This window comes from Micromonospora andamanensis, assembly GCF_016863495.1.
GTDB classification, from domain to species: domain Bacteria; phylum Actinomycetota; class Actinomycetes; order Mycobacteriales; family Micromonosporaceae; genus Micromonospora; species Micromonospora andamanensis.
The window spans coordinates 115,344-230,686 of sequence record NZ_BOOZ01000015.1; the positions used below are offsets into that span (position 1 = coordinate 115,344).

Sequence of the window (115,343 nt, forward strand, 5' to 3'; positions counted from 1 at the left end):
AGCCGCACCCCGCAGCAGTGGGGAGACCTGGTCCGCAACGCCTACCCCGGCTACACCGGCCCACGGCCCCGGATGCAGATCTGGCACGGCACCAATGACGACATCCTGCGCTACCCGAACTTCGGCGAGCAGGTCAAGCAGTGGACCAACCTGCACGGGCTGAGCCAGACCCCGACCTTCACCGACAGCCCGCAGTCGGGTTACACCCGGACCCGCTACGGCGGTTCCGGCGGTAACGCGCCTGTCGAGGCGATAAGCATGCAGGGCGTGTCGCACAACCTGCCGGTCGACGCCGCGCAGGCGATCCGCTTCTTCGGGCTCGACGCCGGGCCACCCACGCCGACGCCGACCAGCCCGACCCCCACGCCAACGCCCACCCCAACGCCGACGCCGACGCCGACGCCCACCCCAACGCCGACGCCCACCCCGACGCCCACGGTTCCGCCGGGCACGGGCTGCCGGATCGGGTACGCGGTGAACGCCTGGAACACCGGACTCACCGCGTCGGTGACCATCACCAACACCGGCACCACAGCCGTCAATGGTTGGAATCTGGCGTTCACCCTGCCTGCCGGGCAGACCATCACGAACGGCTGGAACGCGACCTACTCACCGACCTCCGGGGCGGTGACCGCCCGCAACGTCTCCTACAACGCCGCGATCGCGCCCAACGGCTCGGTCACCATCGGCTTCCAGGCCAACCACGGTGGCAACACCGCCCGTCCGCCCTCGTTCACCCTCAACGGCACTCCCTGCTCGGTCAGCTGACCGTCACCCCGCCCGCTCGATCCGGTGTCCGTACGGGTGTCGCCCGTACGGACACCGGCGACGGCCGGACCGGCCCGACGCCATTGGCCTTGGCGACGATGGGAAGATATATTCCTGTCGATGCCAGGAAAGCGCTTGCTCTGCGTCGTTCACCACTCCGGCACGCGCTCCACCGCCACCACACCCGTACCCGGAGGAACCCGCATGCTGCTCAGCACCTGTAGACGAACGTCTCGACGCTGGCTGGTCGCCGTCACCACGCTGGCGCTGCTCGGCGCCGGCGTGGTGGTCGCCTCACCCAGCGCCCAGGCCGCGACAGTCGATCCCAACGCCACGTACGTGTTCGTCAACCGACACAGTGGCAAGGCGATGGACGTGTGGAACTGGTCCACCGCCGACAACGCCCCGATCAACCAGTACGCCCGCAACGACGCCGCCGTGCAGCAGTGGCGGTTCGTCGACGTCGGCAGCGGCTACTACCAGGTCCGCTCCGTGCACAGCGGCAAGGTCCTCGAACTGCCGAACGCCACCGACGGCGTGCAACTCGTGCAGAACGCCGCCGCCAGCGGCAACACCCGTCAGCACTTCCGACTCGCCGACTCCGCCGGCGGATACGTCCGGTTCCTCAACCGGCACTCCAACAAGGCCCTCGACGTCTGGGGCTGGTCCACCGCCGACGGCGGCATGATCTCCCAGTACCAGGACGTCGACGGCGCCAACCAGCAATGGCAGCTCGTCGCGCTGGGCGGCGGCAACGGCAACGGTTGCGGCAGCGGCTCGTTCCAGGCCGAGGCGGTCCTCAACGGCGGCACCTGGACGTCCCGCAACGGTGGCAGCACCGTCTACACCGGCAACAGCATGCAGGCCGCCGTGCAGGCGGCGGTGAACAGCCTCAGCGCCGGCCGGACCAGCAAGCAGCGGGTCGTGGTACGCGGCTCCGGCTCGATCAGCGCCGGCTCCCGCATCTCCCTGCCCAGCTACACGACAATCGACGTCTGCGGCACGATAAACGTGACGGGGTCCGGCTCCGGTGACCAGGCACCCATCTACTCGCGCGGCACCACCCAGGTAGAGGTGCAGAACCTCAGTGTCACCGGCACGCCGCTCTACGGCATCTTCATGCGCAACGTGACGAACGTGATCCTCGGCCAGATCGACATGCGGCTCTCCGCCGGGCTCGGAATCCGGATCGACAACCGGGGCGACACCAGCCAGTGGACGCGCAACGTACGCATCGACAACGTCTACGTGTCCGGCAGCAGCACCCACGCGGTGGAGACGTACGGCGTGGACGGCCTGACCGTCGGCACCGTGACCGCCCGTAACGTCGGCGGCTCCGGCCTGCTGCTCAACGAGACAATCAACGCCACGGTGACCACCGTCGACGCGGAGAACGCCGGGACCGGCACCGGCTACGCGGCGTTCCGCACCGCCAACCGCGCCGGGCGGATCGGCTCCAGCTACCCGATCAACATCCGGGTCGGCACGGTACGGGCACGCGGCGGCGGTCGGGGCATCTTCTGCGTCTCCGAGTCCGGCGGCGTGGCGGTCAACCGGGTCGACATCGCCAACACCGGCAACAACGCGATCCTGCTCGAGAACTGCTACGGCGTGGACATCGCGGCCGGCGGCGGAACGATAAGCGGCGGCGGCGAGGTCCGACTGGCCGCGCGCACGGAGTTCCCCGGCAACCGGGACATCACCCTACGCAACTTCACCCTGGTCAACAGCCGGATCCTGGAGAGCCCCTGCACGAGCAACCTGACCATCAGCAACATCACTCTCAGCAACTCCAGCATCAGCCGCTGCTGACCGTCCGCGGGGTGTCGGCCCCTCGTCGGGAGACCGACGGGGGGCCCTCGTCCGTACCGGGCCGGGCCGGTTGACAGATCATGAGGGCGATCCCAGACTGGCTCGCGTCGATCCCGTCGGCCGCCCACGAGGAGCCTGGATGAAGATCGCCGATGCCCGGGTCATCGTCACCTGCCCCGGACGCAACTTCGTCACGCTCAAGATCGTGACGGACGACGGGGTGACCGGGGTCGGCGACGCCACCCTCACCGGCCGGGAACTCGCTGTCGCGAGTTACCTGACCGAGCATGTCGTGCCGCTGCTGATCGGTCGGGAGGCCGACCGGATCGAGGACACCTGGCAGTACCTCTACCGGGGCGCGTACTGGCGGCGCGGGCCGGTGACCATGACCGCCATCGCCGCCGTGGACACCGCGCTGTGGGACATCAAGGGCAAGGTCGCCGGCCTGCCCGTGTACCAGTTGCTGGGTGGCCGCAGCCGCGACGGTGTCACCGTCTACGGCCACGCTCAGGCGGCCACAGTGGACGGCCTGCTCGCCGACGTGGCCCGCCACCTCGATCTCGGGTACCGCGCCGTGCGGGTGCAGTGCGGCGTGCCCGGCGTGGCCGACAGCTACGGCGTGGGACGGGACGGACTGCCCTACGAGCCGGCGGGCGCGGCGATTCCAGCCGAGAACGGGTGGAACAGCGAGCGGTACCTCACCCACATGCCGTCGGTCTTCGCCCAGGTCCGCAGCGAGTTCGGGCCGGAGGTGAAGCTGCTGCACGACGTGCACCACCGGCTCACCCCGATCGAGGCGGCCCGGCTGGGCAAGTCCCTGGAGCCGTACGCGCTGACCTGGCTGGAGGACCCGGTGCCTGCGGAGTTGCAGGAGGGCTTCCGGCTGATCCGCCAGCACACCACCACGCCGATCGCGGTCGGCGAGGTCTTCAACTCCATCTGGGACTGCCAGCAGCTCATCACCGAGCAGCTCATCGACTACGTACGGGCCACAGTCGTGCACGCGGGCGGCATCACCCACCTACGCCGCATCTTCGACCTTGCTCACCTGTACCACGTACGAAGCGGCTCACACGGCACCACGAGCCTGTCCCCGGTGTGCCTGGCCGCGGCCCTGCACCTGGATGTCAGCATCCCCAACTTCGGCCTGCAGGAGTACCAGCCGTACCCCGAGGCGGCCGATGCGGTGTTCCCGCACTCGTACCGCTTCGCCGACGGTTTCCTGCACCCGTCGGAGCAGCCGGGGCTCGGCGTCGACATCGACGAGGAGTTGGCGGCGCGGTATCCGTACCGGCCGGCGGCGCTGCCGGTGAACCGGTTGGAGGACGGCACGCTGCACGACTGGTGACAACGCCGAGGCCCGGCGCGGGATACCCGCGCCGGGCCCGGTTGGTACGTGTGGATCAGCTGCCGGTGCAGGTGGGCGTACCGGATGGACCGGTGCCCGTGCCCTGGAAGCCGAACTCGGTGGTGGCGCCCGCGTTCACGGAACCGTTGTAGCTGACGTTGCGGAACGTCACGTTGCCGCTGGTGCCGCTGGCCGTGGCGTTCCAGGTGTTGGTCACCGAGCTACCACCCGGAATCCCGACGGTCACCGACCAGCCGTTCAATCTGGCGGAGCCCGCGGTGACCCGGATCGTGGCCACGAAGCCACCGTTCCACTGGTTCAGCGAGACCGAAGCGGTGCAGCCGGATCCGCCGGGCGGCGGGGTGGTCGGCGGCGGGCTGCTGGGCGGCGGCGTGGTCGGCGGGGGCGTGGTCGGCGGCGGGGTGGTGGGCGGCGGGGTGGTGCCGCCCGCGTTCAGCGCTTCGAGCGTCGCGGTGTACGCCTGCTTCTTGTTTCCGTTGTTGTCGAACAGCAGCGGGGTGCCGTACGAGCGCCACGAGTCGCTGTCCCGGATGCCCCACACGGTGATGCCGTTGCACCGCGGGACCGCAAGGCAGTCCTGGACCACCCGACGGTACGTGTCCGCCTGCTGGGTGCCGGAGCCTTCGATGTCCAGCTCGGTGATCTGCACGTCCACGCCGAGAGCGGCGAAGCTGGACAGCGTGGTGCGGTAGTTGCTGTTGTACGCCGACTGGGCGTTGAAGTGCGACTGGAAGCCGACGCAGTCGATCGGCACGCCGCGCTGCTTGAAGTCCTGCACCATCCGGTAGACGGCCTGGGTCTTGGCCCAGGTCCAGTTGTCGGTGTTGTAGTCGTTGTAGCAGAGCTTGGCGCCGGGGTCGGCGGCCCGGGCGGCCCGGAACGCGGCCTCGATCCAGTCGTTACCGGTGCGCTGCAGGTTCGAGTCCCGCCGCGCGCCACTGTTGCCGTCCTCGAACGCCTCGTTCACCACGTCCCACGAGTCGATCTTGCCGCGGTAGTAGGTCGCTACCCGGGTGACGTGGTTGAGCATCGCGTTGCGCAACGCGGTGCCCGACATGTTCCGCATCCACTCCGGCTGCTGCGAGTGCCAGGCCAGGGTGTGACCCCGGACCTTCCAGCCCCGGGACAACGCGTGGTTGACGATCCGGTCCGCGTTCGTGTAGGTGAACCGCCCCTGCTGCGGCTCGAGCGCGTCGATCTTCATCTCGTTCTCGGCCGTGACCGAGTTGAACTCACGGTTGAGGATGCCGACGTAGGTGGAGTCGGAGAGCTTGTTCGCCGCCACCGCAGCACCGAAGTAGCGGCCTGACTGCGCGGCAGCCGCCCCGAGGGTGGATTCGGCAGCCTGGGCACTGGAGGTCGCCACGACCATACTGGTGGCGACGAGGGCGAGACCGGCTGCGGCCGAGACCAGCGCGGCGCGCGGTCGCAGTCGGGTAGCCAGCCGCCCGCTGGCGCGGGCGAGGGCGTTGTTCATGGCATGAGCCTTTCGACGAAGCCGTGCTGATGAGAAGCCGGCCCCGACTACTGCCCAGCACGATGGCCCTCCGTCGCCGACGCGGTCGCCCGGATGCCGCGTCGGCCGGTGCATTCAGCCGACCATCGTGAGTAGATCGAGGCTGTTGTATCGAAAACCTTATCGAAACAGGTCCGAAAGCTCAACGCGCCCCAGCAGTCTTCGACCATTCGTCCGAGCCAAGGATCGCCTCCGGCACCGGTGGCGCGCCACGGCCAACACCGTCAGGCAGGCGAGATCAGTGCCCCCGAAAGTTTCGGCCCGTGCGATCGGCCCGCGGCCTCGTCGCCGAGCACGTCGGCCAGCCACCGCAGCTGTCGTCGGACGTGAGTGGCGTCGCCGTGCTCGTGGCCGTTGAACGGGTAGACATGCATCGTCCGCTCCGGCGGCGGCCCACCGACGGCCGCGCCGTAGTGGTTGTAGGCGGCGAATCCGGTGCTCGGGGGGCAGATCATGTCCCGCAACCCGATCCCGAAGTGGACCGGCGCGACAGCCCGACGGGCGAAGCTCACCCCGTCGACGTAGGACAGGGTGCGCCGTACGGCCGGCTCCGCGTCGCGGTTGACCGCGAGGTAGTTGACGATCTCGCCATAGACCCCGACCTCGGTGATCTCGATGCCCCGTTGCAGGTGGCAGAGGAACGGCGCGGTGGTGAGCACGGCAGCCAGCTCGACGTCGAGCCCGGCGACCGCCAGAGCCAGCCCGCCGCCCTGACTGTTGCCCGCCGCCACGACGCCGTGCGGATCGACCCCCGGCAGGGCCCGCGCGGCCTCGACCGCGCGCACCGCGTCGGTGATGAGCCGACGGTAGTAGTAGCCCTCCGGGCTCAGGATGCCTCGGGTCACCGGCGAGGGCCCGCCCTGTGCCTGGCCGTGCGGGTCCGGCGTGTCCCCCGCGCCGTACTGGCCCGACTGGCCCCTGGCGTCCATGAGCAGATGGGCGTACCCGGCGACCGGCCAGGTCAGGCGCTCGTGCGGCAGACCCCGGCCCCGGCCGTAGCCGACGTACTCCACGATCACCGGCAACGCGTCGGTCACCCCGGCCGGACGGTTGTACCAGGCCCGGACCGGGTCGCCCGCGAAGCCGGCGAAGGTGACGTCCCAGCTGTCCACCAGGCGAAGGTCTGTCGGTTCGGGACGGACGTCGAGCAGCACCGGCGACTGTGCCGCCGAGTCCAGGGTCGATCGCCAGAACTCGTCGAAGTCGGCCGGCTCGGGGACGGTCGGCGCGTACTGCCGCAACTGCTCCAGCGGCAGGTCGAACAGGGGCATGGCTCCTCGCAGCGGATCGGTCAGGGATGTGTGGGTGGTGGTGCGGTGCTCTCCCGGATCACCAGCTCGGCGACGAGATCTATCCGGCTGGTGGGCAGGGCGTTGCCGCGGGCGAGATCGAGCAGCATCTGGGTGGCGGTGCCGGCCATGTCGCGCAGCGGCTGGTTGACAGTGGTCAGGGCCGGCCCGACCCAGGCGGATAGCGGAAGGTTGTCGTACCCGACAACCGACACGTCACCGGGAACGTCGAGGCCGAGCTGCCGGGCCGCCCGCAGCACCCCCAGGGCCTGCAGATCAGAACCGGCGAAGATCGCCGTCGGTCGGTCGGACCGGCTGAGCAACTCGACGCCGTGCGTATAGCCGGCGTCGAGGTGGAAGTTGCCGTGGCGGACCAGCGTGGCGTCGATCGGGATGCCGAGTTCCTCGTGGGCGCACCGGAAGCCGGCCGTGCGAGCCCGGGCGCAGAGCACGTCCCGGGGACCGGAGATGACAGCGATCCGGCGATGCCCGAGGTCCAGCAGGTGCCGGGTGGCGATCAACCCGCCGTTCCAGTTGTTCGACCCGACGGTGGGCACCGAGGCCACGCTGGCGCTGTCGGTGTCGATCACGACCACCGGAATCGACTGGCGCTGCAACTGTTGCCGCTGGGCGTCGGTGAGGTTGCACATCACCAGCAGCACCCCGAGCGGACGTCGAGCTATCGCCGCGTCGACCCAGGACTGCGGCGGCCGGCGGGCGGCGCTGAGCTGTGAGAGCACCACGTTCACCCCGGTGAGGGTGGCGACCGCCTCGACGCCCCGGATGATCTCCAGGGCCCAGTCGGAGCCGAACTCGTGGAACACCAGGTCGATCTGGCCTTCGCCGGGCGCCCGGCGGGCCCGCCTACGGTAGCGATGTCGTTGCAGGCTGGCCTCGACCCGCGCCCGGGTCACCGCGGCGACGTCCGACCGTCCGTTGAGGACCTTGGAGACCGTCGCGGAGGAGACACCGACCTCCCGGGCGATGGTCGCGATGGTCGCGGAGCCCAGCGCTGCCGGCGAACGCTTATCTGCCATCCGATCCTCTGCAACGAGTCCGAAAATTTCGGAGACTCTAGCACGGTGCAGGCCGGCGGAAGGTGACCCCTGTCAATGGTGGCCACTCGTGGCGGTGAATCCCGGCAATCGCTTACCAGCACGGCAAGTGTGGTCTGAACAGTCTTTCCGTGCCTCTTGACATGCCCTGTTGACGCCCTTAGGTTCCCGGACACAGATGCCGAACAGGTTTCCGAAAATTTCGATACTCGCCGTGTCCCACGGCGGTCGGCGTGGCCTGCCGGGAGAGCCTCCCGGACCCGGCCGGAGGGGTTCGCATGACAAGTCAGCTGCCCGTCGACGACCGATTGGCGTCCCCCCACGCCGATCGATGGCGCGACCCGAAGCTGCGACCGGACGAGCGGGCCGACGCGCTCATCCCGCTGATGTCGCTTGAGGAGAAGCTCGCCCAGCTGGTCGGTCTCTGGGTCGGCGCGGACGCCTCCGGCGAGGGCGTCGCTCCCCACCAGACCGACATGGTCGAGCACATCCCGCCCTGGTCGGATGCGATCCGGTACGGCCTGGGGCAGTTGACCCGGCCGTTCGGGACCGCGCCCGTCGACCCGGTCCTCGGTGCGCGGTCCCTGGCGGCATCGCAGGCGCAGATCGTGGCGGCGAGCCGGTTCGGCATTCCGGCCCAGGTGCACGAGGAGTGTCTCACCGGTTTCGCCGCCTGGCGGGCCACCGTCTACCCGGCGCCGCTGAGCTGGGGCGCGGCGTTCGACCCGGAACTGGTGGAGGAGATGGCCGGGCTGATCGGCCGGTCGATGCGGGCCGCCGGCGTCCACCAGGGGCTCGCCCCCGTCCTCGACGTCACCCGGGACTACCGCTGGGGGCGTACGGAGGAGACGATCGCCGAGGATCCCTACCTGGTCGGCACGATCGGCGCGGCATACGTACGCGGGTTGGAGCGGGCTGGAGTCGTGGCGACGCTCAAACACTTCGCCGGCTACTCAGCCTCCCGGGGCGGGCGGAACCTGGCGCCCACGGCGATGGGACGCCGGGAACTGGCCGACGTGATCCTCCCGCCCTTCGAGATGGCGCTACGGCTCGGCGGAGCGCGATCCGTCATGAACTCGTACGCCGAGATCGACGGCGTGCCGGCGGCGGCCGACGAGGATCTGCTCACCCGGATGTTGCGCGAGCAGTGGGGCTTCGACGGGGTGCTCGTCGCCGACTACTTCGCCGTCCGCTTCCTGGAGACCCTGCACGGTGTCGCCGCCGACGCCGCGGCGGCGGCGCGGCTGGCCCTGCGAGCCGGCATCGACGTCGAGTTGCCCACTGTGGACGCCTACGGCGCGCCCCTGGCTGCGGCGGTACGCTCCGGCGAGGTCAGTGAGCGCCTTGTCGACCGTGCCCTGCGGCGGGTGCTGATCCAGAAGATCGAGCTGGGTCTGCTCGACGAGGGCTGGCGCGAACTGCCGGCCGAGGTCGAGGCGCTGCGCCTCGACGACGAGGCAAGCCGGTCCGTCGCCCTGCGGCTGGCCCGCCAGTCCGTCGTCCTGCTCCGCAACCGGGACGGACTGCTGCCCCTCGCCGCCGACCAGCGGGTCGCGCTGGTCGGGCCGGTCGCGGACGACGCGATGGCGATGCTCGGCTGCTACTCGTTCCCGCTGCACGTGGGCGTGCACCACCCCGAGCACGGCACGGGGGTCGAGATCCCGTCGCTGCGCGAGGCGCTCCACCTACGGCATCCGCAGCTCACCCACGTGCCGGGCACCGGCATCACCGGCGACGACACCTCCGGAATCGCCGCGGCGGTCCAGGCGGCCACCGACGCCGACGTATGCGTCCTGGCCGTCGGCGACCGGGCCGGCATGTTCGGCCGGGGCACCTCCGGCGAGGGCTGCGACGCGGTCGACCTCCACCTGCCCGGAGTACAGGCCGAACTGGTACGCGCGGTGCTGGCCACCGGCACCCCGGTGGTCCTGGTGGTGCTCTCCGGTCGCCCGTACGCGCTGGGAGACCTGGTGGACGACGCCGCCGCCGTGGTGCAGGCGTTCTTCCCCGGCCAGCTCGGCGGTCAGGCGCTCGCCGAGATCCTCACCGGCGAGGTGGACCCGACCGGGAGGCTGCCGGTAAGCGTGCCCCGGCACGCCGGTGGCCTGCCCGGCACCTACCTCACTCCGCCCCTCGGCCGACGCACCCAGGTGTCGTCGGTGGACCCGACGCCAGCGTTCCCGTTCGGCCACGGTCTCAGCTACACCACCTTCGAGTGGAGCGACGCCGAGGTGATCGACGCGCCCACCGGCGTCACCGGTGCGCCTGTGGACTGGCCTGTCGACGGGGAGGTGACGGTCGGCGTCACGGTCCGCAACACGGGTGCCCGGGCCGGCACCGAGGTCGTCCAGCTCTACCTGCACGATCCGGTGGCACAGACCACCCGACCGGTGGTACGCCTGATCGGCTACGCGCGGGTGCCGCTGGATCCGGGCGGGGCGGCGCGGGTCATCTTCACGGTCCACGCCGACGTCACCTCGTTCACCGGCGTGCACGGCCGACGTGTGGTCGAACCCGGCGAGGTGCAACTGCGGCTCAGCCGCTCCAGCGGTGACGCGCCCGCCAGTCTGCCGCTGCGGCTGACCGGCGACGAACGCGAGGTCGGTCACCACCGTGAGCTGCTGTCCCGGGCGAGCGTCGAGCCCGTCGCCGGGCCCACGCCGGGGAGTCGGTCATGAGCACCACCACCACGCTGACCCCGTCGACACCCTCCCCCGGCAGGACCACGCCGGATCCGCCGCCACGGGCCGCCCGTCACACCTGGCGCCGGGCGCTGCGCCGGGACTGGCAGCTCTACTCGCTGGCGATCCTGCCGCTGCTGTTCTTCCTGATCTTCCGGTACCTGCCGATGCTGGGCAACGTGATCGCCTTCCGGCGGTTCCAGCCGGGCGGCAACATCTTCGGCGAGTACTGGGTCGGGCTGCGCTACTTCAAGATGTTCCTGAACGACCCCACGTTCTGGAACGTCTTCACCAACACCCTGGTGCTGGGCGCGCTGACCCTGCTGTTCTGCTTCCCCCTGCCAATCGTGCTGGCGTTGCTGCTCAACGAGGTGCGGGCCCGCCGACTGAAGCGCTTCGTGCAGTCGGTGTCCTACCTGCCGCACTTCCTGTCCATCGTGATCGTCGCGGCCATCGTCATGCAGTTGCTGTCCATGGACGGCACGATCAACCAACTCGTCCGCGCCGGTGGCGGTGAGGCGGTCCCGTTCCTGCAACGGCCGGAGTGGTTCCGCACCATCTACGTCTCCTCGGAGGTCTGGCAGACGGTTGGCTGGGGCACGATCCTCTACCTGGCCGCACTCACCACAATCGATGATGACCTCTACGAGGCGGCTCGGATCGACGGCGCCAACCGGTGGCGGCAGACCTGGCACGTCACGCTGCCGGGCATCAGACCGACGATGGTGACGCTGCTGATCCTCAACATCGGCACCTTCATGGCGGTCGGCTTCGAGAAGATCCTGCTGCTGTACAACCCGCTCACCTATCCGACCGCCGATGTGCTGTCCACCTACCTGTTCCGGATGGGCTTCGCGTCCAGCAACTTCAGTTACGCCGCGGCGATCGGGCTGTTCGAGGCGGTGATCGGGTTGATCCTGGTCGTCTCGGCGAACCTGATCGCCCGCCGCACGGTGGGGACGAGCCTGTGGTGACCGTCGACGCGACCGAGAGGCCGACCGGATCCGCGCCCCGCCCGCGTCGCCGGGGCATCCAGGAGACCCGGGGCTACCGGGTGTTCCAGGTGGTCAACGGGATCATCCTGACCCTCGTGGTGGTGGTGACGCTCTACCCGTTCGTCAACATCGTGGCCCGCTCGTTGAGCGACGAGGCGTACATCATCGCCGGTCAGGTGAACCTGGTGCCGCGCGGTTTCACCCTGGACACCTACCAGTTCCTGATGTCCGACCCGTTGTTCTGGACGAACTACCGCAACACCGTGTTCTACACGGTCACCGCCACTGTCATTTCGATCGTGATGACCACCTGCTACGCGTACGTGCTGTCCAAGAAGCAGCTCAAGGGACGCAGCGCCCTGGTCGGCATCGCGGTCTTCACCATGTTCTTCACCGGCGGCCTGATCCCCAACTACGTCCTGGTCACCAGCCTCGGCCTGAAGAACAGCGTCTGGGCCATCGCGCTGCCCAACGCGATAAACGTGTTCAACCTGCTGGTGATGAAGGCGTTCTTCGAGAGTCTGCCGACCGAGTTGGAAGAGGCCGCCGCCGTGGACGGTCTCAACACGTACGGCATCCTGCTGCGGATCGTGCTGCCGCTGTCGAAGGCCATCGTCGCCACGATGGTGCTCTTCTACGCGGTGGCCTTCTGGAACTCCTGGTTCGCGGCGTTCCTCTACATGGACCGGCAGGAACTGTGGCCGGTCACCGTGTACCTCCGCAACCTGATCGCCGGCGCCACCGGCGCGGAGAACGTCGGGTCGATCACCGAGGCCAACGAGGTACAGGCCGAGGCGACCCTCAAGGCCGTCACCATCGTGCTCACCACCCTGCCGATCCTCCTGGTCTATCCCTTCGTCCAGCGGTACTTCGTCCGGGGCATCATGCTCGGCGCGGTCAAGGGCTGACCAGAGGCACCACCCCTCCCACCACCGAGTTGAAAGGATCCCGCCATGTTCCGCAGATCGTGGCGTCACGCGGCGGCGGCTGCTGCCGTGCTGCTAGCCCTCGGCAGCGTCACCGCCTGTGGTGACGACTCGTCCGACAGCGAGGACCTGTCGGAGAACCGGGCCGGCGCGATGGAGAACTACGCCGTCGGTACCCAGTTCAAGGCCACCGAGCCGCTCTCCTTCTCCGTCCTCTACAACAACCACCCCAACTATCCGCTCAAGGAGGACTGGCTGTTCTGGACGGAGCTGCAGTCCCGGACGAACGTCAGCCTCGAAAAGGTCTCCGTGCCGCTGAGCGACTACAACCAGAAGCGCAGCCTGCTCATCGGTGCCGGTGACGCGCCGCTGCTCATCCCCAAGACGTATCCGCCGGACGTGCACGCGTACGTCTCCTCGGGGGCGATCCTGCCGGTCAGCGACTACCTCGATCTGATGCCGAACCTCAAGGACAAGATCGAGAAGTGGAACCTGAAGCCCGAGATCGACACCCTGCGCCAGCAGGACGGCAAGTTCTACCTGCTGCCCGGCCTGCACGAGAAGCCCTGGCACGAATACTCCCTGGCGGTCCGCACCGACATCCTCGAAGAGCTGAACCTAGAGGTCCCCAAGACCTGGGACGACGTCTACACCATGCTCAAGGCGATGAAGGCGGCGCATCCGGACGTCTACCCGTTCTCCGACCGGTTCAGCCAGCCCAACCCGGCAGGTAACCTGCTGAACATGCTGGCCGTGTCGCACGGCCTGGCGGGTGCGGGCTGGAACTTCCAGCACGTCACCTGGAACGCCCAGGCGCAGCAGTTCGAGTACACAGCCGCCACCGAGCACTACCGGCACATGCTCGAGTACCTCAACAAGCTGGTCGCGGAGAAGCTGCTCGACCCGGAGAGCTTCACCCAGACCGACGACCTCGCCCGGCAGAAGCTCGCCAACGGCAAGTCCTTCGTGATCAGCAGCAACGCGCAGACGTTGGTAAACGACTACCGGCCGGACCTGGCGGCGACAAACCCTAAGGCCAAGATCACCAAGATCCCGCTGCCGGTCGGACCGGCCGGCGAGATCAACCCGGCCAGCCGGCTGGAGAACGGCATGATGATCTCCTCGAAGGCCCGCGAGAGCAAGAACTTCGTGGCCATGATGCAGTTCGTCGACTGGCTCTGGTACTCCGACGAGGGCCAGGAGTTCGCCAAGTGGGGCGTCGAGGGCACCACCTTCGTCAGGGACGCCGCCGGCAAGCCCACTCTCGCCCCGGACGTCGACATGATCGGCCTCAACCCCGGCGCGCCGAAGCACCTGCAGAAGGACTTCGGCTTCGGCAACGGGGTGTTCTCCTACGGCGGCAAGCCCGAGCTGGTGCAGGGCTTCTTCTCCCCCGAGGAGCAGGAGTTCCAGCAGGTGATGAACGCCCGAGCGCCGAAGTCGCCGCCACCGCCGTACCCGCTCAGCGACGAGGAGCGGGAGCAGGTGTCGCTCTGGGAAACCCCGCTGAAGGACCACGTCTACCAGGCGACGCTTCAGTTCATCCTCGGGCAGCGTGACTTCGCCCAGTGGGACGCGTACGTGGCGGAGCTGAAGAGCAAGAGCATGGACGCCTATCTGGAGACGGTGAACGGCGCCTACAAGCGCTTCCAGGAGAACAACTAGCAGACGTGTCCGGTCCGGTCGTGTCGGCGCGACCGGACCGGACACCCTTCCCGCGAGCACGAGGACGACGATGCCCATCACCGTTGCGGAGCAACAGGTCGGCCGGCCACCCGGCGCGGAGACGTCGTGAGCACCGCGACCCCTCGGGAGTTCGGTGCCGGCCCGCTGTCCCGGAGCGCGGCGCTGATCTACACCCTGCTCGTGGTCGAGTTGCTGCTGCTGGTCTGCGCGGCCCCCGGCCTGGTCGCGCTCTTCGCGCTGGAGCGGCACGTGAGCAACCTGCCGCTGGTGGCGGTCTGCGCGGTGCCGCTCGGCCCGGCGTTGTCCGCCGCGCTGTACGCCCTGCACCGACAGCGCCTCGACCTGACCGAGCTGCACCCGTGGCGGCTGTACTGGCGCGGCTACCGGGCCAACCTGACCGGCTCGCTGCTGGTCTGGGTGCCGACGCTGCTGTGGCTGACAGTCATCGCGGTGAACCTGGTGAACCTGCCGGCCGCCGGGGTACCCGGGTGGTGGGCCGTGCCGCTGGTGCTGGTCGGCATCGGGGTGGCAGTGGTCGGGATCAACGCACTTGTCATCACGTCGCTGTTCACCTTCCGGCTGCGTGACGTGTTCCGGCTGGCCGGGTACTTCGTGCTGCGTACCCCGGTGGTCGCCGTCGGCACCGCTTTGCTGCTGGTGGCGGCGACGGCGCTCACCATTGTCGCCTCGGAGGCGGCGCTCGCCGCCCTCGGCTCGGTGCTGGCGCTGGCGCTTGTCCGCGGCGGTGCGCCGATGATCGACGTCATCCGCGAGGAGTTCGTCGAGTGAGCCTGCCGGTGACGCCGAAGGTGCCGTTCGGTGGCGACTACAACCCCGAGCGGTGGCCCGAGCCGGGGTGGGACGACGACCGGCTGTTCGAACGGGCCGCGATCGACACCGTCACCAGGCCGCGACGGAGCCCTGACCCCCGTCCTCGCTGGGCGGCGCTGACGCCGATCTGGGTGGCGGGTGTGCCTGCGTGTCGGTCAGCGCTGCGATGCTCGGGGTGACCGATGGGCCGCGAGCCAGTCCACGGCGAAGTCGACAAGCTCACGCTGGCGCATCAGGCGACACTCCGCCGCGCCCACCCGCCCGGACCACGCGCTGCCGGTCGTCTCGAACGCGGCGCCGATCTGGTCGAAATCGCTCTCGTCGGTGTCGACGTCCTGCCAGCGGGTCCAGGCTCGGCCGGTAGCGGTACGCACAGCCGAGCCCTCCCACCGACGCGGCGGGCCGGGCAGGCGATACTCGGCCAGGTGCAGCGACGTGTTGCTGTCGTGCCCGGCGCCCAGCAGTAGGACATCACCGTCCAGCCGGTAGACGGCACCGACCGGCGAGCGCTCCCCCAGCATCTCGTCGAGCTGGTGCCCGGCGACCACCGCTTCGGCGGCCGGGCCGACGGCCGCGAACGAAACCTGCGGGTGGTCGCTGCGCTGCGCGCCCGGCCAGGTACGGACGGTCTCCGCGACCACGCCCATCCACCGGCTCGGCGTCACCGCCGGATCGAACCCGGGCATGTGTGCGCGGATCACCGACCACCACGACTCCGGCACCGGTGGGTGCCGCCAGCCGGCCGGGTCGGTGTTGTCGGACGTGTGCGTCGGCACCACCAGGGTGCCGTCCGGGCCGAGTGCGTCGAGCAGCGCCTGGACCACCGCGACCGGGCCGCCGCAGACCCAGCCGAGCGCTTTGAGCGACGAGTGCACCAGCAGCACCGATCCGCGCCGCACACCGAGCGAGGTCAGGTCTTCGGCGAGGGCGGCGCGCGTCCACGGCAGGTCAGCTTCGATCGCCGGATCCTACCCGGCCGGCGCCTTACCTGACGGCCGGTGCACCGTCCACCGTGGGCAGCGGCAGAGGCCTCTCACTCGGTTTCGGCGGCGAGGGTGAGCAGGTTGCCGCGTACCTTTTCGAGCAGCTCGACCAAGGCGGCTCGGGTGTCGTCCGTCATCCCGGCCGTCGCGGTCTCGGCGAGCGTACGCCAGGCCGCTTCGATCTCCGGGATGGCGGCCCTGCCCTTGCGGGTCAACTGGACACGGGTGGCGCGACGGTCGCCCGGCACCGCCTCCCTGAGGAACCAGCCGCCCTGGTGCAGGCGACTGAGGCTGCGGGTCACAGTGGGCTGCTCCACGCCGAGCCGAGCGGCGATCTCGGAGACCGTCATGCCGTCGGGCTCCTGGCCGAGCATCCACAGCAGGACGTCCTGGCCCGGATGCAGGCCGAGCGCGCTCAGCACGTCGGCCTGCGCGCTCCGGTACAGCTTCGCCACCTTGACCAGGGCCTTGTTGGTGGCCAGCACATCCGTGAGCTCCACCTGGGCAGTGTACGAGTTGACGAGCAGGCGCCCACTGGTACATAGTCGGCTAACCTATAGCCGGCTATGGAGATGATGATGGAAACCGGTTTGTCGAACAGGGTCGCCCTCGTCACCGGGGCCTCCGGAGCGATCGGCCGAGCCACGGCCCTGCACCTGGCGGCCGAAGGCGCCGCCGTCGCCGTGTCCTGGCACACCAACCACGACGGTGCCCGGGACGTCGTCGACACCATCACTCGCACCGGCGGTCGGGCCCATGCCGTCCGCCTGGACCACGGCGTGCACACCGCCGTGCCCCGCGTCATCGAGGAGATCACCGAACGGCTCGGGCCGATCTCCGCCCTGATCGCCAACGCGGTGCAGTGGCCCGCCTTCGACGCGGACGAGATCGATGGCCTCAGCACGTCGCTGACCGTCAACACCGTCGGCCCGCTGGCGCTGATCGATGCGGCTCTGCCGGCCATGCGCGCTGCCGGCTGGGGACGCGTCGTCGTCGTGTCGACCGACATCGTCGGGCAACCCATGGCCGGGCCGATCGCCTACGCCACCGCCAAGGGCGCGCTGGAGACCGCCGCCCGCGTGCTCGCCGTCCGGGAAGCCCGGCACGGCATTCTGACGAACATCGTGCGCCCCGGGTTCACCCTCACCGACAAGGTGCTGAGCGCCCCGTTCCTCGGCCCGGAAGCGGTAGCGGCCGAATCGGAGAAGACCCCCACCTGTCGCATCTGCACTCCCGACGACATCGCCACCGCCATCACCTATCTGGCCTCGGCGGCGAACGGCCATGTCAACGGGCAGACGTTGTCGCTGGCGGGTGGCCGCGAACTCGTCCGAGGCTGACCTCGGCACGCTCCGCCGATCTCCGACCGTACCGACGCGTGAGCTGACCGGCGACGCGCCCTGCGCGGCGCTTCGCTAGGACGGCCACCCCCGACGTCGGCCGGTGAGCCCGAGGACCCGGTCAAGCAGGGGAGCATCGTCGGGCTGGGTGATCGACGGCCCGAACGGGCCGGCGGTGCCGTCGCTGCTGGCCTGTTGGGACACCAGGCGGTGGACCGCGTCGAGGGTCTGGTCATCGACGTCGTACGGCTGCCCGGTCGCGCTGGCCAGATCCCAGCCGTTCGCTTCCCTCCTCGTGAACACCCCCGCACGCTACGCGCCCGGACCGACAACGCGGTCCGGACCAGCGGCCGGTGCCGGTGCGCCCGGTGCGGCGTCGCGCCACTGGGTGGGGGTCACGCCGTGTTCGGCGCGGAAGCGTTTGATGAAGTAGCTGACGTCGGGGTAGCCGACCCGGCGACTGATCGCCGCCACCGTCAGGTTGGTGTCGGTCAGCAGCAGGCGGGCCTGCTGCATCCGGCGCTGCGCGATCCACCGCTGCACGGTCCGGCCGGTCCTGCGGCGTACCACAGTGGTGAGATGCCCGGCGGTGAGCGCCAGTTCGGCGGCGACGTCGGCAAGCGAGATGGGCTCCTGGTAGCGCCGCTCGATCACCTCGAAGACGGCCGCGAGCAGCGGTTCCTCCGCCGAACGCAGCTGGTCGGCGACGGCTGTCGGCAGCCGGGCCGCGGCCACCAGCAACAGGGTCAGGTGGGCGAGGGCGGCCTCCTGGTGACCGTCGCGCCGGGCGCGCAACTCGGCGTCGAGTGACCCGAGGCGCTCGACCCAGCCCGCCCGGTCGGATGGCGGGATACGCAGGCGCTGTGCCCGGTGGGTGCCGTGGGCGAACGGGAGAAGCAACGGGTGCGACCGCCACGACGAGTAGGCCCCCGACGCACCGGGCCGTACCACGTCGGTCGGGAACCACACAGCCCAGCCGTCGGTGACAGTCGCCTCGATCGGGTCGAGGAAGGAGACGACCTGCCCCGGTGCGATGACGAACAGGTCTCCGTCGGTCACCGCCCACCTGCGGCTGTCGATCACCAGCCGCCCGTCCGCCCGGTGCGCGTAGAAGAGCACCAGGAAGTCGTGGGTGTGCGCGCCGGCCGGGCCCACGACCGGCGTGTCCGGTCGGACGCGGGCCACGGCGACCGGGGCGACGCCGGCTGTCCGGCCGAACCCGATGACCGGCACACCCTGTCCGGTCACTCCGATTGCGCGCGGCGCTGGAACCGAACTTCGTCCTATCCGGTCCACAGTTACGCCATTGCCCACGGTGTCGCGCTCCATGACGCTGAGAGTACGACCGAACTTCGTCTGACATGGAGCACCGAATGGCCGGGAAGCACCACCCCGATCACGCACAGCAGTACCTGCCCGGCATGGGTAGGCACTGGCTGCTTCCGCTCTACGATCCGTTCTCCCGCCTCGCGGGCATCGGGCGGATCCACGGACAACTGATGGACCGGGCCAACCTCCGGTCCGGCCAGCGGATCCTGGAGATCGGCTGCGGCACCGGCAACCTGCTGACCGCGCTCGGGCGCCGACTGCCCGGCATCGACGCGTTGGGCATCGACCCGGACCCGGCCGCGCTGCGCCGGGCGCGCCGCAAGGCGGCCCGGCGCAGGCTACCGATCCGATACGAGCAGGCGTTCGCCGGCGCGCTACCCCTGCCCGACGACAGCGTCGACCGGGTGCTCTCCGCGTTCATGCTGCACCACCTCGACAGCGACGAACACACCCGGGCGCTGGGCGAGGTCAGGCGGGTGCTGCGTCCCGGCGGCGAACTGCACGTCCTCGACTTCGACGGCACCCCGTCCGGACGGGGAGGGGGTAGGGCTCACCGCAACCCTCGGCTCGCCGCCAGCCTCCCCGAGCGGGTACTGGCCGCGCTTGTCGACGCCGGCCTGACCGGCGTCGCGCCTAACGGCGGGGGCACGGCGTGGTTCGGCCGCTTCGCCTTCTACCGGGCCGAGGCATCCTGAGGAGGACACCGCAGCCGGCCGTGGGCACCGCGGCCGCACCGCTGTCGGCTCAGTGCAGCGGGCGGCCGTACGCGTCGGGTACCCCGGACTTGCGGTGGAAGTAGGCGTTCAGCTGGTCCCGCCACTCGCGCGCGCACCGCAGCTGCTCGTCGAGCCGCTCGGTCACCCGGGCGTGCACCGCCGCGTCCACCAGCCCGACAAGCGGCTTCCAGCGCAGGCAGGCCGCCTCCACCTCGGCCACCCCGTCGAAGTGGGTGTCGTAGATGTGCTGGATGACGGTGCGACCGCTGTGCAGCACGTGCTCGTACGGCACGTGGTGGAAGAAGAGCAGCAGCTCGTCGGGGCAGGTGACCGAGGATTCGTACACCCGGGACCACGGCCGCGGGTACTGGGCGGTGAAGCCGGTGCCGGTGGCGCGGGTACGATCCACGCCCACCCCGTCGCGGTCGGCGAAATGGTACGTGCCCCACGGGGTGTACTCGTATCCGTCGACGTCCGGGCCGTAGTGGTGCCCCGGCCGCACCATGAACCCCACGCCCAGCGGGGCGGTGTAGCGCTCGTAGGTACGCCACGAGTCGTCCATGATCTCGTGCAGGGTGCGGCGGAGCAGGTCCGGGTCGGCGCTGGTCTCCGGATGGAAGGTCAGCTCGATCCACTCGTCGAGCAGCTCCGCCGGTCGCAGCCGCGGATCCCAGGCGAGCCGGCCGAAGGCGTACAGGTTGGCCTGGGCCAACGGGTGCCCGGTCCAGAACGGGTCGTCGCCCACGTTGGAGACGGCGACCAGGCCGCCGCCGTCGGCGGCCACGTCGGCGACGGTACGTCCGTCGTCGCCCCACCCGAACCGCAGCACCTCGCTCCACCAGGGAGCCAGATAGCAGACGTGCCGCTGCTGGCCGGTGTACTCCTGGGTCGCCTGGAACTCCACAGCCTTCAGGGTGGCGGGCATCGCGGTGATCACCGGGGAGACGGGTTCCCGGGTCTGGAAGTCCAACGGGCCGTGCTTGACCTGCACGATGACGTTGCCCCGGAAGCGGCCGTCGAGCGGGGCGAAGTGGTCGAACGCGGCCCGTGCACGGTCGGTCGAGCGGTCGCGCCAGTCCTGCCGATGGTTGTAGACGAAGGCCCGCCAGTGCACCACACCGCCGTGCGGCGCCAACGCCTCGGCGAGCAGGTTCGCACCGTCGGCGTGGTCGCGGCCGTAACTGAACGGACCCGGTTGTCCCTCCGAGTCGGCCTTGACCACGTAGCCGCCGAAGTCGGGAATGCGGGCGTACACCGCCCGGGTGGTCTCGGCCCACCAGGCCCGCACCGCGTCGTCGAGCGGGTCCGCGGTGGGCAGCCCGGCGAGCACGACAGGCGCGGCGAAGGTGACCGACAGGTGCACCCGGATGCCGTACGGGCGAAACTCGTCGGCGATCTCGGCGACGTCGTCGAGCCGCTCGGTGAGCAGCCGCGCCTCGGTGGCGTGGACGTTCACGTTGTTCACCGCCACCGCGTTGATCCCGCAGGCGGCCAGCAGCCGCGCGTACGCCCGCACCCGGGCGCGGTCACGCCGGGGCCGGCCGTCGTGCCAGAAGATCGACCCGCCGGCGTAGCCGCGCTCGACCTGCCCCATCACCGGGTGCACGTCGACGTTGTCCCAGTGGTCGAGCATCCGGCGGTCCATCGCGGGGCGGTGCGGCTGCGCCGCGTGCGGTGCGCCGAATGCCGCCTCGCCGAGGCGGATCAGGTGGAACAGCCCGTGCAGCAGCCCGGCCGGCTGGTCGGCGAGCAGCACCGTGACCTCGCCGTGGCGGGCCAGCGCGTAGCCCTCCGCGCCGAGCGGCCCACCGTCGACGGCGTGCAGGTCGGTCAGGGCGGCGTCGAGTTCCGCCGGGCCGCCGTCGCCGACCGCCGCGACCAGGGCGAGCACGAGGGCCGGTGGCGGCCCTTCGGTGTCCCGCCGGACGCTGCCGCCGTGCTCGGCGCAGGCCCGCTCGACCTCGGCGAAGACGGTGTCGACGAGCCGTCCCGCGCCGCGGACGAGGCAGTGCCGCGAGCCGATCGCGCGGAACACCTCGGACGGCAACCAGGCGGGGTGGACGTCGGTCGGAGCGGGGCCGGTCATTGCGCAGATCGTAACGTTCCCACCAAAGGCGTCAAGATACTTCCGGAAGTTCCGGCGGTCGGCGGACACGCCCCGGAGAGCGCGCCCGCCGACCTGCCGACCCGGTCGGCGGACCGTGCCGCCTCAGGCCGGTTCGACGGGCAGCCACAGCTCGCAGGTGGCGGTGCTGAAGTCGGCCGACCGATCGAGGATCGCGACGATCGACGGCCCGGGCCGCAGTCGCCACGGGTTCGACGGGAACCACTCGGCGGCGGTGGCGGCCCAGGTCTGTTGCAGGGCCTGCGGATACGGGCCGGCGGTGCGGAAGATCGCCCAGGTGCCGGGCGGCGCCTCGATGCTGTCGAGGTCGTCGGGGACCGGGCTGTCCCCGGCGACGGCGACCCCGTGCAGGTAGGTCAGCTCGGTGCCCTCGACGGCGTCGGGGTCGACGCCGTCGGTGACCTGGAGCAGACCGCCCGGTTCGGTGTCAGCGAGGTCCTTGAGCCGCTGGTGCTCCTCGGCCGGCAACGCGGCGACGTGCCGTTGGATGTGCGGGTTGACGCCCTGGTGGATGAGCGGAACCCGGGTGGCGTGTCCGATGAGCCGGAACGCGGGGCGGTCGACGATGCGGGTGTCCACGGGGGTGCTCCCTTCGACGGTCAGGCGGAACCTGAGTTGTGGTTGGGTACGAAGGGGGCCTCCGTCACGGCGGACGTCACCGGGTCCGGTGCCGTGGACGGCCCGGAACGCGCGGCCGAACGCCTCCGTGGAGCCGTACCCGTACCGCACCGCGATGCTGAGCAGGTCGTCCGCGCCCCGCACGACGTCGGCGGCGGCGACTGTCATGCGCCGCCGACGCACGTACTCCGACAGCGGTATGCCGGCCAGCGACGAGAACATCCGCCGCAGGTGGTACTCGGTCGTGCCGAGCGCCCGGGCCGCTGCGGTGACGTCGAGTTCCTCGGTGAGGTGCTCCTCGACGAGATCGACGAGCCGGTTGAGTGCCGAGATCATAAGGCCTCCCTTCGACGTCAAGCCTGGCTCGCGCGGCCCTGGCCGCGCCCGATCCTGCTGGCCCGATCCGATCATGTGGGGGCCCGACGGCGCCCCCGACGCGCCCGTTTGGGGCGCTGGTGGGCGGGTAGACGCCGGATCCGCGCGGCGAGAGGGGTAGGACGAGGTGGACGACGACCAGTTCATCGATTCCGTGGCGAACCGCACCGGGACCTCGGCCGAGCAGGCGACCGCGATCGCGCGGGCGACGCTCACCACCCTGGCGGAACGGATCGACGGCGGCGAGGCGCGTGATCTCGCCGCTCACCTGCCGGAGGGGCTGCGGGCGTACGCGTTCGGCCCGCGTGAGGACGCCGAGCGCTTCGGGCTCGACGTGTTCGTGCAGCGGGTAGCTGGTCGGGCCGATGTCGACCCCGACCTGGCCGCCGCCGGCATCCGCGCGGTCCTCGACACCCTTCGCGAGGCTGTCGAGGCCGGTCAGTACGACGACGTCATCGCCTTCCTGCCGGCGGAGTTCTGGCAGGTGGCGAATCCGGCCCCGCAGTACGACGCGCACCGCGACCGGGGCTGACCGCGCCGCCGAGGGTCACCGCAGCAGGGCGCCCTCGGCGACCGGCTCCAGGTACACCGGCAGGTGGTCACCGGCCTGGGCGACGAACATGGCCACCTCGTACGCCATGTCGCCGACCTCCGCGTCGCCGTCGATACCGACGGCCAGGACGGCACCGTTGCCGGTGGTGGCGTGGAACAGGAACGCCCGGGACATCTGCACCACCACCTGGTGCAGCTCGCCGTCGCCGCAGACCCGGGCGGCGGCCAGGCCCAGCGCCTGAAGCCCACAGACCATGCTGGACAGTTGGCTGGCGAGTTCGTCGTCGATGCCCCGGGAGGCGCCCAGCAGCAGCCCGTCCGGGGAGAGCACCACCGCGAACTGGGCACCCGGCACGCGGTCGACGATGTTGTCGAGCGCGCGGCCGAGGTTGTCGGCGGTGGCCACCGCAGAAGTCATGGCAGGTCCTCTCGTTGGGTGGAGCCGGTGGAGACCGGCCGGTCCGGGCTCAGTTCGCGGCCCGTCGGGGCCAGGGCTGTCCGTTCGTGGTGTACGACGGGTCCGCCAGAATGGTTCGAAGCAGGGCCAACAGGTCGGTGCGGTTGGCACAGTTCAGCCGCGAACGCATCCGGGCGACGTGATGCTCCACAGTCTTGGCCGAGATGAACAACCGGTCCCCGATCTCCCGGTAGGTGAGACCGGCGACCACAAGTTCGGCCACTTCCCGCTCCCGGTCGCTGAGCCGGTGCGAGACGGCACCGGCCGCCGGCTTGCGGTCCTCAGCTGCGGACCGTCCCTGGAGTGCCCGCGCGCAGTCCAGCAGCGCCGTCATCGCCCGCCGGTCGGCGGTGCGGATGGCGGCCTGCCCGGCCAACCGGGCGCCGTCCCAGCACAGGCCGGTGTCGTGCAGGCCCCGGGCGGCGGCTTCGACCCGGACCGCGTCCACGGTGCCGCGCAGCACCTCCAGCCAGCACTCGGCGGCGGCGGCCACCACCGCGGCGTACCGGCTGTGGCCGGCGGCGGCGACCAGGGCGCTGACATGCTGGTCGGCGGCGGCGGGGTCGTCGGTGAGGATCGCCGCGTGCAGCCCGCTCCAGTGCAGCGGCGTACGCCACAGGGGCGGATCGGCGAGCCGGCCGAGCAACTCGTGCGCGGTCCGCAGGTAGGGCTGGAGCCGATCCAGGTCACCCAGCCGGGCACCGGCGATGGCCAGTTCGCCGAGTGGCAGCAGCGTGAACAGGTCGACCGGGTGGCGGACCACCGCCTCCAGGGCGGGTACCCAGCCGCGCTGCAACGCGCCGAGGTCGCTGGCGCGCCGGGCGATCCCCATGGTCAGCCCGGCGGCGAAGAGCAGGTCGCGGGACTCCAGCCCGACGCCGGCGGTGGCCTGGGCGAGTTGCTCACCGGCGGCGGCGATCCGCCCCCGGGCCATCAGGATCCAGGCCCGCAGCAGCCGGTGCCGGCCGGTGAGCAGCGGCCCGCCGATCCCGCTGGCCAGGGCGCGGTCGAGGACCCGCTCGGCGATGTCCAGTTCGCCGCAGTGCACGGCGGTCAGCGCCGCCAGCGCGGCGGGACTGTCCGGCAGCAGCACCGCCCGCCCGTCGGGCTCCAGCAGGGCTGCCGCCTGCACGAGGGTGGACAGGGCCGCCGACGGTGTCCCGTGGACGCTTTCGCGTACCCCGGCGGCCATCAGCCGGGCGGCGCCGGCCGGCAGGGTCGGTGGGCTGTCCTGGGTGGGTTCGGGATGGTCGCTCGGACGGCCGGTGGCGAGCGCGCCGACCACGGCGAAGGCGTGCGCGCTCGCCCCGCCGGACCAGCGGTACAGCTCCACGCTGCGGTCGGTCTGTCCACGGTGGGCCAGGGCGGTGGCGGCGACCAGGGCGGCCTCGGCCCGGCCGGCCGGCGACGCGGTGGTGAGCAGCCGGTCGGCCAGCCGCAGCGCGAGGTCCAGATCACCGGCGAGGGCTGCGGCGACCGCCTGCCGTCCGCCGGTGGGTCGGCCGGCGGCGCCGGCCGCCGCGAACAACTCGGCGGCCAACGCCGGTTCGCCGCCGAGGGCCTCCTCCGCCGCCGCCTCCAGGGTGGCCGCCGGGCAGTCACCGGCCACGCCGGCCGCCAGCAGCGAGCGCACCAGCGGCAGCACCGGTGCGCCCCGGCTCAGCGCGAGCTCGCTGAGCAGGTGCCAGACCGCGGTACGGTCGGCGGCCGGGCTCAACGCGGTCACCGCCCGCCCGACCAACGGGGTGGGCCGACCGTCGGCGCTGAGCAGACCTGCCGCCCGGGCTTCGGCGACGAGGTCGTCGATCTCGGCCGGTTCACGATTCAGCAGCGGGCGCAGCGCCTCGGTGGGCAGCGGCACCCCGGCGGCCAGCGCGATCAGCAACCGTCGTACGTCGGAAGCCAGGTGCTCCAGGTCGGGCCCGAGGTACAGCAGCGCCTGGCGGGGCGGTTCCGTCGGTATGCCTGCCGTCTCGTGCTCGCGCAGCCCGTCGACGAGCCACCCCACGTGGCGGGGCACCCCACCGGTCTGGGTGTGCACGAAGTCGACAAGCTCCGGGCGGCGGCCGAGGCGGGGCACGGCGGCGAGGTACGCGGCGGTGCGCGCCCGGGTGAACGGGGTGAGCAGGAGTTGGCGTCCCTCGCGGCGCAGCGTGTCGGTCAACTCGACAAGGGCCGCGGGTCGGGGCCATGGCCGGTAGCTGACCGCGATCCGGTGCCGGCGGTCGGCCACCAGCCGCCGCAGGGTCCGCAGCCGGTCGTCGTCGAGCAGGTGGGCGTCGTCGATCAGCAGTACCGCGTCGGGGTCGCACGCGTCGTCGGTCGCCGGTACCTCGGTGTGCGTGGTGACACCGCCCTGGGCGTAGCGACCGGCCAGTTCCTGGAGGTAGGTGGTGCGGCCGTGGCCGCCCGGGCCGGTCACTCCGAGTGCGAGCGGCGCGGCCGGTTCGGCGGTGATCGCGTCGAGCAGGTCGGTCGGTTCGGCGTCGAGGACCAGCGGGCTGTCCGCCACGGCGCTCGTCATCATGGCGGTCATCCTTCGTGCCCCCGGCTGCGTACCAGTTTCCGACGGGATCGTTTCGGCAGGTCGAGGGGCGGGTAGCGGATCGGCGGGCGGGGTGGTGGCTCCTCGTGGGGGGTCAGGTCGTCGGCCGTGGGCGGGCCGGCGGTACGCGCCATCGGCCGGTGGGACGTCGGTGCGACCGTCGCGGGGGTTCCGGCGGTCGCGGGCGGGCCGGCCGGCAGCGGGCGTGGGGACAGGATCCGGCTGCCGGCGGCGGCCGCGCCGGCGGCGGCTGTGTGCTGCGGGTCGGGTGCTGTCTCGATCGGGAAACCGGCCGTGGCGAGCAGCTCCGCGACCAGCGGAACCCGGCTGGCGCCCCCGGCGAGCAGCACGCCGTCGAGCTGGGCCGGGGCCAGGTCGGCGTCGCGGACGGCCTGCGCCAGCAGTTCCACTGTGGTCTGTACGGCGGGGCGGATCAGCTCCTCGAACTCCAGCCTGGTGACCGGGACCCGGACGGGCCCGGTGGGCAACGACAGCGCCACGTCGGTCTGCGACGTGACGGTCAGCTCACGCTTGGCCCGTTCGCACTCGGCGGGCAACCGGCGCAGTGCGGTTCGCCCGCCCGGACCGGCGGCGGCCAGGTCCCGGGCCAGCGCGGTCCGCACGTGTCCGGCCAGCGCCTCGTCGAAGTCGTCGCCGCCGAGCCGGGCGAGGGTCCGGGGGACGCCGACGGTCTCGTAGCGGTCCCGGGAGTTGCGGCGGACCAGCGTGGTCTCGAAGGTGCCGCCGCCGAGCGCGTACACGGCGGCCACGCCGCCGGCGAAGCCCCGGGCGGCGTACCCCTCCGCCACGGTGACCGTGCGGGGCAGCAGCGTCACCTCCCCCAGGCCGTAGTCCCACAGCGCGCTGTGCAGCAGGTCGCGACGGTACCGGCCCCAGGAGGCCGGATGGCTGAGCACGACCAGCTCGGCCGGCGCGCCCCGGGCACCGTGGACCTGATCGACCACGTGCGCGGCGAGCAGCGCGACGAGTGTCTCCGGTCGGTACCGCTCGCCGGCCAGCAGCAGCGGCACGTGGTCGCCGACCCGCGCCAGCACGCTCCGGGCGGTGCGCTCCGACTCGCCGCTCTCACCGAGGGTGAAGGTGCCGTCGGAGGCGAGCAGCAGCGTCGACGGCAATGGACCGGGCCCGGGGTGCAGCGCGACCGGCTCGGGATGCCCCCAGTGCCCGTCACGGTGCCGGGCGACCGCGGCGACGGTGCTGGTGTTGCCGATGTCGATCCCGAGCACGTAGGCCATCTGCTTTCTTCCTTGACCGCGTCGGCCGTGGGGTTGGGCCGGACAGGCCCGCCGACGCGGGCCGCCCCGGGGGACCCCGTGGGCTCCTACGTTCGTACCAGAGATCACTCCGACATCAGGAGCCCCAACTTCGGCGGGCACCGGTCCCCCACTCCCCCTAACGTACGAGAGCGGGGATGCCCCTAATCGAACGGGTCGGATTGCGGGATCGTCCCCGATGCCCGGTCTGGCGGGCCGCCCGTAGCGTCGTCGGCGATCACCGGTCGTTGACGTTTCGCCGAGGAGAAGCCCCGACATGGACCAGACCCTGCACGACTTCGTGCTCAACCTGCTGACCGACGCGGACGCCCGGTCGGCGTTCGACCTCGACCCGGAGGGCGCACTGCGGGCCGCCGGCCTCGGTGACATCACCGCCGCCGACGTCCAGGACGTGGTGCCGCTGGTGGTGGACTACGCACCGGTGCAGGGCCTCGCGCCTGTCGCACCGGTCACCGGGCAGCTCGGCCTCGATCCGCTTGTCGGCGACGCCACCGACGCGATCAGCCAGTTGCAGAACGTGGCGCAGCAGATCACCGTCAGCAGCTCCCACTCCGGAGTGGACGTCAAGGCCGGGGTGCTCGGCACGATTGCCGTCGACCCGTCGACGGTGACGGCGGGAGCGAGTGTCTTCCCGGGCGTCGGCCTCGGCGTGAACCCCAGCGGGGTGGGTGTGGACCTGTCCGGTGTGCACGACGTGGCGGACACCCTCGACGCGGATGTCGTGGCCCCGATCGACCGGACCACGGAGCCGGCGCTCGGTGACGTCACCGATGCGGTGGGTGACCCCGTCTCCGCGGTGAACGGCACCAGTTCCGGGCTGCTCGACACCACCTCCGGTCTGCTTCCCGGCACCACCAGTCAGGTCGGCGATCTGGTCGGTTCGCTCGGCGTGGGCGACACCCTGGGCGGGCTCGGCCTCACCGGTGAGACCGGCGGCGTGGTGCCGCCGCTCGACCTTGATTCCACTGTGGGCGGTGTGACCGGGCAGGTGGACGGCTTGCTGGGCGGCGTCACCGGCACCGTGACCGGCGGCGCGACGGGGGTGCTGGGCGGCGGGGTCAGTGGTTCGGTGAGCGGGGACACGGCGACCCACGGCGAGGCCTCCACCTCGACCGGCGGGGTGCTGGGCCTCACCGACGGTCTGCTCTGACACCGCCGGCGGGCGGGGTCGGCACCGAACGGTGCCGACCCCGCCCGTCCCGTCGCTCTTGATAATTGAGCCGAAATCAGCACACTTGGTGCGGTGATGGCGGGAATCTGGCTCGACGCGCTCGACGACATCGCCCGCACGTGCCAGGAACACGGCCGGGGTGACCTGCTTCAGGCGGTCCGCCTCAAGCGCGCCCACCTGCTCGATCCGGCGTTGACGGTGCTCGTCGTCGGCGAGCCGAACCAGGGCAAGAGCCAGCTGGTCAACGCGATAGTCAACGCGCCGGTCTGCCCGGTCGGCGACGGGACCACCACCGTCCTGCCGACGGTCCTGCGGCACGCCGAGGTCGCCACGGCCACTGTGGTGCAGACACCGCTGCCGGTGCCGGGAACGGCGCCCGCCGCTGACCCGCCGGCCGTACAGCGCACGCCGGTGCCGACCGACCAGATCGCCGCCGGAGTCGCCGGCAGCACCGGCCGACAGCCCGGCGGCGGCCCCGCGTACATCGAGATCGGTCTGCCCCGGGCGCTGCTCGGCGCCGGTGTGGTGCTCGTCGACATGCCGGGCGGTGACGTCGCCGCCGCCGGCGCCGGCACCCCGGTCGCCGCCCTGACCCGCGCGGACACGGTGCTGCTGGTCACCGACTCCACCCGGGACCTGTCGGTGACCGAGTTGAACATGTTGCTGCACCTCACCCGGTCACACTCCAACGTGGCGGTGGTGCAGACCAAGACGGACCTGGTGCCGGACTGGCGGGCCGTGGCCGAGCGCAACCGACGGCACCTGGCCGACGCGGGCGTGCCGGTGCCGCTGATCCCGGTCTCCGCCGCGCTGCGCCTGCACGCCGCCGCCACCGACGACCACACGCTCAACGCGGAGTCCGGCTTCCCGACCCTGATCGCCCTGCTCCGGCGGCACCTGGCCGCCAAGCCGGACACCCTGGCCCGGGCCGCGGTGGTGCTGACCGCGCGCACGGTTGTCGAGCAGCTCGCCGCGCCGCTGCGGGCGGAACTGTCCAACCAGCGTTCGGCGGAGGAGTCCGCTCCGATGGCCCGGCTGCACGCGGCGCAGCGGGAGGTCGACGAGCTGCGCCGGTGCTCCACCCGGTGGCAGAACACGCTCACCGACGAGATGGCCGACCTGATCTCCGACATCGAGCACGACCTGCGGGAGCGCACCCGGCAGATTCTGCGGATGGTCGACGAGGCGTTCGAAACCGCGGACCCGCTGGTGGCGTGGGACGCCGTCGCGCAGTGGCTGGAGCGGAGCCTGGTCGAGGCGGCGGAGGCGAACCGGCGGTGGCTGGTCCAGCGCTGCGACTGGATCGCCCGGCGGGTGGCCGCGTCGTTCGCCAGGTACGGCCACGGTTCGCTGCCACCGTGGCCGCTTACCGCGTCGGTCGAGTACGGTGCCCCGGTGCCGGAGCTGGAGCGGCCGAACGTCGACAGGTTCTCGGTCGGCCAGAAGGTCTTCACCGGCATGAAGGGCTCCTACGGTGGGCTGCTGATGTTCGGCCTGGCACTGACCCTGGCCGGCATGCCCATGATCAATCCGATCTCCATAGGTGCCGGTGCCCTCTTCGGCGGCAAGAGCATCCGCGACGAGGGCAAACAACTGCTGCGCCGCCGACAGGCCACGGTCAAGGCGGCGGTGCAGCGGCACGTCGACGACTTCTTCATCCAGGTCAGCAAGGACAGCCGGGACGCGGCCCGCCGAGCGCAACGGGTGCTGCGGGACCACTTCGTCGCGCTGACCGACGAGTTGCAGACCGCCATCATCGACTCGCTGCGCAGCGCCAAGGAGGCGGCCGACACCGACGCGGCGGCGCGTGAGCGACGTCAACGCGAGATCCAGCAACGGATGATCCGGCTGGCCGAGCTCTACGAGCAGGCGCAGCAGGTCACCGCCGCCCGCCCGGCGCCACTGACATGACCGGAGCGCGGCTGGATGCGGACGTCCGGGACCTGCTGCACCGGGCGCTGCACGCCTATCACGACAACCCACGGGCCACCGAGCTGCTGCGGCATCAGGTGGCCCGCTACGACCAGCCGCTGCGGGTCGCCGTCGTCGGCGGCTGGCGCAGCGGCAAGTCGACACTGCTCAACGCGCTGATGGGCGAGGAGGTCGCTCCGGTCGACGGGAGCGCCTTCACCTGGTACGAGGACGGGCCCCAACCGGACGCCACCGGCTACTCCACGAGTCATCCACCACAGCGGCTGGCGGTGCTGCGCTCCGGCACCGGAATGCGGGTCGACCTCACCGGTTGGCGGGCCGGAGAGCTGCGCGACATCGTGGTGCGGTGGCCGGCACGGTCGCTGCGACAACTCACCCTGTTGGACACACCGGCGCTCGGCGGCACCGACGGGCAGGCGGCGGATCCGGTGCTGGCGCGGGTGCTGCGGGAGGCCGACGCGCTGCTGTACCTGACCCGCGACGCCCGGGGCGCCGACCTGCGGGCCCTGGGGGCGACCCGGGAGGGCGTCGTCGGGCAGGCCGCACCGGTGCACACGATCATGGTGTTGTCCCGGGTGGACGAGTCCGGCGGTGGACGCGTCGACGCGCTGCTCGGCGCGCGTCAGCTCGCCCGGCGGGCGCTGCGGAACCCGCACGTGGACGCGCTGTGCGCGACAGTGGTGCCGTGCAGTGGGCTGCTCGGGCTGGCCGGCCGGGTGCTCAGCGAGACCGAATTCGCCGCGCTGGCGGCACTGGCCCGGGTGCCGCGCGCCGAGCTCGAGCCGTACCTCCTCTCCGCCGAGCGGTTCGCCCGCGGCGAGCCGCCCGCCGGGCTGCCCACGGCCACCCGCGGCGCGTTGCTGGAACGGCTCGGCGTGGTCGGGATCCGCCTGGCGACCACCCTCGTCCGCACCGGCTGCGACAACCGGGTGGCGCTGGCCGCCGAACTGGTCCGCCGTAGCGGTCTCGGTGAGCTGCGCGAGTCCCTCAACCGGCTCTTCGTCGACCGCCGGCACGTGCTCAAGGCCCGGTCGGCGCTGACGGCTGTGGAGGCGGTGCTGCGGGAGGAGCCGGGACCGGCGACCGGCGACCTGCTCGCCGCGCTGGAGCGGCTGCTCGCCGGTGCGCACGAGTTCGCCGAATCGCGGCTGCTCGCGGCGCTGCGCGACGGCCGCCTCGGCTTCGACGCCGAACTGGCGGCCGAGGCCCGGCGGCTGCTCGGCGGTGACGGTGACGACCCGGCGGCCCGGCTCGGCATCGCTCCCGACGCCACCCTCGCCTGGCTGTGGGAGACCGCCGCCGAGGCACGCTGGCGGTGGCGGGAACGGGCCGAGGATGCCGGGCTGGCGTTGCCGCAGCGACGCGGCGCGCAGGTGGTGGCCCGCAGCTGCGAGGGCCTGCTCGCCGACCTGGCCGCCGCCCACGCCCGCTAGCCGCCCGGGTCGAGGTCCCGGGCGGGCCCGCGGCGCCCACCGGCCCGTGTCAGGACTGGTGCCCGGTCAGGCGGGCCGGGCCGGGCCGTGCAGGCCCACCAGGCCGGGGACGCTGACGCGGCCGAGTTCGCCGCCGGTGGCCGGATCCTGCCAGGACACCGCTGCCCGATGGCCCAGGTAAAGGCGTCTGCCGTCCGGGCTGAGCACGAGACCGGTGACCGGGCCGGCGGCCGTCCGCTCGGCGGTCACGGCGAGACCGGCCAGGTCCACGGCCCGTACGGCGGTACCGGTGCCGAGGAAGAGGCGGTCCGCGGAGGCCGTGGCGTACGCCGGGCCACCGCCGCTGGCGAGGGTGGCGGTGCGGCGTACGGTCAGTTCCTCGGTGGAGATCTCCGCGACGGCGCCGGAGCCGACGTCGGCTACGTAGAGGCGTCCGCCGTCCGGGGTGATAGCCATGGCGTGGCCGTCGGCACCGCCCTCCCCGAACGGGTGCGGGAGGTCCACGCAGTACGCCCACCGCTGTTCGAGGTGCAGCGTGTGCACAAAGGCGTGCACGTCGCGACCCGGCCGCCCGCTGATCCGGTCCCGGGTGTGCTGGTGGTCGGGCTGATGGGTGTAGAGCGTGTAGAGCACCCTGCGGTTCGGTGCCAGCACTGCCTGTCGTCCGTCGCCGCGCATCTCCTCCTCCGCACCCTCCGGCACCTGTGTCTTGGCGCGGGTGAGCAGCGGCCCGGCGACCCCGGTGGCGAGGTCGACCAGGCGGACCCGGTAGCGGTCCGGCGCGGCCGACGGTAGCCACTCCAGCACGAACAGCCCGGCGAGATCGTGGGTGAACGCCTCCGGCACGATGGTGCCGGGCAGCCGTAGCCGTTGCCGCACCCCACCGGCGTCAGCGATCAACACGAGCGTCTCGTCGCGCCCGGCGGGACGCTCCCCGGTGGCACTGAGTCGTTCGGTGGTCAGCGCCAGCCGGGTGCCGTCGGTGGAGACGGTCTGCGGCACCCACCGGCCGGGCAGCCGGACCCGCTCGGAGGCGTCGCCCCGACCGGCGTCGACGCGCCACAGGGCCGTGTCGGTGCCGTCGGCGGCGGCCGCCCACACCAGCCGCCCGTCGGCGGTGGCCACCCCGTCACCTATCGACTGCCGGTCGGTGCCGCGCAACACGGTCAGGCCATCGTCCATCGCGACGAGCAGCGGGTCCGGCAGCGGGTCGGGGGCGGCCGGGTCGCAGCCGGTCAGGGCGGCGGCGCCGGCCCCGGCCAGAACGGTCAGCAGGGTACGCCGCGAGATCGTCGGGTTCGCCATCATGACCGGGTGACACCGCCGGACCGTCGAGGGTTCCCACCCGGCGCGGTGGAACCTGCTCGGCGCGGGCGGTGTCAGTAGGGGTGATCCCACCGGAGGTTGCACTGGACGACGAGCAGTTCGTCACCCGCGCACAGGCAGGTGACCTGGCGGCGTACGAGTCCCTGGTCGCCCGGCACACCGCGGCCGCGTACCGGACCGCGGTGCTGCTCGGCGCGGGCTCCGATGCCGAGGACGTCATCCAGGAGGCGTTCGTGAAGGGCTACCGCAAGCTCGACCGCTACCGCGGCGAGTCGTCGTTCCGCTCCTGGCTGCTGGCCATCGTGGCCAACGAGACACGCAACCTGCACCGTACCCGGGAGCGCCGCAACGGCCTGGTGCTGCGCGCGGCGCGGGTGGAGCCGGGCGCCGAGATCGTCGAGGACGACGCGGTCGGCGCGGTCCTCGCCGGGGAGCGCCGGGCCGCGCTGGTGCGTGCCCTGCGGTCGCTGCCGTCCCGGGACCGTGAGGTGATCGTCTGCCGGTACCTGCTGGACCTCAGCGAGGACGAGACGGTCACCATGCTGGGCTGGCCCCGGGGCACCGTGAAGTCGCGCACCTCGCGGGCGCTTGTGAAACTGCGTGGCCTGCTCGCGGTCGAGGAGGTCAGCCATGGATGACCTCGAGCGGGAGCTGCGCGACCTGTCCGCGTGGTTGGCGACCCCCGAGCCACCTGACGTCACGGACCAGGTCCGTGCCCGGCTGGTCGCCGCGCCCGGCACCCGCCGCGTCGCCCGCCGACGACGATTGCGGTACGCGCTGGCCGCGGCGCTGGCGGCGGTACTGGTGGCGGTGCTGCCGCCGGGACGGGCCGCGCTCGCCGACGCGATGGCGGGCCTGCTGCGCTTCGCCGGCATCACCATCAGCACCTCCCCCGCCCCGACGCCGACCGGCATCCCGTCGCCGCCGCCGGCACAGCGATCCGCCGCCGTCGACGAGGCGCGCCGGCTCGTGAATTTCCCGGTCCGGATCCCGGCCGCGCTGGGTCCGCCGGAGCAGACTCTGTTGACCGACCCGGACGAGACCGGCAGGTACCGGGTGGCGACCCTGCTCTACCGTGCCGGCGCCCTGCGGGTGGAGACCTTCGACGGCCGGCTCGACCCGGTCTTCTTCAAGCAGGCCGGCGGGTCCGACGCGCGGTGGACGAGGGTTGGGGCGGTCGACGCGATCTGGATCGCTGGCCCACACCCGGTCGCCTACGTGGACCGTGCCGGGGTCGTGCGTCAGGAGCATGCCCGCCTCGCCGCCGCGACGCTGATCTGGGAGGACGCCGGGGTGACCTATCGACTGGAGGGCGAGTTGACCATGGCCGAGGCGGTCACGATCGCCGCCACCCTGGAGTGACGGCACCACTGCCCGCACGGCCCGCGCCGAAATGCGTCACCGGGCTGTCAATCAGGCGATCCGGCTTCGGCGCCCCGCTTCGGCGACGCCTCCCTCCGAAACCGTTGTCAGCGTGATCAATCTGTGATGTCCGAGGTCCATCCGCACCAACCACCCCGCGTTACCGAGGTCCCGTCGTGTCCACGGAGCGGGATCAGGCGTCCCGCATCGGGTGGTGGTCGGCGGGGCGACCACTACCGGGAGTTTTCCGGGATAGGAGGGTGCCCGGCCAGCCCGTCGAAACCGCGCGAGGCCGCCGTCGGCCCACCTACCGGACTATTCGGGCGAGCAAGCGTCCGGATCATTGTTAACGCAAACACCTCGTCACGCAGAGCCACCTGAGGCCGACCACTCGTCCGAAACCGATAAGCCCCGTTTGTCGGATGGATCGCTGCCGCCGGTCCTGAGCCTTGGAAGTTTCGGAAACGTGTCTTGTTTTTTTCGGATAAGTCTGCGACCGTTTTGGCCGTCGGTGGCCTGGGTCACTCCGAGGTTGATCGCGAGTCACCGCGAGTCGAGCCCGGACCAGTGCCTGTCGACCGGAGACAACCCCTTCGGAGTCCCTCGATGCGCGTTCTGGTCGGCGGCTCCGTCGGCGGGGGAGTTTCACGTGGGCAGACTTGGCAGAGAGGAAAGTTGATGAGGGCGAGAAAACTACTGGCTGTTTCGGTAGCCCTGGCAACGGGCGTCCTGGCGACGGCGGCCTGCGGCGGTGACGATTCAGAGGGTCGCAACAGCGACGGGTCGGTCACGATGAGCTTCTGGCACAACGCCAGCACCGGCCCGGGTAAGGCCTTCTGGGAGAAGACCGTCGCCGACTTCCAGGCTGCCAACCAGAACGTGAAGATCGAGATCCAGTCGATCCAGAACGAGGATCTCGACGGCAAGCTCCAGACGGCCCTCAACTCCGGCGACGCTCCGGACGTGTTCATGCAGCGTGGCGGCGGCAAGATGGCCGCGATGGTCAAGGCCGGTCAGCTGATGGACCTGACCGACTCGATCACCGAAGACACCAAGAAGGTGATCTCGCAGGGGTCGTTCACGGCGCAGACGATCGAGGGCAAGGTCTACGCCATGCCGGTGGCGGTCCTGCCCGGTGGCTTCTTCTACAGCAAGGACCTGTTCGCCAAGGCTGGCATCGCGCAGCCGCCGACCACCCTCGCCGAGCTTCAGGACGCCGTGACGAAGCTGAAGGCGGCGGGCGTGCAGCCGATCGCGCTCGGCGCGAAGGACGCCTGGCCGGCTGCCTTCTACTACTACTTCTTCGCGCTGCGGGAGTGCAGCTCGGAGACGATCACCCAGGCCGGTCAGACGATGAACTTCGACGACCCCTGCTGGCTCAAGGCCGGTCAGGACGTGCAGAACTTCGCCGCCTCCGAGCCGTTCAACAACGGCTTCCTGACCACCTCCGCCCAGCAGGGCGCCGGCAGCTCCGCGGGCCTACTCGCCAACAAGAAGGCGGCGATGGAGCTGATGGGCGCCTGGAACCCCGGCGTCATCGCCTCACTGACCCCGGACGAGAAGCCGCTGCCCGACCTGGACTGGTTCCCCTTCCCCAGCATCGAGGGCGGTGCCGGTCAGCCCGGCGCGATCCTCGGCGGCGTCGACGGCTACTCCTGCTCGGCCCAGGCCCCCAAGGAGGAGTGCACCGCGTTCCTGAACTACATCGCGAAGACCGACGTGCAGAAGGCCTACTACGAGGCGTTCAACGCGCCGCCGGTCAACAGCGAGGCGCAGGCCGCGGTCACCGAGTCCCACCTGCAGTCCATCCTCACCGCCTACAACCAGGCGCCGTTCGTGTCGCAGTGGCTCGACACGGTCTACGGGCAGAACGTCGGCAACGCCCTGAACACCGCTGTGGTGAACATGCTCGCCGGTAAGGGAGACCCGCAGGGCATCGTCGATGCGGTCAAGACCGCCGCCAAGAGGGCGCAGTAGTCCAACCGCCATGTCTGAAACGCAACACGAGAGCGTACGGCTCGCGCCGGACCCGTCGCCGGGTCTGACGAAGGTCGGGGGTGACACGCCTGCCGTGTCGCCCCCGGCCCGGCGCCGCCGGCGCAAGGGCATCGGCTGGCCGGCCCGACTGGAAATCGCGTTGATGACGGGACCGACACTCATCGTGTTCCTGTCCTTCGTCATCCTGCCCGTGGCCATGGCCGCCTACTACGGCTTCTTCAGCTGGCAGGGTTACGGGCCCGCTGAGGACTTCGTCGGCTTCCGCAACTACCTACTGATCTTCGAAGACGGCACGTTCATCGACGCCCTGCGCCACAACGGCATCATCGTGGTGCTGTCGTTGCTGCTCCAGGGTCCGGCGGCCATCCTGCTCGCCCTGCTGCTGAACCGGCAGATGCGGGGGCAGACGATCATCCGGGTGCTGGTCTTCATCCCGTACGTGATCTCCGAAGTGGTGGTCGGCACCGGCTGGAGCCTGATGCTGCACGGGGAGGGCGTGGTCAACGCCGTCCTCGAGAAGATCGGGCTCGGCTGGTTGCAGAACGACTGGCTCTCCGATCCGAAGATCGCGATCTGGACGCTGATGGGCATCCTCACCTGGAAGTACATCGGCTTCGCGGTCATCCTCTTCCTCGCCGGGCTCCAAGGCATCCCGGAGGAGCTGACCGAGGCCGCGGCGATCGACGGCGCGTCGTACTGGCAGATCCAACGGCGCATCACGCTGCCGCTGCTCGGGCCGACGATCCGCATCTGGGCGTTCCTGTCGATGATCGGCGCCCTGCAACTGTTCGACCTGGTCTACATCATCTGGGGCCAGTACGTGGCGGCCACGGCCGGAACGTCGACAATGGCCACCTACATGGTGGCCAACGGACGGAACGCGGGAGAGTACGGGTACGGCAACGCGGTCGCCGTGGTCCTGTTCTTCATCTCGCTCTTCGCCGCCCTGCTGTACCAGCGGTTCATCCTGCGCCGGGACACCGAGGGCGCGATCACCGGAGGGAGGCGCTGATGGCCGTGACCGCCGTGACCGGGCGCAGGGCACCGCGCAGATCATCCCGGTCCCGGAAGCCGCTGGACTGGACCGACCCGACCGTGTACTTCGTCGCGCTGCTGCTCATCGCGACGATGCTGGCCCCGGTCATCTACATCATCATGGGTGGCTTCCGGACCAACGCGCAGATCACCACCGACCCCGCCGGACTGCCCACCGACTGGCGGACCGAGAACTACCTCGATGTGCTGACCGGAGGCACCTTCTGGCAGCAGGTCCTCAACTCGACGATCGTGGCCCTGGCCACCACGGCGGGGGTGGTCGCTCTCGGGCTGATGACCAGCTTCATCATCGCCCGCTACCGGTTCTGGGGGCGGGGGGCGATGTACGCGCTGTTCGCCGCCGGCCTGATGTTCCCGCTGACCGTGGCGATCACCCCGCTGTACATCCTGGTCAAGAACCTCGGCCTGATGAACACGCTGCCCGGGGTGATCCTGCCGCAGATCGGGTTCGGCATCCCGCTGACCATCATCATCCTGGTCCCGTTCGTACGGGCGATCCCCGACGAGATCCAGGAGGCCGCGTCGATCGACGGTTGCAGCCGACTGGGCTTCTTCTGGCGGATGGTGCTCCCGCTGGCCATGCCGGGTGTCATCACCGTGGCCATCCTGAGCTTCATCCAGAGCTGGAACGGGTACCTGCTGCCACTGTTCATCCTGAACCGGGAGGAGACCTTCACGCTGCCCCTCGGCGTGCAGGCATTCGCCTCGGAGTACTCGGTCGACACGGCGAAGGTGCTGGCATTCACCTCCCTGTCGATGATCCCGGCACTTGTGTTCTTCAGCCTGTTCCAACGCCGGATCGTCGGCGGCCTGACCGGAGCGGTGAAGGGCTGATCGTCAGCGGAGGCGGTACGCGCCCGGCCACCTCGGTACGACCCAGGTCGTGCTGAGGTGGCCGGGCGCGTCGGGTGCTACACCCGACCCTGCAGGATCGTGCCCATCCGCAGCGCGACATCCTTACGCCGGTCCGACTCACCGATGTCGGCCTTGATGCCGCAGAAGTCACCGCCTCGGCACGGGAACCACAGCTCGCCGTGGATGTCGTCGTAGACGGCGCCGTCGGCGGACCCGGTCACCGGCTCGCCGATCTCGGCCACCGCCTCGTACTCGTCCTTGGACAGGGCCGTGGCATGGATGGCCTGCCCACCGGAGGTCGCCGTCCACACGCAACCGCCGAGCTGATAGTCGTGCTGGCCACCGTCGTGCGCCCCGATCACGTCCGCGACCTCGTCCGTGGTGAGCCGTTCGCACTCGTCGCCCTTCGGCTCGGTCAGGAAGTCGGCCGCGTCGTCCGCGTTCCGCGCCGCGCCCGGCGTCTCCCCCGCCGTCGAGGCACCCGAGCCGGCGTCGCTTCCGCACGCCACGAGCACGGTCAGCGCCGCACCGACGAGAGCGGCCCGGGTCAGCCTGCTGAGGATCTCCATAGGTCATCCCTCCGCCGCGGCACCGCTTGCCGCCGATGACCCACTCCAACACGACCAGCCGAAACTTGAATCGGTAGATTCCCCCGGCTTTGCCGAGGTGATCCCATGGCCCCGTTGCTGCCGCTGGTCCGGGTCACACGCTGGCGAGCAGCGCGTCGAGGGGTCGGGGCACGGTGTCCCGGGCGACGGCGGCCTCGACGAGCAGGCGGGCGTAGCGCAGGTTGCGACGGGAACTGCTGCGCAGGAACCGCCACAGTTGCGCGTCGGGATCCCGGCCCCGCCAGGCGGGCTGACTCTGGAACCCATGGAACTGGCGCAGATCGCCCTGGGCGTCGAAGAGCGCCTCGACGGCCTCGCTGCCGACGGCACGGATCAGCTCGTCCTCCAGGTCGTCGACGCAGACCTGGAACCCGAGCTGCGCCATCTCGGCGCGGGTGCCGGGCGTACCCACGCCCGCCTCCGTCAGCCCGCGCCGGAAAATCTCCTCTTCGCGCAGGTCGCAGAGGCCGGCCAGGCGCATCCCGCTGCCCGGCGGGCCCAGCCGGGTCAGGAAGCGGCCGATCGCGTGGGCGCCACCGATCGGGACGATGACGATCCGCTCGGCGGCGAGATCGCGGCCACGGCAGGTCGCCAGCGTCTCCAGGGCGATCTGATCGCTGATCCCCTCGACGAGCACCGCCGCCAGAGCGGACTCAGCCCGGGCCAGGGCGCCGGCGGTGGCCTGCATCGAGGCGGCGTTGCCACCCAACGGCCCGTCCAGACCGATCCCGGTGGGCTCGGAACGCGAGGTGACATCCATGCTGGGCCTCCCCGTCCGGTCGGCGGAGCCCCGCGACGAGCGACAAAAACCAAAGGCAGGGAGATCCACCTCCCTGCCACTCCTAACGTATAGCGCACCGGGGGGCTTGTGGCAAGACCCGGGCGGCCGGTGCCCTGGTCGGCCTGCCGGTCTCCACCGGAATCGTGGAAGGACGCGCCCGGGTCATCCTGGATCTGGCCCGGGTCGATCTCGAACCGGGCGACATCCTCGTCACCACCCACACCGACCCAGCTGGACGCCGCCCTTCGTCGCCGTCGCCGGCCTGGTGACCGAGGTCGGCGGACTGATGACCCACCGGGCGGTGATAGCCCGGGAGTACGGCCTACCGGCCGTCGTCGGAGTGCCGGACGCAACCCGACTGATCCCCGACGGGCAGCGGATCCGCGTGCATGCCACCGGCGGCTACGTGGAGATCCTGGCCTCGTAGACGCGCCAGCGTCGAGCTGGCAGGCTCAACCGGTGGTCAAGTTCCCTGACGTGGTCGGCTCCGCTGGAGGTCGACGCGGACTGGGACTTCCACTCCGCCGGCGAGGACTCCCCCGCCGACCTGCGTGCGCTTTATGTCGCGGCGTGCCAGCGGAGTCGACGCGCGGCCGCCGGCCACCCGAGTCTCAGTGACCGCGCCGCCAAGCCGTCGTTCGGTGGCGGGCCGGTGAGCCTCCGGTGGATCTTCGTGCACATGATCGAGGAGACCGCCCAGCATCGCGGACACCTGGATCTTCTCCGAGACGCCCTCGACTGAGTGGCCGGCGCAGCCCCGGTCACCGGGAGCTGCGTCGGTTGCCGGTCCGTGCTGAGCCGACAGTCGTCAGGTCACGCAGGGCGAAGCGGAGATGCTCCCACTCCTCGTCGAGGATCACGTGCAGGCAGTGCAGGACCGACACCTCAATCTCGGCTGACCACGGGTTGCGTCGAGGCTCGGCGAGCAGCTCCGGGGTGGCGGCGGCGAGGAACTCGCGGACCATGGCCTGCCGCTCGGCCCGCAGGTCGAGCACCTCGGCCAGCGTCGGCTGCCCGGTTGCGAAGATCGAGGTGTCGTAGTTGTCGGTCGCGTACTCGGCGTGTGGCTGCCCGAGCGGATGGAAGGGCTGCGGCCGCCGCAGCACCGCCTTGCCGAGCCAGGCGTCAGTGGCGAACGCGAGGTGGCGCAGGGTCTGCGCGAAGGACCACTCACCCTCGACCGAGGCGTCGACGGCACCCGCCGGCAGCGCGGACGCGCGGTCGACCGCCGCCGCCCAGGCCCGTTCGAGCGCCGCCCACGCCGCCCGCAGTCCCGCCGGATCCTCGGCCCGCCGCAGCTCCCGCCCCGGGAAGCGGCGGTTGATCTCGGCCTCGACGAACGGCACGACGTCGACCCCGTTTACCAGCAGGGGCCCGTCCGCCAACCAGGGTGCGTCGATGTCGAGCCCGCGTACGTCGACGCCCCGCATCACCGCCCCGGCCAGCGTCGACCTGGTGAACCGCGCCCCCTGTAAGTCCCGGTCGACAAACTCAACGACCCGGTCCTGGACCATGTGGACCCCTCCCGTCAACGAATCGCGGCGAGGGTAACGCGGAGCTGCGACACCTTCGTCCGGTCCCGGGCGGACAGGAGGCGCTCTCCTTGCCCGCCGAGGCGCAAGCCCATAGCCTTGATTCGCCGACGTCAATGGAGCACCACCCGCGGCGTCGCGCTGGTGTGGCTGCCCGCGTCCCGCTGGCCCGTACCGCCGGGTGGTTGCAGCGACGGGGGAATCCTTGATGCGACGACGGACGCTGTGGACGATCCGGCTGGGCACCGCCCTGGTCGCGGCCGGCAGCCTGGTGGCCTCGACGGCCGTGGGCGGCACCGCGCACCGGCCCGCCACCCCACCCACCGCCGTGGTCGACTGGAGCACCGAGCGGCAGACGGTCGACGGGTTCGGCGGGTCCTTCGCGTTCCACAAGGCGGGGTCGATCCAACGGCTCGGCGAACCGCTCACCTCGCAGATGCTTGACATGATCTTCGACGACCAGGCGGGGATCGGCCTGGACATCGTGCGGGTGATGGTGGGCGACGGCGGCGTCTGGGGCGACCAGCTCTACGACGGGCCGACACAGACGATCGAGCCGGAGCCGGGCACCTTCGTGTGGGAGCGGCCCGACTGGGCGCAACGCAAGGCCGACTTCGACGCGTACCAGGTCTGGTTGATGCGACAGGCACAGGCGCGCGGCGTCGAGACGATACTCGCCAGCGTGTGGAGCCCACCCGCGTGGATGAAGCAGAACAACAGCGTGACCTCCGCCAGCCCCACCGGCGCACCGAACAAGCTGCGACCCGACATGTACCAGGCATTCGCGGACTACCTCGCGGAGTACGTGCTCGGCTACGAACGCGAGTTCGGGATCAGGATCACGCACCTCTCTCCGACGAATGAACCCGACATCTCCACCGGGTACTCCAGTTGCCAGTGGACCGCCGAGGAACTGCGCGTCCTGGTCCGCGACCACCTCGGTCCCACCTTCGAACGACTGGGTGTCACCGCGAAGATCGTGCTCGGCGAGGGCGTCGGCTTCCACGAGGGGTACGCGCTGCCCACGATCACCGACCCGGCGGCGAACCGGTACGTCGACGTCGTCGCCGCGCACGGTTACGCCGGGCTGATCGACGACGCCACCCGGGCCGCGCCCACCGCGTTCACCACGTCACACGCGCTGGGCAAGACCATCTGGCAGACGGAGTACATGAACCAGGGCGCCCCGCGCGACAGGTTGTTCGTCAACAACACGATAAGCGACGGCCTGCGCTACGCGACCCTCATCGGCAACCTGTTCGACGAGACCCGGCTGGGCGCGTACTTCTGGTGGTGGCCGGTGGCGAACAACGGCGCGGACGGCTCGGACCTGATCCGTCTGGTCAACACCGGCACCCCGCAGAGCGGCAACCCGACCGAGAACGGCCAGTACCGCATCTTCAAGCGGTACTACACGTTCGGCCAGTACAGCCGCTTCCTCGACCCGGGTGACGTGATGATCGGCGCCACCAGCACGCCGTCGCCAGGGGTGCGGGTCACCGCGTACAAGGACGAGGCGACACACGACTTCACAATCGTCGTGGTCAACAACAACGCGGACGACGTCCCGCTCACCGTCGATCTCACAGGCGGCTTCCCGCTGCCGCCGGAGACCAGGCAGGACTGCAAGAAGGGTGGGTGGGCCCGGTTCGTCAACCCGACATTCCGCAACCAGGGCGAGTGCGTCGCCCACGTCGCCGCCGGCAAGGGTCCACGACCGTCGGTGGTGCCCTACCGCACGTCAGGCAGCGAGAACATGAAGAAGCTGGCCGACATCCGCACCCACGGCGGGTCCTTCAGCACGAACCTCCGTGGCCACAGCGTGACGACGTTCGTACCGAAGTGGTCCGAGCTGCCCGCGCTGCCCGACCGCAAGGATGTCTTCTCCACCTACCTGGCCAAGGAGAACGACGGGCAGTCCGCCGGGTTGCGGGTGGTCACGACGCCCGCCCACGGCAGGGTCGTCACGGGCGTACGCGACGGCAGCCACCTGCGGTGGACGAACGTCAACTTCGCGGACGGCTCGGCGGCGGGGTTCGCCGACCAGAAGGGCCAACTGCGCCTACACGCCACAGTGGCCCCGAAGGCGGGTGGCGTGATCGAGGCACGCATCGGCAGCCCGGACGGACCGCTCGTCGGCTCGATGAGCGTACCGCCGGGGTCCGGCACCGACTGGGTCACCGCGACGACGGCGATCGACACCAGCCCGTCGGCGGCGAACGGCTTCCACGACCTCTACCTGGTCTTCACCGGTGGTGACGGCACCCTCTTCACTGTGGACCGGGTCGAGTTCAGCGACTGAGCGCCAGCGGTGGCTATTTACCGTCTTCAGTAGAGTCCTCGACAGGCGGGCCGATCCGCCGAAGGCGTCGTGACCGCTGCCGGTCAACCGCCTGGTTGCCGCAGGGAAGAGGTCGAGAATGGTCGACGCCGATCAGCAACGCCGCAGCACCGTGGCGACGGTGCTGGCCAGGGCGCTGCCCGGGACCGCCCCTGACGTACCGTTGGCGATGGCCCGCGAGATCCTCGACGTGCTGCCCGACCTGCGCCTGCTCGACGAAGCCCGCGCTGCCCAGGCCGTGATGGAGCAGACGATCGAGCGGGTACGGGTGGAACTCGACAGCAGTCCCTGGGCGGTCGAGCTGCCGCCGCCGGGGACCACCCTCAGCGAGGCGTTGCGTGCGGAGGCCCGGCTGCTGCGGCGGACCACCGCGACGAAGACCGGCGCCTACGCCATCGGATTCACCGCCGGTTTCGACGCCTTCGTACGTGCTCTCCAGGCGCGCGCCACCACCGTCGCCCCGCAGCCGCGTCCCGGCGTCGCCACTGACAGTTCCGCACCCGCTGTGCCGGACGACCGCCCCAACAACGTACGGCTGGCCGTCTCGTCTCGCGTCGCGGGGCTCCCGGCCGACCCCGCTGCCCGGGCGGAGTATCGGCGAATCCTGGTCGGAAACGAACTCGTCCGCTACGGCCTCAACACCGGGGTGAACTCCACCGAGATGGCGTCGGCCGTCGCCGACCTCGTCCTGGCCGCGTTACCGGAGATCGACACCCTGGCGGAGGCACGTGACGCCCTCCAGGCCAGGGAGGAGGAACTGCTGGCCCTCTGGCACCGGCTGGCCGTGGCACAGGCGGACTGCGGGCTCGCCGCAGCCGAGACACGCTGGCGCAACGCGCTGGCCAGGGAGTTGCGCCAGCAGGCCGACGCGGTGACGCCGAACGCCGGGATGACCGACAGCTTCACCATCGGCTTCAGCCTCGCCAGTCAGTCCCTGGCCCGCAAGCTACGTGCCCGCGCCGACGAGATCGCCGTCCTACCCGTCCCGACCGACCTCTGGGCGCTGCCGAAGCACCACGACGAGCCCGACTCCTAACCATCCGGGCCCTGACCATCCGGGCCCTGACCATCCCGGCCCTGGCCCCCGAGCCCTGACCATCCGCGTCGTGACCATCCGCGTCGTGACGGCCGCCGCACGGGTCGTCCCAGACCCCGTCGGCCCGCGTGTCCGCGCGCCACGACGGGCGTCGGCAGTCGCGCTGCGCCGCCCGTGATCGCCGATCAGCTCGGCGTAGCGATCGTCACTGGCCGTGACCGTCGTCCGCTGTCGGGTTCCGTGGTCATCCCTGTCCCGTCCACGCTTTGCTCTGCTTCAACCGACGCAACAGTCACGCTCCGTGCTGACAGCAGGTCGGGCGACAGCTCACCATCAACGCTCCGCCGCTGGTCAGCGGCGGTTGCGTGGGTTGAAGCAGAGCAAAGCGGAGAAAGTGCACATCGGTTCGGTGGCCGGTGGACGACACGCTGCGTGAGGGTCACGGAGGGTCGTCGCCCCGGCGGATGCGGGCCACCGTCGGCGCGGGCCCGGCCGGTGATCCGGCGGGCCCGCGCCATCACGCCGGCCGGGCCGGCGCCGACCGCACCGTCACGCCGACCGCACCCTCACACGGCCAGGCGTGTCGCGGTCACGCACGCTGGGCGGGCTCGCGGGCCAGCAGCGCGCGTAGCGCCCGGACCACGTCGGCCGGTGCCTCCTCGGCCATGAAGTGGCCGCAGGTGACCGTCTCGTGCACCAGGTCCGGCGCCCATCCGCGCCACAACCCGGCGGCGTCGTACCCGAGGGCGGCACCCCAGTCCTGCTGGAGCACGGTCACCGGCATCCGCAGTCGGTTACCGGCCGCCCGGTCGGCCCGGTCGTGGACGACGTCGATGCCGGCGGTGGCCCGGTAGTCGGCGACTATCGAGTCCACCGACGCGCGGGACGCCGCGAGGTACGCCGCCCGTACGTCGGCGGGGATCGCGCCGGGGTCACGGGTCCAGCCGTCCAGGAAGTGGCCGAAGAAGGCGTCGGCGCTCGCCGCGATCATCTTCTCGGGCAGGCCGGGCGGCTGCGCCATCAGGTACAGGTGGAAGCCGACCGCCGCGTCGACGCCGTGCAGCACATCCCACATGTCGAGGGTGGGCAGCACGTCGAGGACGGCCAGCCGGGTGATGCGGTCCGGGTGGTCGAGGCCGGCGCGGATGGCGACCAGGGCTCCCCGGTCGTGACCGGCCAGGGCGAACCGGTCGTGACCGAGCGCCTCGGCCAGGGCGACCACGTCGGCGGCCATTGTCCGTTTGGCGTACGCGGTGCCGTCCGGGTCGGCGGGCTTGTCGCTGTCGCCGTAGCCGCGCAGGTCCGGCACGATCACCGTGTGGTCGGCGGCCAGGTCGGCGGCGACGTGCCGCCACATCAGGTGGGTCTGCGGGAAGCCGTGCAGCAGCACGATCGGGCTGCCGGAACCGCCGACGGCGGCGTGCAGCGCCACCCCGTCGGCGACGGGTACCCGCTGCTTGTCGAAGCCGTTGAGGTGCGGGGTCATGCCAGGTCCTCCGGATCGATCTGGTGGGCTGATCGGCGGTTGCCGGTCGCCGACACCGAGGTTCGCCGAGCCGGATCAGCAACGGATGAGTGCCCGACAAGTGCCACCGGACCGCCACCACGACCGGCACCTAGAGTGGTCGCATGACCAGGCAGGACACGGTGCCGACGGTGTCCTTCGGGGTGCTCGGTGCGGTCACCGCGTGGGCTGGTGGCGTGCCGGTCGGCCTGAAGGGCCCCCGGCATCGCGCCGTGCTTGCCAGGTTGTTGATCGCCCGAGGCCGGGTGGTCCCTGTCGACCAACTCCTCGCCGACCTGTGGCACGGGCCGTCGGAAGGGTCGGTCGCGGCGATCCGCACCTTCGTGGCCGATCTGCGCCGTGCCCTGGAGCCGGAGCGGCCCGCCCGCCGACCGGCCCGGCTGCTGATCACCACACCCCCCGGGTATGCGCTGCGCGCCCCCGACGACGCCGTCGACGCCTGGCGGTTCGAGGCGGCGGTGATGGACTCCGGGCGACTGCTCGACCAGGGCCGCGCCGAGCCGGCGCTCACCGCTCTGGACGACGCGTTCGCCCTGTGGCGGGGGCCCGCCTACGCCGGGTACGACGGCGAGGGCTGGGCCCGTGGGGAGATCAACCGCCTCGACGACCTCCGGTTGCTCGCCAGCCAGCGACGGGCCGAAGCGCTGATGGCGCTGGGGCGCGACGTCGAGGCCGCCGCCGTCCTGCGGGGCGACGCCGAGGCACATCCGCTACGCGAGGACATCTGGCGGCTGTGGATCATCGCGCTGTACCGCTCCGGCCGACAGGGCGAAGCCCTCACCGCGTTGCGCCGGGTCCGCGGAACCCTTGTCGACGAGCTCGGCATCGACCCGGGGCCCCGGCTGCGTCAGCTCGAAGCCGACATTCTTCACCAGGCGCCACATCTCTCCGCGAACAGGCCCACCGCGAGGCCGTCAGGGGTGTCCTCCGCCAAGGCTCCGGCCGGGGCCGTCGGCGCGACACCGGAGCGTGCCGACGTGCCGCCGAGGCGGTGTCCGTTCGTCGGCCGTGAATCGGAGCTGGACCAGCTCGTACGAGTTGCCGCCGGCGCGGCCCGCGACGGCGTGCCGGCCGTCGCCCTGATCTCCGGTGACGCGGGTGCCGGCAAGACCGCCCTGCTCGACATGCTCACCCGCCGCCTGTCGGCCGACGGCTGGGTGACCGCCTGGGGTCGCATTCCCGAGTACGACGGGGCGCCGGCCGCCTGGCCCTGGACGCAGATCAGCCAGGCGCTGACTGCGACGATCGGGCCGGCACGGCAGACCGCGCCAGCAGCGCCGGCCGACACCGGGCCGGTGCCGAGCGGCGACGACCGGAGCCCCGAGACGCTGCGGTTCCGGCTGCGACGCGAGGCGGTCGCGCTCGTCGACGCGGCGGCCCGAGACAACCCGGTGCTGCTGATCCTCGATGACCTGCACCGCGCCGACGAGGGAACCCTGGACCTGCTCGCCGGCCTGGTCGCCGAGCCCGAACCGGCCACCGGTCCGGTCATGGTCGTCGCGGCGTACCGCACCTCGCAGGTCGGCGCCGAGCTGACGGCGGCGCTGGCCCGGCTGGCTCGCCGCGAACCGGCCCGGGTCTACCTCACCGGACTGCCCGAGGCGGCGACCGCCGAACTGACCCGGGCGATCGCCGGGTTCGACATCGACGCCGACGCCCTCAGGTTGATCCATCAGCGCAGCGGTGGCAACCCGTTCTTCGTCCGCGAGCTGGCCCGGTTGCTCGCCGCCGAGGGGCCGCAGGCACTTCAGCGGGTTCCCGCCGGGGTGCGGGACGTGATCCGGCACCGCCTCGCGCTGTTACCGGACGCCACCCGTACGCTGCTGCGGCAGGCGGCGGTCGTCGGCCGCGACGTTGATCCGGAGGTGCTCGCGGCGTTGGCCGGCGAGCCTGAACCGGTCGTCCTCGACGGCCTCGACCAGGCCGAACAGGCCGGTTTTCTCAGCGCGCACGGTACGGGCGGGCAACTGCGCTTCACCCACATCCTGGTCCGCGACACCCTCTACGACGACCTGCCGGCAGCTCGCCGCGCCCGGTGGCACGCCGCCACGGCCGAGACCATGGAACGGCTGCACCCGCACCAGTCCGCCGCCCTCGCCCACCATTTCCACGCCGCCGGCACCCGGGCCGCCGCAGGCCGTGCGGCCAGCTACGCGCGGTCGGCGGCGGAGCAGGCCGAGGCGAGGGCCGCCCCGCACGAAGCGGCCCGGCTGTGGGAGCAGGCGGTCACTGCGTACGACCGGGCCACCGACGGCGACGTGCCCGGCCGGTTGGCGGCACAGATGGGCCTGGGACGCGCCCTCGCAGTCACCGGTCGGCTGGCGCAGGCCCGCCGGCACCGGGCCGAGGCGGTCACCACCGCCCGGTGCCTAGGCGACCCCGACCTGCTGGCGGACGTGCTCACCGCCTTCGACGTACCGGCGATCTGGACCCGCAACGACGACGAGCCGCTGTCCCGGCAGGTCGCGGTGGCCGTCGACGCCGCACTGGCGGTCCTGCCTCCGGGCGAACGGACCCGCCGGGGTCACCTGCTGGCCACCCTGGCGCTGGAGCTACGCGGCACCACCGGCGACCGCGGCGCGCGGGCCGCCCGCGAGGCGGAGGAGATCGCCCGGCAGACCGGTGACGTGCCGCTGCTCACGTTGGCGCTCAACGCCCGCTACCTGCACACCTTCCACCGTGCCGGCCTGGCGCCCGAGCGGGCCCGGATCGGCGTGGAACTGGCGGAGGTGGCCCGATCCCGGAACCTGGTGACCTTCGAGGTGCTCGGCCATCTCATCGCCATGCAGGCGTACTGCGCGGTCGGCGACGTGGCCACGGCGAACGCCCACGCCGAGGCCGCCGACCGCCTCGCCCGACGCTACGAACTGCCCCTGGTAGGTCTCTTCATCCGGTGGTACGCCGCCCTGCGGCTGGCCATCGAAGGCCGTCCCACCGAGGCGGAGGACGCCTACCGGGAGGCCAACCTGGCGCTGCCCGCCGACGAACTGCCCGGTATGGCGCAGGGGCTGGCCCCGCTGGCGCTGTTCTGCCTGCGCCTGACGACCGGCGGCGACCTGTCGCCGGGCGAGGCGGTCCGCTGGCGGGACGAGGACTGGGGCCCCCACGAGCCCTGGGTGCGCCCGCTGCTGCTGCTCGCCGCCGGCGAACGCGGCGAAGCCGCCGAGGCCCTGCACGCGGTGCCGGAATCGCCGCACGACCTGCTCCGCGAGGCCCGTGGCTGCCTCGTCGCCCGCGCCGCCGTCGTGCTCGGCGACCGGGCCCGCGTCCGGTCCACGTACGCCGACCTGCTGCCGGCCGACGGTGAGCTGGCCGGTGCGGGCAGCGGCGTGCTCGCCCTCGGCCCGGTCGCCCGTCACCTCGGCGACCTCGCCGCCGCGCTCGGCGACGACGCGCGGGCGCAGGTCCACTACGCGTCCCTTCGCGGATGAGTGCGCTCAACCGCGCCGCGCGGGATCGTCCTCGATTGTCACGTCGACGGGACCGACCCGCAGGATGCCGTCGGTCAGTGGGGTGCAGCGCACGCCGCCCCGGCCACGCAGCCCGCGCCACGCGCCGGGGCCGATTGTCACGTCCATCCACGCGCAGGGATGCGCCGCGCGGTTCATCCGCAGCCGTACCGGCCCGTGGCCCGAGTCGAGCACCAGCACCGAGCCGACCAGGTCGTCCACCCCGATTCCGCTGGTCAGGATGTTGCGCCGGACCTGCGCCAGGCCGACGCCCGGCGGCAACGACTCGGCGGCGATGACTGTGACGCTCGCCTGACGGTGGGCGGGCCTGCCGAAGTACCTGTCGCCCACGATGCCCAGCTCGGCGCGGACCTGGATCTCGCCGACCAGCTCACCGGCCGGCGCCGGCTCCGGCCCGTCCGACGGCCGGCCCACGAACCGGTGCACGGGCGAGGCCAGCAACTGGACGATCTCCGGCATGCCCCGACTCTATGCCGGCCGCTACGGCGCTCGTGCCGAACCGAGCCACGCCCGGCACCCGGCATTCCGCATCCGGCATCCCGCAAGACATCACAGCTGTCGATGTTCTGACCGACTGTCCGGCACTCCGGCCCGCGCCTCGGGCTACGCTGATTCGTGACGACATCGACGGCGACCTGGGCGCCGCCGGGTTACCGCGGTCCCCCGACGAGTGAAAGGGGAACACGCCTGGCAACCGAGGTACGGTTCGCGAGCGGTGCCGGTGGCCGCCGGTTGACTGTGGAGATCACCGGCAAACCCGACGGGGTACCCATCTTCCTGCTGCACGGCACCCCCGGCAGCCGCAGCGGCCCGAAGCCACGAAGCGGGGTCCTGTACCGGTACGGCATCCGGCTGATCAGCTACGACCGTCCCGGTTACGGCGGCTCGACACCCCATCCCGGACGTACCGTCGCCGACGCGGCCGAGGACATCGCCGCGATCGCGGCGGACCTGGACATCTACCGGTTCTCGGTGGTCGGACGCTCCGGCGGCGGGCCACACGCGCTGGCCTGCGCCGCACTGCTGCCGCACGCGGTCACCCGTACGGCGGTACTCGTCGGCTTCGCCAGGCCCGACGTGCCCGACCTCGAATGGTTCAGCGGCATGGCCGCCAGCAACGTACGCGACTTCGCCGCCGCCTCCGACGACCGGCTCCTGCTGATGGAGCGGCTCAGGGCACAGGCCGCCCGGACCCGACGCGACCCGGAGAGCCTGCTGACCCAACTGGAGACCGACATGACCTGGCCGGACCGGCGGGTCGTACGCGATCTGGCCATCCGTCGCCTGATCGCCCAGGCGTACCGGGAGGCGCTGCGCAGCGGACCGCAGGGCTGGATCGACGACGTGCTGGCCCTGCGGCGGGACTGGGGTTTCAACCTGTCGGCGATCACCGCTCCGGTCCGGCTGTGGCACGGCGAACAGGACAACTTCGCACCGGTGAGCCACACCATGTGGCTCGCCCGGCAGATCCACACCGCAGAGGTCCACGTCCAGCCCGGCGCCGCCCACTTCGGCGCCGTCGAGATCCTGCCCGAGATGCTGGAGTGGCTGTCGAACTGGTGAGCGGCAACGCCTGTCAGAACGGGTGCGGGTCGATGACCCGGCGTACCGGTCGTCCCCGCTTCAGTTCCGCCACCGACGGGTGGTTGCCACCGATCCTGGCGACCACCGCCTCGATGGCCTCGTCGACCCGCGCCTGGTGGTCGACGCCGTGCAGCCGGCGCTCGACGAGGGCGTGGTTCGCCCGGCACCGCAGGGTGTGCGGATGCGCCGGACCGAGCAGGCTGGTCAGCAGGTCGGCGGCGGCACTCAGCAGGGCGAGCGCCTCGGCCGGCTCATGCCGGTCGGCCTCGATGACGGCCACGTTGATCTGCGCGGCCAAAGTGTACGGATGACTGTCGCTCAGCACCGCCGCAAGCCCCTCCCACGCCTGCCGGGCCGACGACCGGGCCCCGTCGACGTCGCCGCGTGCCCGTACCGCGGCAGCGTGGTTGTTGAGGCACACCAGGCTGTGCGGATGCCGGTCACCGAGCTGCCGTGCGTACGCGGCGCGCACCGCGCTGGTCTCCGTCTCCGCCTGTTCCCAGTCGCCCAGCTCCAGCAGGGTCACCGAGCGGCTCAGTCGGCAGGCCAGCGTCTCCGGATGGTCCGGCCCGAGGATCTCTGCCAGCCGGTGGTAGGCCACCTCCAGCAACTCGCCCGCCTCGCCCGTCCGGCCGGCGCTGCGCAGCGAGACGGCCAGGTTGGCGTTGGCCTCGTACACGAAGCGGGTGTGCTCCCCCATCACCGTCGCGTAGACATCCCGCACCTGGGTCAGCAGCTCGACGGACCTGTCGTAGTGGCCGGCGTCGCGTAGATCCCGCCCGAGGGAGGTCGCGGACTGAAGCGTGCTGAGGTTGTCCTCGCCGAGCAGCTGCCGACGCCTGTCATAGACCTCCTGATCCAGCCGCAGCGCCTCGGCCACGTCGCCCATCAGCCGCCGCGAGACCGCCAGGTTGCTCAGGGCGTTGAGGGTACGCACGTGGTCGTCACCGAACTCGGTACGCCAGGCCCGGTAGGTTTCGATGTCGCGCTGGAGCGCCTCGGGGTAGCGGCCGAGCCCGCGCAGGTCCCCGCCGAGACTGCCGGCCGTCATCAGTGCGTCGGCATGGTCGCTGCCGAGCAGGTCGACCTGCTGGGCGTGGACGTCCCGGTCCAGGTCGTAGGAGTCCTGGAACGCCCCCTTGTCGCGGAGCACGTTCGCCTTGTTGAACCGCAGTTGCAGGAGCTGCACGAGCACCTCCCGGCGCACCGGTTCCGGTAGCTGCCGACCCAGGGCGCGGGTCCAGGCGTCCTCGACCCGCTCGGCCACCTCCAGCCCGCCGTCGGGGTTGCCGCGTACGAAGAAGTAGCGGACCTGGTCGACGAGCAGTTGCCGGACCGGGGCGAAGTCGCAGGTCGTACCGTCGGAGACCTCGACGTGCGGCCACAGCATCCGGTACTTGCGCCACTCGTCCTGAAGATCGACCTCGCCGAGGGTACGGGCTGCCGCGGCGATCAGCAGGTGCACCTGGTGCTTGGCGTCCTCGATCTCGGCCTCGGTCATCCGGGAACGCACCACCGAGTGCAGCAGCCGGTGGATCACGATCCGGGTGCTCTCCCGTTCCGTGCCCTGGCTGTCGTACTCGCTCTGCTGGTCCAGGCGCAGCAGCGCCAGCCGCTTGATCTGCTCCACCAGCCTGTTGATCATGAGGCGGCTGGTCACCGTCGGGTCGATCGCCCGCAGGTGCTCGGCCATCGCGGTGCTGTAGACGATGTCGAGCGAGATCTCGGGAGCCATCACCGAACAGAGCTGCAACAGGCGGTACGCGGCCGGCCGGCGGGTCGCCAACTGGTCCAGCGACAGCCGCCAGGCCGCCTCGACCCGACCGATGTCGGTCTCCGAGCCCAGCGCGCCGAGGTCGCCCTGCTCGATCGCCGCGAGGTACTCCGACACCGGCGAGTGGGTCTCGACAAGCCACGCCGCGGCGGCGGCCACCGCGATCGGCAGATCACCAAGCGCCTCGGCGATCCGGTTGGCGTCGCGCTCCCCCAGGTCGGGCAGCAGGCGGCGCAGGTGGTTCACGCTCTCGGCCCGGTCGAACACATCCACGGGTACGACGTGCGTCTGCTCCAGCCAGCCCGGCCCCTGAGAGGTGATGACGACGTGTCCCGGCCCGTTGGGCAGCAACTGCCTGATCCGATCCAGCCGCTCGGCGTTGTCGAAGACCACCAGCCAGCGCAGCCCACCCTCGCCTCGGGACAGTGCCTGCTTCACCGTCTGCGCGCCCTCACGCACGCTGCTGGGCAGGTTCATGCCGAGGCGTCGACCGAGGTCGTAGAGGCCACCGTCGACGTCGGAGGCGACGTCCGCGTCGATCCACCAGACCACGTCGTACGCGGCCCGGAACCGGTGGGCGTACTCGGTGATGAGCTGCGTCTTGCCGAAGCCGCCCATGCCCTGCAGGACCACGGGTTCGGCGGCGTCGCTCTGCGCGCGCAACAGCCCGCGCAGCGACCCCAGCAGCGCCTCGCGGCCGGTGAAGAGCAGATTGCGCGGCGGCGCCTGGAAGACGGTGGGCGGTCGGCCGGGGTAACGTGGCGCGCCCACCAGGAACTCCGCCTTCGGCGGCGGAAAGCCGACCAGGTGCAGCAGTTGCTCGGCGGCGGGCCGCTCGTCCAGCCGTCCCAGCCGGATGGAGTTGACCCCGGTCGCGGGGATCGAGGTGGACTGCGCGGTGCCGACGTGCACGATCAGCGGGCGACGGGCCGGGCGCATCAGGGCCGCGTTGAGCCCCAGCTCGACCTCCTCCGAAGCAGTGTTGATCACCAGTGGACGCGCGGCGACAGCGACCCCCTCGAGGCGTCCCGCCGGGCCCGGATCGTGCACCTGGACGCCGGCCTCCCGCAGCACCCAGGAGATCCATTCGGCCCAGCCCACGCCCGCCACGTCGTACCGCAGCGCCACCTCGGTCTCCCGGACCGCCGCCATCCGTACGAACTGCGCCTTGACCCGCACCCGGTCGGCCTCGTCCATGGTGGGCAGCCGGGTCACCCGCCCTTCGCTGATCACCTCGGTCAGCTTCTCGAAGGCACCGAGCAGGTTGCCGGGCGCGCCCGAGCTGTCCTCGATCGTGGCGAGCGTCTCCTCGTACGCGTAGTAGGCGAGGTACGGCACCTGCACCTGGGCCCAGTAGCGGTCCCGCGCCACCTCGTCGAGGTGCGCCGGCAGGCCGTCGAAACGCTGCCGGGCCACCAGCCGACCGGTGTCCGCCTTGAGCTTCTCGGCCGGGTCGATCCGCATCGCCACCGGCAGCACCCGGATCCGCCGGGGCATCGTCTTACGGCTGATCGACTGGGCGACCTCGGCGGCGCCGTCGATGCCCTGCTCGCTGAGGGTGAAGCAGGCGACCAACGTGTCCGGTAGGTGCACTGTGCAGATGTCCGCCACGTCGCTGAGCCCGGTTCGGCTGTCGATGAGCGTGTAGTCGTAGGTGCGCTTCATGTCCGCCCGGAGCGCGTCGAAGAACGCGCCACCGGCCAGCACCTCGTAGAAGTGGTCCCAGTCGAGTCCGGAGATCGACCGGCTGTAGCTGTGGTTGTGGCGGCCCGCGCCGAGGAAGTCGAGTGTCCCCCCGGGTGGCCACCGCCAGTTGATCGAGAAAGCGTGCCGGCGTACGTCGGCGAAGCTCGCGTGCCGCAGCTCGCCGGGCCCGGCCGGGTCACGACCCGCCGCCTCCTTGGCCGCCCCTTCGTAGCCGACCAGCATGTCGATCACACCACCGGCGCCCCGCAGCATGCCCTCGTGGATGAACGGCCGGTAGAAGCGGTGCAGTCCCGGCGACTCCAGGTCCCAGTCGACGACCAGGACCCGGTGGCCGTTCGCGGCGAGTATCCACGCCGTGTTCGCCAGCGCCATGGTCCGGCCGGTGCCGCCCTTGTAGGAGTAGAAGGTGATGATCTGACCGTTCCGGGCGTCCGTCATGTCGGGCTACTCCTCCGGATGGCTGTTCGACCGTGGTCGGGGCGGGTACCGGCGCTCCACCAGGTGTTCGTCGTCGAAGTGGCGGACGGCCCGGCCGATCGCGGCCGCGATGACGGTGAGCGGATCGTCGGCGGCGGCCATGATGCGGGGTCGGGCGACGGGTCGGGCCTGCCGGATGCCCCGCCCGCCCTCCTCCGGCGCACGGACCGGCTCGTCCCCGGCCGGCACGATCAACGGCTGCACCCAGGCGGGCAGCCCGTCCAGCAGGTGCCGCAGGTCCGCCCCGGTCTCCGCGTCGACCCACGCTCGTTCCTCGACAAGCAACACCGCAGGCCGCCGCCCCAGCTGGTCGTACCCGGCGCTGAGCTCGACCAGTTGCACGTCGAACCTGGCCCGGTTGACGCCCCCGGCCACCTGCGCCGCGACCGCGCGCAGTCGATCGGGATGCTCCGACGACGCCGCAGCCTGAACACTGTCGACCGGATCGGGCACCGCGGGCGCGGCAAGTGTCGCGACCACGAACGCCGGCCTCGCCTCCCGTGGGCGGGGTGGCGGCCAGTGGGTGCCCGGCGGGCCGCCCCGCCCTTCGGCCAGCTCGACGATCGAGTCACCCAGGTACGCCAGGACCCGCTCGTAGGCGTCCCGCTCACCCCGGCGGCGGCTCAGCGCGATGAGCCCGGTCTCGGCGTACTGCGGCACGTCCGGAATCGGGGTGACCGCGGCCCGGCCGGCCGCCCCCGGCGTCACCTCCCACAACACCGGCAACAGGCGCTGCCCGGGCAGGCGGGAGTGCAGCGTCGCCGGCTGGCGGAGAAACACCGACCGTTCCGCGGCGGCGACCTCGTCGGTGTCGTAGCTCTCCGAACGCAACGCGACGAACACCGCGACCGTGGCCAGCGCCCGCTCGATGCCCGCCGCCGATCTGGTCGAGGGGTCGCCGCAGGGTCGGAACATGCCGGTACGCCAGTGTGGTCGCTCCCTCGGCAGCTCACCGACAACCCGGGCCAGGTCCTCGAACACCGCCCGCTCGTAGTAGTCGAGTTCGGCGGTACGGTCGACAGTGGGCGGATGCGCGTGGCTGAGGAAGAAATAGCAGGGCGGCTGCCCGGTGGGCGACTGTGTCTCGTCTGGCGTCATCGAGGTCGCTCCCGAGTGGGAGCGGCTGAGCCGGGTCGCACCGCCACTCCCCCAACCGTCTGCGCGTCAGGCGAGCATCACGATACGTGAAAGGACCAACACTCACCAGCAGCGGCGGTGACGGACCATCCAGCCGACCGCGAAGTCGACAGCGTGGCGTACCGGCATGCTTCGCGCGACGGCGCCGCCGACCCGACCGTGGACCACCACCGGCTCGGGTGCCTGCTCCAGCGCCTGACCGAGCCGGTCGAAGTCGCTGTCGTCGAGGTCGAGACCGGTGAAGTCCATCCGCACCCGGCTGTCGCCGTCGCGGACGAAGCAGCAGTAGGGGCGGGTCCGCCGGTCCGGCAGCCGGTACTCGGCGAGGTGATAGGCGGTGCAGACCCGATGGTCCACGCCCAACAGCAGCACCGTCGCGTCCGCGTCGTACAGCGCGCCCAGTGGGGACCGGTCCCCCAGATGGCAGTCGAGGTCGTGGACCCGCATCAGCTCGGCCGCGCCGTGGCCGACAGCGGCGAAGGAGGTCTGCGGATGTCGGCTACGGACAGCGGCCGGGCTCTGCCGGACCTGTTCGGCGAGCACCCCCATCCCCCTCGACGGGGTGATGGCCGGGTCGAACGCCTCGATCCGGTCGATGTGCCGAGCCACCTCGGTCGGCGTGAGCCCGGTGGTCGCCGCCCGGAACTCGGGACTGGACGTCGAGTTGTACGCCGTCTGCGCCGGTACCACCACCGCGGCCCGCCCGACCACCCGACGCAGCGCGGCGAGCAGTGCCGCCGCGCCGCCGTCGACCGGACCGACCGCTCGCATCGACGCGTGCACCAGCACCGCTCGCCTCGGGGCGAGTCCCATCGCCGCGAACTGGTCGCACAGCTGTCGGGTCGAGGCCACCGTCGCGGTACCGGTCATGGCGTCAGCGCCTCCGCTAGCCGGCGCACGAACCGGTCGCCCGCCGGGGTCAACGCGCCGCAGCCCAGCAGGGCGTCGGCGGCCTGCGCGGTCCACGCCTGGTACTGCCCGTAGCGCTTGTGCGCCGGGCCGCCCGGGGGCTCCTGCCCCGCTCGCTGCCGCCACATGTCGGTGATCGCGAGGTGCGCGTAGGTGCCCTGGAGCACCCCCTCGACCGGACGCGGGTCGGCCCGCCAGCCCACCGCCAACCGGAGGGTGGGGCTCGGCGTGTAGAGGTCACAGAGGTCGAGCAGAGCACCGAGCACGCTGTGCTGGAACTCATGCGCGATCATCACGGCCATGGCGGGGGCGTCGGCCAGCGCGACGCCTACCGACGCGAACGCCTGCCGCGCGGTGGAGCTGCGCAGCGTACCGGTCGGATCGTCGACAAGCGGCACCACCGCCCGCAGCCCGGTCAGCACGGCGGCGGCCTGATGCGGCAGGTCGGTCTCGATGCTCGACCAGGCGGCGGTCAGGACCTCACCCCAGCGGGCCAGGGTCGGCGCGTCGGGCCGCTCCGCCGCCTTCCAGTCGTGGCAGTCGCGGTGGGGATCGAGATCCTCGAACAGGATCGTCGAGCCACCGAAGTCGAGCCGGCGGTTGGCCTGCCACCGCCCGCCCGTCACCTGCGGCACGCTGGCGTCGAGGTTCCCGTCGAAGGACACCCGGGTCGTGCCGGCGGCGTGGCGGATGCGCCACGTTCCGGGCTCGACGGTCAGCACGGCCGTAGCGGTGACCGGTTCGGCGACCGTGACCGCGCCGAGCGACGGGAGGTGCAGCACCCCGGACCGGATCGGCACGTCGAGTTCGACGCTGACACCGGCACGCACCGCAGCCGCCGCGGCGACGCAGGACAGGTGGTCACCAGCCGTCTGGTCGGTGCCGAGCTGTCGCCGCGCGTCGACGGCCCAGACCCGCACGTACGGATGTCGCAGCGTCTCCTCAACGGCGTCGGGAGCGTCCCGGTCGAGCCGGACCAGCGCGTCCCACCCGGTCCGCCCGGTCGCCGGTGCACCGTCGGCCACCTCGACGAGCATCGCTCGGGTGATGGCGAGCTGGGATTCGGCGAGGAAGCGGAGCGCGTCCGCGTCGGTACGGCCGGCGGCGATCCGGTCCAACAGCCCGTCGGGCAGGTCCGTGCCGTCCTGATCGACGGGCTCGGTGGCGGCGACAGGTCCGCCTCGCTCTCGTGCGCTCAGAGACACGATCAGCTCCTTGAGGTCGGCGCAGTAGGCCGACGGGTTGTCGAAGCCGGTGCCCTCGCGGTACCTGTGGGCGAACAGCCCACCGCCACACTGGGTCACCACCGGGCAGGCTCGGCACTGGGCCGCGAGCCCGGCCAGTCCGGTCTGCCGGAGCGCGATCTCGGGCAGTCTCGACACCTCGTCGACGGTGTGCGTGAACACGCTGAGACCGGTGGCCGCAGCTCCGTCGTACGCGGTTTTCAACGAGTCGACCTGCTCCCAGGTGCCGTCGGTCTCGACGACCACCAGGTCCGCCGGGTCGAGGCCGACCCACTCGCTGCCGCTGTGGCCCCCCGCCGCCGTGGAGTACAGCGAGTCGAACAACCGGATCGGCATGGGCCGGCCGTCGGCCGACCAGCGGTCGTGCACCGCCAGCAACCAGTCCGCGTACGGTGTGGCGCGCCCGGCCGGCCGGTACGGCGGGTTCGCCCAGGTCGCGTGCGGCAACAGCAGGTCGAGTCGGGGTGGCCGGACGGCCCGCAGCGCCTCGTAGACGGCGATCGGGTCGTTGCGGAGATCCACGGTGCAGAGCACGCCGGCGAAGAGCCGCCGGTAGGCCGGCCGGTTCAGCAGCCCGATGGCCCGCAGCACCTGTGGGTGACTGCTGGCGCCGGTGGCGAAGCGCCGGTGCCTGTCGTTGGCGGCCCGGTCACCGTCGAGCGACACCCCGACCTGGACGTCGTACTCCGCGAACAGGTCACAGTACGGCTCGGACAGCCGGATCCCGTTGGACTGCATCCGCAGGTCGAGGCGGCTGACCGGCTCGATCCGTCGGCGTAGCGCCGCCAGCACCTGCCGCATGCGGTCAAGCCCCAGCAGCAGCGGCTCACCGCCGTGCAGGACGACGCTGACCCGCCGCAGACGGTGGGCCGCGGCGTGCTCGGCGATCCGGTCGGCGACCGCTGCCACCGTGCGGGCGTCCATCACCATCGGACGACCGCGCCAGCTCTGGTCGGCGTGCTCGTAGACGTAGCAGTGGTCGCAGGCCAGATCACACCGGCTGTGGACCTTCAGCACGTACTGGCTGATCGGCCAGGCCGTCCCCGGTGACCCGCTGGTCGGCACGACGACCGGGGCCTAGGCGACAGATCCGAACCGGGCAACCTCCACGCCGCCCTCGGCGTCGTCGCGATGACGCATGACCGTACGGGTCACGTCCACCGCCCGGGCCACCGGGATCTCACCCAACGGCCGGCGTCGCAGCTCAGCAAGCCGCTCGGCCATGCTGACGTGCTGGTTCTCGATTATCTTCACGGTCTTGATCTTTCTGGGCGGAGCGTGGGCACCATGATTCAGGTTTGACGTTCTCTCGATTTTTCCGGCAGGAGCGGCACCGACGGATGATCACCCCGACGAACGGCGCAGGTCCTTCCCAGCACAGCATGATTCACCGACACCGGGGAAGAACATATCCATTCGGTGGAAATTGCCCAGCCTGACATGCCGAGATGTCAGCAGCAGGATGGAATCACCAGGAGGCCCCCGGCTCCAGCGGCCGAAGTCTATACAACAACTCGCGTCCGCTCCGGCTCAGTCTGCCCGAGTGTTCGAACGGTTCGAGCGCCTCCCGCGCCTCGGTCCGCACCGCCGCTCGCGCCGGCTCCGCGAGCACCCGGCTGACCAGCAGCAACGACTGTGCCAGCTCCTCGGCCAGCTCGACGTTCGCCGGTTCCCTGGCCCGCAGTTCGCGGCGTACGTGCGTCGCCGCGCTGAGCAGCGTCTCCGCGTTGCCGGAACGAGGTCGGGTGGCACCGCTGAGGGCGAGTTCACCGAGCCGCTCGTAGAAGGACGCCAGGTGCCTGGCGAAGTGGATGCTTCCCGGTTCGGCGGCGAGCATCCGCTCGGCGCGGGTGCGACCGAGCCGGTAGTACCGTTCCGCCCCTTCGCCGTCGCCGCGCCCGGCGGCGAGCACGCCGAGTCCGGTGTAGAAGAACAACGCGTCGCGGACGAACGTGGCGTTGCGGGGCTCGACCGCGAGCAGGTCCTCGGCGACCCCGAGCCCCAGCTGATAGTGCCGCTCAGCGTCGGCCGGCTGCCCCTCCTGGACGGCCAGATCACCGAGTCCGCCGTGGCAGACCAGCAGATCATGGGAGAACTCGGTGTTGCTGGGTTGCACATCGCGCAGCCGGCGCCGGATGTCCAGCGCCAGTTCGTAGCGCCGCCGAGCCTCCGCGAACCGCATCGCCTTCGCCGCGAGATCACCCAGGCGCTCGTAGGAGACCGACAGGTCACGGGCGAACGTGACGTTGTCGGGGTCGTCGCCCGACAACCGCTCCCGTAGGCCGTGGCCCCGCTCGTACAGCAGCCGCGCCTCCGTGGGATCGCCGCTCTCCAGCGCGAGATCACCGAGCACGTCGTAGGAGATGGAAAGATCCCGGGCGAACGTCGAGTTCGTCGGCTCCAGCGCGTACAGACGCTCCCGCATGGCCAGCACCTGCCGGTACAACGCCTCCGCCCGCACCGGGTCACCCGCCTCGCGGATCGCGTCGGCGAGTCGTTGCCGGGACACCGCCAGGTCCCGGGCGTAGGTGCTGTCCCCGGGATGCGCCTTGTGCAGCCGCTCCCGGATGGCCAGGCCCTTCTCGTACAGTCCACGCGCGAGTTCCGGCTGCCCCAGCCAGGCCGCCAACCGCCCCAGCTTGTTGTAGGAGATCGACAGTTCACGGGCGAGGTGGTCGTCGTCGGGGCGTGCCCAGGAGAGCCGCTCGCGGATGCCCAACGCCCGGGTGTAGAGCGCCTCGGCGCGTTCGCTCTGCCCGGAATCCCGGGCCAGGTCACCGATCCTGTTGTACGAGGTGGACAGTTCGATCATGCCGGTGTCGCCGCCCGGTCCGGCTCGCGCCGCCGCCTCCACCTGCGCCTCCACCCCGCCGGCGAGCAGCCGTTGCAGACCGATCGGAAGGTCGAGGGTGCCCGGCCGGTCGTCACCGCCGTACGCCCGGGCCTCCGCCCGGTCGGCGAGGCGGGTGTGCCTGTCGAACAGCGCCGCGGCCACCGGCACGGCGGCTACCGGGTCGCTGGCCGCCAACCGGACCAGCAGATCGAGGCTACGGGCGACCTGCCCGTCGTCGGCCAGGTCGAACACCGCCGCGAGCAGCCCGCGTCCACCGTCGCGCTGGTGGGCGAGGGTCTCGGCGACAAGCGCCTCGCCGAGCAGGTCCGGGCGGACCGGGTTGATCCGCAGCGGCCCGGCGTACAGGTCGGCGAGCCAGAGCAGGGTCTCGCCCCGCAGGGCGGCCCGGCGGTCACCGCGCAGCTCGGGCAGGATCTGGAGCAGGTCGTCGGCCTGGTCGTCGTCCTCGGCACCGGCGAGGCTGGCCAGGGCCACCGCCGCCCGGCGGGTCCGTTCACCCAGGGCCGCCGGTGCCTGCCCGTTCCAGTGGCGCGCCTCATGGTCGAGCGCCCGGTCGACGGGCGGCCGGTCACGCACCGCGTCCTGGTCGGACAGAGCCCTGTCGAACGCCTCCAGCAACACTTCCAGCGGCACCTCGTACCGCTTACCGCCGAGCGGCGGCACCTGAGGCGTCGGCGGCGACTTCTCGCCGAACCAGGCACGCCGGAACGCCCTGAACGACGCCCCGTAGAGGTCACGGCGCTCGGCAAGCGGTAGACCACGGATCGCGATGGGGTCGCCGCTCCCGCTGAGGATCGTCCGGAGTGCCGGCTCGGCCCCCTTACCCAGTTCCCGGACGATGTCCGCATTGCCCGCCTCACCACGGGCCGTCGTCCTGGTCAACAGCACGACCCGCACCGGCGCGAGCTGACTGGCGTTGCGTCGCAGCTTGTCGAGCAGCGTCCGCAGCGTGTCGACAGCGATCGCCTCGACATAGTCGATCACGATCAGCCGGGGCAGCGGCAGCCCGGCGACCTCCTGAACCGCGCTGTGCAGGGCGGTCAGCTCGGTCCACCGTACGACCAGCCAGCCCCGCCGATCCATGGCCCGGCACAGTTCGATGGCGTGCCGGGTCTTGCCGGCACCCCCGACACCGGCGAAGCGCCACACCTCCATCGGGGTGGGGCGCTCGCACCACCGTACGGCGTGCGCCAGATCCTCGTCGCGCAGCCGGTACGGCACCACCCGCGCGTCGGCGAGCAGCATCTCGGCCGGCAGCGAGCCGGGCATCCGGACGAACCCCTCCCAGTTCGGCCGCAGTTCCGCCGCCACTGGCACCGGTACCACCGCGTGCCACGTCCGGCGGTCGGCCAGGACCGCCTGCGCGCCGAGCCGCAGCAACTCGTGCCCGTGGGTCACCAGCGACTCGGGCACACCGGGCAGCTCGCCGAGCAACGCCGAGATCGGTGCGGCCCAGCCGCCCAGGTCGCTGTCGCGGTCCCGGGTGCCGGTCACCACCCCGACCACAGCCCGCCGGGACGGGCACAGCAACGGCGCGCCGGACAGGCCGGGAGCCGCCTGGCCCGCCTTCAGTCGGAAGAACCCGTCGCCGTCGACACCCTCGAAGAGGAACCGCGCGGGAGCGCCCGGCGGCGGGCCGGTCACCTCCCGCGCCGGAAATCCGTAGGCGTGGCAGTCGTCGCCCAGCGGCTCCCCGTTCGCCGTCCACACGACCGGGTGTCGGTCCACCCACGGCAGCTCCGGCTTCAGGCGCAGCAGTGCGAGATCCGGAAACGGCCACAGGATCGTGCGTTCCGGCGGGTCGGAGTGGGCGGCCACGGTGGCGCTCACCGCGCCGTCGCCGACGTCGGCGGCGGCGGGCGTCACCCGGACCGACGTCCGGAAGCGGTGCCGGTGTCCGTCGAACACGACGTGCGCGGCCGTGACCACCCAACCTGGTGCGATGAAGAATCCACTGCCCAGCAGCGTCCCGTCAGGCCCGGTCACCCGCACCACATGCCGCCGGAGCTGACGGGAGGCTACCGCGCCACCGCCCGGCAGTTGGTCGGACCGGGTCACGAACCGCCTTTCCAGACCAGAGTGATCTTGAAGGTGGCCGCCCCGTCACCCGCCACGATCAGGCCGGTGAGTGGGCCCGCCTTGGCGGTCAGCGACAGGCCGAACTCGACTGTCGCCTCCGCCGGCTTGGCCCGCTGCCAGGCCCGCGACAGCTCATCGGCGATGACTTCGACAGTCTCGCGGACACCGTCGAAGGAGAGCAGCCTCGACGGTGAGACGTTCTCCGGCCCGCCGCCGTCCAGTAGCTCCGCGAAGAACACGACCTCTCCGGACCGGATCGGCTCCACATGCGTGCGCCGAGAATGATCAGGTTGCATGCCGCCACCCCTCGGAACAGAAGTCGACTCACCTTGCATGGTGACACGCGCGATCACCCCGATGCCGCCGCGGAAACGGGTCAGGAGAAGCGGCGTCCCTCGTCACGCCGGTACGCCCAACCGGCGAGCGCCGCCAGCCCGACGATCCACACCCCGAACATGATCATTGACAGTGGTTCGGGCCGGAAGTCGCCGACCGCCGTCCACATCAGTTCCACGGCTCCCCGCGTCGGCAGGAACGGCGCGATCGCCTCGATGAAAGCGGGCGCCTGACCGGGCGCGGTGAGCAGACCACCACCCACGGCCAGCGGGAAGAACACCAGTTGGGCCACCACGATCGCCGCCTTGCTCGGCAGGGCGTACCCGATGCTCAGCCCCATCAGCGTGAACGGAACCGAGACCAGTGCGACGGTGCCGGCGGCGAGCGCGAACCCCGCCACTGTGGTTCGTGCCTCGGTGAGCAGTGCCGCGATGAGCACCACCGGAAGCAGCGACAGGTAGGTGAGGGTCAGGCCGGCCAGCACCCGGCCGGCGAATCGGGGCGCCGATCCCACCGGCAGGGTCCGCAGGTACGGATCCCACGGCTGGGCCCGGTCCTCGGCGACGCCGACGCCGTACTGGAAGACGTTCGCGCTGAGCACCGCGAAGGTGACCATGGCGGCGGTGGCGTAGGTGGCGCCGACGGCGTTGTCACCGACGGCCGGCACCACGAAGAAGAGCATCGCGACGGCGGGGAAGAAGGCGCTGCCGAACACCGCGACCGGGGTCCGGGCGAGTTCCAGCAGTTGGTAACGGGCGTGGGCCAGGGCGTACTGCACGGCGGTCTCCTCAGGCGGTGGTCGGTACGCCGGCGTCCGCCGGCCGGCTGTCGGCGGTGATGGTGAGGAACGCCTCCTCCAGTGAGGTGGGTCGGACCTCCAGGTCGCGGAAGGCCACACCGGCGGTGACCAGGTCGCGAACCAGTTGGTCGGCGTCGCCGGTGAGTAGATGGATCCGCTCCCGGTCCCGTTCGACCCGGACCACGTTCGGCAGGGTGGGCAGGTCGTCGGCGGTCAGGCTGACCCGGCGCAGGCCGACCACGCCGCGGATGGCGGCGACGCTGTCGTCGGCGAGCACGCGGCCCTGCCCGATGACCACCACCCGCTGGGCCAGTGCCTCGATCTCCTCCAGGTAGTGGCTGGTGAGCAGCACCGTGCCGCCGTCGGCGTGGAAGGCTCGGATCGCGTCCCACAGCGCGTGCCGGGCCTCGACGTCGAGGCCGGTGGTCGGCTCGTCGAGCAGGACCAGCCGGGGACGACCGACGAAGGCCAACGCTACCGCCAGCCGCCGGCGCTGCCCTCCGGACAGACCACCGGTCTGCCGTCGGGCCAGATCCGCCAGGCCGAACCGGTCGAGCAGCTCGGCCCGTGGGACCGGGTCGGGAAAGTGCGCGCCGACGAAATCGACCACCTCACCGACGCGCAGCGAGCCGGGGAGCCCGGTCTCCTGCGGAGTGACACCGACCCACCTGCGGTGCGCCGGATCGCGGGGATCGCCGCCGAACAGCAGCACCCGCCCGCCGGTGGGCCGGCGCAGCCCGACGAGCAGGTTGAGCAGGGTGCTCTTGCCGGCTCCGTTCGGGCCGAGGAGGCCGACCAACTCGCCGGCCGACACGTCCAGGTCGACCCGGTCGAGGGCCAGGACGTCACCGTAGCGTCGGGTGGCCTGCTCGGCCCGGGCGAGGATCATGGCGTCTCCTTGGAATCAGCGGGTGCGAGCAGCGCCCGGATCGCCTCCGTGTACTCCTCGAAGGCCAGGCGGCCCCGGCGGGTGAGGGCGATCAGGGTGACCGGGGTACGACCCCGATGGGTCTTGGTGACGGCGACGTACCCGGCTTCCTCCAAGCGCCGCAGGTGCACCGAGAGGTTCCCTGCGGTCATCCCGAGGACCTCCTGCAACCGGGGGAAGGTCACCTGATCACAATCGGGCAGCGCGGAGAGGGAGGCGACCACCCGAAGCCGCGCCTGGGCGTGAATGACGGGGTCCAGTTCGGTCACCGTCGACTCCGACGGCGAAGCCAACCGAGCGTTCCGGCGAGGAGCATCCCGCCACCGCCGGCCACCGCGACGACGAGGGCGTGCCAGCCGGGGCCGGCGATGGTGCCGATCAGGTTGACCATGGTGATCCAGACACCGAGCAGGAACAGCCGGTGGTCCAACCAGATCGCGCCGCCGGCCATGTGCAGGATGCCGGTCAGGCCCACCGCGAGGGCCGACCACAGCAGGCCGACGAGATCCGGCGGGAGACTGTCGGACAACCGACCGGCGAGCACGAACAGGGTCAGGAAGCCCAGCCCCCACGCCCAGCCGTACCAGGTGCCGCGCCGGGCGGACTCCCCGGTCACCTGCCCGTACGCCCGCGCGCCGGCCACCGCGGTGACGATACCGGCGACGGTCAGCAGGACGAACAACACTGTCAGCGGCAGCCATGAGGGCATCTCGACCAGGGGTGTGTCGCCCGGCGAGTAGTAGAGGAAGTGCAGCCCGAAGCCGAGCAGCCAGGCCAGTCCCCAGGGCCAGTAGTAGGTACGTGGGTCCGGCTCGAACTGGCGGGCTGCGGTCGCCCGCTGTTCGTCGATAAGTCGTAGGGCGGCGGCCGCGTTCTCGGGAGGCAGGTCTTCGTCGGCGATCACGCAAACTACTTTAAGACGCAAAGTCAAGCCCGCCGACGAGGCCGCACGCCGCACCGCGCGTCGGTCTGCGGACCGGCTGGCGTCCGCAGACCGACGCGAGCCCGGTCAGCGTCCGCAGGTCAAGGTGATCGCCTGTGGCACCGTGCTGGCCGACGCGAGCAGCCCGAACGTGGTGGTTCCACCCGGCCCGACGGTGCCGTTGTACGGCGCGTTGCCGACCGTGACGTCAGCACCCGCGCTGTCGGGTACGCCGCCCCAGACCGACTGGAGCCGCTCGTCGCCGGACCATCGCCACCGGACGAGCCAGCCGTCAAGCGATTCGCTGCCGGTGTTGCGGACGGTGACCGTGGCGACGAAGCCGCTGCCCCAACGGGCGTCGATGGTGGCCGTCGCGGCGCAGGGAGACAGCGGTTGCGTCCGCACCGGACCACCGATCACGTACGGATCACGCCGATCCCTGGCGTCGCTGAATCGGAACCAGTACTCGGTGTCCGGGAACAGTCCATCGACCGTCACCTGCCCGTTGCGCTCCAACCCGGTGACCGCCTTGACCGCCGGGTTCTGCCACTTCGCCGCGTCGTCGCGGCTGGTGAAGAGCAGCACGGTCATCGGCAGGTCGTAACCGCAGGGCGGGCCGCTGAACATCAGGGAGTAGCTGATGGTGACGGTGGTGGCGGTGGTCCCGGTGACCATGCCGGTGATCGGGAGTGCCGGCGGACACGCCACGGTCGGGGTCGGGGTCGGGGTCGGGCCCCCGGTCGGGTTCGTGGTCGGGCTCGAACTCGGGCTCTGGGTCCACAGGGGGACCGGGGTCGGGCCGGCCGGGGTGTCGGCGGCACCGGCCGCCGCGACTCCGGCGACAGCGGTCAGGGTCACGGCGGTGAGCACCACGCCGAACGTGCGAAGCATCCGTTACCTCCAAGGACGGCGGCCGGCCGGGTCGGCGGTGCACCGGCCCCGCTGGCCGATCCGGTTGCCGACCACCACGTGCGGACAGCTGGCAGGTGTCGACAGCGGACGTCACAGTGGCGGCACGACGGGGAAAAGGCTGCCCGGACCGGGTGACACGCGCGGCGCGCCCTCGCCGTCGCGCGACCGCACCGGCTCCCGGGTGCGGTCGATGAGCCCGAGTCTCGCAGTTGACGTCAATCGATACAACAGCGCGATGTGTCCTTCCGGGCACCGTCGGCGACGGTCAGCCCATGGACTTCGCACCGTCGATGGTCTCCCGGATGATGTCCGCGTGCCCGGCGTGCTGGGACGTCTCCGCGAGGATGTGCAGCAGCACCCGACGGGCCGACCAGCGGGCGCCCGGTTCGAACCAGGGCGCCTCCGGCAGCGGGTGATCAGCGTCGAGGTCGGGGAGGGTGGCGCGCCACCTCGTCGGTACGGCGCGCCACCTCGTCGTACGTCGCGAGGATGCCGGCCAGGGTCTCCACCGGCAGCATCTGGAACGACTGGGCGTGACGCTCGTAGGCACCCGGGTCGTCCGAGCTGCCCATCACCACCGGGCCATTGAGGATGAAGTCGACCCAGTCGCGCTCGATGTGCGCCACGTGCTTGATCACGCCACCCACGCACAGCTCGCTCACCGTGCTGCGTTCGGCGGCCTGCTCGTCGGTCAGGTCCCGCGCGGTGTTGCGCAGGTGGAAGCGGTGCTGGCGCAGCGCCTGAAGCAGATCGGCGCGCTCGGTTGACATGTCGATTCCGGTCACGGTCAGCCCTTCGTCGGCGGTCAGCCCGATGGTATTGGCCGCCTCCGACACTCCCCCTCCATCGCCACCGCTCCGCCTACGACGCCGCCAGCGCCTCGCGCATCCGGTTGATCTCGACGCCCTGCTCCACCACGACGCTGCCGGCCAACTCGTTGACTGTGACGTCGGAACCGAGCGTCAGCGCCTCCTTGCCCATGTCGATAGCGCCCTGATGATGATCGGTCATCATGGCGACGAACATCTTGTCGAACTCGGCGCCCCGGGCAGCGGTGAGGCGGTTCAGCGCCTCGGCCGACTGCATGCCGGACATCCGGTGCCGATGGTCGCCCCCGGAGTCGCGGTCGAGGCCCCGGTCGGTCAGCCACGCCTCCAACACCTTGATCTCCGGCCCCTGAGCGGCCAGGATCCGATCCGCGAGGATCTTCAGCTGCGGGTTCTCGCCCCGTTCCGCCACCAACCGGGCCATCACGAGCGCCTGCTCGTGGTGCGGAATCATCATGGTGACGAAGCGGACGTCGGCGTTGTTGTGCGGTGGGCGCGGCATCGCCGACATCTCGTTCGCCGGCAGTGACGCCGCCGGCTCCCCGGGACGTCCGGGCATCAGCACCGGCGCGGTGGCATCGGGTAGGCCGGGCAGTTCGATAGGCGCGGGGGTGCTCGATGTCGTCGCCGGCTCCGGGTCGCCGTCCGGCCACCAGATGACGAGCGCCACCCCGGCGGCCAGCACCGCCAACGCAGTCAGCTCGATCAGCACCAGCCTGCGCGAGCGCCCGAGAAGCTCCCGGATCCGTACCCCCAGCACCACGTGCCTCCCAGCGTCGGTCGAGGTTGGCGGGGATGTTAGCGCGGGGCTGACCTGCGGCGGGAGGGTAGTGGACGGCGAAAGGATCGGTTGGCCCCACCTGCGGCAATTTGCACCGCGACTGCGCCCTCCGTGTTGCTGAACCGTGACCACAAGGCCGTCGATCTTCCCGTCCCGGCGGCGTTACGGTCCCGCTACCCCTGCTCATCCTGACGAAGGGTGTCCTACATGTCCGATCCAACCCCACGAGGGAGTCGAAGGCTGGCGATCAGCCTGGCCGCCACCGCCGCCCTTCTCCTCACCGGGGCCGCCGCCGCGCCGGCGAGCGGCGCCGCCGAGTCCGCCACGAACGCCGTCCCGGGGATCGACGAGATCGTCAGCTCCCCCAACCTCCAGCAGATCGCCAACATCCCGAAGTTCGGTGGCTTCGCCAGCGAGAGCGCGTACAACTCGGACCTGGCGTTCCAGGGCGACCACGTCTTCGCCGGCAACTACAACGGCTTCAACGTCTTCGACATCAGCGACCCCGCCTCGCCGCAGGTGGTCAGCCAGGTCGTCTGCCCCGGCGCGCAGGGCGACCCGTCGGTCTTCGGCAACCTGCTGTTCCTCGCTGTCGACTCGGCGCGCAGCGACGACTCGTGCGCCAGCAGCAGTGGTTCGGTGGCCCAGGAAAGCTCCTGGGAGGGCGTCCGGATCTTCGACATCAGTGACAAGACGAATCCGCTGTACATCAAGTCGGTCCGCACCGACTGCGGCTCGCACACCCTCACCCTCGTCCCGAGCAAGGACGACCAGAGCGTCTACGTCTACGTACAGTCGTACAGCCCGTCGAACAACGCGTTCTACTGCAAGCCGCCGCACGACAAGATCTCGATCATCGAGGTGCCGCTGGACAACCCGACGAGCGCTTCGGTGGTGGCCACGCCGGTCCTCTTCCCCGATACCGCCGGCAACACCAACACCAGCGGCTGCCACGACATCACCACCTACCCGGAGCTGGACCTGGCCGCCGGTGCCTGCATGGGCGACGGCGTGCTGATGGACATCTCCGACCGGGAGAACCCGGTGATCCTCAGCCAGGTCCGGGACACCAACTTCGCGTTCTGGCACTCGGCCACGTTCAACAACGCCGGCACCAAGCTGATCTTCACCGACGAGCTCGGCGGTGGCAGCGGCGCGATCTGCACCAGCAACTACCGGACCAACCAGGGTGCCAACGCGATCTACGACATCGTCGGCAGCGGCACCGACCGGGAACTGGTCTTCCGGAGCTACTTCAAGATTCCCCGGGAGAACAGCAGCCTGGAGAACTGCGTGGCGCACAACGGGTCACTGATCCCGGCGATGGGCCGCGACATCATGGTCCAGGCGTGGTACCAGGGCGGTGTCTCGGTCATCGACTTCACCGACTCGGCCAACCCGGTCGAGATCGCCTTCTGGGAGCGGGGCCCGCTTTCGGACACCCGCCGCATCCTCGGTGGTGCCTGGTCGACCTACTACCACAACGGATACATCTACTCCAATGACATCCAGAAGGGCTTCGACGTCCTGAAGCTGGACGACGCGCGCACCAACAACGCCCGCGCGGTGGCCTTCGCGGAGCTGAACGTGCAGACCCAGCCGAGCTACCCGGCCTGCACCACGGTCCTCACCGGACGGCACAACGGCAGCATGACCATCAGGACCGGAATCACCTGCATGGACGGGGTGACCCAGAACGGCGCGATCAAGGTCAACCCGGGTGCCGGGCTGATCGTGTTCAACTCGAACCTGAACGGCTCGATCCACGCGGTCAACGCCTCGGTGGTGTCGATAGTGGAGAGCCGGGTGAACGGTTCGGTGGACGCCATCGGTGCGACCATCCGGGACAGCAGGATCAACGGTTCGGTGCGGACGAGCTGACCCACGGCGCACCGCTCAGACAGCACCAGCGCTCCGGCCCGGCGGACCACCCGCCGGGCCGGAGCCCTGCCACGGGGCCGCACCGGGCGGGACGACCCGACGGCTGCCCTTGACCGTGGACGGTGATCGGCTTAGCTTCATCGATCAGGAAGGTCTCTTTACTGATTTCGCCTCACCCCTCCCGGGAGTGCCGATGCGATCATTCCGTCCCCGCCGCCTCACCGCCCTCCTCGCCCTGAGCACCCTGCTGATCACCGCCGCGCCGCCGGCCGCCGCCAACGCGAGCGGTAAACCGGGCCGCAGCGACGGCTACCACCGGGTCGGCTACTTCACCCAGTGGGGCATCTACGGCCGGGCGTTCCCGGTGAAGAAGCTCGACACCTCCGGCGCGGCGAGCCGGCTGACCCACGTCAACTACGCGTTCGGCAACGTCAGCGAGGACGGTAGGTGCCATGTGGACGGCGGGCCGGGTGAGGGTGACGCCTGGGCCGACTATCAGCGCCCCGTCCCGGCTGAGGAGAGCGTCGACGGGGTGGCCGACGCCTGGGGTGAGCCGCTCAACGGCAACTTCGGCCAGTTGGCCAAGCTGAAGGCCAAGCACCCCGGCCTGAAAGTGATGATCTCGCTGGGCGGATGGAGCTGGTCCACGTACTTCTCCAACGCCGCCCGTACCGACGCCTCCCGCCGGGCCTTCGTCTCGTCCTGCATCGACCTTTACCTCAGGGGCAACCTGCCGATCCTGGACGGTGGCAGCGGCGGTCCCGGTGCCGCAGCCGGCGTGTTCGACGGCATCGACCTCGACTGGGAGTGGCCGAACTGGCCAGGTGAGCCTGGCAACGTCATCCGCCCCGAGGACCGGGAGAACTTCACCAAACTGCTCGCCGAGTTCCGCCGGCAACTCGACGCGTACGGCCGGCAGACGCGCCGCCACCACCCGCTGACCGCCTTCCTGCCGGCCAACCCGGCCACGATGGACGCGGGCTACGAGGGACGCAAGATCTTCAAATACCTCGACTTCGCCACCGTGCAGGGCTACGACTTCCACGGCACCTGGGAGACGGTGACCAACCAGCAGTCGGCGCTGCGGGTACCGAAGGGCGCGCCGGACGACCCGGACTTCTCCGTGGAGGTGGCGATCGACGGCTGGATCGCCCGCGGGGCGCCCCGACACAAGCTCGTCCTCGGCATCCCGTACTACGGCCAGGGCTGGACCGGCGTCAGCGGTGACGGAAACGGGCTGTTCCAGCCGGCCGCCGGGCCCGCTCCCGCCACCCACGCCGCCGGGTTCGAGGATTACAAGCAGCTCAAGAACCTGGCCCGCGACGGCTTCACCGTCCACCGCGACCTACGCGCCGGACACGCCTGGCTCTTCGACGGCACGACCTTCTGGACGTACGACGACCCGGCGGTGGTGTGGCAGAAGACGCTCTACATCCGGCGGGCCGGCCTGGGCGGGGCGATGATCTGGTCGCTCGACGGCGACGACGACCGCGCCACCCTGACCAGGACGATAAGCCTGGGGCTCGGCACCGGATAGCCCCGCCGGCCGCCGCCCGCCGCCCCGCACCGGCGGTGGGCGGTGGGCGGTCAGCCCAGGATTCCCTCGTGGAGCGCGCGGAGCACCGCGTTCGTGCGGTCCCGGGCGCCGAGTTTGGTGAGGATCGTGGAGACGTGGTTCTTGACGGTCCCCTCGGCGAGGAAGAGGAGTTCGGCGATCTCCCGGTTGCTGTAGCCCCGCGCCACGAGCCGCAGCACCTCCTGCTCGCGTTCGGTGAGACTCTGCACCGGCGGCGCCTCAGGCCCGACCGGCGACGGCCCGGAGCGGATCGCCCGCAGCATCCGATCGGTGATCGACGGAGCGATGAGCGTGCCCCCGTCGGCGAGCGTCCGGATCGCCCGGGTGAGCTGGTCCAGCGTGACGTCCTTCAGCAGGTAGCCCCGGGCACCCGCGCGCAGCGCGGCGAGCACGAGTTCGTCGTCGTCGAACGTGGTCAGCACCAGCACCGGGATGTCGACGTTGTCCGCCCGTAACCGCTCCAGCGTCCAGATGCCGTCGAACCGGGGCATCCGCAGGTCGAGCAGGATCACATCGGGGGTGGTACGCGCGATGACCGGAAGCGCGGCGCGGCCGTCGTCGGCCTCTCCGACCACGTCGATCCCGGCGACCTCCAGCAACCCCCGGATGCCCTGCCGGATGAGGGTCTGGTCGTCGACCACCACCACCCGGGTCATCGGGCCGGCACCCGCGCGGTCACCCGGAACCCGTCGTCGCCGTCGACGGCCAGGTCGCCGCCCAGGGCCGCGAACCGCTCACCGAGGCCACGCAGCCCGTTGCCGAGTGTCGGGTCCGGTGCGCCCCGTCCGTCGTCGCGGGCCACCAGGACCGTCTCCCGTTCATCGCCGGTCACCGAAATCCGCAGGGAACTCGCGTCGGCGTGCCGGATGGTGTTGGTGACGATCTCCTGCGTCGCCCGGACGAACGCCGCGCTGTCGTCCTCATCGATCCGCACCCCCGGGGCCACGTCGATCGTCACGTCGAGACCGGGCAGATCCTGAGTCACCCGGCGCAACGCCTGCTCAAGATCAGGACTCGCGGCCCGCAGCTGCCCGACCGTGGCCCGCACGTCGCCGAGGAGATCGCGGGCGACCCGGTCGGCCCGCTCAAGATGGGTACGGGCGGCCGGTCCCTCCAGGTGACGGGCGGTCTCCAGCTCCAGGGTCAGCACCGTCAGCTGGTGCCCGATCAGGTCATGCAGTTCGCGGGAGATACGCAACCGTTCCGCGGTGGCGGCCGACTCCGAGAGCAGGACGCTTGCGGCCTGCAACTCGACATGCGCCTCAGCCAGTTCGCGGCGCATCCGCTGCTCCCGCAGCAGGGTGACCGAGCTGAGCAGCGTAGCCACCTGGATGAGCAGGTAGAAACCCAGGAGCATGGCCCGGTCGGGCATGGCACGCATCGCCGACGCGGCAGCGAAGGTGATCACCAGTGTGTTGCCGACCACGACCAGCAACCCGACAGGTATCGGCACCACGTACACGCTCACGGCCGCGGTGAGGACCAGCAGCACCGGCAACAGCCCCAGGCTGGCGGCCGACAGCAGCAGGATCCAGGCGGCGGCGACGGTCGTGGCGAAGGCCGCGTACCGCACCCGACGGGACACGCGGGTGGCGACGGAGACGAGCAGGGCCACCAGGTAGCCGACGAAGAGCGCGATCCACAAACCGCGCGCGACAGTCGTCTCGACCGCGCCGAAAAGTCCGGGACCAGCGACGGCGACCGCCACCACGAGCATCGCGAGGCCGGACCATTCGTCTGTGCCGACCCGTCGCATGATCCCCACTCTAGGTCGGGCCCGGTGCAGTCACCTGTGCCGAAAGTAATGCCCGCGGATGGTGACTTTCGGGACACGACACGGGCCCGAACCGTTCGTAGCGTCAAGGCATGACCAGCACCGAACCGGCGATCCTCGCCGAAAACCTCGCCAAGAGCTACCGCAGCACCCGGGCGGTCGTCGACGTGAGTCTGCGGGTCGAGGTCGGCGAGGCGGTAGGTGTGGTGGGCGCCAACGGCGCGGGCAAGACGACGACTGTCGAGATGATCGCCGGGCTACGCGTACCCGATCGGGGGTGGGTACGCGTGCTCGGCCTCGACCCGCGCCGCGACCGGGCACGACTGCGGCAGGTCCTCGGCGTGCAGTTGCAGCAGGCGTACCTGCATCACGCGCTACGGGTCACCGAACTTGTCGATCTCTACCGAAGCTTCTATCCCGATCCCCGCCCGACCGACGAACTGCTCGACATGGTCGAGCTGACCGAACAGCGCCGGACCAGCTTCGACAAGCTCTCCGGCGGCCAGCAGCAGCGGCTCTCCATCGCCCTCGCCATCGCCGGTCGGCCCCGGATGGTGATCCTCGACGAACTGACCACCGGCCTCGACCCGAAGGCCCGCCGCCGGATGTGGCACACGGTCGAGCACCTCAGATCCGAGGGGGTGAGCGTGCTGCTCGTCAGCCACACCATGGAGGAGGTCGAGCGGCTCTGCGACCGCGTCGCGGTGCTCGACGCCGGACGGGTCATCGCGCTCGACACCCCGGCGGGCCTGGTGGCGCGCGCCGGCACCGCCACCCTCGACGACGCGTTCGTCGCGCTCACCGGCAGGCAACTGGAGGAAGAACCCGCATGAACACGCTCGTCGAGGCCCGTCGCCCGGGGCTGCGCTCCCTGGTCACCCTCATCGGGTGCGAGGCGAAGATGGTCGTCCGGGACACCGCCGGGCTGGTGGTCCCGCTCTGCCTGCCGTTGCTGATCATGTTGACCAGCGCCTCCGCCGCGAGCGGGACGGTCGTCGCCAACGGACGTACCGCGCTGGACCTCTACGTGCTGCCGCTCGTGTTCACGATGGTCATCTCGATCATCGGGATCATCAACATGCCGAGTTTCCTCGCCTACTACAGGCGTTCCGGGATCCTCCGTCGGCTCGGGGTCACCCCCGCGTCACCGGCCATGGTCCTCGCCGCCCAGGCCGTCGTCAGTGTGCTCCAGTCGCTCGTCGGCATCACGGCCGCGCTGATCGTCGCGTTCCTGGCCTTCGGCGCCAGCCCGCCCGCCGATCTCGGCGTCGCCATCGGCGTGGTCGGGTTGGCGATGGCAGCGATGTACAGCACCGGCATGATCGTCGCGGCGGTCGCGCCCACCCCCAACTCCGCAGTCGCCATCGGTCTTGTCGCCTTCTTCGTCCTCGGCGCCCTCGGTGGCATGTTCGGCGGCCGCGACGCCCTGCCCGAGCCGCTCGCCGAGCTCGGCGGTTGGCTACCGTTCGGCGCGGCCGTCGAGGCGCTGTCGTCCGCCTGGGCCGGCGCGACGGTGTCGGCGGCGCACCTGGTCGGCCTCGGCGCGACGATCGTCGTCGGAGCCGTGGTCGCGGGCCTGCTGTTCCGCTGGGAATGACCGGCCCCGGCGCGGCCCTACCCGGCCCGTCCCCACCTGGTCAGGACGGCTCGGCGGTGAGCAGGTAGTCGTCCGCCTCGGTGCTCCATCGCAGGCCCACCGCCCCTTCCGTGGCGGCGGCCTTGCAGAACTGGAGGAAGCCGCGGTAGCCCAGCTTCTTCTCGCTGAAGTCCGGGCGTACCCGCCGGAGCTGGTTTTTCAGACCGGACAGGGCCACCTCGCCGGTCTCGCCGCCGAGATCGCGTACCACCGAACCGAGCAGCGCGAACGCCGACTCCCGGTCGCCGTGTTCCGGCAGGGAGACCTCCGGGTCGCCCTTGGCCGGGCCTTCCGCAAGCTCGATCACCCGCAGGTCGGCGAGGTGGCGCAGCAGTTCGCCGAAGGTGCGGAACCCGTGGTCGGACTCGCTGAAGGTGGGATCCTTGCGCAGCAGGGTCCGCTTCAACCGCGACGCGGTCACCTCCCCGCCGGAGCTGCCCTGCAGACCCGCGACGGTCTGTGCGACGAGGACGGCGAGCGCGTCGGCGTCGCGGGCCGGCTCCTCGGTCGGCGACACCTCGATCTCCACCGGCTCGACGGGCTGCGGCTCCGGTTCGGGCAGCCGGGCCGGTCGGGTCCGCCGCCCTCGCGTCGGCAGGATGTCGACGCCCACCAACCGGTCGTAGAAGAGGAACTCGTCACAGGCCGGCGGCAGCAGGGCCGAGGTGGACTTCTCCACCCCCACACCGATCACCTGCTTGTTGAGTTCGCGGAGCTTGTGCACCAGCGGCGTGAAGTCGCTGTCGCCGGTACACAGGACGAATGTGGAGATGTAGCCGCGTTCGAAGGCCAACTCGACCGCGTCGACGGCCATCTTGATGTCGGCGGCGTTCTTCCGGGTGGCACCCATCCGCTGCGGAATCTCGATCAGCTCGACGTGCGAGCGGGTCAGCATCCGCCGGTCCTCGTCGAAGTACGACCAGTCGGCGTACGCCCGTCGCACCACCACCCGCCCGCGCTCGGCGAGCGCGTCGGCGATCGGCCGGAAGTCGAACGTCGTCCCGCCGTGGTGGTCGCGCACCCCCAGCGCCAGGTTCTCGTAGTCCAGAAACAGGGCGATCCGGTCTTCATGCTCCACCTGGGCAGGGTACGTCGGTGTGGGCACCGCCGGGCCGGGTGCCGGTGGCACCGCGCCGACGCTTGTCGTCACGGACAGCGGCTACCATCGCCCGATGGATCTTCGCGGCACGATCAGCCCGGACCGTCCGCTGCTCGTCCTGGCCATTGCCGAAGAGGCCGCGTACCTCGACGTGGAGCTGCCGGTGCTGCTCACCGGGATGGGGAAGGTCAACGCGGCGGCCGCCGTCGCGGCGACGCTGGCCCGCTTCCCGGCGCCGTCGGTACTCGTCAACCTCGGCACCGCGGGTGCCCTGCACCCGGGCTGGACCGGCACCCACGAGGTCGGCGCCGTCCTCCAGCACGACCTGGACACCGACTTCATCCGTCGGCTCACCGGCCAGACCGTCGGCGCGCCGCTGGCCCTCGGAGACGGCCCGACCCTGGCCACTGGGGACCAGTTCATCGCCGACGACGACGCCCGCGCGGCCCTGGGCCGCCGCGCCCACCTGGTGGACATGGAGGGGTACGCGGTCGCGTCGACGGCGCACGCGTTCGGCGTACCGGTCCGGGTGGTGAAGCAGGTAAGCGACGAGGCCGGAGCCGGCGCGGACCGCACCTGGAAGGAATCGGTGGACGGTTGCGCCCGACTGCTCGCCGACTGGGTGCGGGACAACCTCCCGGCTGCCCCGCACCACTGACGGTGTCAGGCGCCGCCGGCCAGGTCGCGCCGACGGAAAACGGCCACGGCAGCCTGAGCGAGGGCACCGGCGAGGACGGTCAGCACCCCGACCGCGACCACGCTGACCTCCTCCAGCGGATACTCCCCCACGTGTTCGAAGGGCGACAGCCGCAACACACCCTCGGGGAGCTCCAGGATCGGGGCGAAGTAGCCGGCGATCAGCCCGTAACCGAGCAGCACCCAGATCACCGGCAGCGTCCTCGGTGCCGCCGCGTAGAGCAGGGCGGCGGCGGAAAGGACCAGCCAGACCGCCGGGGTGTGCGCGAGGTGGCCGACCAGCAGGTCACCGAGCAGACCCGGGTCGCCGGTGCTCGCCGCCGCGCCGATCCCCATGCCCACACCGGCGACCAGCAGCAGCCACGGTACGCCGAGCGCCACGACGGCGATGTGGCTGCCGAGCCAGCCGGTCCGGCTGACCGAGGTGGCCAGCACCGGCTCGGCCCGTCCCTCGGTCTCCTCGGCGCGCAGCGACTGCACCGCGATTACCGCGTAGACGCCGACGACGAGCGCCATGGTCAGGCCCATCATGCCGAGATAACCGGCGAGCAGGTCACCCGAACCACCGCCCATGACCTCCACCAGGTCCTCGGGTGCGTTCTCGAAGCCGTCGAGCAGCGGCTGGGTGAACGAGCCGTAGGCCACCCCCGCCACCAGCAGCGCCGCGCTCCAGCCGATCAGGCTCGCCCGGTGCAGCCGGAAGGCAAACGCGAACGGCCCGGCCAGCCAGCTCGCCGCCCGTGGCGAGCCCGGACGGGGCGGCACCAGGCCGGCACCGAAGTCGCGACGCGCCGACAGGAGGTAGCCGGTGGCGGCGGTCGCCGCCGCGAACGCCAGCGATACGGCCAGCGGCCACCAGCGGTCGTGGACGTACGCGGCGGTCTGCTGGGACCAGCCGATCGGCGACAGCCAGGACAGCCAGGACGGACCGTTGCCCTGCACCGCCGCCATGTCACCGAGGCCACGCAGCACGAAGGCCGCACCGAGCGCCGCACCGGCCATGCCGGAGGCGGCCCGTGGGTACTCCGACAGCTGGACGGTGACCGCGGCGATGCCGGCGAAGGTCAGGGCCACCGCGCCGACGGACGCGCCGAACACCATCGACCCGCCGGCGTCGAAGCCGCGACTGGTCATCATCGCGCCGATCAGCAGCGCGACAAGCGCCGCCATGACGGTGGTGAGGGTCAGTGCGGCGGTCAGTTGGGCGTGCCGACCGACCACGTTGGCGCGGACCAGCTCGGCCCGACCGGTCCGCTCCTCGGTCCGGGTGTGCCGGACCACTGTGAGCAGGCCCATCAGGCCGGCGCCGAGCAGAATGTAGAGGCCGTACTGGCCGGCGAGGAAGCGTTCGATCGTCAGGTCGTCGAAGCCGAAGCCCGGTCCGCCGAACAGGGCTCCGGCGGGGCTGCTGGTGAAGACGGTGAGCCCCGCCAGGTCCTCCGGAGTCTGCGCGATGGTGTCCAGGGCGGCGGCGAAGTACGTCATCAGCAACGGCAGGCCGAGCGTCCAGGCAGGCAGCCGGATCCGGTCGCGGCGCAGCATGAACCGCAGCAGATTGCCGGTCCCGTTTACTGCGGTACCCGTGCCGGTGCCGGCCGGTGCGGCGCGGTCGAGCGTCGTCGTGGCCATCACGCCACCTCCGCCGTGCCGTTGCGGACGAGCCGGTCACCGTAGTGGCGCAGCAGGAGCTGCTCCAGCGTGGGCGGCCGGACGGTCAGCCCCTGCACACCGAGGTCACCGAGTTCGCGTACCACGACGGCGAGCTGGTCGCCGTCGACCTCGAAGCGGACCTGGTCGCCGTCGGTGCGCAGCCCGTGCACTCCGGCCAGGTTGGCGAGGCCGTCGGCCGGCCGGTCGGTGACGGCCTCGACCGAGGTACGCGTCAGGTGGCGCAGCTCGGTGAGTGAACCGGTCTCGACGATCCTGCCCTGCCGGATGATCGAGATCTGGTCGGCGAGCACCTCGACCTGGGCGAGGATGTGGCTGGACAGCAGCACGGTACGCCCGGCGTCCTTGACCTCGCGGATGCACTCCTGGAACACCGCCTCCATCAACGGGTCCAGCCCGGCGGTGGGCTCGTCGAGCAGGAGCAGTTCGACGTCGCTGGCCAGGGCCGCGATGAGCGCCACCTTCTGCCGGTTGCCCTTGGAGTAGGTACGGCCCTTCTTGCTCGGGTCCAGGTCGAAGCGCTGGCACAGCTCGTCGCGGCGGACCGGATCGGTGCCACCGCGCAGCCGGGCGAACAGGTCGATCGCCTCGCCGCCGGTGAGGTTGGGCCACAGCTCCACGTCGCCGGGCACGTAGGCGAGCCGCCGGTGCAGGGCGACCGCGTCGGCCCAGGGGTCACCGCCGAGCAGCCGAACCTGGCCGGCGTCGGCGCGCAGCAGCCCGAGCAGGATCCGGATGGTGGTGGACTTGCCGGCGCCGTTGGGGCCGAGGAAGCCGTGCACGGTGCCGGCGTCGACCCGCAGGTCGAGTCCGTCGAGTGCCCGGACCCGGCCGAAGGACTTGTGGAGGTGCTGGATGTCGATGGCAGCAGTCATGGTGGTGACCTCGTTCGAGGTAGCCCCGGGCGATGCCGGGATGAGATGTGGTCGATCACACGGATCCGGGCAGCGCCTCGCGGAGATCCGGTGTGGTGCGCGATGGTTCGCGGATGAGTGGGCCACGCCGTGGCGTGGTGGCGGTCAGCTCGCCGTACCGTCGGAGTCGGCGGCGTTGTCCGGGGTCGACGGCGGATCCGGCACGTACATCAGGTATTCGTCGAGCATCGACCGGTCGACGAGCAGCCCTTCGGTGAACAGCTCCAGCGCCGGCAGGGCGAGTTCCTCCATGTAGCGGCGGAACAGGACGGGGAACTTCTCCGGCTCCGCGTCGGCGCCGTGCAGGGTGAACCAGAGCAGCATGCTGCCGGTCGCCTGGTAGGCCAGGTAACGGGTGCGGGCTGCCCGGTCACGGCTGGGCCGCACCACCCCGGCCGCCTCCCCCGCCGACAGGTACGCCTCGGCGTCGCCGATCATGTGCTCGATCAGCTGGGCCGCCAGTTGCCCGCCGGCCTGCATGCTGCGCAGCAGGTACTGCACCATCGGCGCGAACTGCTCGACCTGGGCCATCTGCGCCAGCAGCATCGTCCCGGTGCCGTCGGTGAGCGCCTTCTCCTTCTCCCGGCGCATGAACTCCAGCACCTGCTCGTCGCAGGCGCGGCGCAGCCCGTCCTTCGAGCCGAAGTGGTGAACGATCAGACCGGCGGTGACCCCGGCGTCGGCGGCGATGGTACGCAACCCGGCCCGGAAGCCGTCGCGGGCGAATCGCGCGATGGCGGCGTCCCGGATGCGGCTCGCGGTGGCCGTCTCGCCATCGCGCTCCCCCGAACCACCGCCCAAGGACGTCACGACACCAGATTAAACACTTGTTCAATCACCCGGCAAGCCCTCCCTCGCCGCAATCCTGCGAGACGCCGGAGAATGACCTGATGACCTCGCTCACCATCCGCGAACGCCAGCCGGCCGACCTGCCCGGATGCGTCGACCTGCTGGCCGAGGTGCACCGCGTCGACGGCTATCCGCTGAACTGGCCGGACGATCCGACCCGCTGGTTGTGCCCACCGGAGCTGTGGCGGGCGTGGGTTACCGAGACCCGTGACGGTGGCCTGGCGGGGCACCTCGCCGTCCACCGCACCCCGCCAGCCGGACACGGCGCTCCCGGCCGTCCCACGGCCGAGGTCGCTCGGCTGTTCGTCGCACCCACCTTCCGCCGCCGTCGGGTCGGTGCCTACCTGCTCCGGCAGGCGCGGCGATGGGCGGCGGAGCAGCACCTCGATCTGGCCCTGGAGGTCGTCGACCAGGTCCGGTCACCAGCCGTCGCGCTGTACGAACGCGAGGGCTGGCGACACGTGGCCACCGAGACCGCCAGGTGGAATGCGCCGGACGGCTCGGAGGTCACCCTGCGCCGTTTCGTGCTGCCCGCCGGAGACGGCCCAGGTCAGGGGCGGCCCGGCCAGTAGCTGAAACTCAGTCGGGCTCGGGGGCGGGGATCTCGCGCAGGCCGCTGCCGTCGAGGCGCAGCCACCTGTTCACGCCGATGTCGCGCAGGAACCGTTCGTCGTGGCTGACCACCACGAACGCGCCCCGGTACGCGTTCAACGCGTTCTCCAGCTGGCCCACGCTCACCAGGTCGAGGTTGTTCGTGGGCTCGTCGAGCAGCAGCAGGTGCGGTGCCGGCTGGGCGTACAGGACGCAGGCCAGGGTGGCGCGCAGCAGCTCTCCGCCGGAGAGGACGCCGACCGGCAACTGGGCGCGGGCCCCCCGGAACAGGAACCGGGCCAGCAGATTCATCCGCTCCGACTGCTGGCGCTGCGGGGCGTACGCGGTGAGGTTGTCCAGCACGGTACGGTCCGCGTCGAGCAGGTCCAACCGCTGCGACAGGTACGCCACCCGGCCGTCGGCCCGCCGCACCTGACCGCCCTGCGGATCCAGGTCGCCGAGCAACAGCCGCAGCAGTGTGGACTTGCCGACGCCGTTGGGGCCGGTCAACGCGATCCGTTCCGGTCCCCGGATGGTCAGGTCGACGCCCTCTCCGGCGAACAGCGTCCGGTTGCCGTACCGCACCTGCATCCGTTGCCCCTCGACCAGGGTCCGGCCGGCCGGGACGTCGGTCTCCGGCAGCTCCAACGCCAGCGTCTGATCCTCCCGCAGCGCCCGGCCGGCCTCGTCGAGCCGCGCCTGGGCGTCGCCGACCCGGCTGGCGTGGGCCTGCTGGGCCCGCCCCGCCGACTCCTGGGCGCTGCGCTTGAGCCCACCGGCGACGATGCGGGCCAGGCCCGCGTTACCGAGGTTGCGGGCAGCGTTACCGGCCCGCCGCTCGGCGCGTTCGCGGGCCTGCTGCATCTCCCGCTTCTCCCGCTTGACCTCCAGCTCGGCGCTGCGGACCTGGCGCTCCGCCAGCTCCCGGGCGGCCCGTGACGCCTCCTCGTACGCGGTGAAGTTCCCGCCGTACAGGCGCAGCTGCCCGCCGTCGAGTTCGGCGATCCGGTCCATCCGGTCCAGCAGCATCCGGTCGTGGCTGACCAGCAGCAGGCACCCGGACCAGCTCTCCAGCACCGCGTACAACCGGTGTCGGGCGTCGATGTCGAGGTTGTTCGTCGGCTCGTCGAGCAGCAGCACGTCCGGACGCCGGAGCAGTTGCGCGGCCAGGCCGAGGGAGACCGCCTGCCCACCGCTGAGGGTGTCCAGGCGACGATCCAACGCCACCTCGCCCAGCCCCAACCTGTCGAGTTCGGCGTGGCTGCGCTCCTCGACGTCCCAGTCGTCACCGACGGCGGCGAAGTTCTCCTCGCTGGCGTCACCGGCCTCAATCGCTCGCAACGCGGTAAGTGCCGGGGCGACCCCCAGCACCTCCGCCACGGTCAGGTCACCGGTCAGCGGAAGGTTCTGTGGCAGGTAGCCGAGCACCCCCTCGACCATCACGCCACCGCCGGTGGGTACGAGGTCACCGGCGATCAGGCGCAGCAGTGTCGACTTGCCGGCGCCGTTCGGCGCGACCAGGCCGGTGCGACCCGGCGGCACGGTGAAGGACAGGTCCCGGAACACCTGGGTGTCGTCGGGCCAGGAAAAGGACAGGTTGGTGCAGACGACGCAGACGTCGGACATCGCAGGAGACCTCGGAGGGAAAGCCGGGAACGCCACAGGCGTCCCGGTCAGCAGACAGGGCCACGACACGACAGGCCACCAGCATGGTGGCGGGGCTGCTCACCCCGAGATGTCGTCGTCCCCCGAAAGCATGTCGCGCTCCTCGCTGCGTACCGCGCGGTTGATCCGCTGGGCCAAGCGTAGCAAGCCCCGATCCCTCCGGCACCGAACCGCACCCACCCGCCGAGCCCCGAATCCCGGCGGGTGGTGCGCGTCTGTCAGGTACGCGGCGCCGATCAGGCGCGGCTCGGGCCGCGCACCCGGAGATAGAGCAGCGCAGCCCCGGTCACCGCCACCGGCCAGAGCAGGTAGACGCCGGTCATGGCCAGGAGGACCAGCACCACGCCGATGGTCGCGGCGGCGGCGTACCAGGCCGCGCTGCGGCGGGGCAGCAGCCGCAGCGCCGCCGCGACACCTATGACGTAGACGGTGATGAAGGAACCGGTGGCGAGCAGCACCAGCGGGCGGGTGCCGAGCCCGGTGACCAGTACCGCCCCCAGCGCCAGGAAGGCAAGGGTGGCGATGACGACGAGACTGCGGCGGGGCACCTCGCCGGCGACGCTGCCCCGGGCGAGCCAGCCGGGCAGGGCCCCGTCGCGGCCGAGCGCCGCGCCGAGCTTCGCCGCGCCGGCGTAGTAGGCGTTCATCGCGCCGAAGGTCAGCAGCAGCGCCGCCCCGGCGACCAACCAGCGGGCGTCCCCGCCGAGCGCGACCGCGAACAACTCGCCAAGCGGTGCCGAGGACCCGGCCGCCGCCGAGCCGAGCACGGCGACTGTCGCGAAGGCCACCGCCAGGTACAGCGCGCCGACCACGACGACCGCTGCCGCGGTGGCCCGGGGAATGTCCCGCTCCGGACGGCGGAACTCGCCGGTCAGGTGGGTGATCGCCTCCCAGCCGACGAAGCTCCACATCAGCAGCGCCGCCGCAGGGCCGACGGCCGTCAGGCCGTGCGGGGCGAAGGGAGCGAAGTTCGCGGCGTCCGCATGCGGCAGCGACAGCAGCACCGCCAGCAGCAGGAACGCGACGAGCACCCCGGCGAGTGCGAGCTGGACCCGCCCGGCGAGTTGGACACCGGAGTGGTTGGTGACGGTCACCGCGACCATCAGCAGCACGGCGGTGACCGCGACGGTGAGCGTGCCGCCGCCGACCGCCGCCTCGACGTAGGCGGCGCCGAACAGCGCCGCCGCGGAGGCGCCCGGTGGTATCGCGAAGAAGAAACACCAGCCCACCACTGCCGCCGCCCGCGGTCCGAAGGCCATTCGGGCGTACGTCGAGACGCCACCCGCGTCCGGGTGGCGGGCGCCGAGCGCGGCGAACGTGGCCGCCAGCGGAGCGGAGACGATCACGAGCAGCAGCCAGGCGAGCAGCGAGGCGGGTCCGGCGGTCTCGGCCGCCAACGCGGGCAGCGCGATCACTCCGGTACCCAGTACGGCGCCGACGTAGAGGGCGGTGCCCTGGGCGGCGGTGAGCCGCCCGCCGGTCACCGGCTTGGCACGGGTCTGAGTCATGTGATCACGGTCGTACCTGCCGGCCGGCCGGGACAGCCGGATTGACGCCGAGCTGCGTTAGATTTCTGCCATGCGTCCGCACGTCGTCGCGGTGGCGGTGACCGACAACCTGCCGATCTTCGAGCTGGCGGTCCCGCAGGAGGTGTTCGGCACCGACCGGCGGGACATCATCGACCCGTGGTACGAGCTGCGTCTCTGCGCGGCCGAGCCGGGTCCGCTCCGGACCACGGGCGGTTCCTGGCTCGACACCCCGTACGGCTTGGACGATCTGGTCGAGGCCGACACCGTGCTGGTGCCCGGTTGTGCCCGGCCGACCCAGATCGATCCCCCGGCGGAGCTGGTCGAGGCGTTGCGCGCCGCGTACGCCCGGGGCAGCCGCATCGTCGGCATCTGCACCGGCGCGTACCTGATCGCCGCGGCCGGTCTGCTCGACGGTCGCCGCGCCACCACGCACTGGATGAACGCGCAGGACTTCGCCGGCCGGTTCCCGCTCGTCGACCTCGACCCCCGGGTGCTGTACGTGGCGGAGGGGAACATCTTCACCTCGGCGGGTACGGCCGCCGCCATCGATCTGTGCCTGCACCTGGTGCGACAGGACCACGGTGCCGCGGTGGCCAACGAGGTGGCCCGGCGGATGGTGGTGGCACCGCAGCGGGGCGCCGACCACACCCAGTATCCGGCACCGCCGGTGCGCGGCGTTTCCCCTGCCGACCTGAGTCCGGTGCTGGAGTGGGCTCGGCACCACCTGGACCGGCCGCTGTCGGTGGCCGACCTGGCTCGCGCGGCCAATCTGAGTCCGCGCACCCTGGCCCGCCGGTTCCGCGACGCCCTCGGCACCACGCCGTTGCAGTGGCTGTTGGAGCAGCGGGTCCGGTTGGCGCAGGAGCTGCTGGAGACCACCGAGGACCCGGTGGAGCGGATCGCCCACCGCACCGGCTTCGGCAGCGGCGCCAACCTGCGCCAGCACTTCGGCCGAGTCAGCGGAATGACGCCGCAGACGTACCGGCACGTCTTCCGGTACCGGGCCGGCACCTCAGCCCGCGCCGTGGTGCCGCAGGGGTCCGCCAGGCAACCACAGCGGTAGCGGAAGCAGCAGGGCCGAGGCCGCCCTGACCCGTGCCACACGGCGTCGCGTCGTTACCGGAAACTTCCGGAAGTTCTGGTCAGAGCGGCGGTCTCGACATAGCATGCACGCGCTTAAATCCGTCCGAAGGTACGCGTCAGACACACCCGCCAGCACCGATTCTACATAGAGGGACACCGATGCATTTCTGGAGCCTCTCCCATCGATCACGACGCCGGTCCCGAACCCTCGCCCTGCTCTGCTCGGCCGCCCTGGTGACGACGATCGCCGTGGCGCCCCCGCCGGCCGCCGCCGCGGAGGTCATCCTCGCCAACGATTTCGAGTCCGGATCGTTCACCCCGTGGGGACCGCGCGGTGACGTCACTCTCGCCATCACCGACGAGGGACACGAGAGCGACAGCAGCCTGTCGGTCACCGGCCGCACGGCGAACTGGCAGGGCCCGGCGACGAGCGCGACGGCGCTGTTCCGACCCGGCACGCAGTACTCGGTCACCGCCTGGGTGAAGCTGCCGGCCGGCACCGAGGGCACCGCCGGCGTGCACTTCACCGTCGAGGCGACCCCGGCCGCCGGTGGCGACAACACCTACACCTGGATCGGTGGGGACGTCCCCACCACCGCCGACAGTTGGGTACAGATCGGCGGTACCTACACGATGCCCGACGGGCTCAGCGCCGCCACGCTCTACGTCGAGGCGGCGGAGAGCACCCCGATCCTCCTGGACGACGTGCTGATCACCGCCCCGGACAGCGGACCGGGCGGGCCCGAGCCCGGCACCGTCGTCATCGACACCGACTTCGAGGACGGGTTGGACGGCTGGGGCCCGCGCGACAGCGGTCCGGGCGCCCCGACCGTCGAGGTCAGCGGGGTCGCGCACAGCGGGTCCGCCGCGGCGCTGGTCACCGACCGGGTCAACCAGGGCGCCGGGCTCGGGCGGGACGTGGCCGGCCTGTTCGAGGCGGGCGTCACCTACGAGTTCAGTGCCTGGCTGCGGTTCGCCGAAGGCCAGCCGACCGACCAGATCTGGCTCAGCCTGGCCAGCACCTCCGGCGGCAGCCAGTCGTTCAGCACCCTCGCCCAGTTCGAGTCCATCACCAACACCGGCTGGACCGAGGTGAGCGCCCGGTTCACCATGCCGGCCTCGGACGAGGCGCTGCTCTACTTCGAGACCCGCTGGCAGGGCGCGGACGTGGCCGGCAACACCAGCGACTTCCTTGTCGACGACATCGTCGTACGGGTGCCCGAGCCGCCGGTCATCGAGGACCTCACCGGCATCCACGAGACCGCCGACTTCCCGGTCGGCGTGGCGATCGACGCCCGGGAGACGGTGGGCGGCGCCGCCGAACTGCTGAACCGGCACTTCAACCAGGTCACGCACGAGAACCACATAAAGCCCGAGGCCTGGTACGACGAGGAGCGCACCTTCCGACCGCACGAGCAGGCGCTCACGGTGATGGACTTCGCCCGCGACAACGACCTGCGGGTCTACGGCCACGTGCTGGTGTGGCACAGCCAGACCCCGGCCTGGTTCTTCCAGGACGCGGACGGCCAGCCGCTGACCACGTCCGCGGCAGACCAGCAGGTGCTGCGCGACCGGCTGCGGACCCACATCTTCAACGTCGCCGAATCACTGTCCGACCGCTACGGTCCGTTCGGCTCCCCCACCAACCCGTTGTACGCCTGGGACGTGGTCAACGAGGTCATCAGCGACAGCGGTGAGTACGCCGACGGCCTGCGCCGCAGCGAGTGGTACCGGATCCTCGGCGAGAGCTTCATCGACCTGTCGTTCGAGTACGCGCACGAGGCGTTCAACGATGTCCACGCCGTAGCCGGCAGCGACCCGGTCACCCTGTTCATCAACGACTACAACACCGAGCAGAGTGGTAAGCAGGCCCGCTACCGGGCGCTGGTGCAGCGACTTGTCGACCGCGACGTGCCGATCGACGGGGTGGGTCACCAGTTCCACGTCTCGCTGGCCACGCCGGTCAGCAGCCTGGAGACCACGTTGGACGCGTTCGCGGAGCTGCCGCTGACCCAGGCCGTCACCGAACTCGACGTCACCACCGGCACGCCGGTGACCCAGGCACGGCTGATCGAGCAGGGCTACTTCTACCGGGACGCCTTCCGGATCTTCCGGGAGCACACCGAGGACCTGTTCGCCGTCACGGTCTGGGGTCTCACCGACGGCCGTTCGTGGCGGTCGGCCAACGCGCCGCTGCTGTTCGACGACAACCTGCGGGCCAAGCCCGCCTACTACGGCGCGGTGGACGGCGACCTGCCGGCGCGCCTGCGTACCGCGAACGTCTTCGCCGGTGACGTGGCGATCACGGCCGCCGCGCCGAAGGACCTGACCTGGCGCAAGCTGCCACTGCACCCGATCGAGGACACGGCGCGGTTCCAACTGCGCTGGGCGCCGGATCATCTGACCGCGTACGTCACCGTCGACGACGCCTCGGTCTCCGGCGAGGACCGGGTCGCCTTCGCCCTGGGTGAGGAGACCTACCAGGTCTCCCGCGACGGCAGCGGCGACGTGCCGGCCGTGGCGGCCGAGCGGGACGGTGGCTACCACCTGGTCGCCCACCTGCCGCTCACCGATGCCGCCGAGGGCCAGACCCGCACCTTCGACGTACGGGTGACCGACAACGGCACCACCTCCGGCTGGAACACTCCGGGTGCCGTCGGCACCCTGAGCCTGGTGGAGGAACTGTCGTATCTGCAGGTCCGCGAGACGGCCAGCGCGCCGGTCATCGACGGTGCCGTGGACGCCGTCTGGTCCCAGGCCGCCTCGGTCACCACCACCAAGCAGGTCTCCGGCACCGACGGTGCGACCGCGAACGTGCGCACCCTGTGGCGGGGCCAGACGCTGTACGTGCTGGCCGAGGTCACCGACCCGGTGGTGGACGTCTCCGGCTCCGACCCGTGGACCCAGGACTCGGTCGAGATCTACGTCGACGCCGGCAACGTCAAGAACGGTCCGTTCCGCTACGACGACACCCAGATCCGGATCAACGCCGACAACGTCGTCTCGTTCGGTACCGGTGACGAGGCGTTCCAGGCCGGGCGGCTGGAGAGCGCGGCCGTGCGGACCGGGACCGGCTACACCGTCGAGGCGGCGATCAGCCTGCTCGAATACGGTGGCCTCGGCACGTTCCACGGCCTGGACTTCCAGGTCAACGACGCCTCCGACGGCGCCCGCACGTCGATCCGCAACTGGGCCGAGCAGAACGGCGAGGGCTACCAGACCACCGCCCGCTGGGGTGTGGGCCGGCTGGTCGCCGGCTCCAACGTGGAGATCACGATGGAGCGGATCGCCCGCTGGAACTCCGACAGCGGCGGTGGCTACTGCGCGACCATCACCGCCACCAACACCGGCGACAAGGCCGTGGAGTGGACCGCCGTGGTCGATCTGGAGGGCGAGGTCTACAACGCCTGGAACTTCAAGCGGGAGCGGCTGGCCGACGGCAGCTACCGCATCCGAGGAGTCGACTGGAACCGGACCCTGGCCGCCGGCGCCAGCACCTTCAGCATCGGGTACTGCGCCAACCTGTGACACCCGGCGGGACCTGGTCGGCTGACCATGCCGACCGGGTCGAGCCGGTGAGTAGGACCGGTGGCGGCCATCGCTCGTTCAGGGCGGTGGCCGCCACCGGCATGTCCGGGTCCGGCCGCCGGAGGTGACCTGACCCCGGCAGCCGGGCGCCTCGCCCGCATCGTGGGATGGGGGCCCGGGCGGGAACTTCGGATGGTCGACAGCCGACCACGTGAATGTGACGTGCCGCGCAGGTCGCCGGCCGCCCTCCGGAAAGGTTGTCCCATGATGGTTCTCAGACGTCGCAGGGTCGCGCAGGTCGGCGCCCTCGGGCTCTTCACCGCCGCAGCGGTGGCGCTCACCGGAGCGCCGGCCGCCGCGCACGTCACAGTCAGTCCGTCGGTCACCACGGCGGGTTCCTACACCGTCCTGACGTTCGGGGTGCCGCACGGCTGCGACACGTCGGCCACCACGAAGGTGTCCATCAAGATCCCGGAGCAGATCATCTCGGTCACGCCGACGGTGAACTCGAACTGGACAGTGCAGAAGGTGATGGCGGAGCTGAACCCGCCGGTCAAGGACAGCCACGGCAACGAGATCACGCAGCGGGTCACCGAGGTGGTATACACCGCGAAGACGCCGCTGCCGGCCGATCTGCGGGACACCTTCGAGCTGTCGTTGAAACTGCCGGACGCCGCCGGCGAGACGCTTGCCTTCCCGGCCGTACAGACCTGCGAGCAGGGTGAGACGCCGTGGGTGGAGATGGCCGCCGCCGGTCAGGACCCCGACGAGTTGGAGTACCCGGCACCGACGTTCGTGCTGACCGCGAAGGCCGACGCCGGCGTCGAGGAGGCGGCCGTACAGCAGGTGTCGCAGACCACCGACGAGCCCGCCGGCGGCACCGGCGTGGTCAGTTGGATCGCCCTGGTGCTCGGTGCGCTGGGCCTGGTGGCGGGCGGGCTGGCGCTGCTGCGTACCCGCAAGGCCGCCTGACGGGCGGGCGACCTTGCGGGTGAGGTCGCGTGGCACGTGGTCGGTGCCGGGTCGGCGAGCGCGGCGGGCGTGGGTCGCCGCGCTCGCCGCGCTGCTCGGCCTGCTGGCCGCTGTCGCGCCAGCGACGCCGGCCGCCGCGCACGCGGTGCTGCTGGGCACCGACCCGGCCGACGGTGCCGTGCTGGCCACCGTCCCGGCCGAGGTGACACTGACGTTCAACGAGCCGGTGACGGTACGCCCCGGCGGCGTCCGACTACTCGATGCGGCAGGCGACGAACTGGCCACCGACAGTCGGTCGGTGGACACCACAGTGGTCCTGGCCATCCCACCGGATCTTGCCGACGGCACCTACATCGTGGCGTTCCGGGTGATCTCGGCGGACAGCCACCCCGTCTCCGGCGGGTTCAGCTTTGCCGTCGGCGCGCCGAGCAGCGCGGCCGTGGTGGTGCCGGAAAGCCGTCCGAGCGGCGCGCTGAACGTCCTGCGCCAGGCGGCCGAGGCGGTGGCCTATCTGGGCCTGCTGGTCAGCGCCGGCCTGCTGGTCTTCCTGCTCGTGCTGCTCCGCGCCGAGGCACCGGTCCTGCGACGTCGGCTGCTGCGGCTCGCCGGCTGGTCGGCGGGTCTGACCGTGCTGGCCCGGCTGGTGCTGGTGCCTGCCGTGCCCGCCTGGCAGGACGGTGGCGAGATGACCGGACTCATCGACGGGGCCCGGTGGCTGACCGGTCTGCGGTCGGAGGAGGCGCTGAGTTCGGTGCTGGTCGTCCTCGGGCTGGGCGTCGCACTGTGGGCCACGGCGACCGCCGGGACACCGCTCCGAGAGCCCGGTGTCGTCGAGACACCGCCGCCGGTGGGCGCAGTAGGCGAGGCGACGACGGATGTGGAGTCCACGGTCGCCAACGGCCGACCGGCTCGACACGCCGTGCTGGCCGCTCTGGCGTTTGCCGGTGTCGCCCTCGCCTGGGGGGCTGTCGCTCTGGTCGGGCACACCCGCACCTTCGGTCCGGCCTGGCTGGTCGTCCCGGCCGACGTCCTGCACGTCACCACCGCCGGGGTGTGGCTGGGCGGGTTGGTGGCACTGCCCTGGGCGCTGGTCCGCTCGGCCGACCTGGGAGCCGACGCGGCCGTTCGCACGGTGTCCGCGTTCTCCCGTACCGCCGCCGTCCTCGTCGGCCTGCTCGGCGCCGCCGGCCTGCTGCTCAGCTGGCTCATCCTGCGGTCCTGGGAAGCGCTCTGGGCCACCTCGTACGGGGTGGCGCTGCTGACGAAGGTCGGGCTGACCGTCGTGGTTCTCGTCGTCGCCGCCCACAACCGCTACCGCCTCGTGCCGCGCGTCGTCGCCGCCGAGCGGGACGAGGGCTCCGCCGTGGCGTGGCGGCTGCTGCGTCGTAGCGTCCGGGCGGAGGCCGCGCTGCTCGTCGGTGTCGTCGTCGCAACCGGGTTCCTGGTCACGCAGAGCCCGGTCGTCGAGGCGGCGCCCCGGCCGGTGGCCGACGCCGGCAGCGGCCCGCTCGTGGTGGAGACACCGCTGGGTCCGGGTCGCGCGGTCGCCCGGTTCACCCCCGGACAGGTAGGAGTGAACTCGATGGAACTTGAACTTGTCGACGCCGCCGGTCAGCCGGTGGTCCCGGTGACGGACCCGAAGCTGACGGTGCTGCTGCCGGCGATGGACATCGGCCCACTGGAGCGGACGGTGGCGCGTACCGGCCCCGGCCGGTACGAGGCCGTCATCGACCTGCCCCTCGCCGGCTCGTGGGTGGTGCAGGCCAGCGTGCGGACCTCCAAGTACGAGAATCCGATCGCCCGCTTCACCGTGGACGTCCGGTGACGCCGCGGCGATGGATCAGGACGGTCGGCGTGGCGACGGCCGGCTTCGTCGGATATCTGCTGCTCGGTGCGGTACCGGCTGCCGCTCACGTCGAGGTCGCGCGGGCACAGCCGAACGGTGACGGTACGACCACGTTGACGTTCAGCTTCGACCACAGTTGCGACGACTCGCCCACGACCGAACTGGTCGTCGCCCTGCCGGACGGGGTGACCGCGTCCGACACCGTGCCACCGGACGGCTGGACCGCCTCGGTCGCCGGTGACCGCGTCACGTTCACCGGAGCCGGCCGGGACACCGCCGAGGTGGGGGTCACCACCCGGATCGTGGCCCGGGCCGGCGACATGCTCCATTTCCCGGTGCTGCAACGATGCGCCGACGGCGGCTCGTACGACTGGATCTACATCACCGCCGACAGCGAGCATCCGGCACCGCGGCTGATCGTCACAAACGCCGTGCTCGCCGCACCGCCGGAGGCAAGCTCCGCGCCACCGGTCGCGGCCGGCGACGCGGACCGTACCCAGGGCGGCGGTGCCACCCTGGGTCAGGCGTCGGCTGTGGTCATCGGCTTCGTCGCCGCCGCGGCCGTCGCCGGGTTCGCCACCGTCCGACGGCAGTGACCAGCCGGAGCGGACCCGATCTGGCCGGTGCGGGACGATCGCCCCGCACCGGTCAGACAGCCTGGGCGATGCAGATGCGGGCGTCGAGCCGGGGGCCGGCCTCGTAGATCATGTACGAGACGCCGCCGTCGGTGCCGAAGGCGGGCGCGGCGACCCGACCGTTGTCCGAGGCGATCGGTGCGTGGAAGACCCCGAGGTGCACCTCCCGGTCGAAGTTGTTGCCGACCTCGGTGAGCCGGATCCGCCCGTCGTTGCCGTGGTAGGCGACATAGCTGGTGCCGTTGCGGTGGAGCAGGTGCGGGCTGGAGATGTCGGTCAGCCCGTCACCGGCGGGCGAGATCAGCGGGTTCGGGGCGAACTGCCACTGGTCCCAGCCGTTCGGCGACCAGCCCCAGAAGATCTTGCGGGTGCCGGGGCCGACTGTGTGCGCGCCCATGAAGAGCATGACGTACCTGTTGTTCTTCCCGGCGACGGCGTGCTCGAAGACCCGGGCGTACGAGGTCTCGGTGGTGTTCGGCACCAGGCGCGTGCTCAGGATCGGCGTCTCGTTGGTGAAGGTGATGCCGTCACGGGACCGGGCCACCCGGGTGGTGAAGTTCTCCCCGTGGAAGTAGAGGAAGAACTCCCTGGTGGGGGCGTTCCACACCACGTGCGGTGAGGAGACGTGGCTGACCGTGGTGGTGGGCAGCACCCGGTCGACTATCGGGTTGCCGGGGTGCTCGGTGTAGGGGCCTTCGAGCCGGTCGGCGTAGGCCAGGCAGATGCCGCCGGGCGCGTCGTGCGGGGCGTAGTAGAGGTAGTACCGCCCCCGGGCCCCGGAGATCTTGTCGTAGACCCCACGCACACAGGGAAAGATCATTTCGCCGGTGGGGTTGTAGGCCAGCGGGCCGGCGAACGCGTCGCGGACGTACCGGTAGCTGGGGAATCCGGCCGGGCCGGCGAGGGCGGGACCGGCGGCGAGAGCACCGCCGAGCGCGGTTCCGGCGGCCGTGGCGGTGCCGAGCAGGGCCGCGCCGCGCAGCAGGCCGCGACGGCTCAGCGCGGCGGGTCCGGGTAGGGATCTGTCGGTCATGCGGATCTCCGATCGTGAGTGGGACGCTCGTCGATGGCGGAGCTGGGGACGGTGGTGAGACCGCACTGCCGGGTGGGACTGACAGGTCGGTGGTGGCAGGCGTGGACGGCGGTCGCCGCAACGATTGCCGGTGACCGTGCGTGAGATCGGGCTCCATGAGGGAGCAGCGCTTGTGATCGATGAGTCTGCGGTCGGTGGCGGCCTCGGTCAAGGCGCTAATACGAATTATCACGCCGACTTTCGAGAGAAATTTTCCGTCGACGGGGGTTGACGGCGGGCCGCGGCGGGTCGCAGGATTTCACACCAACGTAGCTAATGCGTATTAGCGCAGAAACGATTGGACACGGAACGTGACCGGATCGCGTAGGCGGGTGACCCAGCAGGACATCGCCCGGATGACAGGCGTCAGCCAGGCCACCGTCTCCCTGGTGCTCAACGGTCGCGACGACGGCAGCGTCCGGATCGCCCCGGAGACCCGGGAACGGGTGCTGCTCGCCATCCGGGACACCGGGTACGTCGCCGACCCGGTGGCCCGGCGGCTGGCCGCCCGGCACAACCGGATCCTCGGCGTCTTCACCTACGAGCCGGTCTTCCCCGCCGGCACCGGCGACTTCTACCACCCGTTCCTGGTCGGCATCGAGGAGTCCGCCGAGCGACTCGGCTGCGACCTGCTGCTGCTCACGAGCGCCCCGGTCACCGATGGCCGGCGGCGCATCTTCCACGACGACAACCGCCTCCGGCTGGCCGACGGTTGCGTCCTGCTCGGCCGATCACTTGACCGCGACGAGTTGGGGCGGCTGGTCGCCGAGGGGCATCCGTTCGTGTCGGTAGGCCGACGCGACGACGCGGGTGGGCCGGTGCCCTACGTCGGCGCGGACTACACCACCGCCACCGCCGACGTGGTCCGCCGAACCCTCGACGCCGGGCACACCAGGCTGGCGTACCTCGGCCAGGGCGCCGGACCGGAATCCCACGCCGACCGATTCGCCGGCTACCGGACCGCCCTTGACGCGGCCGGACTGCCGACCCGGCACGAACCCACCGACCGCTCCCCCGCCGACCTGCTCGACGCGCTGCTCACCGCCGGGGTCACCGCCGTGATGGTCGAGGAGTACGCCGACGGGGTCGCGCTGGCCGCCGTCGCCGCCGAGCGTGGCCTGACCGTACCCGCCGACCTGTCCATCCTGGCGCTTGGCGATCCGACCCGACCCACCACCCGCGACCTGGAGTTCACCGGCTTCCGGATCCCCCGCCGCGAGATGGGGTGGCAGGCCGTCGAGGTGCTCACCGGGCTGCTCGCCGCGATGCCCGGCACCGCGACCCAGCGGCTGCTGCCGTGTCAACCGGTCGACGGCGTCACCCTCCTGCCGCCCCGACACTGACCAGCTCACCCCCGGTCGCCACGCCTTCGGCCGGCGACCCTCGACCAACCCCTGGGAGGACCGACCGTGCCCGAGATGCAGGCCGAAGTACTGATCGTCGGCGGTGGGCTCGGTGGCGTGGCCGCCGCCCTGGCCGCGCTGCGCGCCGGTCGCAGCGTGCTGCTGACCGAGGAGTACGACTGGCTCGGCGGGCAACTCACCAGCCAGGCCGTACCGCCGGACGAGCACTCCTGGGTGGAGCACTTCGGTGTCACCGCCAGCTACCGGGCGCTGCGCGACGGCATCCGGGAGCACTACCGGCGCTGGTACCCGTTGACCGACCGGGCCCGTCGTACCACCGCGTTGAACCCGGGGGCCGGGCACGTCAGCCGGCTCTGCCACGAACCCCGGGTCGCGGTGGCTGTTCTGGAGGCCATGCTGGCCCCGTACCGGGGATCCGGGCGGCTGCGGGTGCTCAAGCCGTACCGGCCGGTGGCCGCCGACACCGACGGCGACCGGGTCACAGGTGTCACAGTGGCGCACCGGCACACAGGTGAGCAGATCGGGCTGACCGCGCCGTACGTGCTGGACGCCACCGAGACCGGCGAGTTGCTGCCGCTTACCGGCACCGAGTACGTGACAGGCTTCGAGTCGCGGGCCGACACCGGTGAGCCGAGCGCGCCGGAGCAGGCCCAACCGGCGAACATGCAGGCGGTGTCGGTGTGTTTCGCGGTCGACCACGTCGACGGCGACCACACGATCGACAAGCCGGCGGCGTACGACTTCTGGCGGGAATACCGGCCCCCGTTCTGGGGTGACCGGATGCTGTCGTTCCGCTCCCCCAACCCGCGCACGCTGGACATCTCAGAACGCAGCTTCACCCCCAACCCGGACGACGACCCCTGGCTGGTCCAGGCCGACCAGCGGGTCAACCCGGGCGACGGCAACCTGTGGACGTTCCGCCGAATCGCCGCTCGACGCAACTTCGCCCCCGGCGCGTACGACAGCGACATCTGCCTGGTCAACTGGCCGATGCTCGACTACTTCGAGCAGCCGATCATCGACGTGCCCGATCCGGACGCGCGGATCGGGGCGGCCCGGGAACTCTCTCTGTCGGTGCTCTACTGGCTCCAGACCGAGGCGCCCCGCGCCGACGGTGGGACCGGATTTCCCAGCCTGCGGCTGCGCGGCGACGTCACCGGCAACGGCACCGCCGCCACCGGCGGCGACGTCACCCACAGCGGGCTCGCCCAGGCCCCCTACGTCCGCGAGTCACGCCGGATCCGCGCCGAGTACACGGTCGTCGAGCAGGACCTGTCCCTGGAGATCCGGGGCGACAAGGGCGCGGTCAGCTACGCCGACTCGGTAGGTGTCGGGATGTACCGCATCGACCTGCACCCCTCCACCGGCGGCGACAACTACATCGACGTGGCCTCCTGCCCCTTCGAGATCCCACTCGGTGCCCTGATCCCCCGGCGGGTGGAGAACCTGCTGCCCGCCGGCAAGAACATCGGCACCACGCACATCACAAACGGCTCCTACCGCCTGCACCCCGTGGAGTGGAACGTCGGCGAGGTCGCCGGTCTGCTCGCGGACTTCTGCCTGGCCCGGCGGGTCACCCCCCGCGCGGTGCGCTACACCCCCGGCCTGCTGGCCGACTTCCAGAACCGCCTCGCCGATTCCGGTGTCGAGCTGCGCTGGCCCGACATCGCCGGCTACTGAGGAAGGACATAACCCCATGAGGAACCGGTTGACGGCCGTCGTCGCGCTCACCGCGCTGCTCGGCCTGACCGCCTGCGGCGGCGACTCCGCCGAGTCCGACGGCCCGGTCACGTTGCGGATGACCACCTGGTCGGCGAACGAGGCCCACCTGAAGCTGTTCAACGAGATCGCCGCCGAGTACACCGCGACGAATCCGGACGTCGCCGGGATCACCTTCGACCCGATCCCGTTCGAGAGCTACACCACCACCCTGACCACCCAGATCGCCGGCGGCAACCCGCCCGATCTGGCCTGGGTGCTGGAGAATTCCGCGCCCGACTTCGTCACCTCCGGTGCTCTGGTGCCGCTTGACGACACCCTCAAGGGCGCCGAGGGGTACGGCTTCGACGAGCTCGCGCCGGCCGCGACGAAGCTGTGGCAGGCCGACGGCAAGCTGTACGCGTACCCCTTCTCCACCTCGCCGTTCGGGGTGTTCGTCAACACCGACCTGGTGAAGTCCTCCGGCGCGCAGAGCCCGGCCGAGCTGATCGCCGCCGGCCAGTGGACCTGGCAGAACGCGCTGGCCACCGCGAAGGCGGTGCAGGCGGAGACCGGCAAGGCGGGTCTGGTGGTCCGCGACTTCGACTACAAGGGCTGGGACTTCCTGTCCACCGTGTGGACCGGCTGGGGTGCGCAGGCGTGGAGCGAGGACGGCCGCACCTGCGGTTTCAACTCGGCCGAGATGGTCGAGGCGATGACCGTCCTGCACCGGGGGATCTTCGTCGACAAGGCGCTGCCGGGCCCGGGCACCACAGCCGACTTCTTCGCCGGCGAGGCCGGCATGACCATCACCCAGATCTCCCGCGCGTCGCTGCTGGAGGGTCAGAAGTTCGGCTGGGATCTGGTGCCGCTGCCCGCCGGGCCGAAGGGCGAGTACGCGGTGATCGGCCAGGGTGGCATGGGTGTGCTCAAGCAGGGCCGCAACGCCGAGGCCGCCGCCGATTTCCTGGCCTACCTGACCAACCCGGCCAACTCGGCGAAGCTGGCGCAGTTCTTCCCGCCGCCGCGTACCTCGCTGCTCACCGCCGAGACCCTGGCCAAGACCAACCCGCTGCTGAGCCCGGAGCAGTTGCAGGAGGTGGTCATCGACGGGATCGCCGACGGGGTGGTCAAGCCCAGCCACACCGGTCAGGCCGAGCTGAACCAGGCGGTCCGGGCCGCGCTGGACCCGCTGTGGCGGCCGGACGCGGACGTGCGGGGTGTCCTCGACGGCGTCTGCACCGCGATCACCCCGCTGCTGGCGAAGTAGGTTCTTCGATGTCGGTCCTGACCAGGGACACCGTGGGGCGGGCCGGTGGCCGGTCCGCCCCCACCGGGAGCGCCCCGCACCGGCGGCGCGGCTGGTGGACGACCCGCCGCCGCGATCAGCTCGCCGGGCTGCTCTTCGTCGCCCCGCAGCTCGTCGGCTCGGTGCTGTTCGTGCTGATCCCGCTCGGGCTGGTCTTCTGGTACAGCCTGCACGAGTGGAACGTGCTCGCCGGCACCTTCGAGTTCGTCGGCGCGGACAACTACCAGGCCATGGCCGACGATCCGAACCTGCCGTCGGTGCTGCGGGTCACCGCGCTGTTCTCGATCGGTCTGGTGGTGTTCAACCTCAGCCTGGCCCTGCTGCTCGCGGTGCTGCTCAACCAGCGGCTACGCGGCACCGTCGTGTTCCGGACGTTGTTCTTCTCCCCGGTGGTCGTCTCGCTTGTCGCCTGGACGATCGTGTGGGGGTTCCTGCTTCAGGACAACGGCGGCGTCAACGGGGCGTTGGGCGTGGCCGGTGTGGACGGGCCGAACTGGCTGCGCGGCGACTGGACGGCGCTGCTGTCGGTGATCGTGGTGCAGGTGGTCAAGAACGTCGGCCTGAACATGGTGCTGTTCCTGGCCGCCCTCCAGGGGGTGCCGGCGGAGCTGTACGAGGCGGCCCGGGTCGAGGGGGCCAACGCCTGGACCCGGTTCCGGCGGATCACCGTGCCGCTGATCAGCCCGACCATCCTGCTCACCTCGATCATCACGGTGGTCGGGTCGTTGCAGGTGTTCGCCCAGATCGCCGTGCTCACCCAGGGCGGGCCGGGCACCTCGACCACGGTGCTCGTCTACTACCTGTACCAGCGGGCGTTCCAGTTCCACCAGTTCGGCTACGGCGCGACGCTGTCGGTGCTGCTCTTCCTGATCGTGCTGGTGCTCACCGTCGTGCAGTGGCGGATGCGCAGGAAGTGGGTCTTCCATGAACAGTAGGCTCTCCGCACGGGCCAGGGTCGCGCTCTACGGTGCGCTCTGCCTGCTGGCCCTGCCGTTCGTCTTCCCCACCTGGTGGATGGTCACCTCGTCGGTGAAACCGGTGGGCGACATCTTCGCCTTCCCACCGTCACTGATCCCCACCGAGGCCAGTCTCTCCGCGTACCGGCGGGTCTTCGAGCTGCAACCGTTCGCGCAGCAGTACTTCAACAGCGGGTACATCGCGGCAGTGGTCACCGTCGGCACCCTGGCGGTCTCGTCGCTGGCCGGGTACGCCTTCGCCCGGATCCGCTTCCGGGGCCAGCAGGTGCTGTTCGTGGTGGTGCTGGTCGGGCTGCTCATCCCGAGCGAGGTGACGATCGTGCCGCTGTTCCGGATGTTCAACTCGTGGGGCATGGTGGACACCCACTGGCCGCTGATCCTGGTGCCGATCCTCGGCGCGCCGAGCGTGCTGGCCACCTTCATCATGCGGCAGTTCTTCATCACCCTCCCCGCCGAGCTGGAGGAGGCGGCGCGGGTGGACGGGCTGGGCCGCTTCGCCACCTTCTGGCGGATCGCGTTGCCGCTGGCCCGCCCGGCGCTCGGCGCGGTGGCGATCTTCACCTTCCTGCACAGCTGGAACCTGTACCTGGAGCCGATCGTCTTCCTCTCCACGCCGGAGAAGTTCACCCTGCCGCAGGCGCTCACCCAGTTCGTCGACGCCTACGGCGGGCCGATGTGGGACGTGCAGCTGTCGGCGGCGTCGATGACCGCCATCCCGATCCTGGTGATCTTCGTGATCGCGCAGCGGCAGTTCATCGAGGGTCTGGCCCACACCGGCCTGAAGGGCTGAGGCACCCCGCAGATCTCAGGTGTGGCGAGCCCCGGGCGATCGTTGCTGATCGCCCGGGGCTCGTCAGGTGGGTGTCGGATCAGGCGAGGTCGAAGCGGTCCAGTTCCATCACCTTGGTCCAGGCCGCCACGAAGTCGGCCACGAACTTGGTACGGGCGTCGTCGCTGGCGTAGACCTCGGCGAGCGCCCGGAGCTGCGAGTTGGAGCCGAAGATGAGGTCGACCGCGGTAGCGGTCCACTTCACCTGGTCGGTGGCCACGTCGCGGATCTCGTACACGTGCTCGTCGGACTCCGACGTCTTCCAGCGCGTGCCCGGGGAGAGCAGGTTGCGGAAGAAGTCGTTGGTGAGCACGCCGGGCCGGTCGGTGAGCACGCCGTGCCGGCTGTCGCCGACGTTGGCGCCGAGGGAGCGCAGGCCGCCGATCAGGGCTGTCATCTCGGGCGCGGTCAGGTTGAGCATGTACGCCCGGTCGAGCAGCAGCACCTCCGGCTGGGTCTTCTCGCCAGCACGCAGGTAGTTGCGGAACCCGTCGGCACGCGGCTCCAGGACCCGGAACGACTCGATGTCGGTCTGCTCCTGGCTGGCGTCGGTGCGGCCCGGGTGGAACGGGACCGTGACCTCGACACCGGCGTCCCGCGCCGCCTTCTCGACGGCTGCCGAACCGGCCAGCACGATCAGGTCGGCGAGGGAGATCTTCGCGCCGCCCGTGGCGTTGAACTCCTGCTGGATGCCCTCCAGGGTGCTCAGCACCGTCGCGAGCTGCTCCGGCTGGTTGACCTCCCAGCTGCGCTGCGGCTCAAGGCGGATCCGGGCGCCGTTGGCACCGCCGCGCTTGTCGGTGTACCGGAAGCTCGCGGCCGAGGCCCAGGCGGTGGCGACCAGCTGAGCGGTGGTGAGGCCGGACTCCAGGACCTTCGCCTTCAGGGCCGCGATGTCGGCGTCGCCGACCAGCTCGTGGTCGACCGCCGGCACCGGGTCCTGCCACAGCTGGGGCTCCGGAACCCACGGCCCGAGGAACCGGCTGACCGGGCCCATGTCGCGGTGCAGCAGCTTGAACCAGGCCTTGGCGAAGGCGAGCGCGAACTCGTCAGGGTTCTCCAGGAACCGGCGGGAGATCTTCTCGTACGCCGGGTCCACGCGCAGCGACAGGTCGGTCGTGAGCATGGTGGGCTTGTGCTTCTTCGACGGGTCGTGGGCGTCCGGGATGATCGCCTCGGCGTCCTTGGCCACCCACTGCTTCGCGCCGCCGGGGCTGGTGGTGAGCTCCCACTCGTACCCGAAGAGGATCTCGAAGAAGCGGTTGCTCCACTGGGTCGGCCGGTCGGTCCAGGTGACCTCGAGGCCGCTGGTGATGGTGTCGGCGCCCTTGCCGCTGCCGTACGTACTCAGCCAGCCCAGGCCCTGCGCCTCCAGCGGCGCGCCCTCAGGCTCCGGCCCGACGTGGTTGTCGGCGACACCGGCGCCGTGGGTCTTGCCGAAGGTGTGGCCACCGGCGATCAGCGCGACGGTTTCCTCGTCGTTCATCGCCATCCGGGCGAAGGTCTCCCGGATGAAGTGCGCCGCCGCGAGCGGGTCCGCGTTGCCGCGCGGGCCCTCGGGGTTGACGTAGATGAGGCCCATCTCGGTCGCGCCGACGCCCTGCGACATCTCCTGCTCGGAGACGTAGCGCTCGTCACCCAGCCAGGTGTCCTCCGGACCCCAGAAGATCTCCTCGGGCTCCCAGACGTCCTCGCGGCCGAAGCCGAAGCCGAAGGTCTTGAAGCCCATCGACTCCAGGGCCACGTTACCGGCGAGCACGAGCAGGTCGGCCCAGGAGATCTGCTGGCCGTACTTCTGCTTCACCGGCCACAGCAGGCGGCGGGCCTTGTCCAGGTTGGCGTTGTCCGGCCAGCTGTTGAGCGGGGCGAAGCGCTGCCCGCCGTCACCGGCGCCACCGCGACCGTCCTCGATGCGGTAGGTGCCCGCGGCGTGCCAGCTCATCCGGATCATGAGGCCGCCGTAGTGGCCGAAGTCGGCCGGCCACCAGTCCTGCGAGGTGGTGAGGACCTCGGTGATGTCCCGCTTCAGCGCCTCGACATCGAGCTTGGCGAACTCCTTGGCGTAGCTGAAGTCCTCCCCCAGCGGGTTGCCCTTCGACGAATGGGCGTGCAGCACCGAGAGGTCGAGCTGGTTGGGCCACCAGTCCCGGTTCGTCCGCGGACGACCGCCGGTCTTCGGGGTCGGCGAGTCGATCGCCGGGTTCTCGCTCTCGCTCCCGTGGGCGGTCACGGAGTCGTGCGCGACCGGGCAGCCGGCCGCCGCCTTGTCGTCCACGCCCTGGGCACTGGACGGGGCGTCGTGCTGTGCGTTGCTCAATGTGCTTCCTTCCGACCTGGCGGGTCACTTGTGGTGCGTACGGTCGCGCAGTCGGGGCAGGTGCCCCAGTAGACGACCTCCGCCTCGTCGACCACGAACCCGTGGTCGTCGGAGGCGGTCAGACAGGGGGCGGAGCCGACGGCGCAGTCCACGTCGGCGATAACGCCGCAGGAGCGGCAGACGACATGATGGTGGTTGTCCCCCACCCGGGACTCGTAGCGGGCGATCGCGCCGGTGGGCTGGATGCGCCGCACCAGACCGGCGTCGGTGAGCGCCCGCAGCACATCGTAGATCGCCTGGTGGGACACCGTGGGATGATCGGCGCGGACCAGCCGGATCACGGTGTCGGTGTCGACGTGCGGGTGGTCGCGCAGCGCCGCGAGCACCGCCAACCGGGGTCGGGTCACGCGCAACGAGACCGCCCGCAGCTGCGCCTCGAAGTCGGCCGTCATGCCGACGAACCTACTCCACTCTTCTGGAATGAATCAAGTTTTCGCGAATCAGGTTGGCGTGTCGCCGAGGTCCGGCGCGACGGCGTCGACCGGCCCGGCGACACGGACGGGCTGGACGTCACACGACCGTCACACGTTCGCGCGGCAGCCGTCATTCCTCAGGGCATCCCTGGTAGCAGGGCACATTTGCGCACGACGGCACGAGGAGGCGACGGCATGACCACCTGGCCCTTTTCCACCTGGACCACCCGCCGGGCGCGGGCCGCCGGCGATCTCCGGTCCCGCGGACCGCGGCGGGCGCGTCGAGGCGGTGCCGTTCGGCTTCAGCTCCGGCACGCGGCGGTCGCGGCCGGACTGGCGGCCGTTCTCGTCGGCACCGGCTGCGCCCGCGATCCGGTGGCCGAACCGCCGCCCCCGTCCACCGGGACCAGCCCGCCGAACACGCTCGCGCGGGTCGAGGTCGGCGACGCGCTGACCGTGACCGCGGCGGTGGACCGGGTGGTCGACGAGCGGGCGCTCGTCGTGCGGGACATCGACCTGGCGGACGGCACCCTTCTCGTGCTGACCCGCCGGGCCGTGGCGGCGTCCCCACCACAACTGGTGACCGTGGAAGGGACCGTCGTCACCTTCTCGTACCGTGGCCTCTCCGCCCGCCACCACCTGACCGACCCGGCCGAGTACCGCTCGTTCGAGGGGCGCAAGGCGCTGGTGGCCGGTCAGGTCACCGTGTGGTGATGACGGGACGCACGCCGGCAGGCCCGGCCGGGACGGCGACGCCGCAGGCCGGACCGGCAAGGGCCGGCGTCACGGTTTGCGAGCGACGAGCCCGACGAAGGTGTGGTAGGTGTCGCTCTGCTCCGGTGCGGCCTCGTCCGGGTCCGGTCGCCACGCGGCCACCGGCACCAGACCCGGCTCCAGCACCTCCAAGCCTTCGACGAAGGAGAGGATCTCCTCATCGGTACGCCAGCGGCCGGTACCGAGCGACTCGTTGAAGATGCGCTCGACCTCGCGCGCCTTCCGGGAGGCATCGGGGTGCCGGTCGCCGGGATCACGGAAGTGGGAGATCGCGACGTAGCTGCCCGACGGCAGGGCGTCGATGAGTCTCGCCGCCACCGCCTTCGGGTCCTCGTCGTCCCTGAGGTGGTGCAGAATCGCGAAGAGCAGCAGCCCGACGGGGCGGTCGAAATCCAGGAACCGGCGCGTCTCCGGATGGTCCAGGACGGCCTCCGGCGACCGGATGTCGGCCTGGACCACCGTCGCGGTTCCGGCGTCGGCCAGCAGCGCCCGCCCGTGCGCCAGCACGATCGGGTCGTTGTCGACGTAGACCACCCGCGCCTGCGGGTCGTGGCGCAGGGCCACCTGGTGCACATTGCCCTGGGTGGGCAGACCGGAACCGAGATCGAGGAACTGGTTGATGCCCTGCTCGGTGAGGAAGCGCACCGCCCGACGCAGGAAGGCCCGGTTCGCCTGGCCCGCCTGCGGCCCGTCCGGCGTGATCTTGAGTGCGTGCTCGGCGACGGCGCGGTCCACCGCGAAGTTGTCCTTGCCGCCGAGCATGAAGTCGTACACCCGGGCGATGCTCGGCACGGTCATGTCGACCCCGGCCGGTGCCACCTCTTCGTTCGCCACAGTCCGTCTCCTCGTCCACACTGGATCACAGTCGGCCGAACCGCTCGGGCCGAGCGCCGGACCGAGTGTAACCAAACGTCGCGTTCGGTCGGCACCGCCGGCGCACCGTGCTTCACCCACCGTGGTCGGCGTCGTCGACCATCCTAAGTGGTCGCTCCGGAGTCGGTGGAACCCGGTCAGCCGCAGCCTTGACGTGCGTCGCAGGATGACTCACGCTACTCTCGCTGTTCCTGACGAATCGTCGATGGCCGGGTGCGCCGCGAAGCACCATTGATCATGACTGTCAATTCCCGGAGCGTGACCGCTCCGTTGCGGTGAGTCCGTCGATCCGGGTACGGCCCCGCCGGGAGATCCGGGCCACCCGCCGACCTCGCGCCCACCGCTGCTGGGACCATCTGATCGCCGCCCCGCTGTGGCCGATGCACGGTACGAATCTCGGCACCCTGCTGCGCACCTGCGACGCCGTGGGCGCGTGCCTGGCCGCACCCCGCTTCCGCTGGGTGGACGAGGCCATCGCCCGGGGCAACACGCTGCGCCGGCCCGGCTGCGTACACCGCACCGGCGATCCCGTCCGCTGGCTGCGGGCCGAGAAGGACCGTGGGGCGTACATCGTCGGGGTGGAGTTGGCCGACGAGGCGATCCGGCTGGCCGACCTGCCGACCGCCGGGCGGCGTACGGTCATGGTCCTCGGCCACGAGGCCACCGGCATCCCCCCGGAAGCACTCGACCTGCTCGACACCGCCGTGGAGATCCCCATGCTCGGCACCGGCCACAGCCTCAACGTCGCCGTGGCCGGATCCCTCGTGCTCTACAAACTCGCCGGGCTCGTCTGACCGCCAACTGGTCGCCGCGAGGGCCGGCCCAGGTCACCTGTCGTCCTGTCGGCGCGTCTCGGCCGCCTCGATGCCGACCTCAGGACGCCTGGCGGACGGGCAGCTCGGCCCGCCAGACCTCGGCCAGATCGCTGAGGGGGACGTCCAGGGCCTGGCTGAGGCAGACGACGGTGCCGAACGCCGGCGCCGGCAGGCGACCCGCCTCGATCTTGCGCAACGTCTCGGGAGAGATGCCGGCCGCCAGGGCCACGTCGACGAGGCTGCGGCCGGCCCGGGCGGCCCGCAGGGCGGCCCCGAGGCGCTGACCCGCGGCGATCTGTTCGGCGGTGAGCGGTTGGCGAACCATGCCAGCAGGATAGCCCTCCCGAGCAGCCACATCACTGCGTGGTATAAAAATACCGGCAGGGGATGAGGGAGGTTTTCATGATCGAGCTGAAGTCGGCCGAGGAGATCGACCGGATGGCGGTCACCGGCCAGTTCGTGGGCGAGCTGCTCGCCGAGCTGAGCGGTGTCGCAGCCGTCGGCGTGAACCTGATGGACCTGGAGCACCACGCGCGCCGCCGGATCTCCGAACGCGGTGCCGAGTCCTGCTACTGGGACTACGCCCCCTCGTTCGGTCGCGGTCCGTTCCGCAACGTGCTGTGCCTGTCGGTGAACGACGCGGTGCTGCACGGCCTCCCCCACGACTATGTCCTGCGCGACGGCGACCTGCTCAGCATCGACATGGCTGTCGGCATCGACGGCTGGGTCGCCGACTCCGCGCTCTCCGTCATCGTCGGCATCCCCGACCCGGCCGACCTGACGCTGATCGAGGCCACCGAGGTCGCGCTGGAGGCGGCCATCACCGCCGCCCAGCCCGGCGGTCGCCTCGGCGACATCTCCGCCGCGATCGGCGAGGTTGCCCATTCCTACGGCTACCGGGTCAACGGCGAGTTCGGCGGTCACGGCATCGGCCGCACCATGCACGAGGCACCGCACGTGGCGAACAACGGCCGTCCCCGCCGCGGCCTGAAACTCGATCCGGGCCTCACCATCGCCATCGAGCCCTGGCTCTGCCAATCCACTGACAAGATCAGGTACGACCAGGACGGCTGGACGATCCGCTCAGCCGACGGCTCCCGCACCGCCCACTCCGAGCACACGGTCGCGATCACGGAGTCCGGTCCCCGAGTGCTGACCCGCCGCCCCACCCACGGCACCGCCTCGACCGATTCCGCCGAGAAGTCCGCCACCGCCTCCTGAACCGCAGGGCCCGGTCAGCCTCGTCCGGTCGGACCGGATCTCACCGGCTGTCGTCCATCCGCAGGGCCGTCAGCCAGGCATGCCCCGGATGCACCTGCCTGAGCAGCCGGGTCAGCGTCTCGCGTTGGACACCGGTCAGCAGCGGGAGGGTGCCGTCGAAGTCGCTCTGATCCTTGGGGCGTACGTGCTTGGCTTTGAAGAGCAGAACCAGCTCCGGGATCAGGTACGGATCCCGTCCGGGTTGTGCCGGATGATCTCCGGATAGGGCCGCCTGATGGTGGCGTCCCGCCGGCAGATCCACATGTCACCGTCGTGCGGCTCACGCATGACATCGAGCAGGTAGCGTCCCGTTGCCGGCTCCCGCAGCCACGTCTGGTGGGTGGCGCTGAGCACCTGCGACGTCGCCGCCGCCCAGATCCGCCCGGCGCCGACCGCGTCGAAGGTGAACTCGGCAAGGCGTTCGCGAATCGTCGGGAACCGCTCGGCCGGCACACCGATCTCGATGTCGTGGTGGGCACGGGTCTGCTCACCACGGAACAGGTCCAAGGCCCAGCCCGCCGCGACGTACCAGGGCACGTCGATCCCGGCCAGGCGCCGGGCGACCTCGTGCGGTGTCCAGCATCCCGCCCAGCGGGCTTCGAGTGCCTCGATGTCGTCCGGCGACACCTCGATGCCGCCGTCAGGCGGCTGGCTTTCCACTCGCCGACGATATCCCCTGTTCATCCGGCCTGCCGACGGCCGCCCGGGCTATCTGGGCGGCAACACGCGGAACTCGTTGCCGTCGGGATCGGCAAGCATGACAGCGCCGTCCTCGCCGACCTCGATCCGCGTGGCGCCGAGGGACACCAGCCGGTCGACCTCCGAGCGCTGATCCCCGTGGGCGGTTGGGGCAAGGTCGAAGCGCTGCCGGTTCCGGCCCTGCTTCGGCGCGACGGGCGGACCTCCCCAGGCGACCTTCGTGCCGCCGGCCGGTGACTGAACGGCGGTCTCCTGGTCCTGATCCCACACGAGCGGCCAGCGCAGCGCCGCGCTCCAGAAGAGGCCGACCTCCCGGGTGCCCTCGCAGGCGATCTCACCGAGAAATCCGCAACCGGCGAGGAACCTGTTGCCCGGTTCGATGACGCAAAAGGCGTTTCCGTCGGGGTCGGCCAGGACGATGTGTCCTTCCTCCGGCTGCTGCCCCAGGTCAAGGTGACTGGCGCCGAGGGCGAGCGCTCTCGCCACCGTCTGCTGCTGGTCGGCGGGGCTGGTGCTGGTGAGGTGGAGGTGCATGCGGTTCGCCGCCTCCCGCTGCGCACTGCTCTCCACGAACCGGAGGCCGAGCTGGGTGGCCGTGCCGGGAAGAGCCGCGCCGCCGGGATCGTCGACGACCTCCCGGTCGAGCAGGTCGGCCCAGAACCGCGCCAGCCGCATCGGTTGACTCGCATCGAAACACACCGCGACCAGCTGGCACGTCATCGTACGCATCCCCGATCGTCTGCTGACCGCTGTCGACAGCACGCCATTCGGCGTCTTTCCGGGTGCAGGGTACGGAGGGGGCGGTGCCGCGCACAGCCGATTATTCGACGGCGTCCGCTCTCTCAGGCGTACGCGAGGAGGAAGTCGACGGTGCCGGTGCCCCCGGGCTGCCCGGGCGGGACGGGCAGCCCGGGCTCACTGTTCAGCACGTAGAACCCGCCGTTGCCGACCAGGCGGGGTGTCACGGCCAGGATCTGTGCGGCCATGGTCGCGCCGGTGGGTCGCACCACGCTGTCCCGCAGGAGCGTGAAGAGGTTCTGATTCAGATTGGCCACGTGCAGAACCCGGTACGACCGGGGAGCGGGTGCACCGGTACTGGTCAGGCCCCAGATCGGAACGATCTGATTGCGCCAGTTCGACGGGGCGTTGGTGATCGTACTGTCGTGGTTGTTCAGTTGGGTCTGGATGCCGGAGTGGATGCCGGCCAGGTGGATGTGCAGTTGATCCTGCTGGCGGATGGCCGGGTCGGCAGAGTTGACGCCCAGCCCGATGTGCGGATACACCACGTGGCCCGGCTGTCCCGGCTGGGCGTTGTTCCACGCCTCCAGCCAGTAGTTCGGGGCGCTGGCCGAGGCGATGAACGGGCACTCGATGCCGCTGATCCGGCAACTGGGTACGAGCAGGTAGTCGTGGTTCGACCCGGAGCCGCCGTTGAGGATCACGTAGGTGGGAGTCGTCCGCAGGCACTGGGGAAACGGCGGACCGGTCTTCGTGCCCTCGCAGACCTGCACCCTGTCCCACAGGTCGTACCTGCCTCCGGTGTCGGTCGGATAGCCACACAGTTGGGACGGCGTGGGACAGGGTGCGGTGCCAGGAGCACCCGGCGCGTCGGCCGGCGGGGCACCCGGGACCGGGCCGCCGTCGGCCGACGCGTCGCCCGCCGCCACCAGGCCCAGAACTCCGGTCGCGCCGACGGTGCCGGAGAGTCGGACGAACTGGCGGCGCTGCATCTTCCTGCTTGCCTGGTCGGGGCCCATCGTCATCCTCCGCATTCGCGAACCGGCAGCACGCGGCCTGGCGTTCGCGGGCCGAGCGGCCGAATGCGAATGCGAGGCATGAACACGTCGAGACTAGGACCAACCGGTCAGATCCACTTCTATCGTCGGCAGGATCCCCTGATCGTGTCGGCAGCCGTGCGGGTCAGCAGCCGAGGCGCTTGGTGGAAAGGGCGATGTCGTCGATCCAGAGATCGAACGCGCCGGGGGTGGTGCCGCCCTGGTAGAGCTGCCAACCGATCTTCACGGTGTTCACCGTCGGAAGGATGAACGGCACGTCGTTGCCGCCGTGGTCGGTGGTGGAGGCGGTCAACTCCGGGTTGGCCACTCCGTCGATCCACACCGCGACGCGGTTGTCCGCCGGGTCGAGATGCCACTCGAAGCACTGCCAGGTGTCCTCGACGACCGGGGCGGACTCCCGCCAGTTGGTCCAGTCACCTGTCGGTCCGCCATCGGCACCCACACCCCAGAAGATGCCGGGCACCGTCGGCGCGTACTGGCCGCCGATCGGACGGACGATCTCGGAGCTGCCGGTTCCGGTCGCCTCCACGAGGGTGAAGTGCGCCCAGTCGGGGGCGGTCGGGAAGGCGTCGACGCGCAGTCGCATCCGACCGTAGAAGCGGTTGCCCGGGGCTGCGAAGTCGTCGACCCGCAGGAAGGCCCGCCCATTGTCGACGGTGTGGACGTGCAGCACCTGGTTGCCCCGGCGGGCACGTTCCACAGTCAGCGTGCCGTTACGGGTGTCGATGCCCCAGTCCAACGAGCTGGCGCCGCCGCGCGGCAGGCGCTCGAAGTCCTCGCAGAAGAGCATCTGTCGGGTGCAGGAGCCACGCTGGGAGGCATCCGCGGCGTCGGACGGGACACTGCCGACCGTCGCGCCGACCATCAGCACGGTCAGCGCGGCAAGAATGTTGCGCATGTTTCCTCCATGAACTGACTGCCCACCGCCGCGACGCGGCGAGAGCTGCGGCGTCCCTCCAACCGACCCGTGGAAGCGTTCCCATATATAGCAGATGTTGAATCCCTGCGGGTCCGCTACCCGCTGGACAGGGGCCTTACCGATCGCCGGTTCTTCGGCCACAATCGACCGGGAAGCGTCGTATCGCAGGGAATCCGGGACGTATCCTGGCCACAGCGCACGCCGGAGGACGCACCGCCCAGGAGCGCATCGTCGAGGAGTGACCAGCCATGAAACCGATAGTCCTCGTGCACGGCTTCTGGGTGACGCCCCGCAGCTGGGAGAACTGGATCATCCACTTCGAGAGCAAGGGCCATCAGGTGGTCGCGCCCGCGTACCCCGGCTTCGAGGTCGAGGTGGAGGCGCTCAACGCCGACCCGGCACCTATCGCACAGGTCACGGTTCCGCAGATCATCGCCCACCTCGAAGAGGTGGTACGGGCGCTACCGGAACCGCCGATCATCATCGGTCACTCGGCCGGCGGCGCGTTCACCCAGATCCTGCTCGACCACGGTTACGGCGCAGCCGGCGTGGCGCTCAACTCAGCACCCACCGAGGGTGTCCGCGTGGTTCCCCTGTCCCAGGTGAAGTCCACCTTCCCGGTGCTCAAGAGTCCCGCCAACCGGCACAAGGCGGTCGGCCTGACCTTCGAGCAGTGGAAGTACGCTTTCACCAACACGTTCACCGACGAGGAGTCGCGGGCTCTCTACGAGCGCTACCACATCCCCGCCCCCGGCGGCATCGTGTGGGGCGGCGTACTTGCCAACTTCCAGCCTGGCCACCAGGACACCTGGGTCGACTACCAGAACGACGACCGGGCGCCACTGCTGTTCGTGTCCGGCAGCGAGGACCACATCATGCCGCCCGCCGTGCAGAAGTCGAACGCGGAGCACTACACGTCCAGCACCGTCACCGAACGCCGTGAGTACGCCGGCTACGCCCACCTGCTGCCGGCGCAGCAGGGGTGGGAGCGGATCGCCGACGAGGTCCTCGACTGGGCCGTGCGGCAGGCCGGATGACCGACGTACGGATCACGCACGTCGGCGGTCCGACAGTGCTGATCGAGGTCGACGGTTGGCGGCTGCTCACCGATCCGACGTTCGACGCACCCGGCCGGACCTACCGGTTCGGCTGGGGCACCGCGTCGCGCAAGCTCACCGGTCCGGCGCTGCCGGCGGAGTCGGTCGGCGACCTTGACGCGGTTCTGCTCACCCACGACCACCACGCCGACAACCTCGACGACGCCGGCCGGGTCCTCCTGCGCTCGGCGGGCCGGATCGTCACCACGGTGGCCGGCAGCCGGCGGCTCGGTGCCGGCGCCACCGGGCTGGGGCCCTGGGAGCACACCACCCTCACCGCGCCTGGCCGGCCGGCCATCGAGGTCACCGCGACCCCGTGCCGGCACGGCCCGCCACTGAGCCGGCGGATCGTCGGCGAGGTGACCGGTTTCGTGCTGCGCTGGGTCGGCCAGCGGCACGGACCGCTCTGGATCACCGGCGACACCGTGCTCTACGACGGGGTCCGTCAGGTCGCCGACCGGTTCGGCATCGGCACCGTCGTGCTGCACCTCGGAGCGGTACGGTTCGGTCTCACCGGCCCGCTGCGCTACACGATGACCGCCGCCGAGGGCGCCGAACTGTGCGGCCTGATCGGGCCCCGCACGGTGGTGCCGGTGCACTACGAGGGGTGGGGGCACTTCAGTGAAGGCCGGCAGGTGATCGAGGCCGCCTTCGCGTCCGCCCCGTCCACGGTCCGGGAGAGCCTGCACTGGCTCACCCCCGGCACCGCCACCTCCCTCACGGTCTGATCGGAGAGGGTGCCCACTCCGCCCAGCAGTAAGGATCACCATCATGGACAGCCCCGCCGAGAGGCAGGTCACCGAGACGCCGACGGCGAAACAGCGGCGCGTGTGGGACAGGTACGCACCCAGCTACGACAAGCAGATCGCGTTCTTCGAGCGGGTCCAGTTCGCTGGTGGCCGCGAATGGCTTGGCGCCCGGGCACGTGGTCGGGTGCTGGAGGTCGCCATCGGCACCGGCCGGAGCCTGCCGTACTACCCCGCCGACGCGACAGTGGTGGGCGTCGAGCTGAGCCCGGCGATGCTGGACATCGCGCGGCACCGGGCCGCAGACCTCGGCCGTGCGGTCGACCTGCGCCAGGGCGACGCGGAGCAGTTGCCCTTCGCATCCGCGTCGTTAGACACAGTGGTCTGTGCCCTCTCGCTGTGCAGCATCCCGCATCCGGGGCAGGCGATCGACGAGATGAAGCGCGTCCTCGTGCCGGGCGGCCGGCTGCTCCTGCTGGACCACATCGGTAGCACCTGGCCACCGGTTCGCGCCGCACAGTGGCTTCTGGAACGGATCACCGTCCGCACGGCCGGCGAGCACTTCACCCGCCGTCAGCTACCACTGGTGCGGGCGGCGGGCTTCACGATCGTCGAGGCCGAGCGGCTGAAGGCGGGCACCGTCGAGCGCATCCACGCGGTCAGGCCCGAGTCTTAATATGAGTTAACTGATATAGATCAATCTCTATTGCTTCCGGTTAGGTTGGCGGTGGCCCACCTGATCCGGCCGGTGCCCCACCGAGGCGCCCGGCAGCGGCACCGGCCAGGTCAACGGGCTCCACGCCCGCAGCACCGTCGCCCAACCCCGAGGGCGGAGCGCGGCGGGATCCCGCCCCGACCGCGGCGCACCCCCGTTCTCGCGCCGCCGTTCGCACAGGAGGCAACAGATGAGACGAGTTCTCACCCTCGCGGCAGCAGCGATCCTGCTGCCCGTCGGTGCCATCGCCGTAGCGGTGACCCCCGCCGCCGCGGCCCCGCCACCCACCCCCGACACCGCCGCCGCCGTGACAGCCGCATCGTCGGAGATGCTCGCCGCGATGCAGCGCGACCTCGACCTGAGCCCGACCGAGGCGCGTACCCGGATCGCCCGGGACGACAAGGGCACCCGGACCGACGCCGGCCTGCGCCGGTCCCTGGGCTCGTCGTACGCCGGTGGTTGGATGACCGCCGACGGCCTGATCGTCGCGGTCACCGGCAAGGCCGCCGCCAACCGGGTCAAGGCCGCAGGTGCGCGGGCGACGATCGTCGAGCGCAGCGGCGCCGAGTTGGACCGGATCAAGGCGACGCTGGACCGACACGCCGCGAAGGCGCCCGCCGGCGCGGTTCCCGGCTGGTACGTCGACGTCACGACAAACACCGTCGTGGTCCTCGCCAGCGGAAACACCGCTGCCGCCGCGGAGTTCGTCCGCACCAGCCGCGTCGACGCCACGGCGGTCCGGGTGGTCACCACGACCGAGGCTCCCCGACTGCTCTACGACGTCCGGGGCGGCGACGCCTACTACATGGGCGGGCGCTGTTCGGTCGGGTTCTCGGTGACCGGCGGCTTCGTCACCGCCGGTCACTGCGGCCGCACCGGTACCGCGACCCAGGGCTACAACCAGGTGGCCCAGGGCACCTTCCGCGGCTCGTCGTTCCCGGGCAACGACTACGGCTGGGTCCAGACCAACTCGAACTGGACGCCGCAGCCGTGGGTCAACAACTACTCCGGCGGCAACGTCACGGTGGCCGGTTCCACCGAGGCCGCCGTCGGCGCGGCGGTCTGCCGTTCCGGCTCCACCACCGGTTGGCGGTGCGGCACCATCCAGGCCAAGAACCAGACAGTCAACTACGCCGAGGGTTCGGTGAGCGGGCTGACCCGCACCAACGCCTGCGCCGAACCGGGCGACTCGGGTGGCTCCTGGCTCTCCGGCCAGCAGGCCCAGGGCGTGACCTCGGGCGGTTCCGGCAACTGCTCCTCCGGCGGGACCACCTACTTCCAGCCGGTCAACGAGATCCTCTCGGCGTACGGCCTGACGCTGCGTACCAGTGGTGGCGGCAACGAGCCGCCGCCGCCCACCGGGTGCAGCGGCTACGAGGCGACCTACACCGGCAGCATCTCCTCCGGCCAGAGCCGCTACCAGCCGAACGGCAGCTACTACTACTCGTCCGTATCGGGCACCCACCGCGGCTGCCTGGACGGACCGACGGGTGTGGACTTCGACCTCTACCTGCAGAAGTGGAACGGCTCCACCTGGGTCGACGTGGCCGGCTCGTACACTTCCGGGCCGGATGAGTCGCTCACCTACAACGGCACGGCGGGCTACTACCGCTTCGAGGTGCACGCGTACAGCGGCTCCGGCAGCTACACGCTGGGCATCACCAACCCCTGATTCCTCCGACGACGCGGCGGGGTGCGGACCGGATCCGCACCCCGCCGTCAGTCCACGGCCGGCGCGGCCGGGAAAACTGTTCGTCGGCGGTGCGCCGGCCTGGCACAGTGACGCACCATGACGGACACCAGGCTGATGACCGCCGCGGACATCCCGCTGATGCAGGATCTGGCGCAGCGCGTCACCGCCGTGCGTCCGGAACTGATCAGCGCCGGCGCTTCGTACGGCGAACTGGCCTGGGTCTGGGGCCAGGGGTGCGCCCACTACCGGGCGACGTGGCCGAGGCGGCTGTGGTTCGCCGGGCCCGAGCTGGTGGCCTGGGGGTGGGCGTTCCTTCCGCGCCAGGTCAGGCGCAATGACGGCTCGGTCACAGAGGTCAACGGCGCCTCGCTCACGTATCAGATTCACCCCGACAACTTGAATCTGACCGATGAGGTGATCGAGTGGTACGACGAGGTGGCGGCCGGCCTCGAACGCACGGTGTCGCCGACGACCGCCGAGGAGTACGCGCTGGGACGCTGGGCGGCGCACGGCTACCTCGACGACGTGGCGGCGCTCGGCGACGCCGGCGACTGGACCCAGCTCAACGCACGTGACCTCACCGATGTGGAGCAGCCGGTGCTGCCGGCCGGGTTCCGGTTCCGGACCGCCGACGAGGCTGGACCGGAGGCCGCGGTCCAGGCCCACGTGGACGCCTGGGCCCCCTCGGCGTACACCGCCCGGAGCTACGAGGAGGTGCGGCGGACCGCGGCCTACCGCGGCGACCTGCACCTCCTGGTCCAGGCACCGGACGGGACAATGGCCGCGTCGACGATCATGTGGCTCGACCCGGCGAACAGGAGCGTCGAGTTCGAGCCGGTCGGTACCCATCCTGGCTATCGGCGGCGCGGGCTGGCCAGCGCGATGATCCTGCACGGCATGCAGGTGGCGCGGTCGGTCGGAGCCACTCATGCCACTGTCGTCTGCCTGGGGGCACCGGGGCATCCGCAGGCCCGCGAGCTGTACCACAGCCTCGGCTTCCGTGAGCTGTCACGGGA

The 115,343-nt window shown here is 71.1% G+C and carries 97 protein-coding genes and 3 pseudogenes (2 of these 100 cut by a window edge); 49 read left to right on the top strand and 51 right to left on the bottom strand.

Annotated elements, in window-relative coordinates; all coding sequences use genetic code 11:
• The 3 genes from Van01_RS15415 to manD all read left to right on the top strand — a co-directional run.
• Positions 1 to 768: the 3' portion of an extracellular catalytic domain type 1 short-chain-length polyhydroxyalkanoate depolymerase gene (locus tag Van01_RS15415; RefSeq protein ID WP_204007428.1), read on the top strand. 591 nt of this gene lie to the left of the window's left edge; 768 of the gene's 1,359 nt are visible here — the last part of the coding sequence; its start codon lies off the left edge, out of view; it ends in the stop codon at positions 766 to 768.
• Between the two features lie 204 nt (positions 769 to 972).
• Positions 973 to 2,580, top strand: a complete 1,608-nt coding sequence (locus tag Van01_RS15420) for an RICIN domain-containing protein (protein WP_204007430.1) — start codon at positions 973 to 975, stop codon at positions 2,578 to 2,580.
• A gap of 139 nt (positions 2,581 to 2,719) precedes the next feature.
• Positions 2,720 to 3,928 (top strand): D-mannonate dehydratase ManD, encoded by a 1,209-nt coding sequence (manD, locus tag Van01_RS15425; protein ID WP_204007432.1) that lies wholly within the window; start codon positions 2,720 to 2,722, stop codon positions 3,926 to 3,928.
• A 55-nt stretch (positions 3,929 to 3,983) separates the two neighbouring features.
• Here the strand turns inward: manD and Van01_RS15430 are convergent, their stop codons facing one another.
• The 3 genes from Van01_RS15430 to Van01_RS15440 all read right to left on the bottom strand — a co-directional run bounded on the left by Van01_RS15430 (position 3,984) and on the right by Van01_RS15440 (position 7,791).
• Positions 3,984 to 5,426 carry an endo-1,4-beta-xylanase gene (locus Van01_RS15430; protein WP_204007434.1) on the bottom strand — a complete coding sequence of 481 codons (1,443 nt, stop codon included), beginning with the start codon at positions 5,424 to 5,426 and terminating at the stop codon, positions 3,984 to 3,986.
• A gap of 263 nt (positions 5,427 to 5,689) precedes the next feature.
• Positions 5,690 to 6,736, bottom strand: coding sequence for an acetylxylan esterase (locus Van01_RS15435; RefSeq protein WP_204007436.1), 1,047 nt, complete (start codon positions 6,734 to 6,736; stop codon positions 5,690 to 5,692).
• Positions 6,737 to 6,756: 20 nt separating this feature from the next.
• Complete coding sequence (locus Van01_RS15440) at positions 6,757 to 7,791, bottom strand: LacI family DNA-binding transcriptional regulator (RefSeq protein WP_204007439.1); 1,035 nt, start codon at positions 7,789 to 7,791, stop codon at positions 6,757 to 6,759.
• Positions 7,792 to 8,087: 296 nt separating this feature from the next.
• On the opposite strand from Van01_RS15440, the gene Van01_RS15445 reads away from it, so the two are divergent.
• The 5 genes from Van01_RS15445 (at position 8,088) to Van01_RS15465 (ending at position 14,886) form a co-directional block, all read left to right on the top strand.
• On the top strand, positions 8,088 to 10,487 hold the full coding sequence (locus Van01_RS15445) for a beta-xylosidase/alpha-l-arabinosidase (protein ID WP_239099096.1): 2,400 nt from the start codon (positions 8,088 to 8,090) through the stop codon (positions 10,485 to 10,487).
• Positions 10,484 to 11,464, top strand: coding sequence for an ABC transporter permease (locus Van01_RS15450; RefSeq protein WP_239099097.1), 981 nt, complete (start codon positions 10,484 to 10,486; stop codon positions 11,462 to 11,464). Before Van01_RS15445 ends, Van01_RS15450 begins: the two co-directional genes overlap by 4 nt.
• Positions 11,461 to 12,393, top strand: coding sequence for a carbohydrate ABC transporter permease (locus Van01_RS15455; RefSeq protein ID WP_239093859.1), 933 nt, complete (start codon positions 11,461 to 11,463; stop codon positions 12,391 to 12,393). Before Van01_RS15450 ends, Van01_RS15455 begins: the two co-directional genes overlap by 4 nt.
• 45 nt (positions 12,394 to 12,438) lie before the next feature.
• The gene (locus Van01_RS15460; protein WP_204007443.1) at positions 12,439 to 14,076 is read left to right on the top strand and encodes an ABC transporter substrate-binding protein; all 1,638 of its coding nucleotides are present in this window, start codon (positions 12,439 to 12,441) and stop codon (positions 14,074 to 14,076) included.
• A 126-nt stretch (positions 14,077 to 14,202) separates the two neighbouring features.
• Positions 14,203 to 14,886, top strand: coding sequence for a DUF624 domain-containing protein (locus Van01_RS15465; RefSeq protein WP_204007445.1), 684 nt, complete (start codon positions 14,203 to 14,205; stop codon positions 14,884 to 14,886).
• Positions 14,887 to 15,083: 197 nt separating this feature from the next.
• Here Van01_RS15465 and Van01_RS15470 read toward each other — a convergent pair whose 3' ends face one another.
• Positions 15,084 to 15,827, bottom strand: coding sequence for an AAC(3) family N-acetyltransferase (locus tag Van01_RS15470; protein ID WP_239099098.1), 744 nt, complete (start codon positions 15,825 to 15,827; stop codon positions 15,084 to 15,086).
• 134 nt (positions 15,828 to 15,961) lie between these two features.
• Positions 15,962 to 16,411 (bottom strand): MarR family winged helix-turn-helix transcriptional regulator, encoded by a 450-nt coding sequence (locus tag Van01_RS15475; protein ID WP_204007447.1) that lies wholly within the window; start codon positions 16,409 to 16,411, stop codon positions 15,962 to 15,964.
• Between the two features lie 90 nt (positions 16,412 to 16,501).
• Between Van01_RS15475 and Van01_RS15480 the strand changes: the two genes are divergently transcribed.
• Entirely contained in the window at positions 16,502 to 17,251 is a 750-nt protein-coding gene (locus Van01_RS15480; protein ID WP_239099099.1) for an SDR family NAD(P)-dependent oxidoreductase, read from the top strand.
• Positions 17,252 to 17,326: 75 nt separating this feature from the next.
• Here Van01_RS15480 and Van01_RS15485 read toward each other — a convergent pair whose 3' ends face one another.
• Together Van01_RS15485 and Van01_RS15490 are read right to left on the bottom strand one after the other, a co-directional pair.
• Positions 17,327 to 17,554 carry a DinB family protein gene (locus Van01_RS15485; protein WP_204007451.1) on the bottom strand — a complete coding sequence of 76 codons (228 nt, stop codon included), beginning with the start codon at positions 17,552 to 17,554 and terminating at the stop codon, positions 17,327 to 17,329.
• A gap of 9 nt (positions 17,555 to 17,563) precedes the next feature.
• Positions 17,564 to 18,484, bottom strand: coding sequence for a helix-turn-helix transcriptional regulator (locus Van01_RS15490; RefSeq protein ID WP_204007638.1), 921 nt, complete (start codon positions 18,482 to 18,484; stop codon positions 17,564 to 17,566).
• 140 nt (positions 18,485 to 18,624) lie between these two features.
• On the opposite strand from Van01_RS15490, the gene Van01_RS15495 reads away from it, so the two are divergent.
• Entirely contained in the window at positions 18,625 to 19,275 is a 651-nt protein-coding gene (locus Van01_RS15495; RefSeq protein WP_204007453.1) for a class I SAM-dependent methyltransferase, read from the top strand.
• Positions 19,276 to 19,324: 49 nt separating this feature from the next.
• On the opposite strand, the gene Van01_RS15500 is transcribed toward Van01_RS15495, so the two are convergent.
• Together Van01_RS15500 and Van01_RS15505 are read right to left on the bottom strand one after the other, a co-directional pair.
• Positions 19,325 to 21,382, bottom strand: coding sequence for an alpha-glucuronidase (locus Van01_RS15500; RefSeq protein WP_204007455.1), 2,058 nt, complete (start codon positions 21,380 to 21,382; stop codon positions 19,325 to 19,327).
• A gap of 123 nt (positions 21,383 to 21,505) precedes the next feature.
• A complete protein-coding gene (locus tag Van01_RS15505) occupies positions 21,506 to 22,375 on the bottom strand; it encodes an AraC family transcriptional regulator (RefSeq protein WP_204007457.1) in 870 nt (289 codons plus the stop codon).
• Positions 22,376 to 22,541: 166 nt separating this feature from the next.
• Between Van01_RS15505 and Van01_RS15510 the strand changes: the two genes are divergently transcribed.
• A complete protein-coding gene (locus Van01_RS15510; protein WP_204007459.1) occupies positions 22,542 to 22,946 on the top strand; it encodes a DUF2267 domain-containing protein in 405 nt (134 codons plus the stop codon).
• 15 nt (positions 22,947 to 22,961) lie between these two features.
• Here Van01_RS15510 and Van01_RS15515 read toward each other — a convergent pair whose 3' ends face one another.
• Genes Van01_RS15515 through Van01_RS15525 form a run of 3 tightly spaced genes read right to left on the bottom strand, consistent with a single transcriptional unit; the run spans position 22,962 to position 27,224 of the window.
• Complete coding sequence (locus Van01_RS15515) at positions 22,962 to 23,384, bottom strand: roadblock/LC7 domain-containing protein (protein WP_204007461.1); 423 nt, start codon at positions 23,382 to 23,384, stop codon at positions 22,962 to 22,964.
• A gap of 49 nt (positions 23,385 to 23,433) precedes the next feature.
• Positions 23,434 to 25,950 (bottom strand): LuxR C-terminal-related transcriptional regulator, encoded by a 2,517-nt coding sequence (locus Van01_RS15520; RefSeq protein ID WP_204007463.1) that lies wholly within the window; start codon positions 25,948 to 25,950, stop codon positions 23,434 to 23,436.
• Between the two features lie 5 nt (positions 25,951 to 25,955).
• Positions 25,956 to 27,224, bottom strand: a complete 1,269-nt coding sequence (locus tag Van01_RS15525; protein WP_204007465.1) for an Hsp70 family protein — start codon at positions 27,222 to 27,224, stop codon at positions 25,956 to 25,958.
• A 295-nt stretch (positions 27,225 to 27,519) separates the two neighbouring features.
• On the opposite strand from Van01_RS15525, the gene Van01_RS15530 reads away from it, so the two are divergent.
• From Van01_RS15530 to Van01_RS15540, 3 genes are all read left to right on the top strand, one after another.
• On the top strand, positions 27,520 to 28,413 hold the full coding sequence (locus Van01_RS15530; RefSeq protein WP_204007467.1) for an IniB N-terminal domain-containing protein: 894 nt from the start codon (positions 27,520 to 27,522) through the stop codon (positions 28,411 to 28,413).
• 96 nt (positions 28,414 to 28,509) lie between these two features.
• Positions 28,510 to 30,345 carry a dynamin family protein gene (locus tag Van01_RS15535; protein WP_204007469.1) on the top strand — a complete coding sequence of 612 codons (1,836 nt, stop codon included), beginning with the start codon at positions 28,510 to 28,512 and terminating at the stop codon, positions 30,343 to 30,345.
• Positions 30,342 to 31,799, top strand: coding sequence for a GTPase family protein (locus tag Van01_RS15540; protein WP_204007471.1), 1,458 nt, complete (start codon positions 30,342 to 30,344; stop codon positions 31,797 to 31,799). The genes Van01_RS15535 and Van01_RS15540 overlap by 4 nt, the downstream gene beginning before the upstream one ends.
• A gap of 66 nt (positions 31,800 to 31,865) precedes the next feature.
• Here Van01_RS15540 and Van01_RS15545 read toward each other — a convergent pair whose 3' ends face one another.
• Positions 31,866 to 33,107, bottom strand: coding sequence for a YncE family protein (locus Van01_RS15545; RefSeq protein WP_239099100.1), 1,242 nt, complete (start codon positions 33,105 to 33,107; stop codon positions 31,866 to 31,868).
• A gap of 80 nt (positions 33,108 to 33,187) precedes the next feature.
• On the opposite strand from Van01_RS15545, the gene Van01_RS15550 reads away from it, so the two are divergent.
• The 5 genes from Van01_RS15550 (at position 33,188) to Van01_RS15570 (ending at position 38,375) form a co-directional block, all read left to right on the top strand.
• On the top strand, positions 33,188 to 33,763 hold the full coding sequence (locus Van01_RS15550; protein ID WP_373306262.1) for an RNA polymerase sigma factor: 576 nt from the start codon (positions 33,188 to 33,190) through the stop codon (positions 33,761 to 33,763).
• On the top strand, positions 33,756 to 34,487 hold the full coding sequence (locus Van01_RS15555; protein ID WP_204007475.1) for a hypothetical protein: 732 nt from the start codon (positions 33,756 to 33,758) through the stop codon (positions 34,485 to 34,487). The genes Van01_RS15550 and Van01_RS15555 overlap by 8 nt, the downstream gene beginning before the upstream one ends.
• 792 nt (positions 34,488 to 35,279) lie before the next feature.
• Complete coding sequence (locus tag Van01_RS15560) at positions 35,280 to 36,464, top strand: extracellular solute-binding protein (RefSeq protein ID WP_239093378.1); 1,185 nt, start codon at positions 35,280 to 35,282, stop codon at positions 36,462 to 36,464.
• Between the two features lie 10 nt (positions 36,465 to 36,474).
• The gene (locus Van01_RS15565; protein WP_204007486.1) at positions 36,475 to 37,497 is read left to right on the top strand and encodes a carbohydrate ABC transporter permease; all 1,023 of its coding nucleotides are present in this window, start codon (positions 36,475 to 36,477) and stop codon (positions 37,495 to 37,497) included.
• Positions 37,497 to 38,375, top strand: a complete 879-nt coding sequence (locus tag Van01_RS15570; RefSeq protein WP_204007488.1) for a carbohydrate ABC transporter permease — start codon at positions 37,497 to 37,499, stop codon at positions 38,373 to 38,375. Before Van01_RS15565 ends, Van01_RS15570 begins: the two co-directional genes overlap by 1 nt.
• A gap of 77 nt (positions 38,376 to 38,452) precedes the next feature.
• Here the strand turns inward: Van01_RS15570 and Van01_RS15575 are convergent, their stop codons facing one another.
• Complete coding sequence (locus tag Van01_RS15575; protein WP_204007490.1) at positions 38,453 to 38,965, bottom strand: hypothetical protein; 513 nt, start codon at positions 38,963 to 38,965, stop codon at positions 38,453 to 38,455.
• 133 nt (positions 38,966 to 39,098) lie between these two features.
• Entirely contained in the window at positions 39,099 to 39,764 is a 666-nt protein-coding gene (locus Van01_RS15580) for a TOPRIM nucleotidyl transferase/hydrolase domain-containing protein (protein ID WP_239099101.1), read from the bottom strand.
• Between the two features lie 128 nt (positions 39,765 to 39,892).
• On the opposite strand from Van01_RS15580, the pseudogene Van01_RS15585 reads away from it, so the two are divergent.
• Positions 39,893 to 40,212, top strand: a pseudogene (locus tag Van01_RS15585) (PEP-utilizing enzyme); the annotation flags it as partial.
• 63 nt (positions 40,213 to 40,275) lie between these two features.
• Positions 40,276 to 40,527, top strand: coding sequence for a mycothiol transferase (locus Van01_RS15590; protein ID WP_239099110.1), 252 nt, complete (start codon positions 40,276 to 40,278; stop codon positions 40,525 to 40,527).
• 19 nt (positions 40,528 to 40,546) lie between these two features.
• Here the strand turns inward: Van01_RS15590 and Van01_RS15595 are convergent, their stop codons facing one another.
• A complete protein-coding gene (locus Van01_RS15595) occupies positions 40,547 to 41,299 on the bottom strand; it encodes a DinB family protein (protein ID WP_204007492.1) in 753 nt (250 codons plus the stop codon).
• Between the two features lie 226 nt (positions 41,300 to 41,525).
• Between Van01_RS15595 and Van01_RS15600 the strand changes: the two genes are divergently transcribed.
• Positions 41,526 to 43,619 carry a glycoside hydrolase gene (locus Van01_RS15600; RefSeq protein ID WP_204007494.1) on the top strand — a complete coding sequence of 698 codons (2,094 nt, stop codon included), beginning with the start codon at positions 41,526 to 41,528 and terminating at the stop codon, positions 43,617 to 43,619.
• A 118-nt stretch (positions 43,620 to 43,737) separates the two neighbouring features.
• Positions 43,738 to 44,694, top strand: a complete 957-nt coding sequence (locus Van01_RS15605) for a hypothetical protein (protein ID WP_204007496.1) — start codon at positions 43,738 to 43,740, stop codon at positions 44,692 to 44,694.
• 589 nt (positions 44,695 to 45,283) lie between these two features.
• Here the strand turns inward: Van01_RS15605 and Van01_RS15610 are convergent.
• Positions 45,284 to 46,180, bottom strand: a complete 897-nt coding sequence (locus tag Van01_RS15610) for an alpha/beta fold hydrolase (RefSeq protein WP_204007498.1) — start codon at positions 46,178 to 46,180, stop codon at positions 45,284 to 45,286.
• Positions 46,181 to 46,323: 143 nt separating this feature from the next.
• Here Van01_RS15610 and Van01_RS15615 point away from each other — a divergent pair, with 143 nt between their 5' ends.
• Positions 46,324 to 49,650, top strand: a complete 3,327-nt coding sequence (locus Van01_RS15615) for an ATP-binding protein (protein WP_204007500.1) — start codon at positions 46,324 to 46,326, stop codon at positions 49,648 to 49,650.
• Positions 49,651 to 49,656: 6 nt separating this feature from the next.
• On the opposite strand, the gene Van01_RS15620 is transcribed toward Van01_RS15615, so the two are convergent.
• Entirely contained in the window at positions 49,657 to 50,148 is a 492-nt protein-coding gene (locus Van01_RS15620; protein WP_204007502.1) for a molybdenum cofactor biosysynthesis protein, read from the bottom strand.
• Between the two features lie 273 nt (positions 50,149 to 50,421).
• Here Van01_RS15620 and Van01_RS15625 point away from each other — a divergent pair, with 273 nt between their 5' ends.
• On the top strand, positions 50,422 to 51,252 hold the full coding sequence (locus Van01_RS15625) for an alpha/beta fold hydrolase (RefSeq protein ID WP_308442395.1): 831 nt from the start codon (positions 50,422 to 50,424) through the stop codon (positions 51,250 to 51,252).
• Positions 51,253 to 51,265: 13 nt separating this feature from the next.
• On the opposite strand, the gene fxsT is transcribed toward Van01_RS15625, so the two are convergent.
• The 15 genes from fxsT to Van01_RS15695 all read right to left on the bottom strand — a co-directional run bounded on the left by fxsT (position 51,266) and on the right by Van01_RS15695 (position 68,938).
• Positions 51,266 to 55,192 (bottom strand): FxSxx-COOH system tetratricopeptide repeat protein, encoded by a 3,927-nt coding sequence (gene fxsT, locus Van01_RS15630; RefSeq protein ID WP_204007504.1) that lies wholly within the window; start codon positions 55,190 to 55,192, stop codon positions 51,266 to 51,268.
• A 6-nt stretch (positions 55,193 to 55,198) separates the two neighbouring features.
• Positions 55,199 to 56,329: a hypothetical protein gene (locus Van01_RS15635; RefSeq protein ID WP_204007506.1), complete on the bottom strand. Its 1,131-nt coding sequence runs from the start codon at positions 56,327 to 56,329 to the stop codon at positions 55,199 to 55,201.
• A 102-nt stretch (positions 56,330 to 56,431) separates the two neighbouring features.
• Positions 56,432 to 57,238 (bottom strand): AAC(3) family N-acetyltransferase, encoded by an 807-nt coding sequence (locus Van01_RS15640; protein WP_204007509.1) that lies wholly within the window; start codon positions 57,236 to 57,238, stop codon positions 56,432 to 56,434.
• Positions 57,235 to 59,586: an FxsB family cyclophane-forming radical SAM/SPASM peptide maturase gene (locus Van01_RS15645; RefSeq protein ID WP_239099102.1), complete on the bottom strand. Its 2,352-nt coding sequence runs from the start codon at positions 59,584 to 59,586 to the stop codon at positions 57,235 to 57,237. The genes Van01_RS15640 and Van01_RS15645 overlap by 4 nt, the downstream gene beginning before the upstream one ends.
• Positions 59,587 to 59,598: 12 nt before the next feature.
• Positions 59,599 to 59,775 (bottom strand): hypothetical protein, encoded by a 177-nt coding sequence (locus Van01_RS15650; RefSeq protein ID WP_158240206.1) that lies wholly within the window; start codon positions 59,773 to 59,775, stop codon positions 59,599 to 59,601.
• 214 nt (positions 59,776 to 59,989) lie between these two features.
• Complete coding sequence (locus tag Van01_RS15655) at positions 59,990 to 63,433, bottom strand: tetratricopeptide repeat protein (protein WP_204007510.1); 3,444 nt, start codon at positions 63,431 to 63,433, stop codon at positions 59,990 to 59,992.
• Complete coding sequence (locus Van01_RS15660) at positions 63,430 to 63,693, bottom strand: CU044_2847 family protein (protein ID WP_204007512.1); 264 nt, start codon at positions 63,691 to 63,693, stop codon at positions 63,430 to 63,432. Before Van01_RS15660 ends, Van01_RS15655 begins: the two co-directional genes overlap by 4 nt.
• Positions 63,694 to 63,830: 137 nt before the next feature.
• Complete coding sequence (locus tag Van01_RS15665) at positions 63,831 to 64,568, bottom strand: ABC transporter permease (RefSeq protein WP_204007514.1); 738 nt, start codon at positions 64,566 to 64,568, stop codon at positions 63,831 to 63,833.
• Between the two features lie 10 nt (positions 64,569 to 64,578).
• Positions 64,579 to 65,478 (bottom strand): ABC transporter ATP-binding protein, encoded by a 900-nt coding sequence (locus Van01_RS15670; protein ID WP_204007516.1) that lies wholly within the window; start codon positions 65,476 to 65,478, stop codon positions 64,579 to 64,581.
• A complete protein-coding gene (locus Van01_RS15675; RefSeq protein WP_204007518.1) occupies positions 65,475 to 65,786 on the bottom strand; it encodes a transcriptional regulator in 312 nt (103 codons plus the stop codon). The genes Van01_RS15670 and Van01_RS15675 overlap by 4 nt, the downstream gene beginning before the upstream one ends.
• A complete protein-coding gene (locus Van01_RS15680; RefSeq protein ID WP_204007520.1) occupies positions 65,783 to 66,421 on the bottom strand; it encodes a transporter in 639 nt (212 codons plus the stop codon). The genes Van01_RS15675 and Van01_RS15680 overlap by 4 nt, the downstream gene beginning before the upstream one ends.
• Positions 66,422 to 66,526: 105 nt before the next feature.
• Entirely contained in the window at positions 66,527 to 67,330 is an 804-nt protein-coding gene (locus tag Van01_RS15685; RefSeq protein WP_204007522.1) for a cellulose binding domain-containing protein, read from the bottom strand.
• 286 nt (positions 67,331 to 67,616) lie between these two features.
• The gene (locus Van01_RS33780) at positions 67,617 to 67,760 is read right to left on the bottom strand and encodes a mycothiol transferase (protein ID WP_373306264.1); all 144 of its coding nucleotides are present in this window, start codon (positions 67,758 to 67,760) and stop codon (positions 67,617 to 67,619) included.
• 7 nt (positions 67,761 to 67,767) lie between these two features.
• Entirely contained in the window at positions 67,768 to 68,187 is a 420-nt protein-coding gene (locus tag Van01_RS33785; RefSeq protein WP_373306263.1) for a mycothiol transferase, read from the bottom strand.
• Between the two features lie 25 nt (positions 68,188 to 68,212).
• Entirely contained in the window at positions 68,213 to 68,938 is a 726-nt protein-coding gene (locus Van01_RS15695; RefSeq protein WP_204007524.1) for a DUF305 domain-containing protein, read from the bottom strand.
• Between the two features lie 228 nt (positions 68,939 to 69,166).
• Here Van01_RS15695 and Van01_RS15700 point away from each other — a divergent pair.
• Positions 69,167 to 70,558: pseudogene (locus tag Van01_RS15700) on the top strand (LVIVD repeat-containing protein); the annotation flags it as partial.
• A 475-nt stretch (positions 70,559 to 71,033) separates the two neighbouring features.
• On the top strand, positions 71,034 to 72,377 hold the full coding sequence (locus Van01_RS15705; protein ID WP_204007528.1) for a glycoside hydrolase family 18 protein: 1,344 nt from the start codon (positions 71,034 to 71,036) through the stop codon (positions 72,375 to 72,377).
• A gap of 50 nt (positions 72,378 to 72,427) precedes the next feature.
• Here Van01_RS15705 and Van01_RS15710 read toward each other — a convergent pair whose 3' ends face one another.
• Complete coding sequence (locus Van01_RS15710; RefSeq protein WP_204007530.1) at positions 72,428 to 73,072, bottom strand: response regulator; 645 nt, start codon at positions 73,070 to 73,072, stop codon at positions 72,428 to 72,430.
• Complete coding sequence (locus tag Van01_RS15715; protein ID WP_204007532.1) at positions 73,069 to 74,172, bottom strand: sensor histidine kinase; 1,104 nt, start codon at positions 74,170 to 74,172, stop codon at positions 73,069 to 73,071. Before Van01_RS15715 ends, Van01_RS15710 begins: the two co-directional genes overlap by 4 nt.
• A gap of 110 nt (positions 74,173 to 74,282) precedes the next feature.
• Between Van01_RS15715 and Van01_RS15720 the strand changes: the two genes are divergently transcribed.
• Both Van01_RS15720 and Van01_RS15725 read left to right on the top strand, forming a co-directional pair.
• A complete protein-coding gene (locus Van01_RS15720; protein WP_204007534.1) occupies positions 74,283 to 75,023 on the top strand; it encodes an ABC transporter ATP-binding protein in 741 nt (246 codons plus the stop codon).
• Positions 75,020 to 75,787: an ABC transporter permease gene (locus tag Van01_RS15725; RefSeq protein WP_204007536.1), complete on the top strand. Its 768-nt coding sequence runs from the start codon at positions 75,020 to 75,022 to the stop codon at positions 75,785 to 75,787. The genes Van01_RS15720 and Van01_RS15725 overlap by 4 nt, the downstream gene beginning before the upstream one ends.
• Before the next feature lie 40 nt (positions 75,788 to 75,827).
• Here Van01_RS15725 and Van01_RS15730 read toward each other — a convergent pair whose 3' ends face one another.
• Positions 75,828 to 76,904 carry a PIN domain-containing protein gene (locus tag Van01_RS15730; protein ID WP_204007538.1) on the bottom strand — a complete coding sequence of 359 codons (1,077 nt, stop codon included), beginning with the start codon at positions 76,902 to 76,904 and terminating at the stop codon, positions 75,828 to 75,830.
• 94 nt (positions 76,905 to 76,998) lie between these two features.
• Between Van01_RS15730 and Van01_RS15735 the strand changes: the two genes are divergently transcribed.
• Positions 76,999 to 77,583, top strand: a complete 585-nt coding sequence (locus Van01_RS15735) for a nucleosidase (protein ID WP_204007540.1) — start codon at positions 76,999 to 77,001, stop codon at positions 77,581 to 77,583.
• A 5-nt stretch (positions 77,584 to 77,588) separates the two neighbouring features.
• Here Van01_RS15735 and Van01_RS15740 read toward each other — a convergent pair whose 3' ends face one another.
• The 4 genes and pseudogenes from Van01_RS15740 to Van01_RS33645 all read right to left on the bottom strand — a co-directional run.
• A complete protein-coding gene (locus Van01_RS15740) occupies positions 77,589 to 79,250 on the bottom strand; it encodes an ABC transporter permease (RefSeq protein ID WP_204007542.1) in 1,662 nt (553 codons plus the stop codon).
• Positions 79,250 to 80,164, bottom strand: a complete 915-nt coding sequence (locus Van01_RS15745; protein ID WP_204007543.1) for an ABC transporter ATP-binding protein — start codon at positions 80,162 to 80,164, stop codon at positions 79,250 to 79,252. The genes Van01_RS15740 and Van01_RS15745 overlap by 1 nt, the downstream gene beginning before the upstream one ends.
• Before the next feature lie 144 nt (positions 80,165 to 80,308).
• Entirely contained in the window at positions 80,309 to 80,794 is a 486-nt protein-coding gene (locus tag Van01_RS15750) for a hypothetical protein (RefSeq protein ID WP_308442398.1), read from the bottom strand.
• A gap of 33 nt (positions 80,795 to 80,827) precedes the next feature.
• Positions 80,828 to 81,013, bottom strand: a pseudogene (locus Van01_RS33645) (TetR/AcrR family transcriptional regulator); the annotation flags it as partial.
• Positions 81,014 to 81,093: 80 nt separating this feature from the next.
• On the opposite strand from Van01_RS33645, the gene Van01_RS15755 reads away from it, so the two are divergent.
• The gene (locus Van01_RS15755) at positions 81,094 to 81,624 is read left to right on the top strand and encodes a GNAT family N-acetyltransferase (RefSeq protein ID WP_204007545.1); all 531 of its coding nucleotides are present in this window, start codon (positions 81,094 to 81,096) and stop codon (positions 81,622 to 81,624) included.
• Positions 81,625 to 81,631: 7 nt separating this feature from the next.
• On the opposite strand, the gene abc-f is transcribed toward Van01_RS15755, so the two are convergent.
• Complete coding sequence (gene abc-f / locus Van01_RS15760; protein WP_204007547.1) at positions 81,632 to 83,269, bottom strand: ribosomal protection-like ABC-F family protein; 1,638 nt, start codon at positions 83,267 to 83,269, stop codon at positions 81,632 to 81,634.
• Positions 83,270 to 83,544: 275 nt separating this feature from the next.
• Positions 83,545 to 84,816: an APC family permease gene (locus Van01_RS15765; protein WP_204007548.1), complete on the bottom strand. Its 1,272-nt coding sequence runs from the start codon at positions 84,814 to 84,816 to the stop codon at positions 83,545 to 83,547.
• A gap of 70 nt (positions 84,817 to 84,886) precedes the next feature.
• On the opposite strand from Van01_RS15765, the gene Van01_RS15770 reads away from it, so the two are divergent.
• The 5 genes from Van01_RS15770 to Van01_RS15790 all read left to right on the top strand — a co-directional run bounded on the left by Van01_RS15770 (position 84,887) and on the right by Van01_RS15790 (position 92,862).
• A complete protein-coding gene (locus Van01_RS15770; RefSeq protein WP_204007550.1) occupies positions 84,887 to 85,900 on the top strand; it encodes a GlxA family transcriptional regulator in 1,014 nt (337 codons plus the stop codon).
• Between the two features lie 179 nt (positions 85,901 to 86,079).
• Positions 86,080 to 89,448 carry an endo-1,4-beta-xylanase gene (locus tag Van01_RS15775; protein ID WP_204007553.1) on the top strand — a complete coding sequence of 1,123 codons (3,369 nt, stop codon included), beginning with the start codon at positions 86,080 to 86,082 and terminating at the stop codon, positions 89,446 to 89,448.
• A 264-nt stretch (positions 89,449 to 89,712) separates the two neighbouring features.
• Positions 89,713 to 90,420 (top strand): YcnI family copper-binding membrane protein, encoded by a 708-nt coding sequence (locus Van01_RS15780; RefSeq protein WP_204007555.1) that lies wholly within the window; start codon positions 89,713 to 89,715, stop codon positions 90,418 to 90,420.
• Positions 90,421 to 90,463: 43 nt separating this feature from the next.
• Positions 90,464 to 92,245, top strand: a complete 1,782-nt coding sequence (locus tag Van01_RS15785) for a copper resistance CopC/CopD family protein (RefSeq protein ID WP_204007557.1) — start codon at positions 90,464 to 90,466, stop codon at positions 92,243 to 92,245.
• Positions 92,242 to 92,862: a DUF1775 domain-containing protein gene (locus Van01_RS15790; protein ID WP_204007560.1), complete on the top strand. Its 621-nt coding sequence runs from the start codon at positions 92,242 to 92,244 to the stop codon at positions 92,860 to 92,862. The genes Van01_RS15785 and Van01_RS15790 overlap by 4 nt, the downstream gene beginning before the upstream one ends.
• A 52-nt stretch (positions 92,863 to 92,914) precedes the next feature.
• Here Van01_RS15790 and Van01_RS15795 read toward each other — a convergent pair whose 3' ends face one another.
• Entirely contained in the window at positions 92,915 to 93,934 is a 1,020-nt protein-coding gene (locus Van01_RS15795) for a glycoside hydrolase family protein (RefSeq protein WP_204007561.1), read from the bottom strand.
• 371 nt (positions 93,935 to 94,305) lie between these two features.
• Here Van01_RS15795 and Van01_RS15800 point away from each other — a divergent pair, with 371 nt between their 5' ends.
• From Van01_RS15800 to Van01_RS15820, 5 genes are all read left to right on the top strand, one after another.
• Positions 94,306 to 95,316, top strand: coding sequence for a LacI family DNA-binding transcriptional regulator (locus Van01_RS15800; RefSeq protein WP_239099105.1), 1,011 nt, complete (start codon positions 94,306 to 94,308; stop codon positions 95,314 to 95,316).
• Between the two features lie 75 nt (positions 95,317 to 95,391).
• On the top strand, positions 95,392 to 97,017 hold the full coding sequence (locus Van01_RS15805; protein ID WP_204007652.1) for an FAD-dependent oxidoreductase: 1,626 nt from the start codon (positions 95,392 to 95,394) through the stop codon (positions 97,015 to 97,017).
• Positions 97,018 to 97,033: 16 nt separating this feature from the next.
• The gene (locus tag Van01_RS15810) at positions 97,034 to 98,305 is read left to right on the top strand and encodes an ABC transporter substrate-binding protein (protein WP_204007565.1); all 1,272 of its coding nucleotides are present in this window, start codon (positions 97,034 to 97,036) and stop codon (positions 98,303 to 98,305) included.
• Between the two features lie 8 nt (positions 98,306 to 98,313).
• Positions 98,314 to 99,279, top strand: a complete 966-nt coding sequence (locus Van01_RS15815) for a carbohydrate ABC transporter permease (protein WP_204007567.1) — start codon at positions 98,314 to 98,316, stop codon at positions 99,277 to 99,279.
• Positions 99,269 to 100,111: a carbohydrate ABC transporter permease gene (locus Van01_RS15820; protein ID WP_099845402.1), complete on the top strand. Its 843-nt coding sequence runs from the start codon at positions 99,269 to 99,271 to the stop codon at positions 100,109 to 100,111. Before Van01_RS15815 ends, Van01_RS15820 begins: the two co-directional genes overlap by 11 nt.
• Positions 100,112 to 100,190: 79 nt before the next feature.
• On the opposite strand, the gene katG is transcribed toward Van01_RS15820, so the two are convergent.
• Together katG and Van01_RS15830 are read right to left on the bottom strand one after the other, a co-directional pair.
• Positions 100,191 to 102,467 (bottom strand): catalase/peroxidase HPI, encoded by a 2,277-nt coding sequence (katG, locus tag Van01_RS15825; RefSeq protein WP_204007569.1) that lies wholly within the window; start codon positions 102,465 to 102,467, stop codon positions 100,191 to 100,193.
• Positions 102,464 to 102,919: a Fur family transcriptional regulator gene (locus Van01_RS15830; RefSeq protein WP_204007571.1), complete on the bottom strand. Its 456-nt coding sequence runs from the start codon at positions 102,917 to 102,919 to the stop codon at positions 102,464 to 102,466. Before Van01_RS15830 ends, katG begins: the two co-directional genes overlap by 4 nt.
• 216 nt (positions 102,920 to 103,135) lie before the next feature.
• On the opposite strand from Van01_RS15830, the gene Van01_RS15835 reads away from it, so the two are divergent.
• Entirely contained in the window at positions 103,136 to 103,654 is a 519-nt protein-coding gene (locus Van01_RS15835) for a hypothetical protein (protein WP_204007573.1), read from the top strand.
• A gap of 69 nt (positions 103,655 to 103,723) precedes the next feature.
• Here the strand turns inward: Van01_RS15835 and Van01_RS15840 are convergent, their stop codons facing one another.
• Entirely contained in the window at positions 103,724 to 104,548 is an 825-nt protein-coding gene (locus Van01_RS15840) for an SAM-dependent methyltransferase (protein WP_204007575.1), read from the bottom strand.
• A 314-nt stretch (positions 104,549 to 104,862) separates the two neighbouring features.
• Here Van01_RS15840 and Van01_RS15845 point away from each other — a divergent pair, with 314 nt between their 5' ends.
• Positions 104,863 to 105,381, top strand: coding sequence for a TrmH family RNA methyltransferase (locus tag Van01_RS15845; RefSeq protein ID WP_239093363.1), 519 nt, complete (start codon positions 104,863 to 104,865; stop codon positions 105,379 to 105,381).
• Between the two features lie 79 nt (positions 105,382 to 105,460).
• Here the strand turns inward: Van01_RS15845 and Van01_RS15850 are convergent, their stop codons facing one another.
• Positions 105,461 to 105,727, bottom strand: a complete 267-nt coding sequence (locus tag Van01_RS15850; protein WP_204007577.1) for a helix-turn-helix domain-containing protein — start codon at positions 105,725 to 105,727, stop codon at positions 105,461 to 105,463.
• A gap of 77 nt (positions 105,728 to 105,804) precedes the next feature.
• On the opposite strand from Van01_RS15850, the gene map reads away from it, so the two are divergent.
• The gene (gene map, locus Van01_RS15855; protein ID WP_204007579.1) at positions 105,805 to 106,623 is read left to right on the top strand and encodes a type I methionyl aminopeptidase; all 819 of its coding nucleotides are present in this window, start codon (positions 105,805 to 105,807) and stop codon (positions 106,621 to 106,623) included.
• 219 nt (positions 106,624 to 106,842) lie between these two features.
• On the opposite strand, the gene Van01_RS15860 is transcribed toward map, so the two are convergent.
• The 4 genes from Van01_RS15860 to Van01_RS15875 all read right to left on the bottom strand — a co-directional run bounded on the left by Van01_RS15860 (position 106,843) and on the right by Van01_RS15875 (position 110,055).
• The gene (locus tag Van01_RS15860; RefSeq protein ID WP_239099106.1) at positions 106,843 to 107,322 is read right to left on the bottom strand and encodes a nucleotidyltransferase domain-containing protein; all 480 of its coding nucleotides are present in this window, start codon (positions 107,320 to 107,322) and stop codon (positions 106,843 to 106,845) included.
• A gap of 48 nt (positions 107,323 to 107,370) precedes the next feature.
• Positions 107,371 to 108,081 (bottom strand): VOC family protein, encoded by a 711-nt coding sequence (locus Van01_RS15865; protein ID WP_204007581.1) that lies wholly within the window; start codon positions 108,079 to 108,081, stop codon positions 107,371 to 107,373.
• 122 nt (positions 108,082 to 108,203) lie between these two features.
• Complete coding sequence (locus Van01_RS15870; RefSeq protein WP_204007582.1) at positions 108,204 to 109,118, bottom strand: CDP-diacylglycerol diphosphatase; 915 nt, start codon at positions 109,116 to 109,118, stop codon at positions 108,204 to 108,206.
• A 163-nt stretch (positions 109,119 to 109,281) separates the two neighbouring features.
• Complete coding sequence (locus Van01_RS15875) at positions 109,282 to 110,055, bottom strand: hypothetical protein (protein WP_204007583.1); 774 nt, start codon at positions 110,053 to 110,055, stop codon at positions 109,282 to 109,284.
• A 269-nt stretch (positions 110,056 to 110,324) separates the two neighbouring features.
• Here Van01_RS15875 and Van01_RS15880 point away from each other — a divergent pair, with 269 nt between their 5' ends.
• From Van01_RS15880 to Van01_RS15900, 5 genes are all read left to right on the top strand, one after another.
• Positions 110,325 to 111,113, top strand: coding sequence for an alpha/beta hydrolase (locus Van01_RS15880; RefSeq protein ID WP_204007584.1), 789 nt, complete (start codon positions 110,325 to 110,327; stop codon positions 111,111 to 111,113).
• On the top strand, positions 111,110 to 111,901 hold the full coding sequence (locus Van01_RS15885; protein WP_204007585.1) for an MBL fold metallo-hydrolase: 792 nt from the start codon (positions 111,110 to 111,112) through the stop codon (positions 111,899 to 111,901). The genes Van01_RS15880 and Van01_RS15885 overlap by 4 nt, the downstream gene beginning before the upstream one ends.
• Before the next feature lie 43 nt (positions 111,902 to 111,944).
• The gene (locus Van01_RS15890; protein ID WP_204007586.1) at positions 111,945 to 112,595 is read left to right on the top strand and encodes a class I SAM-dependent methyltransferase; all 651 of its coding nucleotides are present in this window, start codon (positions 111,945 to 111,947) and stop codon (positions 112,593 to 112,595) included.
• A 229-nt stretch (positions 112,596 to 112,824) separates the two neighbouring features.
• The gene (locus tag Van01_RS15895) at positions 112,825 to 114,306 is read left to right on the top strand and encodes a S1 family peptidase (RefSeq protein WP_239099107.1); all 1,482 of its coding nucleotides are present in this window, start codon (positions 112,825 to 112,827) and stop codon (positions 114,304 to 114,306) included.
• Between the two features lie 117 nt (positions 114,307 to 114,423).
• On the top strand, positions 114,424 to 115,343 hold the 5' portion of the coding sequence (locus tag Van01_RS15900) for a GNAT family N-acetyltransferase (RefSeq protein WP_204007587.1). 34 nt of this gene lie beyond the right edge of the window; only the first 920 of its 954 coding nucleotides appear in the window; its start codon is at positions 114,424 to 114,426; its stop codon lies beyond the right edge, outside the window.

Excerpts from the sequence above, each read along its gene's own strand:
- Van01_RS15420 (WP_204007430.1), top strand. The coding sequence starts at position 973 with ATGCTGCTCAGCACCTGTAGACGAACGTCTCGACGCTGGCTGGTCGCC.
- manD (WP_204007432.1), top strand. The coding sequence starts at position 2,720 with ATGAAGATCGCCGATGCCCGGGTCATCGTCACCTGCCCCGGACGCAAC.
- Van01_RS15430 (WP_204007434.1), bottom strand. The coding sequence starts at position 5,426 with ATGAACAACGCCCTCGCCCGCGCCAGCGGGCGGCTGGCTACCCGACTG.
- Van01_RS15435 (WP_204007436.1), bottom strand. The coding sequence starts at position 6,736 with ATGCCCCTGTTCGACCTGCCGCTGGAGCAGTTGCGGCAGTACGCGCCG.
- Van01_RS15440 (WP_204007439.1), bottom strand. The coding sequence starts at position 7,791 with ATGGCAGATAAGCGTTCGCCGGCAGCGCTGGGCTCCGCGACCATCGCG.
- Van01_RS15445 (WP_239099096.1), top strand. The coding sequence starts at position 8,088 with ATGACAAGTCAGCTGCCCGTCGACGACCGATTGGCGTCCCCCCACGCC.
- Van01_RS15450 (WP_239099097.1), top strand. The coding sequence starts at position 10,484 with ATGAGCACCACCACCACGCTGACCCCGTCGACACCCTCCCCCGGCAGG.
- Van01_RS15460 (WP_204007443.1), top strand. The coding sequence starts at position 12,439 with ATGTTCCGCAGATCGTGGCGTCACGCGGCGGCGGCTGCTGCCGTGCTG.
- Van01_RS15495 (WP_204007453.1), top strand. The coding sequence starts at position 18,625 with ATGGCCGGGAAGCACCACCCCGATCACGCACAGCAGTACCTGCCCGGC.
- Van01_RS15500 (WP_204007455.1), bottom strand. The coding sequence starts at position 21,382 with ATGACCGGCCCCGCTCCGACCGACGTCCACCCCGCCTGGTTGCCGTCC.
- Van01_RS15505 (WP_204007457.1), bottom strand. The coding sequence starts at position 22,375 with ATGATCTCGGCACTCAACCGGCTCGTCGATCTCGTCGAGGAGCACCTC.
- Van01_RS15515 (WP_204007461.1), bottom strand. The coding sequence starts at position 23,384 with ATGACTTCTGCGGTGGCCACCGCCGACAACCTCGGCCGCGCGCTCGAC.
- Van01_RS15520 (WP_204007463.1), bottom strand. The coding sequence starts at position 25,950 with ATGATGACGAGCGCCGTGGCGGACAGCCCGCTGGTCCTCGACGCCGAA.
- Van01_RS15525 (WP_204007465.1), bottom strand. The coding sequence starts at position 27,224 with ATGGCCTACGTGCTCGGGATCGACATCGGCAACACCAGCACCGTCGCC.
- Van01_RS15530 (WP_204007467.1), top strand. The coding sequence starts at position 27,520 with ATGGACCAGACCCTGCACGACTTCGTGCTCAACCTGCTGACCGACGCG.
- Van01_RS15535 (WP_204007469.1), top strand. The coding sequence starts at position 28,510 with ATGGCGGGAATCTGGCTCGACGCGCTCGACGACATCGCCCGCACGTGC.
- Van01_RS15540 (WP_204007471.1), top strand. The coding sequence starts at position 30,342 with ATGACCGGAGCGCGGCTGGATGCGGACGTCCGGGACCTGCTGCACCGG.
- Van01_RS15545 (WP_239099100.1), bottom strand. The coding sequence starts at position 33,107 with ATGATGGCGAACCCGACGATCTCGCGGCGTACCCTGCTGACCGTTCTG.
- Van01_RS15555 (WP_204007475.1), top strand. The coding sequence starts at position 33,756 with ATGGATGACCTCGAGCGGGAGCTGCGCGACCTGTCCGCGTGGTTGGCG.
- Van01_RS15560 (WP_239093378.1), top strand. The coding sequence starts at position 35,280 with ATGAGCTTCTGGCACAACGCCAGCACCGGCCCGGGTAAGGCCTTCTGG.
- Van01_RS15565 (WP_204007486.1), top strand. The coding sequence starts at position 36,475 with ATGTCTGAAACGCAACACGAGAGCGTACGGCTCGCGCCGGACCCGTCG.
- Van01_RS15570 (WP_204007488.1), top strand. The coding sequence starts at position 37,497 with ATGGCCGTGACCGCCGTGACCGGGCGCAGGGCACCGCGCAGATCATCC.
- Van01_RS15575 (WP_204007490.1), bottom strand. The coding sequence starts at position 38,965 with ATGGAGATCCTCAGCAGGCTGACCCGGGCCGCTCTCGTCGGTGCGGCG.
- Van01_RS15580 (WP_239099101.1), bottom strand. The coding sequence starts at position 39,764 with ATGGATGTCACCTCGCGTTCCGAGCCCACCGGGATCGGTCTGGACGGG.
- Van01_RS15595 (WP_204007492.1), bottom strand. The coding sequence starts at position 41,299 with ATGGTCCAGGACCGGGTCGTTGAGTTTGTCGACCGGGACTTACAGGGG.
- Van01_RS15600 (WP_204007494.1), top strand. The coding sequence starts at position 41,526 with ATGCGACGACGGACGCTGTGGACGATCCGGCTGGGCACCGCCCTGGTC.
- Van01_RS15605 (WP_204007496.1), top strand. The coding sequence starts at position 43,738 with ATGGTCGACGCCGATCAGCAACGCCGCAGCACCGTGGCGACGGTGCTG.
- Van01_RS15610 (WP_204007498.1), bottom strand. The coding sequence starts at position 46,180 with ATGACCCCGCACCTCAACGGCTTCGACAAGCAGCGGGTACCCGTCGCC.
- Van01_RS15615 (WP_204007500.1), top strand. The coding sequence starts at position 46,324 with ATGACCAGGCAGGACACGGTGCCGACGGTGTCCTTCGGGGTGCTCGGT.
- Van01_RS15620 (WP_204007502.1), bottom strand. The coding sequence starts at position 50,148 with ATGCCGGAGATCGTCCAGTTGCTGGCCTCGCCCGTGCACCGGTTCGTG.
- fxsT (WP_204007504.1), bottom strand. The coding sequence starts at position 55,192 with ATGACGGACGCCCGGAACGGTCAGATCATCACCTTCTACTCCTACAAG.
- Van01_RS15635 (WP_204007506.1), bottom strand. The coding sequence starts at position 56,329 with ATGACGCCAGACGAGACACAGTCGCCCACCGGGCAGCCGCCCTGCTAT.
- Van01_RS15640 (WP_204007509.1), bottom strand. The coding sequence starts at position 57,238 with ATGACCGGTACCGCGACGGTGGCCTCGACCCGACAGCTGTGCGACCAG.
- Van01_RS15670 (WP_204007516.1), bottom strand. The coding sequence starts at position 65,478 with ATGATCCTCGCCCGGGCCGAGCAGGCCACCCGACGCTACGGTGACGTC.
- Van01_RS15685 (WP_204007522.1), bottom strand. The coding sequence starts at position 67,330 with ATGCTTCGCACGTTCGGCGTGGTGCTCACCGCCGTGACCCTGACCGCT.
- Van01_RS15705 (WP_204007528.1), top strand. The coding sequence starts at position 71,034 with ATGCGATCATTCCGTCCCCGCCGCCTCACCGCCCTCCTCGCCCTGAGC.
- Van01_RS15710 (WP_204007530.1), bottom strand. The coding sequence starts at position 73,072 with ATGACCCGGGTGGTGGTGGTCGACGACCAGACCCTCATCCGGCAGGGC.
- Van01_RS15715 (WP_204007532.1), bottom strand. The coding sequence starts at position 74,172 with ATGCGACGGGTCGGCACAGACGAATGGTCCGGCCTCGCGATGCTCGTG.
- Van01_RS15720 (WP_204007534.1), top strand. The coding sequence starts at position 74,283 with ATGACCAGCACCGAACCGGCGATCCTCGCCGAAAACCTCGCCAAGAGC.
- Van01_RS15725 (WP_204007536.1), top strand. The coding sequence starts at position 75,020 with ATGAACACGCTCGTCGAGGCCCGTCGCCCGGGGCTGCGCTCCCTGGTC.
- Van01_RS15735 (WP_204007540.1), top strand. The coding sequence starts at position 76,999 with ATGGATCTTCGCGGCACGATCAGCCCGGACCGTCCGCTGCTCGTCCTG.
- Van01_RS15740 (WP_204007542.1), bottom strand. The coding sequence starts at position 79,250 with ATGGCCACGACGACGCTCGACCGCGCCGCACCGGCCGGCACCGGCACG.
- Van01_RS15745 (WP_204007543.1), bottom strand. The coding sequence starts at position 80,164 with ATGACTGCTGCCATCGACATCCAGCACCTCCACAAGTCCTTCGGCCGG.
- Van01_RS15750 (WP_308442398.1), bottom strand. The coding sequence starts at position 80,794 with ATGCGCCGGGAGAAGGAGAAGGCGCTCACCGACGGCACCGGGACGATG.
- Van01_RS15755 (WP_204007545.1), top strand. The coding sequence starts at position 81,094 with ATGACCTCGCTCACCATCCGCGAACGCCAGCCGGCCGACCTGCCCGGA.
- abc-f (WP_204007547.1), bottom strand. The coding sequence starts at position 83,269 with ATGTCCGACGTCTGCGTCGTCTGCACCAACCTGTCCTTTTCCTGGCCC.
- Van01_RS15765 (WP_204007548.1), bottom strand. The coding sequence starts at position 84,816 with ATGACTCAGACCCGTGCCAAGCCGGTGACCGGCGGGCGGCTCACCGCC.
- Van01_RS15770 (WP_204007550.1), top strand. The coding sequence starts at position 84,887 with ATGCGTCCGCACGTCGTCGCGGTGGCGGTGACCGACAACCTGCCGATC.
- Van01_RS15775 (WP_204007553.1), top strand. The coding sequence starts at position 86,080 with ATGCATTTCTGGAGCCTCTCCCATCGATCACGACGCCGGTCCCGAACC.
- Van01_RS15780 (WP_204007555.1), top strand. The coding sequence starts at position 89,713 with ATGATGGTTCTCAGACGTCGCAGGGTCGCGCAGGTCGGCGCCCTCGGG.
- Van01_RS15795 (WP_204007561.1), bottom strand. The coding sequence starts at position 93,934 with ATGACCGACAGATCCCTACCCGGACCCGCCGCGCTGAGCCGTCGCGGC.
- Van01_RS15805 (WP_204007652.1), top strand. The coding sequence starts at position 95,392 with ATGCAGGCCGAAGTACTGATCGTCGGCGGTGGGCTCGGTGGCGTGGCC.
- Van01_RS15810 (WP_204007565.1), top strand. The coding sequence starts at position 97,034 with ATGAGGAACCGGTTGACGGCCGTCGTCGCGCTCACCGCGCTGCTCGGC.
- Van01_RS15815 (WP_204007567.1), top strand. The coding sequence starts at position 98,314 with ATGTCGGTCCTGACCAGGGACACCGTGGGGCGGGCCGGTGGCCGGTCC.
- Van01_RS15820 (WP_099845402.1), top strand. The coding sequence starts at position 99,269 with ATGAACAGTAGGCTCTCCGCACGGGCCAGGGTCGCGCTCTACGGTGCG.
- Van01_RS15830 (WP_204007571.1), bottom strand. The coding sequence starts at position 102,919 with ATGACGGCCGACTTCGAGGCGCAGCTGCGGGCGGTCTCGTTGCGCGTG.
- Van01_RS15835 (WP_204007573.1), top strand. The coding sequence starts at position 103,136 with ATGACCACCTGGCCCTTTTCCACCTGGACCACCCGCCGGGCGCGGGCC.
- Van01_RS15850 (WP_204007577.1), bottom strand. The coding sequence starts at position 105,727 with ATGGTTCGCCAACCGCTCACCGCCGAACAGATCGCCGCGGGTCAGCGC.
- map (WP_204007579.1), top strand. The coding sequence starts at position 105,805 with ATGATCGAGCTGAAGTCGGCCGAGGAGATCGACCGGATGGCGGTCACC.
- Van01_RS15865 (WP_204007581.1), bottom strand. The coding sequence starts at position 108,081 with ATGACGTGCCAGCTGGTCGCGGTGTGTTTCGATGCGAGTCAACCGATG.
- Van01_RS15870 (WP_204007582.1), bottom strand. The coding sequence starts at position 109,118 with ATGGGCCCCGACCAGGCAAGCAGGAAGATGCAGCGCCGCCAGTTCGTC.
- Van01_RS15875 (WP_204007583.1), bottom strand. The coding sequence starts at position 110,055 with ATGCGCAACATTCTTGCCGCGCTGACCGTGCTGATGGTCGGCGCGACG.
- Van01_RS15880 (WP_204007584.1), top strand. The coding sequence starts at position 110,325 with ATGAAACCGATAGTCCTCGTGCACGGCTTCTGGGTGACGCCCCGCAGC.
- Van01_RS15885 (WP_204007585.1), top strand. The coding sequence starts at position 111,110 with ATGACCGACGTACGGATCACGCACGTCGGCGGTCCGACAGTGCTGATC.
- Van01_RS15890 (WP_204007586.1), top strand. The coding sequence starts at position 111,945 with ATGGACAGCCCCGCCGAGAGGCAGGTCACCGAGACGCCGACGGCGAAA.
- Van01_RS15895 (WP_239099107.1), top strand. The coding sequence starts at position 112,825 with ATGAGACGAGTTCTCACCCTCGCGGCAGCAGCGATCCTGCTGCCCGTC.